This window comes from Mycobacterium pinniadriaticum (assembly GCF_026242045.1).
GTDB lineage: Bacteria > Actinomycetota > Actinomycetes > Mycobacteriales > Mycobacteriaceae > Mycobacterium > Mycobacterium pinniadriaticum.
The window spans coordinates 1-112,087 of sequence record NZ_JAPJDO010000021.1; the positions used below are offsets into that span (position 1 = coordinate 1).

Sequence of the window (112,087 nt, forward strand, 5' to 3'; positions counted from 1 at the left end):
CACCTCCGCGGGTCGGCCCTTGGCTTTCGCAACCTCACCAACTACATCGCCCGATCACTACTGGAAACCGGCGGATTCAAACCCCAACTACACCGTCAATCATGAAGAGCCCGTAAAGGTCCCCGACACGCCGAGCGTGCGGGGACCTTTACGTCTGCTCGCGTGGCCCTAGGTGATCCGGATGGTGAACACTGAGACGGCCGGTCGGCCGGGCGCCGCGGTGCGGTAGCCGCCCGTTCTCAGCGCGTTGGTCGGCGCGGCCATCGGCTCGATGGCGACGAGATCGTCGTTGCCGGGGGCGAAGATCTGCGCGGCCGGGAACCCGTGGTCGAAGATCATCTCGATCCGGCGGTCGCCGCCCGCGAGGCTGAACATCCCGCCCTCCGTCACTCCGTCGAAGCCGTCGTCAAATGTGCTGTCGCCCAGAGATTCCGAGAATGCCGGCCACTCTTCGACGTCGCCGGTCGGGATACCCCGGGCATCTACCGGCAGATGCCGTAGGCCCGGAGTCTGCAGCCGCCATCGCGATCGGGGCACCCCGGGAATGGTCAGGTAGGGGTGAAAGCCGTAGCACAGCGGTACCGCCGCCTCGGTCGTGGGCGTGACGGTGGTGGTCACCGTCAGTGCGCGGCCGGCCAGGGTGATGTCGAGCGTCAGGATGTGTGGGAATGGGAAGTTGGCCAGCAATCGCGGCTGGGTGCCGAAATCCAGCTCGGCTGTCAGCCGGCTCTCGGATTGTTCGGTGACCAGCCAGCCCGGGTAGGCGGCCAGCACGCCGTGCATCGGCAGGCCGTTGGCATCGGTGCGGACCCCGCCGACGCCGGGGGTCAAGGTCACCGCGCCACCGTCGACGTCATAGCCATTGGCGCCCAGCCGATTCGCCCAGGGATAGAGCAGCGGGATGCCCATCGTCTTGCCATCCGACAGGTAGGCCTGCAGACCGCGGCGCTGCCCGAGCAGCTCGACGCCGTCGTCGAACAGCGAGGTGCAGATCATGCCCGCCGGCGGCACGTACGTGGCGGTCAAGGATGAGGATGGATCGCGCAGAACGACGGACGGCAGTTCGGCCACCGTCGAAGTCTATCGGCGGGCGCCGATGTAGCTCGTCAGATCGTCGATCGTGCGCAGGGAGGCGTACGCGGACTCCGGGATCTCGACCTCGAAGCGCTTGTGCAACCGGACCAGGAAGTTGAGCCAATCCATCGAGTCGAGGTCGACCTGGTCGCGCAGCAACTCGGTGTCGGACAGATCGCCCTCTTCGATTTCCGGTGCGATCGCGAGCAGTTCTTCCACGACCTGGTCGCGGATCCCGGTGTCGCTCACGTCGGGCTCCCTTCTACAACTCGTCGGGCTGCTGGAGCAGCCGGTTGATCTCGGCGAGGAACAGCGCGCCGCGGTGACCGTCGCTGGCACGATGGTCGGCGGCCAGGCTGGCCTGCACCGTCGTGGCCACCCGGATGCCACCGTCGACGACGACGACTCGCTGTGCGGGCCGGCCGAAGCCGACCAGCGCCACCTGCGGCGGATAGATCACGCCGAAGACGGAGTCGACACCCTTGTCGCCGAGGTTGGTGACCGTGATGGTCGGGTCCGACATCTCCGAACTGCGTAGCGATCCGGCCCTGGCACGGGCCACCAGATCGATCAGGTCACCCATCAGTTCATCGAGCTTTTTCTCGTTGACGTCGTGGATGGCCGGCGCCACGAGCCCGCCGCCGCGCAGCGAGATCGCCACGCCCACATGCACACCCGCGGCCGGCTGATACCCGTCGTCGTGCCAGAACCCGTTGAACTCGGAAAACCGCTGCGCTGCCAGCGCCACCGCTTTGAGCTGCAACACCGCCGGTAGTAGCCGCTCGGTGATCGGCCGGTTCACGTTCTGCTCGGTCAACCAGCCCAGGGCGGTGTCGAGCACGATCTCGTCGGCCAGGTAGTAGTGCGGGATCTCCCGTTTGGAGCGGCTCATCGCCGCGGCGATCGAAGCACGCATGGCCGCCCCCCGCGCGGCTGCCTTCTGCGCCGCGGACTTCGGTTCGGCCGGGGCGGCGGGCGCCGCGGGCTTGAGCTTCGGCTCTTCGTGATGCTTGGTGGCCGCTGCATGCTCGACGTCGGTCAGCGTGATGGCGCCCTGCGGCCCGGTGCCCGTCACGCCGCTCAGGTCGACGCCCAGGGAGGCGGCCGTGCGTCGGGCCACCGGAGACACCCACAACCGGTGACCCACGGGCGCGGCGGGGACAGGCCGGCGCGCAGCGGCGGGCGGTTCGGTGGTAGCGGCCGCCACCGGCGCCGCAGCCGGTGAGGCGGTGCGAGGTTGCACCGCCTCACCGGGCTCGGCCAGGGTTGCCAAAGGGGTGCCGACGGCCACGGTCTGTCCGACCGGAACGAGCAGCTCGGCGACCACACCGTCGTGCCAGCACTCGATTTCCACTGCGGCCTTGGTGGTTTCGACGACCGCGACGATCTGGCCGCGGCTGATCGTGTCACCGGGCTTGACCAGCCACTCATCGAGGGTGCCTTCGTCCATGTCGGCGCCCAGCGCGGGCATGGTGAACTCGATCACTGGTCGCTCACCCCGGGTCGCTCCGCTCCCGCCCGCTGATCGTCCCCGAACAGCCCCTGCACGGCGGCCACGATCTTGTCGGGCTGTGGCAGCGCTGCCTCCTCGAGGTGCTTGGCGTAGGGGATCGGCACCTCGACACTGCACACCCGGGCGATCGGGGCATCCAGGTCGTAGAACGCGCCCTCGACGATTCGGGCGCTGATCTCGGCGGCCAGGCTGCCGGTGCGCCACGCCTCGTCGACCACCACCGCGCGGTGCGTCTTGCGCACCGAATCCAGGATCGTGGCGTCGTCCAAGGGCCGCAGCACCCGTAGATCGATCACCTCGCAGTCGATTCCGGCCAGGGCGAGCTGGTCGGCGGCGTCCAGTGCCTTGGGCACGCACCCGCCGTAGGCAATCAGCGTGACGTCGGTTCCGGCGCGGCGCACGGCGGCCCGGCGGATGTCCGTCGGTGCCAGCGTTTCGGCGTCGATGGAGGTGTTGTACAGCTGGACGTGTTCGAAGATGATCACCGGATCGGGGTCCTCCAGTGCCGTCAGCAGCATCCCGTAGGCGTCGGCGACCGTCGCCGGTGCGACCACCGTGATACCCGGGATGTGCGCATACCAGCCCTCCAGGCTGTGTGAATGCTGGGCGGCGAGTTGCCGGCCGGCGCCGGTGGCCATCCGGACGACCAACGGAACCGAGAACTGTCCGCCCGACATGTGTCTAAGGGCGGCAGCGGTGTTCACGATCTGGTCCAGCGCGAGCAGGCTGAAGTTCACGGTCATGACTTCGACGATCGGGCGCAGCCCGTTCACGGCGGCGCCGATGCCGATGCCGACGAAACCGAGTTCGGACAGCGGGGTGTCGCGAATCCGCTCTGGTCCGAATTCCTCGAGGAGCCCCTTGGAGGCGGCGTAGGTGCCGCCGTAGCGGCCGACGTCCTCACCCAGCAAGACGACGCGTGAGTCGTTGCGCATCGCTTCGCGGATCGCATCGTGGACGGCGGTGCGATAGGTGGTCTTCATGAACGTGCCTCCGCACCAGCAGGTGTCATCAGATCGCGGGTCAGTTCGGCGATGCTCTCCAGGGTTCCAGCCTCGGCGTAGGCCACCGCCTCGTCGACCTCGCCGGCGGCACGCTGTTCCATCGCGGCGATGTCCTCGGCGCTGACGGTGCCCTCGGCCAGACACTTCTCGGTGAACAGGCGGATCGGGTCGCGTTCGCGCCAGTGTTCGACTTCGGTCTTCTCCCGGTACAGCTCGGGGTCGAACATCGAGTGCGGGCGGAACCGGTAGGTGCGGAACTCGACGAAGAACGGTCCGCCGTTGGTGTGGATGTGGTCGACGGCGGCAGCGGTGGTGGCGTGGCAGGCCAGCACGTCCATACCGTCGACCGACGCGGTCGGCACCCGATAGGACGCCGCCTTGGCGGTCAGGTCGGTCTGGGACAGTTCCCGGTCGATCGCCGTGCCCATCGCGTAGCGGTTGTTCTCGCACAGATAGAGCACCGGCAACTGCCACAGCTCGGCCATGTTCAGCGATTCGTGAAACGCGCCTTCGGCGATGGCGCCCTCGCCGAAATAGCACGCGGTCACGCGGTCGCGCTTGAGTTGTGCGTCGGCGAACGCGAGCCCGGTCGCCAGCGGGAGGCCGCCGGCCACGATCGCGTTGCCGCCGTAGAACCGGCGTGATGCGTCGAACAGGTGCATCGACCCGCCGCGGCCACGCGAGCAGCCCTCCTGCTTGCCGAACATCTCGGCCATGATCGAGGTCATCGGGATCCCGCGGAGCAGGGCGTGTGCGTGCTCGCGGTAGGTGGCCACCACGGCATCCTCGGAACCCAGGGCGCGCAGCGAACCGGTGGCCACCGCTTCCTCGCCGACGTAGAGGTGTAGAAAGCCGCGGATCTTTGCGGCGCTGTACATCTCGGCGCACTTCTCTTCCATCCGGCGCACCCGGATCATGTCGGAGAGCAGCCCGTGGGCCAGATCCCGGTCGGTCATGCCGGCACCTCCACCGTCGAGGTGTCGCCCTCCGGCAGCCCCAGTTCGCGCGCCTTGAGCAACCGGCGCATGATCTTTCCCGACCTGGTGTGCGGTAGCGCGTCGACGAAGTCGATCTCCTTGGGCGCCACAGCGGCCCCCAACCGTTTGCGCGCATGGCCCATCAGGTCGCGACGCAGATCGTCGTCGCCGGTGTATCCCGTCTTGAGGGTGACGAAGGCCTTGACCAACTCGCCGTAGGTGGGGTCGGGTTTGCCGATCACCGCCGCCTCGGCGACCGCGGGATGGTCGGTCAGCACGTTCTCCACCTCGAAGGGCCCGATCAGATGCCCGGAGGATTTGATGACGTCGTCGGCCCGGCCGACGAACCAGAAGTACCCGTCGGCGTCGCGCTTGACCAGATCACCCGACAGGTAGAGGTCGCCGACGAAACTCTTGCGGTAGCGCTCGTCCTGGTGCAGGTAGCCGCGGAACATCGACGGCCATCCGACTCGCAGTGCCAGCTCGCCCTCGACATCGGGCTCGTCGACCACACTGATCGCACCGGAGTCGTCGCGGTGCACCACGCAGGCGTCGACCCCGGGTAGCGGCCGGCCCATCGATCCGGGCTTGATGTCGAACGCCGGGGTGTTGGCGACCATGATGCCGCCGGTCTCGGTCTGCCACCAGTTGTCGTGAATCGGCAAGCCCAGCACCCGTTTTCCCCACCACACCGCCTCGGCGTTGAGCGGCTCACCCACGCTGGCGATGAACCGCAGCCGCGGGAACCGGTATTTGGCGGGCAGCTCCGGGCCGGCCTTGATGAGCATCCGGATCGCCGTCGGCGCGGTGTACCACACCGACACCTGCTGATCCTGCAGAATTTGGTACCACCGCTGCGCATCGAATTCGGCCTCGTCGATGATCGAGGTGACGCCGTGCAGCAGCGGGGCGATGATCCCGTACGAGGTTCCGGTGACCCAACCGGGATCGGCTGTGCACCAATAGATGTCACCGGGGTGAAGGTCAAGGGCATAGAGTCCGGTGATGTAGTGCATGGCCACCGCGCCGTGCACGTGCTGGGCACCCTTCGGGGTGCCGGTGGTGCCGCTGGTGAAGTGCAGGAGCGAAGGATCTTCGGCGGTGGTGTGTTCGATCGGCGCGTCGTCGCCCGCCGCGTCCATCAGCCGGTGGAAGTTCTCGGTGCCCGCGATGTCGTCGCCGACCACCAGGACATGCTTGACCGACGGGAGGTCGTCGCGGATCTTGGCGATCTTGCGCTTGTAGATCGCCGCCGTCGTCACCAGCACGTCGGCGGATCCGATGTTGACGCGGGTTTCGATCGGCTCCGGGCCGAACGCGGAGAACAGGGGGGAGACGACGCTTCCGTTGCGCAGCGCACCGAGCATGCTGACGTAAAGCTCGGGGATCCGGCCCATGATGACGAAGACGCGGTCGCCCTTGCCGATCCCCAGGCCGCGCAGCACGTTGGTGAACCGCCGGGTCAGCCTGCCCAGCTCGCCGTAGCTGACGTCGTGGGTGCTCAGCTCCGCGGTGTCAGGGGTGTCGGCGATGAAGCGCAGAGCGGTGCGCTCGGCTTCGGGCCCTTCGGCGTGCCGGTCCACGGCGGCGTAGCCGATATTGCAGCCGGCATTGTCCATCGCCGCGCACAGGTCGGGCACGTCCGACCAGTTGAACGAGGCGCGGGTCTGGGCGTAATCGGTGAGGTTGGGCGCGACCTTCAGATCGCCGGCGCCCTTATGGATGACGTCCATGGGTCCTCTCAGACGCGTGGTGGAGACAGGACGCCGTCGCGGCGGGCCCGGCCGAGGTTGGCCATCACGCGATCCAGCACGGTGGCGTAGGCGGCACCGTTGTTCAGGATGTCGTGAAGGTCTTGATGGCGGAGGTAGGCGTCGAGGCGCCGTTCCAACGGCCAGTCCCAATAGGTGCGCCCGGTATAGGGCGAGCACAGGAACTCCCAAGCAATGGTGTCGAGTTCACACTCGACGGTCTCGTCTGCCGGACCGGCAGTCGTCATTTCAGCCCCTCACTACCACCCACCCCCAGATGTGATGGTCGTCTCAGCGCGGGCGGTTCGAAAGGGACGAAAGTCACAGAACTCGGTACAAAGGTCGCGCTCGACTCGGGTCACCCCAGCGGGTCGTGCTGGATCCGTTCGGGCGGGGCACCCTTGGCGACCAGCGCGTCGTAGGTGGCGCGCACCATCTCGGGACCGCCGCAGATCAGAATCTGCCGATCGCCCCAGGCGCCGTATTTGGTCACCACCTCGGGCAGCCGGCCCGTCTGGCGCACATGCAGACCGCGCGGCGGCTGGACGTCGGGATAGTCGGTCGCCCACGGCGGGTCGCCGGCGTACTCCGACACCGGCGACACTGACAGCCACGGGTTGGTTGCGGCGATCTCCCACAGGGTCCGCAGGTCGTACAACTCGCAGGGATAGCGGGCTCCGAAGAACAGGTGTACCCGGGGGTTGTCGCCGAACCGGCACAGGTCCATGATCAGTGCCCGCAGTGGTGCCAGTCCGGTGCTGCCGGCCACCATCAGCACGTCCTCGCCGTCGCGGTCGACCTCCATCGCGCCGTGCGGGCTGGACAGCCGCCACCGGTCGCCGGGCCGGGTCTCGGCCACGATGGAATTGCTCACAATGCCGCCCAGCACGGCGCGCACGTGGAATTCGATGAAGCCGTCCGGATCGGCCGGCATGGCCGGCGAGAGATACCGCCACCGTCGGGGCCACTGCGGGATCTGGACGTTGACGTACTGACCCGGGTGGTAGGCCAGCGGCCGGTCCAGATGCAGGCGGACGATCGCGATATCGCGGGATACCCGGTGATGTTCGACGACGGTGCCGTCCCACCAGGCCGGTCCGTCCTCGGCGTCGGCCGCGCCGGCCATGATGCCGGTGATCAGGTTGATGGCCTGGGTGGCGGCGTCGTCGACCGCCCCGGACCAGCTGTCGATCAGATGGCTGCGCATCGTGGCGTACCAGGCTTGCCGCATGCTGTCGTAGTGCTGTTGGGTCACCCCGTATTTGCGATGGTCACGACCCAGCTGCGCGAGGAAGGCCACCGGGGCCTGGGCGCGCTGGGCCACGAATTCACCGAACACCCAGTGCATGGCTTCGCCGAACGCCGAGCGTTGCGGCGCCAGCTCTGGTCCGAACAGGTCCCGCACTTCGGCGTCGAGCGCGAACCACCGGGTGTAGAAGCGCTGGACGAGCAGGTCGGAGTCGGACCCGGGCGCCCCGGAATTTTCGAAGGCAGCCTGCAGTACCGCAAGCGCGTCACGATCCTCCAGGCCCACGGCGGCGATTTTAGGCGCGTCGGCGGGCTCCGGTGATCACGATCTACAGGCCGTGGATGCCCTTGTACAGCACCATGAGGCCGATGACGACGAGGATCACGGCGACCAGCGTCGCGTGCTGAGCCTCCATCCAGTTCTTCAGTCTGGTCAGTGGTTCGTCCAGCCGCTCGCCGGCGACCAGGTAGGCCAGCACCGGCAGCGCCACCGATGACGCGGCCACGGCGGTGAACACCGCGTCGGCAGTCCAGGCGCCGGTGACGCCCAGGCCCGCCGACCCGATCGCCAAACCCGCTGCGGCACACATGAACAGAACCTTCGGATTGATCACGACCAGTACCACCGCGGTCACGAAGGCGCGGCCGGGGCCGATGCTGGTCATCGATGTCAGCCAGCCCGGTGTGTGTCCCGAACGCTTGCGGGTGAACCAGCGGTAGAGGCCGAACACGATGAGTGCCGCGCCGATCGCGATGCGGACGTACGGTGCCCAGACCGGTTGCTTGTTGAGTCCGCCGAGCGCGTTGGATATCAGCACGAATCCCGCCGTCAGGGCGCCGATGCCGAGCACCCACCCCACCAGGAACGCCATGCTGGTGGGCCGTGGTGCGGGGGTGTGCAGCATGAGAATGCCCGGGATGATCGTCAGCGGGGACAGCGTGATGACGAGCGCCAGGGGGATGAGTTCGGTCAGCTCCGAGCCCAGACCGGTCGTCACAGATGCCTCCTGGCGCTAGACGGACACGTGCGATCAGGGCTGACCGTACTATCTCTGCCCGTGGGCAGAGACCTCGAGGAGGAAAAGGGTGATGACGGCCACGACGGTGGACACAACACCCTGATCTACGTCTCCGGGGTCGCCGCGGTACTCCTGCTGGTGGTTTTGGTGTTCGCGGTGATGCGGACCTCGAGCGACTCGCAGAGACACGACGGTCCGGTGACCTACCCGCCGGCGACGCGGGCCACGTCGACGACCACGACAAGGACCACGACGAGGACCGCGACAACGTCACCGCGGATCTCGACCACCGACCTGAACCCCGCCAGCGAGCCACCGCCGTTACCCACCGAGACCGCGGAGGAACTGACCACCCCTTCGGAGACGGAGGAATCCTCCACTCCCACGACGACGGTCACGCTCACCAACCCGTACGCCACGACGTCGCCGCCGAACGCCGGGCACACCTAGGTGCGTACTACCTGCGGGGGATTCTGCCCGTGCTCTGCGTCAACGTGGTCTGGGCGGTAGTTTTCTACCTCGTCACCGTGCACTTCTGGACACAAGCCGGGCAGGTGTGCCACATCGCGGTGGTTGGTGCAATTGTCATGTTCTGCAACCGATCCCATGCGAAACGCGATCGGGTGACGCCGGCGAGGAGCGCGCGATGACGGCACATGTCCATTTCGGCCACATCTTCCACCTGGCCGGACGTCCCACGGTCACCGAAGCCATCGACGCGTTGGTATCCATACCCGACGGCGCGCTGGTCGTCGGGGACGACGGAAAGATCCTCTTCGCCGGCGAGCGGGCGCAGCTACCGGACCGCCATGCATCGGCCACGGTGCACGACCATCGGGGCGGCTATCTGCTGCCCGGGTTCGTCGACACGCATATCCACTTTCCCCAGACCTATGCCGGCGATTCCTACGGCGGAGGTCAGCTTCTGGAATGGCTGACGTTGTGCATCTTCCCGTCGGAGTCCAAGTTCGCCGACCCGGAGTTCGCCACTCGAGCCGCAGTGGAGTTCACCAGGCGACGGATCGCCGCGGGCAGCACGGCCGCCATGGTGTTCGGGTCCGCGTTTCCGCATGCCCAGGACGCGCTGTTCGGGCAGACACTCAAGGCTGGCCTGCGAATCGTTTCGGGGCGGGGCATCCAGACCCGCGGTCCGGAGAGCGCCCGGCCGCTGATCACCTCCGAGCAGGACGCGATCCGGCTGACCCGTGCCGAGATCGACAAGTGGCACGCCGCTGATACCGGGGACGTCGACACCGCGCTATTGCACGTCGCGATCGTCCCGCGGTTCTCGCTGTCGGTGACGACGGAAACGCTGAGGAATCTCGGTGAGCTTTACCACGAGGTCCGCGACAGGGGCGTCTACGTGCACAGCCACCTCAACGAGAACAACCGTCCCGGTACCGGCGAAGTCGACACCACCAAACAGGACTACCAAGTCGATTCGTATCTGGACACCTACGACGGGAAGTTCCTGCCCGGGTCGGCGGTCGGCGGCAAGAGCCTGCTGGGCCGCCGGACGATACTCGCTCACTGCGTGCACTGCACGGACGCCGAGTTGGCGCGGATGGCCGAGACCGGCACCTCGATCTCGCACTGTCCGGTCTCGCAGCTGTTCCTGGGCTCGGGCACGATGCCGTGGAAACGGACGGTGGCCTCCGGAGTGAATATCGCGGCCGGAACCGATTTCGGCGGCGGCGACGAATGGCTGATCCCGCGGGTTCTGGGCGATGCGTTCAAACAACACATCACCGAGCCCGGCGACGATGGGGTGTCGATGCACCCGGCCGAAATGCTGTTCCTCGGGACCCTCGGCGGCGCGCGGGCCCTCGATATGGAGGACCGCTTCGGCAACTTCGATCTGGGGAAGGAGGCCGACTTCGTGGTCGTGCGGCCGGCTGACGCGCTGGCGGGACCGCTACGGAACGCGGTCCGCGCCGACGAGGCCGATCTGGCGCGCGATCAGACCCTGTTCACACTCTTGATGGGTATCCGGGAGTCGTCGATCGCGGAGGTCTACGTCCGGGGTAACCGCGTCACTGCCTAATGGGGATCTGACCGCTTGAGGGTCCACGCCGGCACCCAGTGCGTCACCGCTCTGCGCTTGGACCCGTAGGCGATTTCGTAGGTGACCAGGCCCCACCAGTCGCCCTGCTCGCAGAGTCCCCAGCAGGACAGGGCACCCTTGACGACCTTGTGCATCTGCAGACCGTGCGGGTGGTAGCGGCCGGTCCGGTGCGGTTGGCGCGGGAAGAGCACCGTCAGGTCGACCAGCACGGGCAGCGGTGGGTGCACCGGCCGGAACGGCGGCCGCAGCGGCTGACCGTTGTAGCCGATTGCCTTGAGCTCTCCCACTGTTCGATCATATGTTCGAACAGTGGTTCACTCCAGGGTTCCGCCGAGAGCCGCCAGCCTGCGGTGCATTCCGCCGTATGCCACTGCCGGCGGCAGCAGGTGTTTGTCGATCTTGGTCACCGCGCTGTAGTTGACGTCCACCACGTTGGCCAGGGGTGACCGGCACAATTGGCTGCACAACTGGTAGGCGTCCATGGTCGTCAGGTCGTACAGTTCGCCCAGCCAGCGCACCATCTCGACCTGGCTGCACCGCCAGGCGTCCTCGAGCGGACGCGCCGAACCCACGGTCAGCAGTGCGTCGTCGTGCTCGAAACGCGGCCAGGCCGGTGCCCCGCCCTTGATCAGGTCGACGATCAGGATCACGTTCATAGCGCCCTCGAGCGCTGTCCCGCAGGTTTCGCCTTCGCCTTGGCGGTAGTGGCCGTCGCCCACCGAGAACAACGCGCCCTCGACGTTGACCCCGAGATAGACGGTGGTGCCGGCGCGCAACTCCGGCGTGTCCATGTTCCCGCCGAAATAGTCCGGCACCAGGGTGGTCCTGACCTCCCGCAGGGCCGGGGCCACGCCGACGGTGCCCAGCATCGGGGCCAGGGGGATGTCCAGGGAGAAGTCGCTCTCGTGCGCGGCGAACGTCGCCATGCCGCGGTCGCGGTCGACCCGGTATATCCACGCCAGTTCGGGTAGCGCGGGTTGCAGGGTTGCGGTGCGGTCGGTGCCCGTGAGGGCGCCGAACAGCGGAATGGTCGTCGAGGCGGCCCAGTCCCGGGCCGGCTCGATGGACACGAAGTGCAGCGCCAAGGTGTCACCCGGCTCGGCACCGGTGACGTGGAACGGCCCGGTCTGCGGGTTGAGCTCCTTGGTGTTGAGGACCTGACTGGGTTTGTCGGCGCTGGAGGTCACCCGGCCGGCGAACGCGTCCTCGGTCCACAGCCGCAGGGCTGTCCCCGGTGCCACCTCCATCACGGGCGGGGCCCCGCCGAACGTCCAGGTGTACTGGTCGCGGGTGGGCTTGAACTCAACTGTGCGCATCGACCGTCCTCGTCGTCAGCGCGCGGGGCAGCCATGCGGCGAAGACCACGCCCAGGGTGAGCCACATGATCGCCTGGGTCAGAATCGAATTCAGCCGGAAGTCGGCGAGTAGCCCGGCGGGGAAGTGCGCGGGCATCTCGTCGAACCGGGGCAGCGTCAGCGCGACGACGGTCACCGCTGGCAGGTAGCAACCGAACGCGAGGCCGATCGCTGTCCAGCCACCGACCCGCGGACTCAGCCGCACCGCGAGGATGGTTGCGCCGATTGCCAGCGCCACCGACACCACCAGGATCACCAGGTAGGCGGACGTGCGGGGGCTGATCGTCTCGGCCGCGCCGACACCGGGCGGGTTCGCCGGAAAGGCGAGGAACGGCACCAGATTCACGGCGAGGAAGCCGACGGCGGCCAGACCGCCGGCCGGCCAGCGCGGGTCGACGACGATACCTCGGCGGTTCAGGTAGATGAGCAGTGCCGAGACCGCCACGGACAACAGCGCGCCGAGGACGATTGCGAACATGACCGTGCCGACGCCGGCGCCGACATTCTCCTGTACCGCGCGGCTGAACAGCTCGTGTTCGGCGGCGGGTGCATGCGGGTGCGCGCCGCCCTCCTCCTGGCCGATCGCCAAATCGACAAGCGGGGATACCCGGAGGCGGACGTACGCGAATGACACGAGGCCGCTGACCAGGCCGGCCACCAGGCCCAGGGCGATGATTCTGTTGTTCATGTCGGTGGTCCTCAGTGGCACGGGAAGCCGAGCAGATGCCGGGCGTCGTGGATGAATTCGTGGACGTGGGTGTCGGACCCGAAAATCGACACCGCACCCTGATCGAATCCGATGAAGTAGAAGACGATCAGTGCCAGCACGGTGGTCACCGTCAAGCGCAACGCGGTGCCCGTGGTGGCGGTGTCGGGCAGTTCCAGCATCGCGCTGCGGGGCAGGGCGGGCCGTCCGGCGGTCGAAGACATCTGCTTTCCTCTCGATCGGGTAGTTACTTCCAGATGGCAAATATTCCTTCAGGATCTGAATACGCCGTGTTTCGGCAGCCGGTCAACCCGTGGCGCCCGTTCCGGGGTGGACGAAATCTACGTTTAACAATCAAACGGTCTGACGTAAAACCTGTGTTACGCATGGCTGTACGGATTGCGAATGCATCTTTCGATTGCCCATAGTTCCAGATGGAAGTATTACGACCGTGAACTAACGATTGGAGACTCGCATATGCACGGTCCACATGATCTGGGCGGCCGCGACGGCATCGGGCCGATCGCCGCCGAGTTCCTGGAGCCGGGGATCCCGAACTGGCGCTACCCCTTCGAGGGCCGGATGCACGCCGTGACCGCGATGGCGATCGCCAAGGGCGCCTTCAATCTCGACGAGCAGCGCCATGGTATCGAGTTGATGAAGTGGAGTGACTACCTGGACTCCACCTACTACGCGCACTGGCTGTTCTCGGTGGAGAAGCTGCTCAACGACAAGGGCTACATCTCACACGAGGAGATCGACGCGCGGATGCGCGAGTTGGGCGCCCCGTCGATGACCCCGCACCCACAGAAGCCCGGGGAACTCTCGGCATTCGCCGAGCAGATGATCGACGTGCTCTGGAAGGGCACGCCGCACGATCTGCCGGCGGACAGTCCGCCCCGCTTCGACGTCGGTGCGGCCGTCAAGGTGCGCAACATCAACGAGGTCACCCACAACCGGCTGCCCGGCTACCTGAACCGCGCCGCGGGTGTAGTGGCCAAACAGTATGGCGCGTTCCACGACCCGGCCGACAGTGCACACAAGCAGGTCGACACCCCCCACCAACTCTACATGGTGAAGTTCAGCTCCACCGAGCTGTGGGGCGACGAGGCGGTCGAGGAGTTCAATCTGTACGCCGACCTGTTCGAGAACTACCTCGAACCCGCCTGAGATGAGGAGATGAACGAGATGGACTGGCTGTCATTGTCCGACGTGGAGGCGCGCGTCAATGCGCTCGAGTCGCTGATGGTCGAGAAGGGCCTGGCCGAGCACGAGGCGGTCGACGCCGTGGTGGCGTCCTTCGAGAACGATATGGGCCCGGTCAACGGCGCCAAGGTGGTCGCACGGGCGTGGACCGATCCCGCTTACCGCGAGTGGCTGCTGACCGATGCCACCGCCGCTATCGCCGACATGGGATTCACCGGCCTGCAGACCGAGCACATGATCGCGGTGGAGAACACCGACGAGCATCACAACGTCGTGGTCTGCACCCTGTGTTCGTGTTATCCCTGGACCCTGCTCGGCATTCCGCCAGCGTGGTTCAAATACCCGCAGTACCGGGCGCGGGTGGTCAAAGATCCGCGCAGCGTTCTCGCCGAGTTCGGCGTGACCCTGCCCGATGAGGTCAAGATCGACGTCTGGGATAGCAGCGCTGAGATTCGCTATCTGGTGATTCCGCAGCGTCCCGCAGGCACTGAAGGGATGACCGCCGACGAGCTGGTCGGACTGATCAGCCGGGACTCGATGGTCGGCACCGCGCTGGTCTCTGCACCGGGGAGCGCCTAGATGACCGCCGCACTCGACCTGACCGGATTCGACGATCCGGGCGGGGCCGGCGCTTTGCCCCGGTCCAACGGAGAGCTTGTCTTCGACGCTCCCTGGCAGGGACGGCTTTTCGGGCTCGTAGTGCACCTGTGCAAGTCCGGCGCCTTCGAATGGGACGAGTTCAAGGCGCACCTGATCGCCGCGATCGCCGAGTCCGGGGTCGACGAGACCTGTGACCCCGGGGTGTACTACCGCCAGTTCGGCGAGGCCTTCTGCCGACTGGCTGCCGAGAAACAATTCTTCGACGTGCACATGTTGGAGAGCAGAACCCTGAGCGAAGGCCAGCGGCTCTCCCATGCCGATCACGATCACGATCACGATCATGACCACGACTGACGTTGGCAGAGAAGGGAATCCGAAGATGTCCAAAGTCAGTGCGCTGGCCCTCAGCGTGGGCGTGTTCGGGATGCTGTCCACCTTGCTGACAGCCACCGTATGGAGTCTGCCGGTCTGGGTCCTGTTCTTGGCGTGGGCCTCGTTCTTCTTCGTGGGTTCCGGGCTGACCGGGTTGCTGAAGTCTGTCGCGTGCAACTGGACCGGAGTCGCGATCGCGACGGCCACGCTGTTGTCGGTACACACCACCTCCAGTGCGGTGCTGCTGGCAATCGCCGTCGGCATAGGCAGTTTCGCGATGGTCCAGGTGTCGCGGCTGCCATGGATCTCGGCCACGCCGGCGATCGTGTTCGGCTTCGCGATGACCGTCGGAACCATTGTGGCTACTGGCAACTCGATCACCACGATCGGGGTGTCCAACCCGGCGCTGATCGCCGCGACGACAGCGCTGGTCGGTGCCGCGTTCGGGGTGGCCTCGGAGTGGGGCGCCGGGGTGATCAGCGCGATCGCCGGTGGTTCGCGCCTGCGGGGCGCTACGCCCTGAGTTAGTCTGAGCCGGCAAATATTCTTCTCTGGAAGTGATTGATTTCAGGAGCCCAGGATTTCCGTGCCGACATCGACAAGCAACCTGGAAACCATTGCGGAAGTGTTCTTTCGGGCCGAGCGCCGATGGACCGAGGCGTTGTGCAACGGCCTGCTGGACGCCGACGTCAACAACATCGAGGGTTGGCGGGTGCTGGGGGCGCTGCGAAGCGGTGACGGTTTCACGATGAGTGAGATCTCGGCGGCGATGGCGATCCCGCCGCCGACGCTGACCAGGATCGTCGACAGACTCGTCGACTCTGGCCTCGTGGTGCGTCGCGTCGACGCCACCGACCGCCGACGGGTGCTGGTGTATCTGTCGGCGCGCGGTAGGGCGAAGCTGCGCAAGCTGACCAAGCGTGAGTCGGCGCTGAAGGCCGCACTCGTCGACGAACTCGGTGAGGACAATGCCGTCCAGTTCATCCGAACGCTGTCCCGGATCGGGGAGCTCTTTTCCAGTACGTGAACAGCCACGCAACGCGGCAGTAACCCGGCGCAACGAGGATGGTGTGTCGCGCTCGGTGGCACAGGTGGACGGAGGCCGACGTGGAGCGGACGACCGCACTCAATGTCGCCCTGGTCATCCCACGGTCGGGGTCGGCCGGAATCTACGGGCCGTCCTGCGAGGCGTGCGCCGAACTGGCGATCCGCGACCTCAACGCCACCACCGGTCTGCTGGGCAAACAGGTCCGGTTGATCCCCGTCGACGGCAGCCGACCACCGGCCGTCGTGGCTGCCGAGGTCGCGCGGCTGGTCGAGCGTGGCACCATCGACGCGATCACCGGCTGGCACATCTCGCCAGTGCGCCAGGCGATCGCGCGGGTGACGGCCGGTCGGGTGCCGTATGTGTACGGGCCTCTCTACGAAGGGGGAGAGCGCACCCCCGGCTTGTTCCTGACCGGCGAGACCCCGTCCCGACAGCTGCTGCCGGCGATGGACTGGATGAAAGACGAGCACGGCGTCGATCGCTGGATCGTGATCGGCAACGACTACATCTGGCCGCGGCAGACCGGTGCGGCTGCCGCCGGACATGCGCGCACCCACGGCGCCCCGCTGGTCGGTGAGATCTACTTGCCGCTGGGCACCGAGGACTTCTCGGCGGCGATCCGCGACGTCGAGCGGAGCGCGGCCACCGGTGTCGTCCTGCTGCTCGTCGGAGGCGACGGGGTGATGTTCAATCGGCAGTTCGCCGCCGCAGGCCTCGATGCGTCGGTGCCGCGGCTGAGTCCGCATGTCGAAGAGAACATGCTGATGGCCAGCGGAAGCGAGAGCAATCGCGGGCTGTTCGCGGCCGCCGGTTACTTCGAAGCCCTCAACACCACGGCGAGCATGGATTTCGCCGGGCACTACTACACGACCTATGGACCCGCCGCGCCGGCGCTGAACAGCATCGGAGAGTCTTGCTACGAGGCGATCACGCTATTGATCGCGCTGGTGTCGCGGGCGGGATCGCTCACGGTGGCCGATCTGACGGCGGCGGCCGTGGGGTTGACCTACATCAGCCCGCGCGGTGAAGTCACCATGCGGGGCAATCAGATGAGCCAGGATGTCTACGTCGCCGAGGCGATCGACCTGGATTTCGAGGTTCAGGCCCGCATCTCGGCGGCCTGAACCATTTTTGTGTCAAAAGCCTCTGGGGTGTGCGCGGAAAATTTCGTAAACTTGAGCGGAACAGACTCAAGATTGACCGCGTTGTAAACCTCGACAAGCTTTTCTAGACGAAACGGAGATGTCGTGGACTCGTTCAACCCGACAACCAAGACTCAGGCGGCGCTGACCGCCGCGTTGCAGGCTGCCAGTGCGGCCGGCAACCCGGAGATCAGGCCCGCCCACCTGCTGTTGGCGCTGCTCACGCAGACCGACGGTATCGCTGCGCCGCTGCTCGAGGCTGTCGGGGTCGATCCGGCCACGATCCGCACCGAAGCGCAACGGCTGGTCGACCGGCTGCCGTCGAGCAGCGGGGCGACCTCACAACCTCAGCTCTCCCGCGAGTCGCTGGCGGCCATCACCGCCGCCCAGCAGCTGGCCACCGAGATGGACGACGAATACGTCTCCACCGAGCACCTGATGGTCGGATTGGCCACCGGTGATGCCGACACGGCCAAGCTGCTCAGCGGTCACGGCGCATCCCCGCAGGCCCTGCGGGAAGCGTTCGTGAAGGTCCGCGGCAGCGCGCGGGTGACCAGCCCGGATCCCGAGGCCAGCTATCAGGCGCTGGAGAAGTACTCCACCGACCTGACCGCTCGCGCCCGTGAAGGCAACCTCGACCCGGTCATCGGGCGTGACAACGAGATTCGTCGCGTCATCCAGGTGCTGAGCCGTCGCACGAAGAACAACCCCGTGCTGATCGGCGAGCCCGGTGTCGGCAAGACTGCGATCGTGGAGGGCCTGGCCCAGCGGATCGTGGCCGGCGACGTGCCGGAGAGTCTGCGCGACAAGACCGTGATCTCCCTGGATCTCGGATCGATGGTGGCCGGAGCCAAGTACCGCGGTGAGTTCGAGGAGCGCCTCAAGGCCGTCCTCGACGACATCAAGAACTCGGCCGGTCAGATCATCACGTTCATCGACGAACTGCACACCATCGTCGGCGCCGGGGCCACCGGCGAAGGCGCGATGGACGCCGGCAACATGATCAAGCCGATGCTGGCCCGCGGCGAACTGCGGCTGGTCGGCGCCACCACCCTCGACGAGTACCGCAAGTACATCGAGAAGGACGCCGCCCTGGAGCGCCGCTTCCAGCAGGTACTGGTCGGCGAACCCTCGGTGGAGGACACCGTCGGCATCCTGCGCGGCCTCAAGGACCGCTACGAGGTGCACCACGGTGTGCAGATCACCGATTCGGCGCTGGTCGCGGCGGCCGCGTTGTCCGACCGCTACATCACCAGCCGGTTCCTGCCCGACAAGGCCATCGACCTGGTCGACGAGGCCGCGTCGCGGCTGCGGATGGAGATCGACTCGCGGCCCGTCGAGGTCGACGAGGTCGAGCGACTGGTCCGCCGGCTCGAGATCGAAGAGATGGCACTCGCCAAGGAAACTGACGATGCGTCGCGCGAGCGCCTCGAGAAGCTGCGCGCCGAGCTGGCCGACAAGAAGGAAGAACTGGCCGAACTCACCACCCGCTGGCAGAACGAGAAGAACGCCATCGACATTGTGCGTGAGTTCAAGGAGCAGCTCGAAGTCCTGCGCGGTGAGGCCGACCGGGCTGAACGGGATGGCGACCTGGCCAAGGCCGCCGAGCTGCGCTACGGCCGCATCCCCGAGGTGGAGAAGAAGCTCGATGCGGCACTGCCCCAGGCGGAGGCTCAGGCCAACGTGATGCTCAAGGAACAGGTCGGTCCCGACGACATCGCGGACGTGGTGGCGGCCTGGACCGGTATCCCCGCCGGTCGGCTGCTCGAAGGCGAGACCGCCAAGCTGCTGCGCATGGAGGAGGAGCTGGGCCGCCGCGTCGTGGGCCAGAAGAAGGCCGTCCAGGCCGTCAGCGATGCGGTCCGGCGCAGCCGGGCCGGGGTCGCCGACCCCAACCGGCCGACGGGCTCGTTCCTGTTCCTCGGTCCGACCGGGGTCGGCAAGACCGAGCTGGCCAAGGCGCTGGCCGACTTCCTGTTCGACGACGAGCGGGCCATGGTCCGCATCGACATGAGCGAATACGGCGAGAAGCACTCGGTGGCCCGCCTGGTCGGTGCCCCGCCTGGGTACATCGGTTACGACCAGGGCGGACAGCTGACCGAGGCGGTGCGGCGACGCCCGTACACGGTGGTGCTGTTCGACGAGGTCGAAAAGGCGCACCCGGACGTGTTCGACGTGCTGCTGCAGGTGCTCGACGAGGGCCGGCTGACCGACGGTCAGGGCCGCACGGTCGACTTCCGCAACACCATCCTCATCCTGACCTCGAACCTGGGGTCGGGCGGCACCGAGGAGCAGGTGATGGCGGCGGTGCGGGCGGCCTTCAAGCCGGAGTTCATCAACCGCCTCGACGATGTGCTGATCTTCGACGCCCTCAACCCCGACGAACTGGTCCAGATCGTGGACATTCAGTTGGCGCAATTGGGCAAGCGGCTCAGTCAGCGTCGTCTCGAGTTGGAGGTGTCGCTGGAGGCCAAGCAATGGCTGGCCGACCGCGGGTTCGACCCGGTCTACGGCGCCCGTCCGCTGCGGCGGCTGGTGCAGCAGGCCATCGGCGACCAGCTGGCCAAGCTGTTGCTCGCCGGCGAGGTGCACGACGGCGATGTCGTGCCGGTCAATGTCAGCGCCGACGGGGAATCCCTCACCCTGGGCTGAGCTTGGCCACCGAGCAGACGCAGAATCGCACGATCCAGGCGGAAACTGTGCGAGTCTGCGTCTGCTCGCGCTCGCGCTCGGGGCCGGTTTCCTGCTGTCGGTGGACCGCGCCGAAATCCTCGAACTCGCCGCAGCGACCGGCCCAACCGGGGATTAGCCCGCCAACTGCGGAAGAACGCGGCGCGTAATGTGCTTGTGACCTGCTGGAGTTCTCGCTTCCGGCCGGTGAGCAGATACGCTACGTCTAATGGTTCCGTTCTGGTTCACGCTGTCCGCGCTCTGCTTCGTGGGTGCGGCGGTGCTGTTGTACGTCGACATCGGCCGTCGACGTGGCTTGGGCCGCCGCCGCAAGTCCTGGGCGCGGTCGCACGGGTTTGATTTCGAACCCGAGTCCGCCGAGATCATCGAGCGTTGGAAGCGCGGGGTGATGTCGACCGTCGGCGATGTCACCGCCCGCAACGTGGTGCTCGGTCAGATCCGCGGCGAAGCGGTGTACATCTTCGACCTCGAAGATGTCGCGACCGTGATCGCCCTGCACCGCAAGGTCGGCACGAATGTCGTGATGGACATGCGCCTGAAGGGCATCGCCGAGCCGCGTGAGAGTGACATCTGGCTGCTGGGCGCCATCGGTCCGCGGATGGTCTACTCGACGAACCTCGATGCTGCCCGCCGGGCGTGCGATCGCCGGATGGTCACCTTCGCCCACACCGCGCCCGACTGCGCCGAAATCATGTGGAACGAACAGAACTGGACCCTGGTGTCCATGCCGATCTCCTCGACCCGGGCCCAGTGGGACGAGGGGCTGCGCACCGTGCGGCAGTTCAACGATCTGCTGCGGGTGCTGCCCCCCATCCAGCAGGCGGCACTGCCCCAGTCCGCCGGCCGACGCAACGCATCTCCGGGCCGCCCGCTGGCGTCTGCGGGGCGTCGCGAATTGCCGCCGGGACGGGCCGAGGTCCCGCCGCCACTGCGCCCGCAACAGCCGCGCAGTTCCAGCCCGGCTGGTACACAGGCTCCGAACTATCAGCGCTGAGCCGGTAGGGTCTCGGCGTGCCTCGTCCCGTCGCTCTGATCACCGGGCCCACCGCCGGCCTGGGCGCCGGCTACGCCCGCCGCTACGCGCGAGACGGCTACGACCTGGTTTTGGTTGCGCGCGATGTCGCGCGCCTCGATGACCTGGCCGCGGAGTTGCGAGCGGCCAACGGCATCGGCGTCGAGGTGTTGCCCGCCGACCTCACCGAGCGCGGCGCGCGCACCACGGTCGCCGATCGGCTGAGCACCGGAGTGCAGGTGCTGGTCAACAACGCCGGATTCGGCACCTCCGGCGAATTCTGGACCGCCGAACCCGCCCAGCTGCAGGCTCAACTCGACGTCAACGTCACCTCAGTCATGCAACTCACCCGCGCGGCGTTGCCGTCGATGATCGCCGCCGGTTCGGGCACGGTGATCAATATCGCCAGCGTGGCCGGGCTGCTGTCGGGTCGCGGGTCGACGTATTCGGCGTCGAAGGCGTGGGTGGTGTCGTTCACCGAGGGGCTGGCCAACGGTCTCGCGGGCACCGGCGTGAGCATCCACGCGGTCTGCCCGGGGTTCGTCCACACCGAATTCCATCAGCGGGCCGGCATCGATATGACATCGATCCCGAACATCATGTGGCTGGGCGTCGATGACGTGGTCGCAGAGAGCCTGGCCGACGTGGCCAAGGGCAAGATCATCAGCATTCCCGGCCTGCAGTACAAGCTGCTGACCACGGTCGGTCGGCTGGTCCCGCGCGGGGTGGTCCGTGCGGTCAACAATGGAATAGGACGAAGCCGTGGGCGCACCTGAACTCAACGCCGCCGACCGCGCCGAACTGGCTGAACTGGTCCGCCAGCTTTCGGTGGTGTTCGGCCGTGTCACCTTGTCCTCGGGCAAGGAGGCCGACTATTACGTCGACCTGAGGCGTGCCACCCTGCACCACCGGGCGGCACCGCTGATCGGCAGGCTGATGCGCGAGCTCACCGCTGACTGGGACTACGCGGCCGTCGGCGGCCTGACGATGGGGGCCGACCCGGTGGCCGGTGCAATCATGCACGCGCCCGGCCGTCCGATCGATGCCTTCGTCGTCCGCAAAGCACTGAAAAGCCATGGGATGCAAAGACTCATCGAAGGCGCCGACGTGGCCGGCAAGCGGGTTCTGGTGGTTGAGGACACCAGTACCACCGGTGGCTCGGCGCTGACAGCGGTGCGCGCGGTACGCGAGGCGGGCGCCACGGTTGTTGGTGTCGCCACGGTGGTGGACCGCGCGACCGGTGCGGCCGAGGCGATCGAGGCCGAAGGGGTGCCGTACCGCAGTGTGCTGGGCCTGGCCGATCTCGGCTTGCCGAACTCCTGACGCTGCGGGTAGCGGTGAGCATTGACAAGGAGCCGGTCGAGGCTTCGGAATCCCACTGGGACGACGTCGTTGACGTGATCTGCGCCGGATCGGGCCCCGGGGTGCTGGCCCATGCCATCCGGTGCAGCGGGCTGGACCTCGACGTCGAGGTGGCCGTTGCGGAATTGGCCTTCGAGACAACAGATCCCGATACCACTGACTATCTTCGGTCGATGACCGACGACTTGGGTCCGGCGACTGCCCGCGACCTCGAGTTGGCAGTCGTTCGTGCCCGGCCGGTCACTGTCGCCAAGGATCGCCGCGCCACGATCGAGCCGTTCTTCGGATCGCGGCTGCGGGACTGGTCGGCACGCTGCCTCACCTCAGCGTTCGGCGTCATCTACAGTCAGATACCGGACGACATGACAGTGATGTGCACCGACTCCGGCGAGACGATCCGAGCGGGTGTGGTGGACGACTATCACCCCCAAACCGACTGCCCTGGAATGGAACTGACCGAATGGTTGCGCGTCCAGGCCCACGACCACGGTCTGCTCGGCGAGCCCGGAGCGGCGCTGCAGCGGTTGGTGTTCGAGGAGGGGCGAGTTGCCGGTGCAGCGTTGTCGACACGAGGGGGAACGCGACTGGTGCGGGCGACTCTGGGTGTCGCACTGTCGATCGGGCCTGCGCCCGACAGCGCCGAGTGGCCGATCGGGCCCCAGTTGCCCGGCGGCGCGGCCCAACTGGTCGAGGTGAGCCGAACGGCCAGTCGGTTCGGTCGCATCGAACTGCTGTACCCCGCCTGACTCAGGCTCCGTTCGGTTCGGAAAAGTTCACCGGGATAGTCTTTTTGGCTAGTAGTTCGGCCATCGCCTCGCCGGGAATCGGGCGGGACAGCAGGAATCCCTGAGCGCGGTGGCAGCCGTGCTGGAGCAGAGTCATCGCCGCGGTCGGTGACTCGACGCCCTCGGCGACCAACTCCAGATTGAAAGCCTCGGCCAGCGCGATGATGGCACGCACGATCGCCAAGTCCCCCGCGTTGGTACCGAGATCGAGGACGAACCCCTTGTCGATCTTCAGCGTGTCCACCGGAAGCGACTTCAGATGAGTCAGCACGCTGTAGCCGGTGCCGAAATCGTCGATGGCGACCTGCACGCCGACATCCTTGAGACCAGCCAGGGTGATCCTGGTGGTCTCGATATCCTGCACCACAACACTTTCGGTGATCTCCAGGCAGACCGATCTGGCGTCGAGGTTGAACTCGGCGATCGTATCGGCGACCGATTCGACGAACCCGTCGGTGACCAGCTGAACCGGGGAGACGTTGATCCGCAGCACCGCATCCTTGCCGACACCGCTGGCCCGCCAGCCGCTGAACTCTGCGCAGGCGGCGCGCATCACCCAGCGGCCCAATTCCCCTGCCAGATTTATCGATTCGGCGACATTGATGAATGAATCCGGCAGCAAAAGCCCTCGAGTGGGGTGTTGCCAGCGCACCAGCGCCTCGGTCGCCAGGATCTCTCCGGTGCGCATGTCGACCTCGGGGAGGTAGTGCAGGATCAACGTCCCGGCGTCGATCACGTTCTGCAGATGCAGCTCGATATCGTTGCGGAACTCGCTCTTCAGGGACATCTCGTCGGTGAATACCGCGATCTTGTTGCCGCCGGCGTTCTTGGCGTTGAGTACCGCCTGATCGGCCCGGCGCAGCAGGTCCGATGTGGTGTCCCTGCCCGGAACCCCCAGTGCTACACCAGCACTGACGGTCCGGGTGAGGATTTCGCCGCCGATGGTCACCCTATCTCGCAGCACGGCCTGCAGCCGATGAGCCAGCGCCAGGGCAGAGTCGGCGTCCATCGGTCCGGCCGGGATCACGACGAATTCGTCACCGCCCAGACGGGCGATGACGTCGCCCTCGCCGGCTTCCTCACGCAGCCGGTCGGCGAACGCCTGGATGAACCAGTCGCCGGCGTGGTGACCCAGATAGTCGTTGATCGCCTTGAGTCGATCGAGGTCGAGGAACAGCGCAGAGACCGGGCCCGGCTGGCCCGCCCGCAACCGTTCGTCGAGGTGCGCCAGCAGCGCCCGGCGGTTATTCAGTCCGGTCAGGTCGTCGTGCTCGGCGAGGTAGCGCAGTTGGTCCTCGGCGACCACGCGAGCCTGCACCTGGGCGAACAATGAGGCGATCGCCTTGAGCGCGTTCAGTTCCTCCGGTGACCAGTCTTTGATGCCGAATTTGATGAACCCCAGGCACCCCGTCGTGGTGTCGCCGGACAACAGCGGAACCGACGCCATCGACGTCAGGGCCATGCCCGTGCCCTCTTCTACCAGGCGCTGATACTCGTCCTCGGACACCGGCTCGGGACGGAAGAACACCGGCTCCTTGGCTGTTTCGGCGGCGGCGAAGACAGGGTCGGCGTCGGCGAAGTAGATGAGTTCGAGAGGGTCCGGATCGCGATCGTGCGGTGGCCACTCCGCGATCAATCTGGTCGCGTGGATGCTGTGCTCGTTGTAGCGAAGAAAGCTGACGTCCACGCCGAACGAGGACGACAACTCGCCGAGGACGTGCTGGCTGACCGCTGGGGACCGCCGCGTCGGCCGCCATGAGCTGCGTGGCGACCAGCGTGACGAGGTTCTCCAGGCTGTCAGCAGTCCCGGTCTCTGAGTGTGGGGTCATCGTGCCATCTCGTGATTAGTAGAGCTTAGGAGATGGTATCGGTTTGCGCCCCCGGTGCTAGCTGCCGCTCCCGTACTGCATGCCGAAGCCACTGAATTCATCGGAGATGGTGGCCAGCATGCTCATCTCCTTGACGATCTTGGCCAACTGCCGAGGCTCGGCGTGGTTGGCGAAAGTGCGTCGATCCCACCACATCATCTTCGTGCGGTAGCGATCGCTGGGGTAGGCGGCCGCCGGGATCTTGGTCGCCACTACGCCACCTGAAGTGCTCCAGCGGTCGAGCACGTGGGCGGCCGCGGTGGCCAGAATGAACTGGGCACCCAACAGGGTCATGGTCGGAAACGCGGTGCGGGCGAAGGTCCGGGTCAGTTCCCCGCTGCGGGCGGGATCGTCGCTCACCCATGCCGATTTCATCTCCACCACGCCGAACGGCAGCCGGTCGGTGATCATCTTGCGGACCGTGTCCTGCCCAGGCTGGCCCTCCCATTCGACGATCGCGTGCGATTCGTCGGCGCTGAAATAGGGGCCCTTCGCCCGCAGGCCGCCCAGCATCCGGCCGTTGTCGTCCAGTGCGGTGTAGAACAGCGTGGTGTCGCGGCCGTCACGGAACGAGTCCAGGTCCAAGGCTGCTTCAACGCCATGCTTCTGGTAGCTGCGCACGGCGCCCTGCAGGTACTCCTGCCATAGCCCGGGTTCGCTGTCGGGTTGCGCGAGCACGATTGTGCAGCCCGTGTCCGTGTCGTGCCAGCTAATCGTCTCCGGCAGGTGGTAGACCTTCTGATCAGGGAAGTCCAGCACTGAAGCGTTCATCGTTTCCCATCTGTCGGGCGGCCTGCGGATAGGGTTTCCGCAGCGGACGCCGGGGTTGCGCGAGCGTTATTTATTCGAACTTGCAAATATCAGTATCTCGCCGAAAGGCGCCAAGACTCCAGAAGTTGGTTGGAAAAGCCCTGGTTACCGCGGGGTAGCCACCAAAATTTGCGGTGAACGCCGGTCGACGTGGAGCCCTGCGTGAACATTTGTGCGCGCAACATTCCAGGTCAAGGGCGGCGTGGCGGCTAACCGAACGGGAGACCCTACACTCGTCATCGTCTGAGACCGCTTCGTTATTACCGGCGGAATGTGGGCCGGATGGTACGTCCACGGGATGGCCAAGGGGCCAGAAAGGGCGTTGGGTGATCTGTATCGCACCGGCGTTGCCGGCCGCGTCCGGCGTTGCCGGAGAACGGAAATTTGCCCGCCGGACCGGGAGCGCGGCCGCCGGCGCCGACATGATCTTGACTGGTGGCTGCGTGAATGCCCCCAGCAAATATTGCTATTGGGCAACTCGGGCCCGCGTGGGGGAGTCGTTGGCCCTGCTGGGCTGGGATGTGTCGGTTGCTGATTTTCGCGGTGACGGTGATGTTGCCGTCATCGATATCGATGCTGCCCCCGGCGATCCCACGGTTTCACACGCTCGAGTGGGGGTCACCGGTGACTGACGCCGGCCCCACCGAGTGGAGCACCGGCGCCCCCGGCGTCGGCCCGTGGGTGGGAACGCCGCCCGACGACCCTCGCTACGACGAAGAGCTATTGCGCGTCGGCGATGCCCGCAACGTCGTCGACGCGTACCGGTATTGGACGCGGGAGGCGATCATCGCCGACATCGATCGCCGCCGGCACGCCCTACACGTCGCGATCGAGAATTTCGGCAACGACGCCAATATCGGCGCGGTGGTCCGCACCGCGAACGCCTTTGCCGTCGACACCGTTCACATCGTCGGACGCCGGCGCTGGAACCGGCGCGGGGCGATGGTCACCGACCGCTACCAACGGCTGGCCCACCATGACAGCACCGACGAGTTACTGGCCTTCGCCGCCGACACCGGACTGACCGTCGTCGCCGTCGACAACATCGCGGGCGCGGTGCCGCTGGAAACCACCGTTTTGCCGCGGGACTGCCTGATGGTGTTCGGCCAGGAGGGGCCCGGCATCTCCGAGGCGGCCCGGCTCGGCGCGGCCATCACCGTGTCGATCGCACAATTCGGTTCGACCCGCAGCGTCAACGCCGCCGTCGCCGCCGGCATCGCGATGCATGCCTGGATCAGGCAGTGGGCCGACCTATCCCAGGCCTGGTAGGGCAGGATTGGCGCATGGATCAGCTGTGGGCCAACCGCGCCGCCAGCGCCGAAGCGGCGGTGGTGAAGCGACACCTGCGCCCACTGTGGGGTCTGCCCGGAACACAGCTGGGCGCGGTCGGTTGGCCGCCCACTCGCCGTGACCGGCTGTTCGGCACCTGGCACTACTGGTGGCAGGCGCATCTGCTCGACTGCCTGATCGACGCGCAGCTGCGCGATCCGCGACCGGACCGGCTGGGCGGGATCAGAAAACAGATGCGTGGGCACCGGCTGCGCAATATGGGCCGTTGGACCAACAGCTACTACGACGATATGGCCTGGCTTGCACTGGCCCTGGAGCGCGCCGAGAAAGTGACCGGCATCGCCCGAGCGCGCGCCCTGAAGACGCTTTACGACCAGTTCGTCGATGCCTGGGTGCCTGAGGACGGGGGCGGAATCCCTTGGCGCAAACAGGATCAATTCTTCAACGCGCCGGCCAATGGTCCCGCCGGGATATTCCTGACCCGTTGCGGAGTCCGGTTGCGACGGGCCCAGCAGATGGCCGACTGGATCGACGAAACATTGATCGATCCCGAAACCCACCTGGTCTTCGACGGCATCAAGGCCGGTTCGCTGGTGCGCGCGCAATACACCTATTGCCAGGGCGTCGTATTGGGGCTGGAGACCGAGTTGGCTGTGCGCACCAGCGACGACCGGCATCGGGTACGGGTGCGTCGGCTGGTCGCGGCGATCGGAAATCATATGGCGCCCAGCGGAATTCTGAAAGGGGCGGGCGGTGGCGACGGCGGCCTGTTCTCCGGGATCACGGCCCGCTACCTCGCGCTCGCGGCCACCGCCCTTCCCGGCGAGGTCGCCAAGGATACCGCCGCCAGGGACTCCGCCCGCGCGATCGTGCTGGCTTCGGCGGAGGCGGCGTGGGAGAACCGCCAAAGCCTCGACGGTCTGCCGTTGTTCGGACCCTCCTGGGACTGCGCCGCCGAGGTCCCCACCGCGGGCGGCGGGCAAGGGCAGTTCGTCGAGGGTGCGGTGAACTCATCGCAGACGCCCGAGCGTGATCTGTCCGTGCAGCTGTCGGGTTGGATGTTGATGGAGGCTGCACATACGGTGACAGCGTGAGAGGCAGTCGGCTGGGCCGCGACCCGACAGCGAAGCGATTCGGCGAGAACGCGGCCGCAGCACTGCTGCTGACCTTCACCGTCGTAGCTATTCTGTGGGCGAATTCACCCTGGGCGCATACGTATTCCGAATTCTGGGAAACGCCGGTCGGATTGAGCTTCGGCGAACTGCACGGCGAACTGACGCTCAAGGAGCTCGTCAACGACGCGCTGATGGCGTTCTTCTTCTTCATCGTGGGTCTGGAGGTCAAGGCCCAGTTCACCATCGGCGAATTGACCGAGCGCTCCCGGGCGGTAGTGCCGGTCGTCGCCGCGATCGCCGGACTGACTCTGCCCGCGGTGATCTTCCTGCTGTTCAACCCATCCGGCGAGGATGCCAGCGCGTGGGGGGTGGTCATCTCGACCGACACCGCGTTCCTCGTAGGAGCGTTGGCCATCATCGCACCCAAGTACCCGGCGCGACTACGGACCTTCCTGCTCACGCTCGCCGTCGTCGACGACGTGGGGGCGCTGGCCGCCATCGCGCTGTTCTACTCGGACCGGATCCGCGTCGTTGCGCTACTGATCGCCGTCGTGCTGCTGGCCGCCCTGATCGGTGTGCGCCACCTGCCCGCGGCGGCGCGCGGGCTGACCTACTCCGTTCTGGCCGTGGCTCTGTGGCTGGCGCTGTCCGCCGGCGGTGTGCACCCCACGCTCGCCGGGGTGGCGGTGGCGCTGGTGATCCCGGTGTTCACTCCCGAACGTCAGCGGGTGGAGGCGGCGGTCGAGGTCATCCGGGCGTTTCGCCAATCACCGAACTCGCAGTACGCCCGTGCCGCCACCCGCAGCCTGCGCGATTCGATCTCGATCAACGAGCGGTTGGTGACCGGGTTCGGGCCGTACGTGTCCTTCGGCGTATTGCCGTTGTTCGCCCTGGCCAACGCCGGGGTGCGGCTGGATGCCGACACCGTGATGGCGGCGATCCGTTCGCCGCTGACCTGGGGTGTGGTGGCCGGCCTGGTGGTCGGCAAGCTGGTCGGCATCACCGGGGCTACCTGGATTGTGCGGCGCATCGGGCTCGGCCGGCTCTCGCCGGGGCTGACCTTGCGGCGGGTCGCCGGCGGCGCGGCGCTGTCGGGGATCGGCTTCACGATCTCCCTGTTCATCGTGGACTTGGCCATCAAAGATCCGCGTTCGGCCGATCTGGCACGCGTCGGTGTGCTGGCGGCGTCGCTGATCGCGTTCGCATCGGGGTGGGCGATCTTCCGGCTCACCGACTGGTTCAGCCCGCCGGTGGCGGTCGGACATCGGCTGGTTCGAGACGTCGACCCCGATCGCGACCACCTGCGCGGGCCGGTCGACGCGCCGCTCACCCTGGTCGAATACGGTGACTTCGAATGCCCGTTCTGTAGCCGTGCCACCGGATCGATCGACGAGGTCCGCGCGCACTTCGGCGACCAATTGCGTTATGTGTGGCGTCATCTGCCCCTGGAGCGGGTGCATCCGCGGGCGTTGGACGCTGCCCGCGCCAGTGAGGCGGCCGCTCTGCAGGGCAAGTTCTTCGACATGGGGACGATCATGTTTCAATTCCAGGATTTCCTGGAATGGCAGCACATCTACCGGTATGCCGATCAAGTCGGCTGTGACATTGCCCGATTCGACGACGACCTGCATTCGCCCCGGGTGCTGCACCGCGTCGACGACGACACGCAGGATGCCGAGCTGATGGATCTCAGTGCCACACCGACATTCTTCGTCAACGGTGTTCGTCACCGCGGGCCGTGGGATTCGGCCAGCCTGATCCGTGCCCTGGAGGCCAGCCGGCCCGGCTCACCCTGAATCAATCGACTCGATGGCCGGGGCGCCGTCGACTGCGGGTCGATGCCGGGCCGGCGTGTGCAAGCCTGAGCACCAGGACGAGCGACTCGTCGGGCTCCATCCCGGCCAGCTGCGCGAACTCCGACTGGAGCTGGACGAGTCGACTGGCGAAAAATGGTGACATCTCGCAGAGTTCATGCCGATGTACGGCATGCAGGAATACCGGCGAGATAGGGTGCACAGCCAATCCGTGTTGCTGGGCGACGATCCAGATCGCTTCGGCCGCGGACCCGCCGCGGGCATAGTCGATGAGTTGATCCCCGCTCGTGGTGACGACCGCCACCGCCGACGTCGCGCGAACGCGCTGGGCGACATCGTCGCCGAGCGCGTCACCCGCATCCCAATTCGCGAGGAGCTCCATCACGTCGGGGCGCCGCAGTATCTCCATCACTGCCAGGTCACCCGGGTCGAGTTCCAATCCGCGGACGTCGATGCCGCTGTCCGCGGGTTGATCTCCGGGCCAGCGCATCTCTGAGATCATTTCCTGATGTAGGCGAGGGGTGAGGAAGCGGAGCCGGTCGGTGGAGGCGAGAATTTCTGCAGCCCTGAAGATGTCATCTCGTTCGGTGAGCAGGTGCAGCCCGGCACCCTCCTGTGCTGCCCAGGCGTGCAGCGCGTCGATTGTCCGGGTGGGTACGGCCTTCGGATTGCCCTGATTACGGTTGGTCTCCCTCCGCAGCATCGGCTGGTATAGGTCGGCGAGGCGCGGGTCTTCACCGTGGGCCAACCGCAACGTCACCTCGAGGAGTGCCGGTCCGTCCGTCGCCCACTCGACCGAACCGAGAACACCCGCCTTGGCCGCGGCGACGCGGGCGTTGAAGGCGGCCGCGCCGACAGCCACCGCACTCCCGCGGAAGGCGACGTCCATCATCGAGGTGTACTGCGGCGCCAATCGAATTCGTACCGCGTCGGCCAGGATGTCGATATCCCACGGCTGAGCGTTTCCGCCCGACGGTGCGCGGACCGCGGCGAGGGCGATGGCGGTCTTCGCATCGCCGGGTTCCCCGCCGCCCGGCGCAGCGGCGTCGGCGGCGTCCACCGGTTCCTCATCGCCGAGCGCCGGCTCGGCGACCTCGTCCAGGGCCTGGCCGATGTCGATGCGGACCTGGCCCGACCGTAGTGGCTCACCCAGACCGATGCGGCGGGCGGCCTCGGCGACCGTGGTGGCGCCGAGAGCGACCTCGCCTGCCAGCTGCGGCCAGGTGGAAAGCGTGTGGCCGACCTCGACCAGTGATGCGGTCAACCGTCCGGACGACCGGCCGGCGTCGAGGTGGCGCAGCATGTACGGAATTCGGTCCTGTTGTGACAGTGCCGACAGCTGCGTGGAGTCCACCCCGCCGAGCACGCCGTGCATGACCGGACGATCCGGCTCCAGGTCGAAGCGCTCCACATCGATCAGGCCGCGGTCGCTGGTGGCCATGAGTACCGGCAGACGCCGCTCTCGGGCCGCCTCGCGGATTCGGACCTTCATGTCCAGTGAATCGCATTCCTCGACCACGATGTCGATGTCGTCGAGGAAATCTTCGAGGGAGTCCGCGCGCACACCCGCTGTCATCACCTCGACGTGCAGGTAGGGATCGAGCTCGGCGATTCGTCGTGCGGTCACCACGGCCTTGTTGATCCCGATGTCGAGGATCGTGGCTGGAACCCGATTGAGATTCGACAGCTCGAGGTGGTCGAAATCGGCGAGCCGCAGTGCGCCGCAGAGTCCTTCGGCGGCGAGGGTGTGCGCGATGACGTGCCCGACGCTGAGCCCGGCGATGCCGATGCGGACGCCGGCGAGGCGCTGCTGTTCGGTGGTCGTGATGAGGTTTCGATTGCGGTCGGTGCGCACCGCCCGGAAGCCGTTCGGCCCCAGGATGGCGACGACTGTGCGCCGCCACGGGTAGTGCGCCCACCTGGTTGGCTCGTCGAGCAGTTCGGCGGCGGGCACCGGGTGAAGTCCCCGCAGATTGTCCAGAAGCGCAGCGCGGTGGTCGATGAACTCGATATGGGGGTCCGAGCGGAGGCGATCCAGTTCGGAATCGCCATCGCTGAGGATGGCTGCGGTGAAGCTCGCTGTTTCATCAATGGCCATGGCTAGCGCTTTCGGATTCGGGCGCGAATCGGCGCGCCGGCGATCATCGTGAAATGCAGGGCAAGCGGGAAATCTGCTTCCAGGGAGTTGATTTCGGCTCGGCGAATGACTGTTGCCAGGGCGAGGGTGACTTCCAGCATGGCGAAGTGGTCACCGATGCACGAGCGAGGCCCACCGCCGAACGGGATGTATTGCCATCGCTCGAGGTTCCTGACGTTGTCCGGATGGAATCGGTCGGGGTTGAAGCGCAGTGGATCATCCCACAGGGCCGGATCGCGTTGCACGGCCATTCTGCCGAGCACCACCATGGTGCCCGCCTCGACCCGGTAGCCACCGACTTCCAGGTCTCGACAAGCCATCCGGGTGCCGGTGGGCGCCGGCGGGCACAATCGCAACGATTCACGCACGACCTGGGTGGTGTACCCGAGGGCCGGCAGATCGTCAGGGGTCAGCGGCCGGTCCGGCAGTGCTGCCAATTCTGTGACGACACGGTCCTGACAAGCGCGGTCGCGCCCGAGGGCCCACAGCGCGTAGGCGAGGGTGGTCGCCGTCGTGTCATGGCCCGCGAAGAGGAAGATGATGATCTCGTCGCAGATTTCACTGTCGGACAGCCGCTTTCCCGTCTCGGGGTCCTCTGCGGCGATGAGTGCATGCACCAGCGGTGCGACTCGCTCCGGGTCGCGACGGCACTCTCGCACGATGTCGCCGGCCAGTCGATGCAGTTTGGCGCTGGCCGCCCGGGCGCGGTGGCGTGCCGGTGTCGGCAACCAGTGCGGGGCGCGCGCCGGGCGGGTTGCTCGCGAGATCGCGTACGACAGCGCGACGCGTAGGGGCTCCGCGACGTCGTCGGCGCGCTCCTCGAGGTCCATGCCGAGCACTGAGCGGCCGAGTGCGCGCAATGTGAGTGCCCGCGATTCGGCGTCGAGGTCCACCTCACCGCCATCGGTCCAGGCGGTGCACACCGATTCGGCAGCCGCAGCCATGTGGCCGCCGAACTCGCGGACCCGTTGTTTGGTGAACACCGGCTGCAGTGTGCGTCGCCGTGGCCGCCACGGTTCGAACGGAAGGTCGGCCAGGTTGGCACCGATGATCCGGCGCATTTCATCGAAGACCGGGCTCGTCTTGTCGACCGAACCGTCCTTGATGCTGAGGACGTCGCGCAGTGCGCCCGGTGACGTGACGAGCACCATCGGCGGCATCAGCCAGCGCGGGCCCACGGTGAAACGGGTGACGGGTCCTCCGGCGTCGCGCAGTCGCTCTGTGCCGGTGCTGAACTCCTTGACGGCCTTCAATCGCTCGCGGAATGGCATCGGATTCGCCGGTGCCAGCGGCAACGATTGGAGACCACCGCTGGGAGGGGTCTGTGACACTTGAACCTCTCTAGGTCCCCCGGCCATTTCATTGAGGACCGCAGTGTACCGAGTGGTGCCGGGTTTAATGATGGGGCGCGAGTGGGTGCGAGCAGAAGGGTGTCGGGTATGGGGATTCGACCGCTCTGGCGGGTGCCGGGCATCGTCGTGCGAGAACGACGGCATTCGCCCGGGCGTGAACGCATCCCCGAACCGATGGTGATGGACGACGCCGAATCCGTGGCGTACTTCCACGCCGGCGGCGGGTCGAACCCGGGGATGCGGGCGGTGTATGACCTGTGCGCCCGCGCGATCGATGCCTTGCTGCCGCCAGGCGGGCGCCTCCTTGATCTCGGCATCGGCTCCGGACGGGCATTGAGCGCGGTCCTGCAGCGGCGCCCCGACGTGCATGCGACCGGCGTCGACCTGGCACCCAACATGCTGGCCGCAGCCCGGGAGCTGTTCGCTTCCGAGGGTCTCGACGGACGCGTCGAACTGGTGCAGGCGGATATCACCGCGCTGCCGCAGGCACTGGCCGCGGGGACCTGGGACGCCGTCTCGTGCATGTGGACCCTGCATCAGCTACCGGACGTCGAGGTGCTGGGCGCCGCGTTGCGGCAGATCGCGGCCGTCCAACGCGCCAGCGGAGCTGCCTTGTGGATCTCCGATTTCGCGCGACTGAAGGACCCGTCCGCGTGTCCGGCCATGCTGCAGTGTGTGGATCCGGATTCGCCGATGGGATTGCGCCAGGACGCGATTGCCAGCGAGGCCGCCGCATTCACCCGCGACGAACTGTCCGCGCAGCTGGCGGCGGCGGGGCTCGGGGGATTGAGCTCAGGCCATTCGACGCCGCTGCCCTACCTGCAGGCCTACTGGATGTTCGGGGCGCAGGGCAAACCTGCACCCGTCGGTCAGCGCCATGCCCGGCTACACGGCCAGACCCGCCGGGAGGCGGCGTTGTTGCGCTGGGGATTCACCGCCAAACCGTTCTGAATCGTCTCGGCGAGATCTCGAGATCCACGGAAGTCCCTTTGCTGCAGCGCTTGCCGACGCAGTTCGTGCCGATCAGAGTTCGCGAAATTGTCCTTTTCGCAACGCCTTGGTCACCGAGTCATCCCAACGTTCCAGCTGGGTAGCGGTGAAGAACGGCTCGCCGAGGTGGCGTTCGATGTGCGGGCGAAGGATGAATGCGCCAACGCGCAAGATCAGCGGATTCAAGACGGCCCATAACGGATCAAGGTCCTCCCGTAGCGAGCCCTGTTCACGGAAGTGATCTCGTTGGGCCGTGCTGATACCCACCAATCCGTCAAACACCACCGAGCCGATCTCGCCGCCCTCGCACAATGCGCGCGCAAGATAGTTGATGACAAGAGGATGATCGGTGGTTAACTTGGTCATCCGTTTTCCGGCCTCTTCCAAAGCCTCCGCGGGTGCATCAGGCATCGCCGCGGCCCCGAGAGCCTCGCTGATGACCCGTAACACGTGGTGGTCGACGGTGTTGACCAGAGCGGCCTTGGTCTTGAAGTAGTGCTGCACCAATCCGAGTGACACGCCGGCGGCATCGGCGACCATCCGCATCGAGGTGGCGGCAACGCCCTGGCTCGCGAAGCTCCTTAGCGCGGCATCTCGGATCCGTTCCTCACTGGACGGCGCCGGTGACGCGGGCGGGGTATACGGGAAGAGTGGTCCGAGCTCCATTTGTTGTCAGTGTAGGCATCCCGGATGCTGGTACACGACGACGCGTATTACGATGTATTCGTATTGTCAAGCAATACATATAACTTGTCGGGGTTCGGGCTGGTATTCGACCGTTCAACCGGGCGCCTGCCATGCGCTGTCCAGATCTTGAAGGAGCTAACGCATGACGGCAATACGGCCCGCCCGGCGGGGATGAATCAACGGTGATTCTTCGATGAGTGACGTCACGATTCCGGCCGTGGATGGCAGCCTCCGCGGCTACCTCGCCATCCCCGACGGAGATGGGCCGTGGCCTGGCGTCGTGGTCGTGCACGACGTGCTCGGAATGACAGCCGACTTGAAGCGGATCACCGACCGCTTTGCCGCCAGCGGTTACCTGGCGATCGCTCCGTCGCTCTATGACGGCCCCAGGCCCAAAATCAAATGCGTCGTTGGTACCGTCCGCGCGCACTTCACAGGTCGCGGCCTCTCCTACGACAATCTCCTGGCCGCCCGCGAATACCTGATCTCCGACAGTCGATGTACGGGCCGAGTTGGTTTGGCAGGCTTCTGCATGGGTGCGGGTTTCTGTCTGCAATTGGCCCCTGGCGGGCTATTTGACGCGACGGCGCCCAGCTATGCAATCCTTCCCAAGGACGCCGACAAACTCGAACAATCATGTCCGGTCGTAGGGAGTTTCGGCGCCAAAGACCCCATCGTTGCCCGCGACACTGCCGACAAGCTTGAGGCAGTCCTCACCCGCGGCGATGTACCGCACGATATTAAGAAGTACCCCCGTGCCGGCCACAGTTTCATGAATGAACATCCGCTGCCCGCACCAATTCGGTTGGTGGCCGGCATAGCGGGCATCGCGTACTCCGCGCCGGAAGCAGAAGATGCATGGCAACGCATCCTCGCCTTCTTTGCGGAGCATCTCGCGGCAACCGGCAAAGATCTCGACTCCCTGGACCGCATCTGACCGGTCTATACGGGAAGCGTTGTGCCGGTTTCCTGTTCAGCGAACTGGACGACCCGGGCAGCGGAGTCGTAATCGCATGCACCGGGGGAGCGGCCGATCAGGGCTGGCTGGCCACGCAGTCCGAGCCGCGAGCTCGCCCCGACATAGCTTCCCGGCGGTATCGGCTCGCTGATGCAGTACAGCGTGGGCACCGCACCCTGGTCGATATCGTTGCCCAGCCGATTGGCCAACCCCTGTGCGATCTTGTGCCCGAGGGACATCAACCGCGAATCGGAGGTGTGCGAGAGGTTGGACGCGACCCAGCCGGGATGGACCAGGTGGGTCACGGCACCGGAGTCAGCGGCACGCAGGCGGCGGTCGAGGTCCAGGCCCCACAACATCATTGCGAGCTTGGAGTGTGTGTAGGCCCCCATCGCGGTCCACTTGGCGTGGCGCAGGTGCATGTCGTCGAGCCGCAGTGTCGCCATCCGGTGGCCGTCGGAGGCGACATTGATGATCTGCGAGCGCACCCGGGCGAACAGCAGATTCGTCAGCGCGAACGGTCCGAGCAGATTGGTGCCCAGCGTCGCTTCGAACCCGTCGACGGTCTCGCGGCGGTGGTCGATCAGGGCACCGGCGTTGTTGATGAGGATGTCGACGTCGCCGTCGAGCCGGTCGGGGAAGGCGCGGACCGAGGCCAGGTCCGCGAGGTCGACTTCGAGCACCTCGGTGGAGCCGCCGATCTCGGCGGCCCGCCGCGCCCCCAGCGAGGTGTTGCGGACGGCCATGATGACGTGCGCGCCGGCGTGGGCGAGGGCCCGCGTCGTCCCGAGACCGACACCGTTGGTCGCGCCCGTCACGACGATCCGTTTACCGGTCAGATTGCCGAGCCGGGTCGGCGCCCACTGCGTCACGTCGGCGAGCATAACGGGCAATTCTGGACAAACAAGACCATCTAAGCATTCACTCTGCCATCATCCCTGTTGATATGAGCGACAGTGCGCGGGCGATCACGAACCTCATCTACACCTACGCCGAGCTACTCGACGCTGGCGACCTCGATGGGGTCGCCGAGTTGTTCCGGCACGGCCGCATCTGCGGGGTGGAGAACGGCCCACCCGAGACGGTCTTCGAGGGGCCTGAGCGGGTTCGTCAGATGTATGAGATGGCAACGCGGATCTACTCCGACGGGACGCCGAAGACCAAGCACAACACCAGCAATGTGCAGCTCTACGTCGACGACGAGGCGGGTACCGCGCGCGGCAAGTCCTACTACTGCGTCACCCAGGCCACGGACACCCTGCCCCTGCAGATCATCGTCACCGGCCACTACCACGACACGTTCCATCGGATCGACGGCCACTGGTGGTTTGACGCGCGCACCATGTTCGTCGACCAGGTCGGCGATGTGAGCCAGCACCTGAAGTTCTGATCCGGTGGCTACCGCAAGCGCTTTCGCGATGTCGGCGATCCTCGCCGACGCGGTCGCCAAGGAAGGTCTGACCGACTGGGGGCCCGGGGATTTCCGCGAGCCGCTGTCGGTGCTGCTCGACGACTATCCGGGGGCCGGACTCAACGCGATCGGCGAGCACATCCTGCGGTCCGGGATCGTGCACAGCCTGCGGGTGCGCCTTCGCGCCGAGGAATGGATCCGCCGCCATCCGGAGATCCTCGACGAGCAGATCGCCGCCCCGATCGTGATCGTGGGAATGATGCGCAGCGGCACCACCCTGCTGCAGCGTCTGCTCGCCGCCGACACCCGGCTGCACTGCGCGCGCGGCTGGGAGGTGGTGGAGGCCGCCCCCAAGCTCGATTACGACTTCGCCGGGACCGACCCCCGCATCGCGATCAGTGCGGCGCGGGAGAGCAAGTCCCGCGAGCTGGCGCCGGAACTGTTCGCCATTCATCCGATGTACGCGCGGGAGGCGGAGGAAGAGATCGTCTTCCTGGCCGACGCGTTCCTGTCTCATGTTCCCGAGTCCGGGGCATACCTACCCAACTACCGATCATGGTTGAACACACAGGATTTCGCGCCGGCATACGACTACCTGCACCGCATGCTGCAATTCCTGCAGTGGCAGAAGCGTCAGCGCGGGGTCACCGCCGGACGTTGGGTGCTGAAATCGCCGGCCCACCTGGGATACCTCGACGCTCTACGCGCCCGATTCCCCGACGTGCACGTCGTACACATGCATCGCGATCCACGCACCACCGTCGCCTCCGGAGCGAGCCTCAACGCGACCCTGCACGCCATGCACGCCGACGAGGTCGACCCGAACCGGGTGGGTGCCCAGTGGCTCGAACGGATGGGCTGGACCAACGACCGAGCCATGGCCGTGCGGGACAGTTGGACCGACGAGTCGGAACGGATCACCGACATCCATTACCAGGACGCCGTCGCCGATCCGATCGGCCAGGTGGGCCGGCTCTACGACGCATTGGGCCTGTCGTTGACAGATGCCACGGTGACCGCGATGACCGACTGGCTGGCGGCGCGCCCGCGTGAGGTTCCGCGACCACCCTATGGCCTGGCCGCCTACGGTCTCACTGATGCCCAAGTAGAAGAACGATTCGTGTTGTACAACAAACGGTTTCGAAAGGACACGCCATGATCGCCGATGATGCGGTGGCCACGCCGTCGCAGCACGAGCAGGAACTGGCCGCGCTCGAGCTCACCGAACACCCGACGGTCAAGCAGGCTTACCGGACCGTCGCGGAAAACTGGTTGAGTCGCGCCAAGGCCTCCGACGCCATGCGTGAACGGTTCGACGACGCGTTCGCCGAGGTGATGTTCTCTGCGGCGGTGTGGTCGTCCAACCAGGACAAGCTGCGCCCCAAGGTCAGCTGCATCACCCGGCTGGCCCACCCGGTTGCCGACCGCCAGATCCCCGGATCACGTTGGGGCATAGACAATCCCGATACCGTCTACCGAGTTATTCCGATCTCGGGCGACGAGCGCTACGAGATACGCGGCCGCGTCGGTCAGCACCGCATGACGGAGAACTACTTCACGCTCTGGGATGCCAACATGGGCACCGTGGCCGTGCTCAACGGGCGGACCATGGACGTCGACGGCGACGGCAGTTACACCATCACGGTGGATTCCGAACCCGCCGGAGGGCGGCCCAACCATGTGCAGACGACGCCGGAGGCACACGAGTTCTACATCCGCGACGTCCTTTTGGATTGGGAGCACGACGATCCCAACCACATCGCGGTGGAGCGGCTGGGTGCGCCGCCGGCCACCGCCGCCCGCACCCTAGACGAGCAAGCCGAGGCCACCGCGGACATGATGGCCTACTTCGCCAACTTCACCGGCAAGCTCAGTCACGGCATCTACAAGATGCCGGCCAACCACTTCAACCTGGCCTGGTCTGCCGACAAAATCGGCGCGATGAAGAATCAGGTGTACGTCATGGGCCGGTTCGATCTCGGCCCCGACGAGACGTTCGTCGTCGACGTCAAGGACGGCGGCGCCGAGTACTTCACCGTGCCGTTGAGCAATATTTGGGGTACCACGCTCGACATCGTGGACCGCACCGGGAGTCTGAACAAGGCGCAGTCGGTACCCAACGCCGACGGCAGCTACACCTATGTGATCTCTCCCGTCGATCCCGGGGTGGCGAACTGGATCGACTCCGCCGGCCTGTCCGAGGGCATCCTGACGCTGCGGATGGCCGAGTTCGACGAGGGCGGACCCCGCCCGGATCTCGGCGCGCACGGCCGGGTGGTGCCGCTGGACAAGCTCGACGCCGAGGTGCCCGACATTCCCCGGATGACCCCGCAGCAGCGGGCCGAACAGCTGGCCGAGCGCCGCCGCGCCTACCTGCGCCGGCTGCCCGAAGGCACCCCGAACGAGAGGACCAACTGAGGTGGGTTGCTGGCTGGTTACCGGATGCTCTACCGGCATCGGGCGCGAGATCGCCCGGGCGGCATTGGAATCCGGGAAGAATGTGGTGGTGACGGCCCGGCGGATCGAGTCGGTGCAGGATCTGGCCGACGAGTTCGGCGACCGTGCCCTTGCCATTGCGCTGGACGTCACCGACAAGGACCTGATCGCCGACGCGGTGGCCGCTGCCGACGCCACGTTCGGCGGGGTGGACGTATTGGTCAACAACGCCGGCAACGGGTACTTGTCGGCCGTCGAGGAAGGTGAGGACGCGAAGGTCCGACTCTTGTTCGATACCAACTACTTCGGTGTCGTCGACACCATCAAAGCGGTGCTGCCCTCGATGCGGGAACGTGGGGCCGGGCACATCATCAACATCTCGTCGATGACGGGACTGGTGGCCAACCCGCCCAACGCGTACTACTCGTCGACCAAATTCGCGCTCGAAGCACTCACCGAGGCGCTTGCCCAGGAGGTCAAACCACTGGGGATCAAGGTGACGGCCATCGAGCCCGGCGCCTTCCGCACCGATTGGGCCAAACGGTCGATGTGGGAATCGTCCACGCCGATCGGCGATTACGACGAAGGCGTCGGCACCCGTAAAGCGTTGATCAAGGATTTCGCCGACCACCTGCCCGGGGATCCCCGCAAGGTCGCCGAGGCAGTGGTGATGGTTGCGGGCCTCGACGAGCCGCCACTGCGCCTGTTGCTCGGCCGCGACGTGCTCAAGGCGGTCCGGGACAAGATCGCCGCCCTGTCGGCGTCGATCGACCAGTGGGAAGCCGTCACCAAGGACGTGAACTTTCCCAGCTGACTATCGCCCAAACCGACGCTTCGCAGCAGAAGCGCGAGTAGATCGCGACATTTCGTCGATCTCGGTGTCAACTCCAGAGCGTCACATGAACTTTGGGACGGAACCTGGTGACACCCACCCCGGTACCCCGGATCATCGCTTGCGTGCAGCGCGGGGTGGTGATGAAGTTCAGCAGTTCGGTGACGGCGGGCTGACGCGCGGTGGCCGGCAACGTCGACCCGCACCATTCACCGGAGAGCTGCAGACCCGGTCCCTTCACGTGGACCAGCCGGCCTGCGGAGAGGTCCTTGCCGACGGCGAAGCCGACCGCCAGTGACACCCCGCCCACCCGCTGGACCTCCTCGAGGGCAGCGGCGTCGCTCTGGAAGATCCGCTGATTCGCCTCGGGAATCGCCAGAGATCTTAGGAGGGAGGCGATTTCGCCGTCCACGCCGCCGGCCGACGGGCCCAGCATCCAGTGCTGCTCACGCAGCAGCGCCGGCGTCGGAGTACCGGTCACCAGCGGACTGCCCGGCGAGGCCACCGTGATGATCTGGTATTTCAGGAATGGCCGCACGGTACTCGCGGCGGCCGCCGGTCCCAGCGCGATGTCGACGGCCCGGGATTCGATCAGGCCGGGGAACCGGCTCGTGGGATGCACGCTCAGCTCGACCGACAGGTCGTCGGCTCGTGACGAGAACAGTTCGATGAGGCCCGGAGCGGCGTGCTCGGCGAAGGCGCTCGATGCGGCGATGCGCAGCAGCCGACGGCCGTGCGCGGCCTCGGTCACCTCGATCGCGGTCTGCTGCTGCAGGCCGAGGATCTCGATGGCCCGGCTGGCCAGCCGGAGTCCGCCCGGAGTGAAGGCCAGCCCCGCCGCGGTCCGGCTGAACAACGGGTCGTCGAGTTCCTTGCGTAGCTGGGCCACGTGCATCGAGATGCCGGCGTCGGAAACGCCCAATTCCTCGGCGGCAGCATGCACGGAGCCCAGCCGCACGACGGCCGAGAAGGCCCGAAGTTGCGCCGGTGTCACGAAATCAGCCTACGTTTGAAGTCGTGCAGGACGTTCTCGCGGAACTGGCGGCGATCTGGCGGACCGGCGACACCGCCGGCCTCGGCACAGTCGTGCGCACCTTTCGATCGGCGCCGCGCCAGCCGGGCGCGGCCATGGTCGTCGCCCCCGACGGCGCGGTCAGCGGCTCGGTGTCGGGCGGATGTGTCGAGGGCGCGGTGTACGAGTCGGCCACCGAGGTCGTGGCCACCGGGGTACCCCGCCTGGAGCGCTACGGAGTCAGCGACGACGACGCCTTCGCCGTCGGCTTGACCTGCGGTGGCATCCTCGACATTTTCGTCGAGCCGGTCTCGCAGCGCAGTTTCCCGCATCTCGACCGGGTCGTCGAGGCGATCGCCACGCACCGGCCGATCGCGGTCGCCACCGTCATCGCCCATCCTGAGCCGGAATGGCTGGGGCGCCGGCTGGTGATCAGCCCCGACAACACCGCGGGGGGCCTCGGATCGGACCGTGCCGATGCGGCGGTCACCGACGACGCCCGCGGTCTGCTGGCCGCCGGTCGCAGCGAGGTTCTGACCTACGGTCCGGACGGGCAGCGCCGCGGTGAGGGCATGGAGGTGTTCGTCGCCAGCCATGCGCCGCGCCCCCGGATGCTGGTGTTCGGGGCCATCGACTTCGCCGCCGCGGTCGCCCAGCAGGGCTCGTTCCTCGGCTACCGGGTCACCGTGTGCGACGCCCGGGCGGTGTTCGCGACCCCGGCGCGGTTCCCGACCGCCGACGAGGTGGTCGTCGAGTGGCCGCATCGCTATCTGGCCGCGCAGGCCGAGGCCGGAGCCCTCGACGCCCGCACGGCCATCTGCGTGCTCACCCACGACGCCAAGTTCGACGTGCCGCTGCTGGAGGTGGCCCTGCGGCTGGAGGTCGGCTACGTCGGTGCGATGGGATCCCGGCGCACCCACGACGACCGGCTGGCCCGGTTGCGTGAGGCGGGGCTCGGCGAGGCTGAGTTGAGCAAACTCGCCAGCCCGATCGGGCTGGACCTGGGGGCGCGAACTCCGGAGGAAACGGCGGTCTCGATCGCCGCCGAGATCGTCGCCCGGCGATGGGGTGGCGGCGGGCGTCCCCTGTCGGCACTCGACGGTCGGATTCACCACGACGACGACGACGGTAGCCCGTCGCTGTCAGGGGAGTTAAGCGATCACTTAAGTCGCTCTTGACGGCCGTGAAACACCAGGCTGACACTGGGGTCCCCTTCGGCGGACGTGAGGTCGGTCACATGCAAGTTCCGGGTCCCTTCGAATATGAACGCGCCACCAGCGTCGATCATGCTGTCGGACTGTTGGACCGCCTGGGCGAGGGCGCGTTCGTCGTCGCCGGCGGTCACAGCCTGCTGCCGATGATGAAACTGCGCATCGCCAACCCCGAATATCTGATCGACATCAACGACCTGGCCGGCGAGCTCGGCTACCTCACCGTCGAACCGACCCTGGCCCGGCTGGGGGCGATGACGCGGCACCGTGACGTGCTCGAGTCCACCCCGTTGATGGAGGTCTGTCCGATCTTCGCCGACGCCGAACGGGTCATCGCCGACCCGGTGGTGCGCAATCGCGGCACCGTCGGCGGGTCGCTGTGCCAGGCCGATCCGGCCGAGGATCTGTCCACCGTCTGCGAGATCCTCGACGCGGTGATCGTGGCCCGCGGACCGTTCGGCCAGCGGGAGATCGGCATCGACGATTTCATCCTCGGGCCCTACGAAACCTCGCTGGCCCACAACGAGATCCTCACCGAGGTGCGGATACCGTTGCGCCACAACACCTCCAGCGCCTATGCCAAGGTCGAGCGCCGGGTGGGGGACTGGGCGGTGACTGCGGCGGGGGCCGCGGTGACGCTCGACGGCGACGAGATCGCCGCCGCCCGGATCGGGTTGACCGCGGTCAACGCCGACGCCGAGGGCCTGGTCACGGTGGGCGAGGCGCTGATCGGGGCGCCACCAACCGAGGAGACGTTCGCGCGGGCCGGCCAGTTGGCCGCCCAGGCCTGCGAGCCCACCACCGATCAGCGTGGCACCGCCGACTACAAGAGGCACCTGGCTTCCGAACTCACCATCGCGACCCTGCGCACCTCGGTGGAGCGGGTCCGGGCCATCCCGGCACTGAGGGGGAATTGATGCACGTCACCATGACCGTCAACGGCGAGCAGGTCGACGCCGAGATCGAACCCCGGATGCTGCTGGTGCACTTCCTGCGCGATCAGCTGCTCCTCACCGGAACCCATTGGGGCTGCGACACATCCAACTGCGGAACCTGTGTGGTCGCCGTCGACGGTGAGCCGGTGAAGTCCTGCACGATGCTGGCCGCGATGGCCTCCGGCCACGATATCCGCACCGTCGAGGGCCTGGCCGACGGTGCCACGCTGGATCCGGTGCAGGAGGGTTTCATGCAGTGCCACGGCCTGCAGTGCGGGTTCTGCACCCCCGGCATGATGATCACCGCGAGAGCCCTGCTGGACCGCAACCCGGACCCGTCCGAGGAGGAGATCCGCGAGGCCATCTCCGGCCAGATCTGCCGCTGCACCGGCTATACGACGATCGTCCGCTCGATCCAATGGGCGGCGGCCCACGCGACTGAGGGGGTGGAGGCGTGACCACCGTTGAACGCCGGCCCGAGGACACCGCTGACAATGACAAGAAGCCGTGCGGCTATGGCCGGATGCTGCGCAAGGAGGACCCGCGCTTCATTCGCGGCCGCGGTAATTACGTCGACGATGTACAGCTGCCCGGCATGCTGCACCTGGCCATCCTGCGCTCGCCCTACGCGCACGCCACGATCAACGGCATCGACATCACAGCAGCCCAGGCTCATCCGAAGGTCAAGGCCGTCGTCACCGGCGCCGACCTGGCCGAGAAGGGGCTGGCGTGGATGCCCACGCTGTCCAACGACGTGCAGGCCGTGCTGGCCACCGACAAGGTGCGCTTCCAGGGGCAGGAGGTGGCGTTCGTCGTCGCCGAGGACCGCTATTCGGCGCGAGATGCCCTGGAGCTCATCGATGTCGATTACGGGCCACTGGATCCCGTCATCGACGTCCGCACCGCGCTGGACCCGTCGGCCCCGGTGATCCGCACCGACCTGGAGGGCAAGGCCGACAACCATTGCTTCGACTGGGAGACCGGTGACGCGGCGGCGACCGATGCCGTCTTCGCCAAGGCGGATGTCGTCGTCAAGCAGGAAATGGTCTATCCCCGAGTGCATCCCGCGCCGATGGAGACCTGCGGCGCGGTGGCTGACCTGGACCCGGTGACCGGCAAGCTGACCCTGTGGTCGACCACTCAGGCCCCGCACGCACACCGCACGCTGTACGCGTTGGTGGCCGGGCTGCCGGAGCACAAGATCCGGATCATCTCGCCCGACATCGGCGGCGGCTTCGGCAACAAGGTGCCGATCTACCCCGGCTATGTCTGCGCGATCGTGGCCTCGCTGGTGCTGGGAAAACCGGTGAAGTGGATGGAGGACCGCAGCGAGAACCTGACCTCCACCGGATTCGCCCGCGACTACATCATGGTCGGCGAGATCGCCGCCACCAGCACGGGCAAGATTCTGGCGATCCGGTCCACCGTGCTGGCCGACCACGGTGCGTTCAATGGCGTTGCCGCGCCGGTGAAATACCCGGCCGGCTTCTTCGGGGTGTTCACCGGTAGCTATGACATCGACGCCGCGTACTGCCACATGACCGCGGTGTACACCAACAAGGCGCCGGGCGGTGTCGCCTACGCCTGCTCGTTCCGCATCACCGAAGCGGTGTACTTCGTCGAGCGACTTGTCGACTGTCTGGCCCACGAACTGAAGCTGGACCCGGCGCAGTTGCGGTTGGCCAACCTGTTGCGGCCGGAACAGTTTCCGTACAAGTCCAAGACCGGCTGGGTATACGACTCAGGTGACTACGAGGCGACCATGCGGTTGGCCATGGACATGATCGGTTACCAGGAGCTGCGCGCCGAGCAGGCCGAGAAGCGTGCCCGCGGCGAGCTGATGGGCATCGGCATGTCCTTCTTCACCGAGGCGGTCGGGGCCGGTCCGCGCAAGGACATGGACATCCTGGGCCTCGGCATGGCCGACGGCTGCGAATTGCGTATCCATCCGACCGGCAAAGCGGTGCTGCGACTTTCGGTGCAAACTCAGGGGCAGGGGCACGAGACGACGTTCGCCCAGATCGTCGCCGAGGAACTCGGCATCCCGCCTGAGGACATCGAGGTGGTGCATGGCGACACCGACCAGACCCCGTTCGGCCTGGGCACCTACGGCAGCCGGTCCACTCCGGTATCCGGTGCGGCGGCGGCGTTGGTGGCGCGCAAGATTCGCGACAAAGCCAAGATCATCGCCTCCGGCATGCTCGAGGCATCGGTGGCCGACCTGGAGTGGGAGAAGGGCTCGTTCCACATCAAGGGCGACCCGTCTGCCGCGGTCACCATTCAGGACATCGCGATGCGTGCACACGGCGCCGGGGATCTGCCCGAGGGTCTCGAGGGTGGTCTGGATGCCGAGGTCTGCTACAACCCGGAGAACCTGACCTATCCCTACGGGGCGTACTTCTGCGTCGTCGACGTCGACCCCGGTACCGCTGTGGTCAAGGTGCGCCGGTTCCTGGCCGTCGACGACTGCGGCACCCGGATCAACCCGATGATCATCGAGGGCCAAGTTCACGGCGGCATCGTCGACGGTATCGGCATGGCCCTGATGGAGATGATCGCCTTCGACCCCGACGGCAACTGCCTGGGCGGATCATTGATGGACTACCTGATCCCCACCGCCGTCGAGGTGCCCCACCTGGAGACCGGGCACACCGTGACCCCCTCACCGCACCACCCGATCGGTGCCAAGGGCATCGGCGAGTCGGCCACCGTCGGCTCACCGCCGGCCGTGGTCAACGCGGTGGTGGATGCGCTGGCGCCGTTCGGAGTTCGGCACGCCGACATGCCGCTGACCCCGTCACGGGTGTGGGAAGCCATGCAGGGTCGCGCCACCCCGCCGATCTAAGCGCGGTGACGATGCACAGCGAGGAACGAGCGATGAGGAGGAGCGCGCCATCGATATAGTGTCCGTCACCGATCGCGCCAAACAGCTTCTGTTCGAACGTAAACCGTTCGTGCACGCGACGGTGGTGCGCGCCCAACCGCCGACGTCGGCGCGGGCCGGTGACGAGGCGATCCTGCTCGCCGACGGCACGATCGAAGGTTTTGTCGGCGGCCAGTGCGCCCAGAATTCGGTACGCAAGGCCGCTCTCGGTGCGCTGCAGGCCGGTGAGAGTGTGTTGTTGCGGGTTCTGCCCGACGGCGACGTCCATTTTCCCGACGCTCCCGGCGCAAGCGTGGTGGTCAACCCGTGTCTGTCCGGCGGGGCGCTGGAAATCTTTCTGACACCTCAATTTCCGGCACCCCTGGTGCGAATCTGCGGCGCCACGCCGATCGCCGAAGACCTGGCCCGGGTATGCGATGTGCTGGGCTATGACGTCCGTCGAGACGGTGACGGTGACATCCCCGAGTCGCTTCGCTCCTGCCCACCGAGTGACATCCCCGAGTCGCTTCGCTCCTGCCCGCCGAGTGACATCCCCGAGTCGCTTCGCTCCTGCCCGCCGAGTGACATCCCCGAGTCGCTTCGCTCCTGCCCGCCGAACGGAGGTTTCGACGGCGTCACCGCGGTGGTGATCGCCACGCACGGCGGAACCGAGCCCGAGACCATTCGAGCGGCTTTGGACGCCGGTGTCGGGTACGTCGGCCTAGTGGCCAGCCGCACCCGCGGACGCTCGGTGCTCGACGGTCTCGACCTCGACGACACCGAGCGGGAGCGGGTGCACACCCCGGTGGGATTGCCGATCGGTGCCAAGACGTCCGCCGAGATCGCGGTGTCGATCGCCGCGGAGGTGATCGCCGGAATCCGCCGGGACGGGCTGCCGGTCGCCCGCCGTCCAGAGGTCCCGACCGTCGCGGTCGATCCGGTATGCGGGATGACGGTCAGCACCGGGCCGGACACACCACATGCGCGGCTCGGGGGCGAGGTCCACTGGTTCTGCTGTGCCGGCTGTAGAAGCAGCTTCCTGGCGGCGCGCGCGTGACGTTCAGCAGCGTCGACGACGTCATCGGGCAGTTCGACGAATGTGGATATCTGCTCGACGTGGGCACCGCGTCGGCGATCTATCTCGCCACGGCCCTGAAGCGACCACTGCTGCTCGAGGGCGAACCGGGTGTGGGTAAGACGACCGCCGCCAAGACCCTTGCCGCGGTGCTGGGTACACCGATGATCCGGCTGCAGTGCTACGAAGGGCTGACCGCGGCTGAGGCGCTCTACGACTGGAACTATCAGCGTCAGCTGCTCGCGATCAAGCTGGCCGAGTCGCGCGGCGCGTCGATCGACGAATCCGACCTCTACAGCGAGACCTATCTGGTGGATCGGCCGATCCTGGCGTGCGTACGGCACCGCGGACCGGCTCCACCGGTGCTGCTGATCGACGAGATAGACCGCGCCGATGACGAATTCGAGGCGCTGTTGCTGGAATTCCTGGGTGAATCGGCGGTGACGGTACCGGAGCTCGGCACCTTCGCCGCTCAGCGGCCACCGGTGACGGTCCTGACCTCCAATCGCAGCCGCGATCTGCACGATGCACTGCGCCGACGCTGCCTGTATCACTGGATCGACTACCCGGCGCCGGCCCGCGCCGCGGCGATCGTGCGGCGCAGTGTGCCCGGCGCGACGGCCCCCTTGATCGAGCACGCCACCCAGTTCGTCGGCCGGGCCAGGGACCTCGATCTGGACAAGCCGCCCGGGGTCGCCGAGACCATCGACTGGGTCGCCGCGCTGGTCACACTGGGGGCCGGTGATCTGGTGGATCCGGCCGCCCTGGCAGGCTTGAGTGCGCTGGCCAAGACCCCCGACGACAGCGCAGCCTTGCGCGACGCGTTCACTGAGTACCGCACCGAACTGGCCACCGGATGAGGGAGAGCCCATGAAGATCGACAACGAGTTCACCGTCAGTGTCCCGATCGCGCAGGCCTGGGAGGTCCTGAGCGATATGGAGCAGGTGGTCCCGTTGATGCCCGGCGCGCAGCTGACCGGCCGGGAGGGTGATGATTTCCTGGGCAAGGTCAAGGTCAAGGTCGGCCCCGTGACCAGCGAGTTCAGCGGCAAGGCGCATTTCGTGGAACGGGACGAGGCGACCCACCGGGCCGTTGTCGACGGGCGGGGCAAGGAGGCCCGCGGCACCGGAAACGCCGCGGCCGTCGTCATCCTGCAGCTGCACGAGGCCGGCGAGCACACCCGTGTCACCGTCGAAACCGACCTGAAGATCGTCGGCAAGCTGGCCCAGTTCGGCAGCAGCATGCTCCAGCAGGTCTCGGAGAAGCTTCTCGGGCAGTTCGTCGACTCACTGGAGGCCAAGCTGGCCGCGGGTGAGGAAGGTGCGGCGGCCCTCGCCCCCGCCGCCGGCGAAGCCGCCCCTGCCGCGGAGACGCCCCGCATCGCGCCGGCCCCAGAACCGGAGCCGATCGACCTGCTTCAGCTGGCCGGCGGGACCGCGGTGACGAAGTACGTCGCCGCGGCCGTTGCCGCTCTGGTGCTGCTGATTCTCATCGTGATCCTGCGCCGGCGACGCACCGAGTGACCGCACCGGCGCTGCTGCGCGGAGTCGACCTGGCCGCCTTTGCGGCCGCGCTGGTCGCCCGCCTGCGCGCCGGTGGGGTGACGGTGGCCGCCAGTGGCCCGGCGGCGTTGGTCGCCGCGATGCGCGAGCTGGCGCCGACGTCGCGTACCCAGCTGTACTGGACCATCCGGCTGTCCCTGGTGAACCGCGTCGAGGACTTGGCGGCATTCGACGCGGTCTTCGATGCGGTGTTCGCCGACGCGGTCCTGCCCATCGACCCGATCACGCTGCGAGCCCACCATGGCCTCGCCGCGAGCCCGGTTCCCGCAACCGGGCATCGGGACGGCAGCGGCCCGCAGGCCGGCGGGTTGCCCTGGGCCACCCGCCCGCCCTCACTGCGCACAACCGATACCGCCGCTGAGGCCACCCTGATACCCGACGTGCTGCCCAGCCGGATCGTGGCGCGTGCCGAGGAACCGTTCGAGGAGTTCGACGACGCCGACCTGCGGGTGATCGGGACATGGCTGGAGCAGGCGGTCGAGGCCTGGCCGACGCGCCGTACCCTGCGCGCCGAATCCAACCGGCACGGCAGGCGCATCGACCTGCGGACCACGATGCGGGCCTGCCGGACGACCGGGTGGGAACCGGTGGTGCTGGCCCGGACCCGACCCCGCCGGCGCCGGCGCCGACTGGTGTTGGTGTGCGATGTCAGCCGGTCGATGCAGCCCTATGCGGCGATCTATCTTCACCTGATGCGGGCCACCGCCCTGCGGCAGGCCGGTTTTCATCCCGAGGTGTTCGCGTTCTCGACCGCACTGACGCGGCTCACCGCGGTGCTGGCCCATCGTTCGCCGGAGACCGCACTGGCCAAGGCCAACGCGAAGGTCACCGACCGTTACGGGGGCACACATCTGGGTAGCTCGATCGCCGAGCTGCTGGCCGCACCGCACGGCGCGGCGTTGCGCGGTGCGGTGGTGATGGTCGCCTCCGACGGGTGGGACAGCGACCCGCCCGAGGTTCTCGAGCGAGCCCTGACCCGGCTGAAACGCCGTGCGGCGCATCTGGTTTGGCTCAATCCGCGGGCGGCGGCGCCGGGATTCCAACCGCTGGCCGGGTCGATGGCGGCCGCGCTTCCGCACTGCGACGTGTTCCTGCCCGCGCACTCACTGGCCGGGCTGCGCGACCTGTTTACCGCGCTGGAGCGGTTGTAGGGGCTCAGTCCACGTTCGACGGGACCGGTTCGCGGGACTCCGGGCGTGGCCTTCGCGGGGTGTCCGGCTGACGGCGAGGGTCCACAGCGAGGGTGAATTCATTGACTAGATACAGCTCTGTATGTATGTTCGGTGCGTGTTGCATCACATCTCGATACGGAAGTGATGCAACGCACGCCCTACGGCACCGCCTCGAAGATCGGACTCATACCAATGGCCAGCGCCCACGAACCCACCCCTGCGAAGAAGCCCGCCCGTGCAAGACGCCGCGCGAGCGACGTTTCGCCCGAGTCGCGATCCACGCCCGGGGTGAGCAAACCGGCGACCCGGTCGCCGCGGATGGACAGTGCGTCCATCGGCGCGCGTGCGGCTCAGGTCGGCGGCCTCGCGATCGCTGCGTACGTCATCACGGCTGTGACCACGGGCCAGACAGTCGCGTCCGCCGACGTGGGGAATGCGGATCAGGGTAGTTCCGTCGCCTCGTCGAGGCAGCATGACGCAAAGGCACCGCGTACGAATAGTCCTGGGCCGCGCGCTGGATCGCGTAAACCGGCCAGTAGGCCCGCCGCCGCGAACAACGCCGGCGAAGCGACTCCCTCGTCGGCGGTTCACGAGTCGAGCACTTCTCGATCGGCGAAACGGACGATAAGCACGGGTGGTTTCCGAGCCTCGTCGAAGAGGAATGCGGACGTTGACCTTTCGGCGCCCACACCATTGCGGCCGAGCACACCGTCGACCGGCGCCTCCAGCAGGAGGCCGGCAACGGACGGCCCCCGAGACGGCGTGCCGGAAGCGGAATCGGCAACGCACGTGATCGGTGAGGGCACGTCCATGGAATCGCCGCCCGCGGCCACAGCCATGAAAGTCGCCGGTCTCGGGTCGAGCCCCGCCTCGGCGCCATCGCCGACCGCGCCTCCGCGGCTCGCGGTGGATTGGAGCCTGTTTGGTTGGATACGCCGCACGGTCTTCAATCGGCCGCCGACCATTCGCTATGACGCCAGCCTCAACGCTCAGGACATGAGCAACGGCGTCATCACCGGCAATATCGGCGCCGGTGATCCTGACCGAGATCGCTTGACCTACACCGTGGTTGCCGACCCCAAGTACGGGACCGTGGACATCGACCAACTCACCGGGGATTTCACCTTCACGCCCAGCGCGCTCTTCGCGCAGTTCGGCGGGGCCGACGCATTCACCGTCAAGGTGAGTGACGGCCGGTTCCATCTACTGTCGTTCCTGTTCTCACGGGATCGGGGCACTCCGAGAGCCCGGATCGCCGTTCCTGTCACGTCCCTGCCCGACGCCTCACCGTCGTCCCCGTTGGAGACGTTCAAGGTGGAGAAGGTGATCGACTTCGACGTCCCAGAGGGTGTGGTCGTCACCGGCGCGGACCTGACCCCGGACGGCGAGCACCTACTGCTCGAGGTGAAGATCGACGGAAAAACCCAGATCGCCGTGAGCAACTTGGATGGCGGTGATTACCAGTGTATTTCGTGTGGCGTGGTCACCAATGCCGCCAAAGCCCGTGTGCTCGAGGACAATCAGCGAATCTGGTTCGCCAACACCTCCGGGCAGCAATCGGCCGACGACCCGCTCGGGGGAGCCGGCTTGATCAGCTACGCGATGCTGGAGTGTGAAGGTTCGGTCTACTCGTGTGGCAGCCCGACCGTCAAGAATGTGGAGTTTCCGTCAGACCGGGGCCCACTGGCCACGATGACCCAGAATCGGGAGGCCAAGCCCGATCCGTTCGGCGAGTACGTGACATGGACGGAGAACACGCCTGTCACCGGCCCGCGGATGAGTATCGCCAGGCTGGTTGCCACCGAAGACGGATACACGCTCGTCGATCAACGAATCTTCAGCCCGCAATGGGACGAGGACACCGAATACGCGGCGGACTTCGCCAACGCCACGCGCTTCTACGAGGGAGCAAGCTGGCACGCCGGCGGCCGGTACCTGAAGTACCAGACCACCACCACCGGCCTGAACTACGACATCTGGTTGCTGGACACCGCCACCGGTGAACGACGCCAACTCACCACTGACCTGGACTACAACGAATCCGGTGACATCTCGCCGGACGGCGAGTCGATCTACTTCAGCTCGGCGCGCGGTGCGGACCGCATGGATGTCTTCACCGCCCTGGTGCGGCCGTCACTACTCGACGTCGCGGCCTTCCCCCAGATCGGGCGGGTGAGCTTGTGGAACAACCGGCGCGCGATGAACGAGCCCTGGGTGATGAGCCTCGACGAAGGCCAGCAGCTCGACGGCTATTCGGGTCAGCCGATCATCATCGACCCCGACTGGACGATCCGCGGGTGGAGCTGGTTCCCCGATTCCACCCGTGCCCTGATCAACGAGCAGCAGCGCCCGGACACCGTGACCCCGGGAGCACCCGACACCCCTTGGCGCTTCAGCATCATCAGCTTCCCCTCCCGAGAGGCAACGACCCCGCTCGCACCGGTGCACCAAGACCCCGAGGCCATCGCCATGTGGTCGGTGCCGGTCGAGGAATACAACCCGATGATGGGCCGCCAGGAACCGTCCCGGGTCCTCAAGGGGAAGTACTCCGGAACCGCCACCCTGCAATACAGCGGTGCTTTCGCCGGGGGTTCGTACTCGGTGACCTACGAGAACTATTCGGATGACGGCAAAACGTTCATCAACGGCACCGAGCAGGTCACGGTCGTCAACCCGATCGGTAATGCCACATGGAGTGCCGATCTGACCAGCACCGGTGAACGCACCGGCTATCTGAAGGGCAGCATCAAAGCCGGCAAGGCCAACGCGTTTACCGGCACGGTGTCCTCCGAGATCAATGGCGTCACCTACACCGGTGTGCCCATTCAGACCGATTTCCCGGTCATGGAGCAGCCCCAGCTCGCGATCTCGTCGTTCGACAACCGGGTCCGGGTGACCGCGACGGTGGCTGAGGATGGATACCCCCGAGCCGTCCGCGGCGCGACGGTGACCGTCGGGGCTACCACGGTCACCACCGACGAGCATGGTTACGCCCAGATCGCCTTCGCCCCCGGTGACACCGTCACTGTTGACGCCGGAGGCTTCCGATCGGCGAGCCAGCAAGTGCCTCTCACCTGACCGTGGCGCAGTTCCTGTCCGGGCACGCGCTGCCCGGGCAGGAACTGCGCACTGCCGGCCGCCTACGGGACGGCCTTGTCCTGCGGAGAGGCGACCATCAGGGGCCCGGTCATCGAACCGTCAACGGCCGCTTTGAAATCGCCCTGGGTGCCGTCGGTGTCGATGAGCGCGCCGTCGGCACCGCTGTCGCCATCCTGTACCGCAAACGAGGTCGACGGGCTGGCCGCGGAAGCGACGGCGATACCGCCGAACAGGGCCGCCAGGCCGATACCCATCGAAGCCACGAGTCCACTGAGGAGGATCTTTGTCATGTGCTGTGACCTTTCACGCGATCAGCGCAAACTAACGGCCACAGCTGTGTGAACCGCTGTGCTTCACCTGGGAGTCAGCTTCGGCGCGGCCGTGGCCAGTGAGAAAGCCAGCGGTGAACTTTCCGCGAGCAAACCGTTGCCGTGCGCTAACGATTGCGTCAATTGCGGGGTGCCCATGGATCTTTCCGGCTATCGTCCAGGGCGCAACCGGAACAAAGGACGTGAAATTCGATGAACAAGATCACGGTAAGCACTGCGGCGGGAGTGGCCGTTGTTCTGGGCATCACGCTCGTCGGCTGTGGCTCCAACTCCGACTCGGGGACATCGACCACCAGCTCCGCGACAACGTCGGCCGCCGCCACGACGACCGCCGCGTCGTCGACCCCCGCCGCCGCGGGTGACAAGACGACGATCAACCAGTACATCACCGACAACGACATCGCCGAGACGCCGATCAAACCGGACGAACCCGGCACTCCGACGTTCGATTTCCCGTTCCCGCCCGGCTGGAGCCCGGCCGGTGACCGGACGCCGGAGTGGGCCTACGGCGCGATCGTCTACGACCAGCCGGAGGATCCCAGCGACCCGCCGATCATGTACGCGATCGCCTCCAAGTTGACCGGCAACGTCGACGCGGCAAAGGTTCTCGAGTACGCGCCCAGCCAGCTGCAGGATCTGCCCGACTTCACGCCGATCGGCGATCCGGAGAAGGCCTCGCTGTCAGGTTTCGACGCCGTGATGTACGCCGGTACCTACACCAACGACGGCAAGAAGCGAGTCGTCGCCCAGAAGACCGTGGTGATCCCGGGCAAGGACGCATTGTTCGTGCTGCAACTCAACGCCGACGCTCTCGACGGGCAGCAGAGCGTCGTCATCGACGCCGCGAAGTTGATCGACGAGAAGACGAAGATCACGCCACCGGCGTGACCGTCAACCGGATCCGAGACCTCTAGCCCGCTTACCGACGGAGAAGCATCGACATGAACATCCGAATCACGGCTCCAGGCTTCCTGATCGCCGCGCTGTGCGGCGCAGCGCTGGTGTCCTCACCGTTGGTGACCGCACCTCCGGCGCACGCGGCATGTGACGCGGGCCAGGTTCTCGACGGCCGCACCGGCATCTGTTGGTCGCAGTCCCAGACCACACTCGGGGTCTCGGGCACCGGCGGCACCTGTCTACCCGGCCGGCTCGGCCTGTGCATGGCCGGCCTGCAGAATTCGCAGATGCCTGGAGCCAACCTGCCGGTGGCACCGCCTGCCGGGCCTGCGCCGAGTTCGTGGCCGTGACGGTCGAGGACTGACCACGCCGACGGTCAGGACTCGGTGACCGGGTCTGTCACGTCCTTGGCTGCTTTGCGGCGCTTGTACCACTCCCACACCATCGGGGCCACCGATGCCACCGCGATTCCGATGAAGATCGGCTCGAGCAGCTTCTGGACGATCTCGAACTGGCCCAGCCCGTAGCCCAGCAGCGTCAGGCCGATGCCCCACACCAGCGCACCGACGATGTTGTACAGCGTGAAGATCGCGTATTTCATCTGGGCCGCGCCGGCGGTGATCGGAGCCAACGTTCGCACGATGGGGATGAAGCGGGCCAGCACGATCGCGAACGGTCCGCGCTGCTCGAAGAAGAGGTGGGCCTCGTCGAGGTAGCGCTGTTTGAGTACGCGGGCGTTCGGCTTGAACATCGCGGTCCCGAGGAATCTGCCCACGAAGTAGCCGACCTGGCCGCCGAGGATCGCGGCGATCGGGATGAATACCAGCAGCTGCCATAGCTGGAAGTTGGTCTCCACGTCGGCGCTGCGGGCGGCGGTCCCGGCGGCGAGCATGCCCGCCACGAACAGCAACGTGTCCCCGGGGAGCACCGGGAACAGCACGCCGGACTCGATGAAGACGACGACCAGAATGCCGACCAGGGCCCACGTGCCGAATTGCTCGATCAGCTTGAGCGGGTCGAGGAAATCCGGCATCAGCGCCAGGGTGGTGGTTGTCACGACGCCCAAGGGTACCGGTGGCTATCCAGATGTCCCTGTCGCCGCCCGTGCCAGTCGACCAGCTTCTTGTCATACTGACCTGGTCAGCCGGAGAGTCGAGAGGAAGTGCCATGCCCATCGCCACGCCCGAGGTCTACGCAGAGATGCTCGGCCGCGCCAAGGAGCACTCGTTCGCGTTCCCGGCGATCAACTGCGTCGGCTCGGAGAGCGTCAACGCCGCCATCAAGGGATTCGCCGACGCCGGCAGTGACGGAATCATCCAATTCTCCACCGGCGGAGCTGAATTCGCTTCCGGTCTGGGCGTCAAGGAGATGGTCACCGGCGCGGTGGCGCTCGCCGAGTTCGCCCATGTGATCGCCGACAAATACCCCATCACCGTGGCGCTGCACACTGACCACTGCCCCAAGGACAAGCTCGACACCTACGTCCGCCCGCTGCTGGCCATCTCGGCCGAGCGGGTGGCCAAGGGCGCCAACCCGCTGTTCCAGTCGCATATGTGGGACGGCTCGGCGGTCCCGATCGACGAGAACCTGTCGATCGCCCAGGAACTGCTCAAGCAGGCCGCTGCCGCCAAGATCATCCTGGAGATCGAGATCGGCGTGGTCGGCGGCGAAGAGGACGGTGTGGAGGCCGAGATCAACGAGAAGCTCTACACCACCGCCGAAGACTTCGAGAAGACCATCGAGGCCCTCGGCGCCGGCGAACACGGCAAATACCTGTTGGCCGCTACGTTCGGCAACGTGCACGGTGTCTACAAGCCCGGCAACGTCGTGCTCAAGCCCGAGGTGTTGGCCGAGGGCCAGAAGGTGGCATCGGCCAAGCTGGGCCTGCCCGACGGAGCCAAGCCCTTCGATTTCGTCTTCCACGGCGGCTCGGGCTCGCTGAAGTCGGAGATCGAGGATTCGCTGAAGTACGGCGTGGTGAAGATGAATGTCGACACCGACACCCAGTACGCGTTCACGCGTCCGCTCGCGGCGCACATGTTCACCAATTACGACGGGGTGCTCAAGATCGACGGCGAGGTGGGCAACAAGAAGGTCTACGACCCGCGTAGTTATCTGAAGAAGGCCGAGGCCTCCATGTCCGAGCGCGTCGTCGAGGCCTGCCAAGACCTGCACAGCGCGGGCCGTTCGGTGTCGGCCGGCTAGTAGCGATTTCGGCGCGTTTTCGTTCGCCCAGCGGCGGTTAACGCGCCGAAATCGCTCGTTGGACCAAGGCGAGGACGCGTTCGGGATACTCGGTCAGGTCCAGCCAGGTGAACCGCAACACCTGGTAGCCGGCGAGGACGAGGGCGTTTTGTTTCCTGCGGTCTCGCTCGAACGCTTCCGGATCGGTATGGAAGGCGAATCCGTCGACCTCGACCACCACCTTGGCGGCACGGAAAAGGACGTCGACCTCGTACCCGATCACCTTCTGGTTCGCCTTCCACCCACAGATGCCGGATGCGTTCAGTAGCCGGGTGAACAATCGCTCTGCCGCAGACTTCGTGCCGTCGTCGGCCGCCTGTAGCAGCCGACGCGCCGCGGGGGATCCATACCTACCCGTGTTGCGGAGATGGGCCGCCCATAGCTGCCGGAGTTCGGTGTGGCGCTGCAGAGCCTGGTCCATCAGCTTGGGTCCGCCGCCGCGGCGTACCGCCGCTTCGATCGCCGTGAGCGGAAGCGCGGTGACGCGCAGTCCGCGGTACTCGACGACGTCGAGGTGTGAGAGGTTGCGTCGCCGTAGCCGAGATCCGCTGTGGCGACGGCCGTGGCTGTTGCGCGGCACCGTCACTTCGACGACGTCGGGCGGGAACCGGGTCAGCTCAAGCCACCACGCTGCCGCCAGACCGCTCGCACAAGCCGCTTGTCCGTAGCCCCACACCGCCGCTCGGACGCGGGCCGCGTCGGTGAACTCGCGGTCGGCCACGAAGTAGACCCCTGCCGAGCACCGGCGCCAGTGCCCCGCGCGGACACGTCGCCGGACCGCCTGTTCGGTGAGCCCGGCGTCGTGTGCCTGAGCCAGGGTGATGACGCCGTCGTGGCGGCGCAGGAGATCGTGGAGCACTTGACGCACGTGAGTCAGACGCACGCAGTGCCGCGAACGGTTCCCTCCGCGGTGATTTCGGCGCGAAAACCGCCGCTAAGCGAACGAAAACGCGCCGAAATCGCTCAGGACGCCTGGCAGATCTTCCACTGGTTGTCGCGGAACTGCAGGTCGAAGCTGCGGGTGGAGCGGGTGGCCGGATCGAAGGCCATGAACGAGGTGACGTTGGCTTCGGCATGATCGCCGTTGACGACGACCTCGTCGATGCTGGCCACCACCGGATACTGCCCGGCCGCCGCCACCCGCGCGTGGGTGTCCGACCACGCACGATCGTCGTACGTGACGTAGCTTTCCCTGGTCTGGCCGCAGGTGATACCACGCAGGGCCGCCAGATCGCCCTTCTGCACGGCGGTGTCGAAACTCTGGATGGTGGATCGGACCATGTCCTCCTGCGACACCTTGGGGGAGTTGTCGCGGGTGAGCAGAGCGGTGGCCAGGATCGCGACCGCCGCCAGCGCCGCGATGATCGTGATCACCGCGAGCACCATGCCCCAACTGCGTCGGCGGGTCGCCACCGGGCGCGCCGGGATGGCCTGCGGGCCGGTGCGCGGCGGGTCGGCGGCCGCGAAGACCTCGGTCGGTGTGGAGAAGATCTCGGTTTCGGGGTCCGGTGTGCGGTCGATGATCTGGGTCGAGCCCGCGTCGAATCCCGGTGCGGTGTAACGGCGTTCGGGTGGTGTGTCGGCCGCTCCGATGACCTCGGTGGCCGCGTCGTTCTCCTCAGTTGGCTGCTCGCCGTCGACAGGGACGACGGGTGTGGTCGCGTCGTCGTGGTCGGGCCCGGATGGGTTCGACATGGGCTGCTGCCGTCCTTCTGAAGTGCTGGTGCTACCGACCCTAACGGTTGGGTGCGACCATCTGCGCCCGGTGGCACCGGCACAATGGGGCAATGACATCGTTTGGTGATCTTCTGGGGCCCGAGCCCGTGCTGCTACCCGGTGACATCGAGGCCGAAGCCGAACTCTTGGCTGGTGAGAAGCCGGCGATCGTCGCGGCTGCCCACCCATCGGCGTCGGTGGCGTGGGCCTGTCTTGCCGAGGAGGCGTTGGCCGACGACAAGGCCGTCACCGCCTACGCCTATGCCCGCACCGGCTATCACCGCGGACTGGACCAATTGCGCCGCAACGGCTGGAAGGGCTTCGGCCCGGTTCCCTACCGCCACGAGCCCAACCGCGGATTCCTGCGTTGTGTGGCAGCCCTCGCGCGCGCTGCCGACACGATCGGGGAGACCGAAGAGTTCGCCCGCTGCCTGGATCTTCTCGACGACTGCGATCCCGCGGCCCGCGTCGAACTCGGCCTGGCCTAATCCGGCGCCAGTGATTGGCGCAACTCGGTGATCTCATGCGCGACGAACGGCGGGGGATCGCCACGCTCGGGCGGCACGGCGCCGCCGCGCACGGCGGCCGCAAGCGCGTGCAGCGCCCGAACATCCGGTTGAGCGGACCGCCCGCCGAACAGGGACCGGCCGAACTCGGCTCCGTCGGCGCGGTGCTCGACGGCCCAGCAGGCCGCGATGGTCCGGTAGGCCAGCTTCTCGGTGGCCGCGACCGCCGGTAGCAGGTGTTCGGCGGTCGCCCTTGTGCGCTGCCCACCGGCCAACGCGGCCTCGTCGGCTTCGATCAGTCCGATCGCCGCGATCTGTAGATCTCGCCGCGCCGTGCGCGCCGTCAGGCCCGCGGTCTCGCCGGCGGCGATATAGGGGAAGACTCCGGCGGTCGCCTCCAGCGTCCGCCCGATCGCGTCGGTCAGCCGGGCCGCCTCCTGCCACCGCGCCGCCACCAGGTAGACGGCCAGCCCGACCGCGCAGCCGATCAACGTGTCGATGCCGCGCGCCCAAAGGACGTGGCCGATGTCGACCGCATGTGTTCCCGACGAGATGGTCAACGCCGCTGCCGTGATGAAAACCGTTGCCAGCGTGTAGCTCCGAACGACCAGCAGCTCGATGATGAAGTTGAGCAGCGCCAACAGCAGCACCAGCCAGAGGTCGTGGGGATGCAGCGACAGGATCACCGCGGCCAGCCCGAGACCCACCCAGGTACCCAGCAATCGCTCGGCGCCGCGGCGCAGGGTGCGGCTGCGGTCGGCGCCCTGGTGCAATACCAGCACCGCGGCCGCCATCGCCCAGTAGGCGTGGTCGACACCCAGCGCGATCGCCGCGGCGCCGGCCAGCGGCACACCGACGGCAACCCGTTGCATGACGTGCCGGACATGCGATCCGGGGCTGACGGCCCGACGCAGCACCGTGACCAGGGCAGGCGCGCCCAGGGTGATCCGCTCGGGATCTCTCGTAGCGACGGTCTCGGGCGCCAGTTGCAGCGACGCCAGCCGGCGGGCCTGGTCGGCGGTCTGCGGATCCGGGCCGGCCCCGCGGGTCACGGCGGTGACCGCGGTGGTGAACAGGACGTGCACGGCATGGTTGGCGGCCCGCAGCCGGTGCAGGACGCTGGCCTCGGAGGCTGGCAGTGGCTGATAGTTGACCAGCACACTCCACGACTTGTGCAGTGCGGTCGCCGCGCGCAGCCGGGCCGCGCGTTCCCGCGGGGAGTCGGCGGCCGCGATGTAGTCGGCGACGGCATCGGCGGCGGCGGTGACCGCGGCCCGCTCCGGCCCGCGGAAGCTGACCAGCGCCCCGGCCATCTGCACCAGCCAGGCCACCGCGCCGCCGGCCAGCACCAGTACCCCGATCGTCCAGGGCGCCAGCTGGGCAGCCGAGACGCCGATACCGGCCGCGCAGGCCACCACGAAGACGTAGGCCCCGGGTGGCCCGACGGCCAGCGCATTGCACAGCCACACCGCCGCGACGGCGACCAGGGACACCGTCAGTACGCCCAACCCCGGCACCTGCGCTGCCCAGTCGCCCAGGGCGACGGCCGCGGCCAGTGACACCGCCACCGTCGCGAGCTCGATGCCGCGGTTGGCGTAGGGACGGTCGCCGCCGAAGCGCGCGGTGAACGAACCCAGGGTGGCGATCAACCCGGAGCTCATCGCACCCAAGGCCCACCCCGCCGTGGCAGGGATGGCCGTGCTGATCGCCGCGCGCAGGCCCTTCGGCCAGCGCGCCGGGGTGGCCAACTACCTCACCAGTCGGTCTGGCCCGGGCAGTCGTCGGCGCAACCGGGCGGCTCGACCTGGACGGTCGCGTGTTCCAGCCCGCGGGCGGCCAGCACCGCCCTGGCATCGTCGAGTACCCGGTTGGAATCCCCGCTGCTGGTCAGGTGGGCGGTCGCCATGTCCTTGCCGGGCACCAGCGTCCACACGTGCAGGTCGTGTACCTCGGTGACGCCCTCGACGGCGGCCAGCGCGGCGCGCAGTTCTTCGACGTCGATGTGTTGCGGCGACGATTCGGACAGAATCCGCAGCGCGGCTCGGGCCAGCCCGATCGCCCGCGGCAGCACCCACAGGGCGACGAACACCGCGACCACCACGTCGGCGTAGGGCCAGTGCGTCGTCACGGTCACGACGCCGGCGATCAGCACGCCGATGCTGCCGACGGTATCGGCCACCACCTCCATGTAGGCGCCCTTGACCGCCAGGCTTTCCTGGGACTGCGAGCGCAACAGCAGCACCACAGCGAGGTTGGCTGCCAGACCGGCGACGGCCACCACGATCATCGGGACACCGGGGATCTCCGGCGCGTCGCCGAGCCGCTCGAACGCCTCGTAGAGGATGAACCCGGCGACACCCATCAGCAGGACGGCGTTGGCCACCGCGGTGAACACCTCGGCCCGATGCCAACCGTAGGTGCGTGCCGCGGACGCCGGGCCGTGGCGGGCCAGCAGCACCGCGGTCAGCCCCATGAACATGGCGACCAGATCGGTCAGCATGTGGCCGGCGTCGGCCAGCAGGGCAATCGAATTGATCAACAGTGCGGTGGTCAGCTCGATGACGAAGAACACGGTCAGGATGCCGGCGGCCATGAGCATCCGGCTCACCCGCGCGTCACCACCGTGGCTGTGATCGTGTCCGGAACCCATAGGGGAAATATATGCACAGAAGTGCATATGTTGCAAGGGCGGCGGCCTTGAAACGGGCCTTACCGCACCCGCACCCGCACTGCCGATCTCCCGCAACGTCGGGCACGCCGCGGCGCGGCGGCCGTGGTCAATCGCTACTATGTCCGGCAAGCAACGATTCTCATGTGGGTAGAGGTGTCGTAAGGCGGCAATGGCTGTGGTGAGCGTGGGTGAACGTCGAACTCAGGCTGAACGTACCGCCGCGATGCGCACCCGATTGCTCAACGCAACTGTTGAATGCCTGGTCACCTACGGCTACGCGGGTACGACGACGCCGAGGATCGCCGAGACCGCGGGCGTGACACGCGGTGCCCAGGTGCACCATTTCCGCTCTAAGGAAGATCTCGTGGCCGCCGCGGTGGAGCATCTGGCGCAGCAGCGGATTCAAGCCGCGATCCGGCAGAGCAGCGGTGTGTGGAAGAACCCCGACCCCGTCGCCGCCGTCCTCGAATTCCTGTGGGAGTCGCATCAGGGCGACATGTTCGTGGCGACCATCGAGCTGTGGGTGGCGGCGCGCACCGATGACGTTCTGGCCAAAGAAGTAGCCCGGGTCGAACCGATGGTGAACAGCACGTTGATCACGGCGTTGGCCCAGCTGCTTCCGGACCACGCGGACCGCAAGCAAGTGCGCAACGCCCTGTTCACCGCGATGGACGCGCTCCGGGGGATCCTGATCGTCGGATTCGTTGATCGCGATGTGGCGCAGGCGCGAAAGAGGTGGGACCGCGCGTCGGTCTATCTGTCGAGGATGTTCTCAGAAGCCCTCGCGTACAACGGTTCTGACTAACAACTGAAGCGCCGCTGGATCGATCCCGTCCCTCTTACATACAGTCTGGCATGCAGGTATTCTGCCAATTGTGGGACTCGGACGTCGAACGCAATCTGAGCGAACGGCTGTCACGCGACGAAGATTGCTTGAAGCCACGGTCGAGTGTCTGATCGCGTACGGATACGCCGGCACGACCACCTATCGGATCGCGGCGCTAGCGGGCGTGACCCGGGGCGCCCAGGTGCATCACTTCCGCTCGAAGGAAGATCTGGTCGTCGCCGCTGTCGCACATCTCGCCGAGCAGCGGGCCCGAGCCGCCCTGGACGGCCACCGCCGATTCCAGAGTGGCTCCGACCTGTCCGCGGATGTCCTTGGCTTTCTCTGGGAAGCTCATCAAGGCGGGATGTTCGTTGCCACCATGGAACTTTGGGCCGCGGCGCGGACGGACAACGTGCTCGCAAGCCAACTCGCCCGGGTGGAGTCGATGGTCAACCACGCGTTGGTCAACGCGATCACGCAACTGCTGCCGAGCCTGGGCGCTCAACAAGCGCTGCGTAACGCGATCTATACCGCCATGGACGTCCTGCGCGGGATTTTGGTCGCCAGCTTCGCCGATCGGGAGCCCGGGGAGGTTCGTCGTCGGTGGGATCGGGCGTCGGTGCATCTGCAACCGGTACTGGAGCAAGCAATCAGGGAAGAGCGGTGAAGCCCCTTGCATAGATACGTGCCGATCGGTATGTTTCTGACATGGCGCATCGGCGACTGCGATGCCGGGAGAAGGAGTGGTGATGGCGAACAGAGTGTTCGTAGTCGGTGTGGGGATGACGAAGTTTGAAAAGCCTGGCCGGCGGGAGGGATGGGACTACCCCGACATGGCCCGCGAGTCCGGGACCAAGGCACTCGAGGACGCGGGGATCGATTACGACCTGATCGATCAAGCCTTCGTGGGATACGTCTACGGCGAATCGACCTCCGGACAGCGCGCGCTGTACGAGTTGGGCATGACCGGCATTCCGGTGGTCAATGTCAACAACAACTGCTCGACCGGCTCGACGGCCTTGTACCTTGCCGCGCAGGCGATTCGCGGGGGACTGGCCGAGTGCGCCCTGGCGCTCGGCTTCGAGAAGATGCAGCCGGGGTCACTGGGTTCGACGTTCAACGACCGGGCCCAGCCGATGGAGAATCACTTCCTGGCACTGGCCGAGATATCGGAGGTCCTCTTTCCGCCCGCACCCTGGATGTTCGGGGCGGCGGGACGTGAGCATATGAAGGAATATGGTTCTACCGCTGAACATTTCGCGAAGATCGGCTACAAGAACCACCGGCATTCGGTCAACAATCCGTACGCGCAGTTCCAGGAGGAGTACAGCCTCGACGACATCCTCGCAGCGCCGATGATCTATGACCCACTGACCAAATTGCAGTGCTCGCCGACCTCGGACGGGTCCGGCGCGGCGATTCTGGCATCGGAAGCATTCGTCGAACAACACGATCTCGCCGGGCAGGCCATCGAGATCGTCGGCCAGTCGATGACGACCGACTTCACCAATAGTTTCGACGGGACCTGCAAGGCGCTGATCGGCTATCACATGAATGTCGAAGCGGCACGGCGGGTTTACGACCAGTCGGGCCTCGGTCCGGAGGACTTCCAGGTCATCGAGCTGCACGACTGTTTCAGCGCCAACGAACTGTTGCTCTACGAGGCGCTGGGGCTCTGCGCCGAAGGGGAGGCGCCCAAGCTGATCGACGCCGGTGACACCACGTACGGCGGGCGGTGGGTGGTCAACCCGTCCGGCGGGCTGATCTCCAAAGGCCATCCGCTCGGGGCCACCGGACTGGCGCAATGCGCCGAGCTCACCTGGCAATTGCGTGGCACCGCCGACAAACGGCAGGTCACGAATGTCACTGCCGCACTGCAACACAACATCGGACTCGGCGGGGCAGCCGTCGTGACCGCCTACCAGCGCGCCGAGCGCTGATCCAACAGACGAAGGGAAGTATCACCGTGGGACACATCGAAGCGACGCGCGACCTGGCCGCCAGCCCGGAAGCCTTGTGGGCCATCATCTCCGATCCCAACACCTGGGACCAGTGGTTCACCGTGCACGACAAGTGGCTCGACGAACCGCCGGCCGAATTGACGCCCGGCGTTCGCCTGACCGCCAAGATCGTCATGCTCAACATGGCCAACAAGATCGAATGGCAGGTGAAGTCCGTCGACGCACCCACGAGCCTGGCACTCGGCGGTACCGGGATGGCGGGCGTGAAGGCTGATTTCGCGTTCACCATCGAACAGGTGGGAACGGGCTCGCGATTCACCGTGGCCGGGGACTTCGAAGGCGCGCTGGTGAAGGGTGCGCTGGCCAAGGCCGTGGAGAAGGATGGCGCCAAGCAGCTGGACAAGACTCTGGCCAAGCTCGACGAGTTGGCATCGGCAGCCGTCTGACATGACCGAGACGCTGGAATTCGACGACTCCGGGCTGGACACCTGGACCGAGGATGACCACTTCGAGGTGACCCGGGAGCGCATCGCCGAATACGCCGCGGCCACCAACGATCCGATTGCCGCGCACCGAACGGGCGACATCGCCCCGCCGGTCTTCGCGATCGTCCCGGTATTCGAGTCGATGATGATGCCTACGGTCGACGTGCTGCCCGTCGAACTCGTACCGCGAGTGGTGCACGGTGAGCAGGACTTCTTCTTCCACCGGCCCATCCGCCCGGGCGACAGGCTGGTCTCCCGCGGCAAGATGATCGGTTACGAGGGGCTTGAAAACGGCACCCGTGCAGCCATTCTCGTCGAATGCCGGACTGAGGGCGGCGAACTGGTCAACGAGCAGTACGTGACCTGCTTCGTCCGTGGCTTCAACGCCGGCAAGAAGATCGGAGAACTGACGCCGTCGCACAAGTTCGACGAAGCATTGCGGGTGAACGCCCCCATCGCAAAGGTGACCCAGCACGTCGATCTCGACCAGACGTTCCGGTACTCACCTGCCTCCGGTGACCCGATGCCGATCCACCTCGACGAGGAGGTCGCCAGGGACGCCGGACTGCCGGGCATCATCGCGCACGGGCTGTGCACCATGGCGTTCACCTCGTGGGCCGTGCTCACCGAAGTCGCCGGTTCCGACGTCACCAGGCTGCGCCGGCTGGCGGTGCGCTTCTCCAAGATGGTGCTTCCCGGCGACAACCTGGAAACCCAGATCTGGAAGCAGTCCAGCGGCGGCGGTGTCACCACCTACGCCTTCGAGACCAGCCGGGCCGATGCCGGTGAAATGGCGATCACCGACGGCCTCGCCGTGATCGCCGACTAGACCTGAAACAACCTACAGGAGTAGACAAATGGGAATTCTTGATGGACGGGTTGCCGTCATCACCGGCGCCGGCCGCGGCATCGGCCGTGAGCACGCGCTGCTGTTCGCCAACCAGGGTGCGGCGGTCGTCGTCAACGACCTGGGCGGCAGCAACACCGGCGAAGGTGCCGACTCCGGGCCGGCCCACGAGGTGGTCGCCGAGATCACCGCAGCCGGTGGCCGCGCGGTCGCCAACGGTGACAACATCTCGAGCTGGGACGGGGCCAAGAACCTCGTGCAACAGGCGATCGACGAGTTCGGCCGCCTCGATGTGCTGGTCAACAACGCCGGCATCCTGCGTGATGCGTTCATCGCCGGGATGGACGAGTCCCAGTGGGACGCCGTGGTCACGGTTCACCTCAAGGGCCACTTCGCGATGCTGCATCACGCGTCGGAGTACTGGAAGGCTCAGTCCAAGGACGGCGATCAACCGGTGGCCGCGGTGATCAACACGGCGTCGGGTTCCGGGCTCACCATCCCGAACGCCGGACAGGCGAACTACGGTGCGGCCAAGGCCGGCATCGCCGCGCTGACCCTGATCGCGGCCGAGGAACTGGAGCGGTACGGGGTGCGGGTGAACGCCATCGCGCCCATTGCCCGTACCCGGTTGACGCTGGCGACCCCCGGCATGGGTGCGCTGATGGCCGAACCGGACGACGGTGGTCTCGATCTGTTTTCGCCGGCCAATATCTCACCGCTGGTGGCCTACCTGGCCAGCGAGAAGTGCTCGGTCACCGGACAGGTGTACGCGGTTCAAGGCGGTGCCATCTCCCAATTGAGGGGGTGGCACGACGTGGAGACCATCGAGACGGACAAGGTGTGGGAGATCGACGACATCGCCGCACGCCTGCCGGGAGCCTGACCATGATCGAGTGGTCGGACACCGACATCATCATGCGCGACACCGTGCGGGAGTTCATCGCCAAGGAAATCCGCCCGCACATCGAGGAACTCGAGAGCGGATCCCGCTCGCCCTACCCGATCGCGCGAAAGCTGTTCAGTGAGTTCGGCCTCGACGTTATGGCCGCGGAGGCAGTGAAGACCATGCTCGACCGGGAGCGGGCCAGGGCCGAATCCGGGGACAGCGCCCAGGCCACCACGCGAACCGGCGGTGGGCTGGGCGAGCTGGGGGCCCAGGCCTCGATGGCCGCGGTGCTGGTCACCGAACTCGCCTCGGTCAGCATCGGCTTGCTGTCGACGATCGGGGTCAGCCTCGGCCTGGGCGCCTCGACCATCATGACCCGCGGCACGCTGGTCCAGAAGGAACGCTGGCTGCCCGAACTGATGACGCTGGAGAAGATCGCGGCATGGGCGATCACCGAACCCGATGCCGGATCCGATGCCTTTGGTGGCATGAAAACCTATGTCCGGCACGATGGTTCGGACTACATCCTCAACGGCCAGAAGACGTTCATCACGAACGGCCCCGATGCCGATGTCATCGTGGTGTACGCGAAGCTGGACGAGGGACCCGAGTCCGGCGTCGACAAGCGCAACCGGCCCGTGCTGACCTTCGTCCTCGACGCCGGGATGCCCGGGCTCACCCAGGGCAAACCGTTCAAGAAGATGGGCATGATGTCCTCGCCGACCGGGGAGTTGTTCTTCGACAACGTCCGCCTCGGCCCCGACCGGCTACTCGGCGAGACCGAACAGCACGGCGGGGGTGACGGACGCGACAGTGCCAGGGCGAACTTCGCCGGAGAGCGGATCGGGATCGCGTTGATGTCGCTGGGCATCATCAACGAATGTCACCGGCTGTGTGTCGACTACGCCCGGACACGCACCCTCTGGGGCAAGAACATCGGCCAGTTCCAGTTGATCCAATTGAAGTTGGCCCAGATGGAGGTCGCCCGGATCAACGTGCAGAACATGGTGTTCCAGACACTCGAGTCCGTTGGCCGGGGGCGGTTGCCGTCCTTGGCCGAGGCGTCGGCGATCAAGCTCTACTCCTCGCAGGCCGCCACCGAGGTCGCCATGGAGGCGGTGCAGCTCTTCGGCGGCAACGGATACATGGCGGAGTATCACGTGGAACGGTTGGCCCGCGATGCCAAGTCGTTGATGATCTACGCGGGTAGCAACGAGGTCCAGGTCACCCACATCGCCAAGGGACTGCTCTCGGCATGATCAGCATCGACACGGGCTGCCACAACGGTGTGCGGACCCGGGTTCTGTCGGTGGACGGCGCCGGACCGCCCATCGTCCTGCTGCATGGCTACGCCGACTCCGCCGACACGTGGCGGGCCGTGCTCGATCAGCTCGAGGCCGCCGGCCGGCGCGCCGTCGCGGTCGACCTACCCGGGTTCGGGTGGGCGGACCGCAGGCGGCCCGGCCCGCTGCTTCCGCAGTTCGACGCCTTCGTCGATGCACTGCTCGCGGACTGCGGACCCGCGGTGCTGGTGGGGAACTCGCTGGGCGCGGCGACCGCGGTCCGGGCTGCAGCCCGCAATCCCGAGGTGGTGCAGGCGGTTCTGGCGCTCAACGATCCGCTCAACGCCCGCCATCTGCCGGCGCGGCTGGCCCGCGGCAGACGGCTGCCCGCCCAGCTCTGGGACACCGCGGCGATGCTACCGATCCCCCCGGGAGTACTCCGGTGGGCCACCGACAAAGCCGTCCGGCACGTTCTCTACGGTCCCGGCGCGGTTGCCGACCCGGCGGTGGTGGCGCGCTGGCGGCGCACCGTCGGGGGACCCGCGGCGCTGGCCACGCTGGGCCGCTACGCATTCGAGTACGCCCACGAGACCGCGGACGGACATCGCGGCCTGCGCATCACTTGCCCGGCCGTCGTCGCGCACGGGGCCAAGGACCGCATCATTCCCGTCCAGGCCAGCCGAGCCCTGCACCAGCAGATCCCCGGCAGCTCCTTTGTGGTGTTACCGCGATCCGGCCATTGCCCCCAGCTGGACAACCCACGCGAGGTCGTCCGGCTGATCATGAGGCTGCCGTGACCACGCGACCGGTGAATCTGCTGCGTGCCGTTACGGTGCTACAACGGCGGGGAATGATCAACCTCGCCGATCCGGCCGGACTGCTGAGAGCCGCACACGCCCTGCGCCGCTACGGGTCATTCGGCGGCCTGGTCACCTACACCGCGTCGCGCTACGAAGACCTGCCCGCAGTGACCGACGAGCAGGGCACGCTGACATTCCGCGAACTCGACCAGGTGTCCAACGCCGTCGCGCGGGTGTTGATCACCCGTCGGCTCAGCTGCGACTCGGCTGTCGGGCTACTCAATCGGGGGCATCGGGGCCTGCTGGTCAGCCTGGCTGCCGCCGGAAAAGCCGGAGTGCGAACGGTCTTGCTCAACACCGGTTTCGCGGGGCCCCAGCTGCACGACGTCTGTGTGCGTGAGCGGATCCGGATCGTTCTCGCCGACCAGGAGTTCGCCGAGCTGTTCCCCGCCCTGCCGGGCGATGTCGACGTGGTGCTGAACCAGTCCGCCGAGGACGACCACGATCAGCGATTGCTCGACGACATGGCCGCCGGACAATCCGTCGACCCATTGCCGTACCCGAAGCGCCCCGGCGGACTGGTGCTGCTCACCAGCGGGACAACCGGCACTCCGAAGGGCGCCCCGCGTGACCGGATCAATCCCCTGCAATCCGCCCAACTCTTGGACCGCGTACCGTGGCCGGCGAACAGCAGCTACGTGGTGGCAGCGCCGCTGTTCCACGCCACCGGATTGGCCACGGCAACAGTCGGATTGGCTCTGGGCAACCGCATCGTCCTGGCGCGGCGGTTCGATCCGCGGGCCGTACTGAGCGCGGTCGCCCAGCACCGGGCCGGTGCCATCATCCTGGTTCCCACCATGCTCAACAGGATCCTGGACCTCGGGTCCGACGTCATCGGCCGATACGACACTTCCTCACTGCGGGTCATTTTCGCCGCCGGATCCGCGCTGTCACCGGAGGTGTGCCGGCGAACGCTCAACACGTTCGGCGACGTGCTCTACAACCTCTACGGCTCCACCGAGGTCGCCACCGCGGCGGTGGCCACCCCGGAAGAACTGCGGCTTGCGCCGGGTACCGTCGGCCGACCACCCGTCGGCTGCCGCATCGCCGCGTACGACGAACACGACCAGCCCATCACCCGGCCCGGACGGAGCGGAACACTGTATGTGTCCAGCGGGCTGAGCTTTTCGGGCTACACCGACGGTGGCCGCAAGCGGGTGCTCGACGGACTGATGTCCAGCGGCGACACCGGCCACTTCGACGAACACGGCCTGTGGTACGTCGACGGCCGTGACGACGACATGATCGTCTCCGGGGGAGAGAACGTCTACCCGATCGAGGTGGAGAACCTGCTCAGCGAGCATCCGTCGATTCTCGAGGCGGCCGTGGTCGGAACACCCGACCAGGATTTCGGGCAACGCCTGTGCGCCTTCGTTGTCGTCCGGGGAAGCGCCATCCTGGACGCCGACGGAGTCAAGGCCTATGTGCGTCAGCGGCTGGCCCGCCACAAGGTGCCGCGAGACATCGTCTTCCTCGACGCGTTGCCGCGCAACGAGACCGGGAAGGTGCTCAAGAACAATCTGCTGGCCAGGTCCGCCGAGTGACCCCCGCCGAATCGGTGTCGCGACGTGTCGGCCAGTTGCGGTCCCATCAGCCGGCCTGGGCGGCCCTGCCGGTGGCCAGCCGGGTGCGGTGGCTGTCGGACTACCGGGACTGGTTGTGGGACAATCAGTCCCGTCTCGAACGGCTGTTGATCGAGGAGACCGGTAAGCCGGCGACGGAGGCCGGTCTGGAGATCCCCTACGTTGTGCAGGCGATCAACTACCACAGCAGACGGGCGTCGCGGTTGCTCGCCGACCGACGGCCGCGACCGCACGGCATGCTGGCGATCACCAAGCGTCAGTTGATTGTTCAGCGCCCCTACCCGGTGGTGGGTGTCATCACGCCATGGAACTTCCCGCTCGGCCTGTCCCTGCTGGACGCGGTACCTGCGCTGCTCGCCGGATGTGCGGTCGTGGTCAAACCGTCCGAGCTGACGTCGTCAGCAGTGGCGGCAGCGGTCGCAGGCTGGACCGAAATCGGTGCACCGCAGGTGTTCGGCATGGTTGGTGGCGACGGCGGCGTCGGCGCGGAAGTGGTCGGTGCCGTCGACTTCATCCAGTTCACCGGTTCGGCGCGCACCGGAAGAGCCGTCGCGCGGGCGGCGGCGGACCGGTTGGTTCCGTGTGCCCTCGAACTCGGCGGCAAGGACGCGATGATCGTGCTCGACGATGCCGACATCGAGCGGGCGGCCAACGCTGCGGTATGGGGCGCGATGGCGAACTGCGGACAGATGTGTGTGTCGGTCGAACGGGTGTATGTCGAAGCGCCGGTCTACGACCGGTTCCTCGCGGCGGCGGCGGGCAGAGCCGCTGAACTGCGGGCAGGGACCGACATCGGCGGATTCATCAATCCCGCCCAGGGCGACGTCGTGGCCAGCCACGTCGAGGACGCTCTGGCGCGCGGGGCGAGGGCACTGGTCGGGGGCCGCCGGCCGGGGGACGCCACGGTGCTCGCCGATGTCAACCACGCCATGGTCTGCATGGCCGAGGAGACGTTCGGTCCGACGTTGCCGGTGATGTGCGTCGCCGACGAGGACGAGGCGATCCACTTGGCCAATGACTCCCGCTACGGGCTCTCGGCGGTGGTCTTCAGCGGTGACCGCCGGCGCGCCGAACGGTTGGCCCGCCGTCTCGAAGCGGGCACGGTCAACATCAACGACGTGTTCGCCAATCTGTTCACGTTGGCGCTTCCCCAGTCGGGTTGGAAGGAATCGGGCCTCGGCGCCCGCGGCGGCAGCGATGCGGTACTGAAGTTCTGCCGTTCCCAGGCGATCGTCTCGGCTCGAGTGATGCCCCGACGCGAACTCACCTGGTACCCCTACACCCCGGTCCGGCGCGCCGTGCTGCACCGGGTCTCTCGACTCCTCGGTGCGCGCGGCCTTCGGCGCCGTCTCGGCTAGCAAAAGGAAGAGAACACATGGCGAAGACGAATCTCACGAGTCGGGTCGTGGCGGTGACCGGCGGCGCCCGGGGGATCGGGGCGGCGATCGCGGCGGCCTTCATCGAAGCCGGTGCCAAGGTGGCGATCGGCGATATCGACGTGCACCTGGCCGAAAAGACCGCCGGGGCGCTCGGCTGCTGGTCGGCGGGGCTGGACGTTGCCGACCGGGCCGGCTTCGCCGAGTTCCTGGACTCGGCGGCCGCGGCCCTCGGTCCGGTCGACGTGCTGATCAACAACGCCGGCATCATGCCGGTCACGCCGCTGGTCGACGAGCCGGCCCAGTCTATTCAGCGCCAACTCGCGATCAACGTCACCGGTGTCATCTACGGGACGCAGCTCGCGATCGAGCGGATGGCCCCGCGAGGCACCGGACACGTGGTCAACATCGCGTCGGCCGCCGGCAGGATGGGCTTCGGCGGGGTGTCGACCTACTCCGCCACCAAGTTCGCGGTGGCCGGCTTCACCGAGGCCGTCGCGCTCGAGGCCGCGTCCTCGGGGATCGTGTTCACCACGGTGTATCCCGGCATGGTCACCACCGAGCTGTCCGCGGGAATCCCCGACCACTGGCTGATGCGGTCCTGCTCACCGGAGGTCGTCGCGGCGGCGGTCATGGACGCGGTCCGCCGGGGTAGGCGCTCGGTCTACGTACCGCGCCGGTTGGGTCCGGTCGCCGCGGTCTACGGTGCCCTGCCCGTTCGGGCACGTGCCGCGGTGATGGGCCTGCTCGGGGCCGACCACCGGATGCTGGACGGTGATGCCGATATCCGGCAGACCTATGAGTCGCGCGTAGGTAAGGCTCACCAGACCTAACATTTGTGCCGAGATTTCTTGTGAAGTAGCTCACAGAACGCTCACGGCTCGCTAGATTGAGCAATGCCTACCGGGGTATGGACCCGCCGGGGGGCAACGACGGAGGGGATCGCTGCCCCCCGCCTCGGTCCTTGTCAGACCCAGGCGGACCAGAAACGCGTCAGCTGGGCCCCGATCGAGGCCAGCGCCCCGGGCACCCCGGACAGGTCGAAGAACCAGAACACCACCGAGAAGAACCACCGGTTCAGCGCCGGGGCCAGCAGCAACACGATCAGGAACAAGAACCCGAACTGCTTGGCCGGCGCCACCGCGCGCTGCGTCTCCGGGCTCAGATGCGGCTCCAGTGCCCCGTATCCGTCCAGACCGGGGATCGGCAGCAGATTCAACAGCAGCGCGGTGATCTGCAGGAAACCCAGAAACGCGACCGCAGACCAGAACACGCCGTGGCCGGGGTCGTAGAACGTCCGCGTCACGCCGAGCAGGACGACGGCCAGGATCAGGTTGGCCGCCGGCCCGGCCAGGCTGACTAGGGTTCGTTGACGTGGCGTCATGTACGCCGTCCGGACGTAGACCGCCCCGCCGGGCAGACCGATGCCGCCCAGCGCGATGAACAGCAGCGGAAGGCCCAGCGACAGCAGCGGGCTGGAGTATTTCAGCGGGTTGAGCGTCAGGTACCCACGAACCGCCACGTCATGGTCACCGAACCGCCAGGCCGTGTAGGCGTGGCCGAACTCGTGCAGACACAGCGACACCAGCCAGCCTGCGATGACGAAGATGAACACACCGACATAGGACAGCGGGCGCACCGTCTCGGCGGCCAGCCAGGACAGCACCCCGCCGCCGACGGTGATCGCGACGATCACCAGGAAGACGGGACTGGGCCGCACCGACTGGCGCAGCGGACGGATGTTCACCTCACGAAACTACCCGACACGCGGCGCCGACCTCGGGGTCAGGAGACCCGCAGCCAGCCCGTGGTGTGCCGGTAGAACGCCGACCGTTTCACCTCGCGGGGCATCGGCACGCCGTCGCGCACCACCCGGGCGCCGGTGGTTCCGAGTTGGACGGCCCGGCCGGTCAGCCAGCGCCGCGGACGCATCCGGCCCGTCAATGCGGCCGCGCGCAGGCCCGGCATCGAGGTCGTCGGCTCGATCCGCACGGCCGTCACCTTCCCGTCGAACAGCACGTCGTCGTCGACGACGGCTTCACCGTGGATCACCCGGTCCTCGCCGGGCGGAAGCCAGAACGCCGCCTGCGCCACCACCGTCCCGGTCTCGTCGCGGATCAGTGGAATGCGTTGTGCCACACCGGTCAGGGCGCGCCGGGCGCCGCGCCACCCCGACGCGTGGGCGACTTCGACGTCGAGGCGATCGATGCGCATCAGCCGGGTCAGCACGGTGGCCAGGTCGGCCGCGGAGCCGAGTACGACGACTCGGCGGGCCGCAGCCGTCGCCGCATCGATGTCGTCTGGGCCGCCGATAGTCACCACCGGCAGTTGTCTCAGGACGGAAGGCGTTGTGCGGTGGCCGAATCTGAGCACGACGGTGTGTCCGTGGTCACTGTTCACGAGACTCCTCTCAGCGCGCGATCGGCGGGCGTGGACCGTAGCCTTGTCGGTGTGGGTGCAATGACACGGGGGAAATTGCAACGCGACCGCCTGTTAGCGAATTATGTTTCATCCGTTGGGTTTTCGTTAATGCTAATCACATGTTGTTGCGTCGTTGTTGCCGGCACCGCGGAGTCTCGGCCGACGAAGGCGGCGCGAATGTTGCCGTACCGGCTGATGGCCACCGAAGCGCTCATCATGACCGGCTCGGGTATGCCTGTGGTTGAACCGGAGTGGATGGATTTGGTGGTTCGCCACTTCATCAACCCCGCCCTCGGCGAGCAAGTCGCGGCCGGCCCGCTGACGACGCCCGAGCAATTCTGGCCGTTCAGCGGTCGGGATGATGAAACCATCGACACCTCCATCGAGCGGGGCGTGACAATTCTGCTCGCCGCGCTGGAATCCGGCCGAGACTCCAACACCGATCTCGTCGTGTTCGGATACTCGCAAAGTGCGGTCATCTGCTCGATCGTGATGCAGTCCCTCGCTGAAGCCCAAGCCACCGGCGAACCGGTCGGTTCGGTGTCGTTCGTGCTGATCGGAAATCCGACCCGCCCCAACGGCGGGCTCACTGCCCGGTTCCCCGGTCTGTATCTGGCGGACCTGGACTGGACCTTCGCCGGCCCGATGCAGACCGACGCGGCATATCCCACCGCTGACATTGCCCGCCAATACGATCCGATGTCGGACTTCCCGCTGTACCCGCAGAATGTGCTCGCCGACCTCAACGCCCTGATGGGGCTCACCGTTCACGACTATTCACTCGTCACGCTCGACCCCGACGACCCGCGGTACGACCCCAATACCGTCGTCGAGCACAATGCGGCCACGAACACGACCTATTACCTCATCCCCACCGAGGAATTGCCGATTCTGGCCCCGCTCCGGGCGATGGGCATCGCCCCGCGCCTGGTCGACGTAACCGAACCGGTCCTGCGGGTGCTGATCGAAACCGGATACGACCGCACGATCCCATCCGGTGAGCCCACCGCTGCCAGGTTGTATGAAGACGGCGACATCGACACCGAGAAACTCAAGCAGGATTTGGCCGCGGCCGTCGAGGTGGGCATCGAGACGCTGAAGAGCCCAGCTAGCCCTGGTTCGGCCCGCACGGCCTCACGAGCCGGTACCGGCAGCCACCGGCCTGCGCGCCACGGATCTGCGCCCTCCGCACGCAACACCGGAACCGTGTCCAAGAGCCGGCCGGCAGCACGGTCCACGCACCGGGCCCACTCGGCACGCACGATGTAAGACCAGCGCGACAACCTGGCTCCGAGGGAGCCACTAAGATCGGCGGGTCGTGTGTTTTGCTGATAAGCAGGAGAAACGCCATGCCGGCAATCGTCCTCATCGGCGCCCAGTGGGGTGACGAGGGCAAAGGGAAAGCCACCGATCTGCTCGGTGGACGGGTGCAATGGGTGGTGCGCTACCAGGGCGGTAACAACGCCGGGCACACCGTCGTCCTGCCGACCGGCGAGAACTTCGCCCTGCATCTCATCCCCTCGGGCATCCTGACCCCCGGGGTCACCAACGTCATCGGCAACGGCGTCGTCGTCGATCCGGGCGTGCTGCTCACCGAGCTCGCCGGGCTCGAGGACCGCGGCGTCGACACCTCGGGGCTGCTGATCTCCGCCGACGCCCACCTGCTGATGCCCTATCACGTGGCCATCGACAAGGTCACCGAACGCTACATGGGCAGCAAGAAGATCGGCACCACCGGCCGCGGCATCGGCCCCTGCTACCAGGACAAGATCGCCCGGATGGGTATCCGGGTCGCCGACGTCCTGGACCGCGACCTGCTCGCCGCCAAGATCGGGGCATCGCTGGAGTTCAAGAACCAGGTGCTGGTCAAGATCTACAACCGCAAGGCACTCGACCCCGACGAGGTCCTCGAGGCGTTGCTCGCCCAAGCCGAGGGTTTCAAACACCGCATCGCCGACACCCGGCTGGTCCTCAACACCGCGCTCGAGTCCGGCGAGACCGTGCTGCTGGAGGGCTCGCAGGGAACCCTGCTCGACGTCGACCACGGCACCTATCCCTACGTCACGTCGTCCAATCCCACGGCCGGCGGTGCGGCCGTCGGTTCGGGTATCGGACCGACCCGCATCACCACGGTCCTCGGCATCCTGAAGGCCTACACCACCCGGGTCGGCTCGGGGCCGTTCCCCACCGAGCTGTTCGACGAGAATGGCGAGTACCTGGCCAAGACCGGAGGCGAGATCGGGGTGACCACCGGGCGCCGGCGACGGTGCGGCTGGTTCGACGCGGTCATCGCCCGCTACGCCACCCGGGTCAACGGCATCACCGACTACTTCCTGACCAAACTCGACGTGCTGTCCAGCCTGCAGACGGTGCCGGTGTGCGTCGGCTACGCGATAGACGGCAAACGCACCCACGAGATGCCGATGACGCAGATTGATATCGCGCGCGCCGAACCGATCTATGAAGAACTGCCCGGCTGGTGGGAGGACATTTCCGGGGCCCGCGAGTTCGAGGACCTGCCGGCCAAGGCTCGTGACTACGTACTGCGCCTGGAAGAGCTTGCCGGAGCCCATGTTTCATGCATCGGGGTCGGGCCGGGACGGGACCAGACGATTGTGCGCCGCGACATCCTGGCGGCCCGCGCGTGAGCGATGAGCGCTCGCGCGAAGAGCCGACCAGCCGAGCGGAATTCGAACTCGACCCTGACTACTACAAGCACGGTGGTTTCCCGAAGTTCGAACCCGCCCGTCCCGGACCGGGATTCGGCCGCTTCCTGGCCGCCATGCGCCGAGCCCAGGACCTGGCGGTGTCGGCCAACCCCGATCCGGACACCTGGACCGCCGCCGCCGACCGTGTCGAGGAGCTAGTGGCGTTGCTGGCCCCGTCCGAGGCGGCTGAGGGGGTGGGCCCGGCCAACCGGGTTCCCAGCCTTCCCGGCGCGGGCAGCCTGCTGATGCCGCCGTACCACGTCAGCAAGTTCGATGCCGAAGCCGTCGAGCTGACCGTGAGTTTCGGCCGGTTTCACGTCGGGGGTAACTACGCCGTGCACGGTGGTGTGCTGCCGCTGCTGTTCGATTCGGTGTTCGGCATGGTCATCCATGCCACCGGACGCCCGATCAGCCGGACCGCATTCCTGCACGTCGACTATCGCAACGTCACGCCGATCAACACCGAGCTGACGGCGCGCGGCTGGTTGCGGGAAGCCGAGGGGCGCAAGGCCTTCGTCAACGCCGAATTGATCGACCCGGAGGGGACGGTTTGCGCAGAAGCCCACGGTTTGATGGTGCGTCTGCTGCCTGGGCAGCCTTGACATCTGTCACCATGGCCACGTGCCCGACTCCAACATTGGCGCTAAACGCTCGCCCACGCTGAAACGCCTGACCACGCCACGTGCGGCCGCCGCGGCCGGCGTGGTATTCGCGCTGTTGTTCAGCGCCAACCTCATCCTGATCCGATCCTCGCTGCCGGAGGGGGCAGAACCCGGTTCACAGTGGCTGGACGCGGCGAGCGGCAAGATGAAGGTCGCGGCGATCCTGATGCCGTTCGCGGGGATCAGCTTTCTGTGGTTCATCGGTGTGGTGCGCGACGGTCTGGGCCGGTTCGAGGACAAGTTCTTCGGAACGGTTCTGCTGGGCAGCGGGCTGTTGTTCCTGGCGATGATGTTCGCCACGAGCGCGATCGGTGCCGGACTCTCCGGCAGCAACGTGGCGTTGGATCACGACACCGCCGCCTACACCGATATCGCGACCTTCGGGCAGATGGTGGTGCTGACGCTGTCGAAGACGTACGCGGTGCGGATGGCGGCGGTGTTCATGATCTCGCTGGCGACCATCTGGCTGCGTACCGGATTGATGCATCGCTGGCTGGTCATCGCCACCTACCTGTTGGCGGCCGCGCTGCTGGTCTCCGGCGACATCAGCATGTGGCTGGTGCTGGCCTTTCCGGTCTGGGTCTTGGTCGTCAGCGTGCTGCTGCTGGTGCGTGCCGGCGTGTTCGAGGGGCACCGCGAGGAGTACGGGGCCTGACGGTCAGCCCTGCAACGCCTCGAGTGTGGCCGCGTCTCCCGACTGCGCCGGGTTTCGTGACATCGGCCCAATAGCGCAGCCAGGTTACCAATGAGTGAACGGCAGCTCCGCATTACAGCGAATTCGTCCTGTGAATAGAGATCGTTGCTGAATTTTAACCCCTGTGGTCTTTACATCTGGGGACTTTCGTCACTGCAGTGCTTCGACCTTGGGGCCCTCCTAGATCAGGAGCATCCCGTATTCACTTGTGTCGTTAGGTAAATCCAACGCCGAGAAGGCAATTAACGAGGGGGAGCAGTCGCATGAGCGCTGTCACTTCTGACACCTGTCCGTCCGTCGAGCCGAGTCGACGCCGGTGGCCCATCATTCCGTTGATGACCACGGGAGTAGCTATCGTCGGCGCTTCGGTGATTGTGGTTACGCCACCGGGAACTCCGTCAGTGGCCGGTGCGGTGCTGAAAGCCCCGTCCGGACAGCTGCTGGAGGTCGCGCCGGCCGCGGCGAGTTCGCCGCTGACGACGTCGGCATCGGGTAGTTCGGACGGCGCCACGAGTGGCGGCTCGGGGGCGGCACCGGCCGCCGTTGCCGAAGCACTCCCGGCCGGCGAGTCATCGGCGCCGGCAGCGCCGGGCAGTAGCGTGGCCGCAGACACCAGCGCCACGGCCCTGTCCTCGGCGAGGCCCGGATTCGCCGTTCTGCTGGACCCGGCCAGCTTGGCCGGCGACCACAAGCCGAAGGCCTTCGCCGTCGCCAACTCCGTCACTCCGAACGCGGCCGCGGTCACCGACTCCGTCGGCTCTTTCATCTCGTTCTTCATCGGCAATGGCGCCGACGCGCCGCTCGACTGCACCGGTGATGCCTGCAATGGCGGCAACGCCGGAATTCTCTGGGGCAACGGTGGAAACGGTGCCAACGGCGGCTGGGGCGGCAACGCCGGCTTCATCTTCGGCAACGGCGGTGACGGCGGCGCCGGTGTGGACGCGGTCTATGACGAGAACGGTGTGCTGGTGAGTGCAGCTGTCGCCGGCGGGGCGGGCGGCAACGGAGCCTTCCTGGTCGGCAATGGCGGCCAGGGCGGCGCCGGTGGTTCGGACGGTTCGCTGGAAAATCCGCTTGCCACCGGCGACGCGGCGGGTGCCAATGGCGGCGCAGGCGGCCGAGGCGGCTTCGTGCTCGGTGACGCCGGTGACGGTGGCGCCGGCGGCGGGGCATTCACGTTGGCCGGCAACGCCATCGCCGGTGCCGGCGGCGCTGGCGGGGGCGCTGTCCTCGGCGCAGGTGGCGCAGGTGGCGCGGGTGGCAGCACCCAGGCAGGACCGCTGGAGGAGGAAGAAGAAGGCGGCGGTGGCCCGCCTGCGAACCCGGGTGGCGGCGAAGAAGACACCGAGGAAGAAGGTTTCACCTCCACCGCCGGCCAAGGCGGGGCCGGCGGCGGGACGTTCGTCGGCGCGGGTGGCATCGGCGGGGCCGGTGGCTCGGCGTTGTCGGGAAAGTACTCCACCGGCGGTGACGGCGGTTCCGGCGGCATGTCGAGCTTCGGAAACCCCGGCGATGGCGGCGATGGCGGCTCGGCGGCCGCGAGCAGCAAGGACTCGACCGCCGACGCAGGCTCCGGTGGTTCGGGCGGCGGCGGCCTGCTTGGCCCCGGCGGCCTGGGCGGTGACGGTGGCACGGCAAAGGCGAGCGGGAACTCCGCGGTGGCCAACGCCGGCACAGGTGGATCCGGCGGCACAATGGTCGTCGGTGCCGGCGGCAACGCCGGGTCCGGCGGAGCGGCGACGTCGCACGGCAGGGCTTCACAGGCGAACGGCGGCGATGGCGGTACCGGCGGCCATGCCATCATCATCACGGTCGGCGGGGACGGCGGCAACGGCGGAGATGCCACCGCCACCGCGGCGGAAGGTGCCACTCCTGCCGTGCCCACTCCCGGCAAGGGGGGCCGGGGCGGGTCCGGGATCTTCAGTATCTCCGGAGCGGATGGCGTCGACGGGTCGGTGGTGAGCCCCGAAGAGGGCGAGACGACTACCGCCGCCGCTACCCCCGCCAGGAAGGCTGCCTCCGCCAGCAAGGCGGCCAGCGGCACCGCGAGCAAGGCCTCCGCGGGCAAGAGGACCGGCGGCTCCGGTCGCTCCGGGAGGTAGAAAGGTCAGGCGTCCACGCGACGCCGTCGGGCTCAGATGATGGCGGGCGCCGACTGCTCAGGCAGTCGGCGCCTGTTCATCAAGCTATGGCAACAAGTTTCGCCGCGACCTCGTGCGAATACTCGGCCTACCGAGCCGGGTATTTCAACGCGTCGCCCGCAACCATCACGCAGTTACCGGCGGCCGTACGTTGACCTTCACCAGGTCACCGCCAGCGACCTCAGTCCGTAGATGAAATGGAACGGCTTGAATTCGATCTCGTCGAACGGTTCGGCACACGCCAACCGCGGAAAACGCCGCAGCAGTGCGGGAAACGCGATCCGCATCTCCATACGGGCCAGCGGCGCACCCAAGCAGTGATGCACACCATGCCCGAAGGCCAAGTGGCTCAACACTTCCCGACGGACATCCAGTACATCGGGGTTCCCGACCAGCATCGCATCGCGGTTTCCCGACGCCAGCGCCGCCAGCACCAGACTGCCGGCCGGGATCGCGACACCGGCGACTTGGACGTCGGCCGTGGTGATTCGGGGGATGCTGCTGTGCACGATCGACAGCCAGCGCAGCAGTTCCTCGACGGCCGGGCCGATCGCGTCCGGGTCGTCGCGGACGGCGGCGAGCTGGTCGGGATGCCGCAGCAGGGCCAACGTGCCCAAGCCCAGCATGTTCGACGTCGTCTCGTGGCCGGCGAGCAGTAGGAGCGCACAGACCCCGATCAGCTCGGCGTCGCTGAGCTCATCGCCGTGCTCGCGCACCAGCATGCCCAGCATATCCTCGCCCGGCAGCCGGCGGGCCGAGGCCACCAGCGAGCCCATGTACTCGCGGCCCTGCCGAACCAGCTCCACGCGTTCCGGGATCGGGATGGACAGGTCGAGTTGACGGGCGCTGCGGCGCTGGAAGTCGTCGCGGTCGGCGTACGGTACGCCGAGCAGCTCACAGATCACCAGGGAGGGGATCGGCAACGCGAACTCGGCGACCAGATCAGCAGGGGCGCCGGCCTGTTCGAGCGCGTCCAGGCGGGATGCGACGATCTCGACGATGCGCGGCTCCAGCGCCTTCATCCTGCGCACGGTGAACTCGCCGGTGAGCATCCGGCGTAGCCGGGTGTGCTGCGGCGGGTCGAGGCCCAGCAGGTTGCCCGCGCGCAGGTCGGACTGTTCCTCCTCGGGCAGCACCGGGGCGCCGGGCACCGCGAAGCCGGGCGGCCTGCCGTTGGCGAAGTGCTCGTGATCGGACAGCACCGCTTTGATGTCCTCGTAGCGAGTGATGAGGTAGACCTGCATGCCGAACGCGTTGACGGCGGTGACCACGCCGCGGCCATCGCGGATGTCACGCAGTTCGGGTGTCGGGTCGAACCCGTTGCGCCGCATGTGCAGTGGCGGCAGTGCGGCGGCGTGCGTCATGACACGACGGTACGCGCCTGCGGCGGCTCGATGTCCCCGCGGCTGAATGCCGGCCACCAGATCGCCGGCCCGATCAGGGTGAACAACGCCGGGATCACGACGGTGCGCACCACGAAAGTATCCAGCAGAATGCCCAGGCCCACGATGATGCCCAGCTGGGTCAGCACGATCAGGGGTAGTACGCCGAGGACGGCGAACACCGCGGCCAGCACGATGCCTGCACTGGTGATGACGGCCCCCGTCGCCGACACCGCACGCACGATCCCGCCACGGGTGCCGTGCTGCGGGGTCTCCTCGCGGGCGCGGGTGACCAGGAAGATGGTGTAGTCCACCCCGAGCGCGACCAGGAACAGGAACGCGAACAACGGCGTGGTGTTGTCCAGGGCGGGAAATCCGAGCAGGTGCACGCTGACCCACCCACCGAGCCCCAGGGCGGCCATCGTGGACAGCAGGGTCGCGGCCACCAGCACCAGCGGGGCCAACGCGGCCCGCAACAGGATGTAGAGGACCGCGAGGACCACGATCAGGATGGCCGGGATCACCACCCGGCGGTCACGAATCGCGGCGTTCCTGGCGTCCAGAGCTTGGGCGTCGGAGCCTCCCACCAAGCCGTGGGGATCGGCTTGGTGGACCGAATCACGAAGGGCGGCAATCGTATCGAAAGCGGCGCTGGAGGCGGGCTCGGCGGCGATCACCACCTGCCACTGGGCGAGCCCGGTATCAGACCGGCCGACCTGGTTGACCGAGACGACGCCCGGCGTGTCCTGGATCGCCCGGTCGATCGCCGCACTCTTGTCGGTGCTGCCGATGACGCGGGTCGGATCGGTGAGTCCGCTGGGGAAATGTGCGGCCAGTGTCTCATAGCCCGTGACCGAATCGGCCTTCACCCGGAACTGATCGATCTGGTTGAGCCCCACCGGGGTTGCCAGCAGCCCGGTAGCCAGCACCGCCAGCACCGCGGTGGCTGCGATGGCGACCCGCCCGGCATGATCGGAGACCCAGTCGGCGACCCGATGCCAGGCTCCGGTGTCGGTGGCGTCCTCGGTTCCTGCACGAGGAATAAACGGCCAGAACAGCTTCGGGCCGAACAAGCCCAGCAGCGGGGGTAGCGCCAGTAGCACGAACACGGCGGCGACGAGCAACCCCGAGGCAGCCTGCACCCCGAGGCTGCGGGTGCTGGGTGATGAGGCGAGCAGCAGCGTCAGCAAGGCCAGCACCACGGTCGCATTGCTGGCGGCGATCGCCGGGCCGGCGAACCGGACCGCGGTGTGCAGCGCGCGGCGATGGTTTGGCGCGGTGCGCAATTCCTCCCGGTAGCGCGAGATCAACAGGAGCGCATAGTTGGTCCCCGCACCGAATACCAGCACGCTGGTGATGCCCGAGGTCGAACCGTCGGCGACCAGGCCGGTGGCGTCGGCGATGGCCGAGCCCAGCACCGCGGCGACCCGGTCGGCGAACGCGATCACCAGCAGCGGCACCAACCACAGCACCGGGGAGCGATAGGTGACGATCAGCAGCAGTGCCACCACCCCGCCGGTGACGGCCAGCAGCGTGATGTTGGCTCCGGCGAAGGCGTTCGCGATATCAGCCCCGAACGCCGGGCCGCCGGTGACGCTGGCGGTCAGGTCGCCGGGCAGGCCGGCCCTCGCCGCCTCCCGCAGCGCCTTGACGTTGTCGTTGAGGGCGAAGCCGGACAGCGTGGAGTCGACCGGCACCGGGGCCAGCGCGGCCTTGCCGTCGTTCGAGGGAGTGACCGGGATGGGTGGCCCCCCCGCGCCGGTCGCGGCGACCATGCGCGACCGGGCCGCTTCGGCGGCAGCGAGATCGGCCGGGGTCAGCCTCGCGCCGTCGCTGCGGGTGACGACCAGGATCACCGGAGCCGCGTCACCGCCCGGGAAATCCGTCAGTAGCCTCGAGACCTGGGCAGATTCGGCGCCGGGAGGCAGGGCCACCGGTGACTGGTCGGCCGAGGCGCTCTGCCCGACAGCGCCCATCAGCCCGCCACCGATCAATGCGACGATCAGCGCCAACAGCCAGGAGTGGCGACTGCTGAGGAGCGCGCCAATCCGATCCCACAGCGGGCTCCCGGTGTCAGGTGCTCGGTGCATTGCCCCAACATAGCTTCAGTTTCTTAACGGTTCATCTACTGAACGGATAGCCTGGTGGCATGGACCCATCCGGCCGGCCCGCGCTGGAATCGGCCGTGGTGTCCGACGTCCAGGCGTTGTCGGCCGAATCCGATCAGATCGGCCGGGCGTTTGCCGGCATCCACAACCTCTCGGCCAACGATTTCCGTGCGCTGGTGCACGTCATGGTCGCCGAGAATGCCGGAACCCCCTTGACGGCGGGCGAACTGCGGACCCGGATGGGCCTGTCCGGTGCGGCGATCACCTATCTGGTCGAGCGGATGATCGAATCGGGGCACCTGCGCCGCGACTCGCACCCGACCGACCGTCGCAAGGTGATCCTGCGTTACGCCGACCACGGCATCGAGGTGGGCCGGGCGTTCTTCACCCCGCTGGCCACCCACACCCACCACATGATGGCCGATCTGCCCGACGAGGATCTCGCCGCCGCGCATCGGGTGTTCACCGCCGTGCTGGCCGCGATGACCGCGTTTCGTATGGATTTGAATCTCTGACCACAAGTTCATCGGCGTTCTGCCGCGGCGCCACTGCACGTTTTCCGAACTTTGCTGCGGACTTCGCCGGGGGCAAGTAAAGATATTGCCGGCGAGCGGCTCTTGGGGATCTTAGATGGTTGCCGCAGAGCTGTCGCTGGTCATTGGCGAACGAGGTCGGGGAGTGGACAGATGAGTCGCGCCAAACAAGTGTGCGTCGGAGTAGCAGCGGCAGGCATCTTCGGGCTGGGCTCGTCGGTCGCCACCGCGGTCTCCTATGCCGAACCGGGTCACTCCGAGGCCGGCCCGTCGTCAAGCGCCGCGAAGGCCGGCTCGCCGAGCGCAGGACCGCGCGCTCGCACTCGTCCGCACACCCAGACCCGCCACCCGGTCGGCGCGATCACCCGACCCGCGGTGTCGCGGGCGTCGGTGTCGGCGGCCCGCAAGCCGGCAGCGGCCGGTCGAACCTCGAAAAAGACAGCGGCCGAATTGATCTCGTTGACCCTATCGACGCTCGGGGTCGCTCCGGTGACCTCGCCGGGTGCGACCTCGTCGACCGCCTCGCCGGCGACGGGCCGGAGCCGTCGCGGGGCGGTGGTGACGGCAACGGCCGTGGCCGCGGCCGGCGGTGGGGCTTCGGTCAGCGCCCAGGCCAGTACCCCGACCCACGTGCTGGTGATCGGAATCGACGGTACGAATCTCAGTGCGATCCTGGCCGACGACGCCAACGTCAACCTTCTCGGCCTGATGAACACCGGCACCACCGCCGTGTCGACGATCGTCGGGCACACCACTATCTCCAACCCGTCGTGGACCGGGATCTTGACCGGCGTGTGGGGCGAGACAGCCGGTGTGATCAACAACGTGTTCACCCCGTGGACCTACGACAAGTGGCCGACGATCTTCAATCAGCTCGAGACCTACGATCCGGCCATCGAGACCACGGCGATCGCCGACTGGGCGAACATCGCCCAGATCGCCGGCGCGGGATCAGCCCCCGCCGACAACATCCTCTATTACGAGAAGTACAACAACAGCTGGCTGGACACCGACGACCTGGTCGGGCAGGCGTCCGTCGACGCGATCGAGGGCACCACGGCCGGCGTCTCGAGCTTCCAATTCAGCTACTTCGTGGGGGTCGACAACACCGGGCACGAGTATGACGCCGGGTCGCCGGAGTACGCCAACGCCCTGCGCAACGTCGACCAAAACGTCGGCTACATCATGGCGGCGGTGGACGATTGGAACGCCGCTCATATCGATGAACCGTGGACGGTGATCGTGACCACCGACCACGGTCAGGTGCCGTGGCCGACCATTCGTCTCGGTTCGGACATGCGCGCGCATGGCTTCCAAACACCTTGGGAAACAACCACGTTCGTGATCGCCAATGGTGCCGACTTCACGCCGGGAGCAATCAACAACACCTACCTCAACATCGACGTCACACCCACGGTGGCCGAACTCTTCGGGCTGGCACCGGAGCCCTATTCGGCCGGCAAACCCCTGATGGACCGCGCCGCGAACGATTACGCGCCGCTGGATCCCGGCCTGGACGCCCTCAAGTTGGCCCTGACGGACGCGATCGACATGTACGGCTATCCCGATATCGCCACCAACGTGGCCCTCGTCATCCGGACCATCGCGGCGACCATTCCCTATGTCGTGTACACGCTTTTCGACGGCCTCACCGCCGACATGCCGCAACCGTTCAAACTGCCGATTCAATTCGTGGGCGCCGTCCTCTACCAGCTGACGAACATCCCCGCACAGCTCATCGCACGGCTGACCGGGGTGACCGGGAATCAGATCATCCCGCCGGATCTGTGGCCGTACACCACCGTGCCGGGCACCCAGCCGGAGGCCCCCGCCGTGCCGATTCCCGCCGCCATCGCCGTGTAGCGGTCGCAACCCGGCGGGGTTGTCGGCGCCGCCTGGTTAGCTGGGGTCGTGCTCGACACCGTGGCCGTGGAGAACTACCGCTCACTGCGCCGGCTGGTTGTGCCGTTATCTGGGTGCAACGTGGTGACCGGGCCGAACGGCAGCGGAAAATCCAGCCTTTACCGGGCGTTGCGGCTGCTGGCCGACACCGCGCGCAACGGCTCGGTCAACGCGCTCGCCCGCGAGGGTGGGCTGAGCTCCACGATGTGGGCCGGGCAGGGCAAGAAGGGGCCGGCGAGCCTCAAGCTGGGCTTCGCCGGTGACGACTTCGGCTACGCCGTCGACTTCGGGCTGCCCAAAGACGCCAACACCGCATTCAACCTCGACCCCGAGATCAAATCGGAGGCAGTGTGGGCCGGGCCGGCGCTGCGACCGTCGGCGTTGCTGGCGCAGCGCTCCGGTCCTTCGGTGTCGATTCGCGATGCCGAGGGCGGCTGGCGCACCGCGGCCACCACCGTGCGGCCGTTCGACAGCATGCTCAGCGAGCTCGCCGACCCGCAGGCGGCACCGGAACTGCTGGCACTGCGCGAGCGGGTGCGGTCGTGGCGGTTCTACGATCATGTTCGTACCGACCGCTCCGCGCCCGCGCGGTTGCCCCAGATCGGCACCCGCACAATGGTTCTGAGTCATGATGGTGCCGATCTTGCCGCGGCGTTGCAGACCATCGCCGAGGTCGGTGACGCGGGCGCGCTCATCGAAGCGGTCGACGAGGCGTTCCCCGGTAGTCGGGTGGACATCCAGAGCAATGCCGGCCGCTTCGAGGTCACCCTGCGTCAGCCAGGCATGCTGCGGGCGTTGACGGCGGCCGAACTGTCCGACGGGACCCTGCGCTATCTGCTGTGGATCGCCGCGTTGCTCACCCCGAGGCCCGCCGAACTGACCGTGCTCAACGAGCCGGAGGCCAGCCTGCACCCGGACCTACTGGGAGCGCTGGCCGCGCTGATCGCACGATCCTCGGAGCGTTCCCAGGTTGTGGTCGTCACCCACTCCGCGGCGTTGGTCGATGCGCTGCGCCGCCAGCAGGGCGACGTCAACGCCATCGAGCTCACCAAGGACGTCGGAGCCGCCGGGCCGGCGACATCGGAACTGGGCCAGACGGCGATCCTCGGCCAGGGTCTGCTCGACGAGCCGTCCTGGCATTGGCCTGCGCGGGGATGAGCCCACCTATCCTTGGGCATCATGCGTGTGATGCTGATCGGGTCTGGTGAGCTGAGCCGCGAGCTGGTGCTGGCCTTTCAGCGGCTCGGAGCCGAGGTGGTCGCGGTCGACCGGTACGCCGAAGCGCCGGCTCACGATGTCGCTGACGAGGCCCTCGTCGTGAAGATCACCGACCCCGAGGAACTGACCGCCGCCATCGCCAGGGTCGAGCCGGCCTACGTGGTGGTCGACACCAACGCCGTGGCCATCGACGCGCTGCGGGCCGTCGCGGACAGTGGAACCACCCAGGTCGTTCCGGGTGTCTACGCCACCCAGCTGAGCCTGGACCGGGAGGGGATGCGCCGGCTGGCCGCCGACGAACTGGGCCTGCCGACCGCGCCGTTCTGGTTCGCGGGGTCCGTCGAGGAACTGACCGCCGTCGCCGAGCACGCCGGGTTCCCGCTGGTCGTCAAGCCGGTGATCGGGGTGCCCGGTCAGGGGCAATCGGTGCTGTTGCGTCCCGACGACGTCGAGCCGGCCTGGCAGCGCGCCGTCGCCGCGGGTGGCCGGGTGCCGCACAACCGGGTGCTGGCCGAGACGGTCGTCGAGATCGATTACGCGGTCACGTTGCTGACCGTGCGCACCGATGGACCGGCGGGCCCGGCTCTGCATTTCTGCGAGCCGATCGGCCACCGCCAGCTCGACGGCGGCGTGCTGGAGTCCTGGCAGCCGCAGCAGATGACCGTGGCGGCACTGGGCGCGGCGAAGTCGGTGGCGGCCAGGATCGTGCGGGCGCTGGGCGGGCGCGGGGTGTTCGGGGTGGAGCTGCTGGTTCGTGGTGACGAGGTGTACTTCTCCGATGTCAGCGTGCGGCCCTACGACAGCGGATTGGTCACGCTGCGCAGCCAGCGGCTGTCGGAGTTCGAGTTGCACGCCCGCGCCGTCCTCGGCCTGCCGGTGGACACCATCATGATCTCGCCGGGCGCCGCCGAAGTCATCTACAGCGGGACCGACGACCACACCAGCACCCCGGAGATCAACCACGCCGTGCTGGCCGAGGCCCTGGTCGTGCCGGAGAGCGACGTGCGATTGCTGGGCCGTCACGACGGTTCTGCATGGTTGCGGCTCGGCGTCGCGATGGCGACCGGGTCCGACGTCACCGCCGCCCGCGACCGGGTGCGGCAGGTCTCGACCGCGCTGCACCGGGTGTGGCAGCCATGACCGAACGCGACGGCGACGGCGCCAGCCCGATGCCCATCTTGATCGCGCTGGGTGTTGCGCTGGTGGTGCTCGCCGTGGTCGGGATCACCTGGCTGCTCAGCGACCAGCCGATGAGTGAGGACCTGAAGGTGAGCCGCGCCGCGATCGGCCAGAATGACGCCCTGCAGCGCGGCAGCTATCCGGACTTCCGCAAGTACACCTGCGCCGCACAGCAGGGCACCGAAGCTGAAGTCCTTGCCCGCCAACAGAAATCCACAGCGACGCAGGGCGCCCGATACGTGGACGACGTCACCGGGGTGGCCATCGACGGCGACCGGGCCACCGCCACCGTCGTCTACCATTTCGAGCGCGCGCCCGATGACAAGATCAAGGCACCGATGACGTTCACTCGCGAAGACGGTGAGTGGACGGTCTGTTCGCCCGGTCCTATGTAGCGGGACCGAGGGACCATCGGTTCGTCCCAGGTGGGTGTGGAAGACTCACGCAGGTGAGCTATGCAGGAGACATCACCCCGGAGGAGAGCTGGAAGCTGCTCAGCGACCACCCCGAGGCCGTGCTGGTGGACTGCCGCACCGACGCCGAATGGCGGTGGGTCGGGGTTCCCGATCTGTCCAGCCTGGGCCGTCGCGTGGTGTTCGTGGAGTGGAATCGCGGCAATGGTCAGCACAACGACGATTTCGTGGCTGAACTGATCGCCGCCGGCGTCACACCCGGCGAGCGCCCGGTCGTCTTCATGTGCCGCTCCGGCAATCGCTCGATCCCCGCCGCCGAGATCGCGACCGCGGCGGGAATTGCGCCCTCCTACAACATGCTTGACGGCTTCGAAGGTCAGCTCGACGCGGACGGCCACCGTGGCGGCGACGGCTGGCGCGCGCTGGGCCTGCCCTGGAAGCAGTCATGAGCGAACCCGATGTGCCGTCGGTGCGAATCCCCGCGCCGCTGCCCGACGGGGTCAGCCAGGCGACCATCGGGGTTCGGGGCGGGCTGCTGCGCTCCGGATTCGAGGAGACGGCCGAGGCGGTGTATCTCACCTCTGGTTATGTCTACTCCTCGGCGGCCGAGGCCGAGAAGGCGTTCACCGGCGATATCGACCGCTACGTGTACTCCCGCTACGGCAATCCGACGATCTCGATGTTCGAGGAGCGCCTTCGGCTGATCGAGGGTGCGCCCGCGGCGTTCGCGACGGCCTCGGGGATGGCCGCGGTGTTCACCTCGCTGGGGGCACTGTTGGGCGCCGGGGACCGACTGGTCGCCGCCCGCAGCCTGTTCGGTTCGTGCTTCGTGGTATGCAACGAGATTCTGCCCCGCTGGGGTGTGGAAACCGTCCTCGTCGACGGCGACGACCTCTCGCAGTGGGAGCAGGCGCTCTCGGTGCCGACCCAGGCGGTGTTCTTCGAGACGCCGTCCAACCCGATGCAGTCGCTGGTCGACATCGCCGCGGTATCAGAGATGGCGCACGCTGCCGGGGCGAAAGTGGTGCTGGACAACGTCTTTGCCACCCCACTGTTGCAGCAGGGTTTCCCGCTGGGCGTGGACGTGGTGGTGTACTCGGGTACCAAGCACATCGACGGCCAGGGCCGAGTGCTCGGCGGGGCAATCCTGGGCGACAGGGAATACATCGACGGTCCGGTGCAGAAACTGATGCGCCACACCGGTCCTGCGCTGTCCGCATTCAATGCCTGGGTGCTGCTCAAGGGCCTGGAGACGATGTCGGTACGGGTGAACTACAGCAACGCCTCGGCTCAGCGGGTCGCCGAGTTCCTCGAGGAGCATCCCGCGGTGCGCTGGGTGCGATACCCGTATCTGGCCTCGCACCCGCAACACGACCTGGCCAAGCGGCAGATGTCGGGCGGCGGCACCGTGGTGACCCTCGAACTCGACGCTCCCGAGGGGAAGGCCAAAGACCGTGCGTTCGAGGTGCTCGACAAGCTGCAGGTGATCGACATCTCGAACAACCTCGGTGACGCCAAGTCGCTGATCACCCATCCGGCGACCACTACTCACCGCGCGATGGGACCCGAGGGTCGCGCCGCCATCGGGCTCGGCGACGGCGTGGTGCGGATCTCGGTCGGGCTGGAGGGTACCGAGGACTTGATCGCCGACCTGGATCGCGCACTGGGTTAGCGGTGTCGCGGAACTCCGATGCCAAGAAGGCCCGCCGCAAGAAGCGGCAGGCCAGTCGCGACGCGCGCTGGATTCCCGATGCGGTGATGGACACCATCGACGACGTCGACGTCGAACTCGCGCAGGCGGTCGAGACATTCGACGAGTGGCTGACGTCGCGCGGGTGGACGTTCGACGCCGAGTTCTCCACCGAGACCCTGATCAGCTGGTTCTATGAGCCGTCGGCCGCCCCGGTCGTCGACGAGGGGTACGAGCCGGTCACCCGCGTCTGGATCACGTCCGCCGGGGGTGACGACGATTTCCCCGAGCGGGTCAACGCCGTTCTCGTCGGTACCGGTGGCGAGGACGAGGGCGCGCTGTACACCGTCGAGCCGGAAGTCCTGCTCGCCCATATCGAAGCGGTCGAACGCTACCGCCCCGGGGACGCCGTACCGGTTCTCGGCTAGTCCTTTTCGTCGTCTTTGGTTTCCAGCACGCCGGTGGCGGTCTGGGCGCGCTGTTCATAGGCCGCGCGCACGGTCACGTCGAAGTCGAGGAACACCCGGTCGGTTCCCATCTTCTTGGACAGCCAGCGCCGGCCGCGGGTCGGCAGGAGCGCGGCCGCCCCCGCCACCGGGCGCGACCAAGACGGCACCGAAACAGCGGTTTTCGGCTTGTCCAAGGTCTTGACGACCGCGGCAGCGATGTCCTCGGGCTGCACCGGCTTGGTGGCGCCGGTCGCCTTGGTGCCCGCGATCAGCTCGGTGTTGGTGAATGACGGCATCACGCAACTGATCTGGACGCCTTGTCCCGCGTACTCGTCGGAAAGCGCGGTGGACAGGCCCACCACCGCGAATTTGGTGCCGGCGTAGAGCGCTTGGCCCGGAACGGCCATCATGCCGGCCATCGAAGCGATGTTGACGATATGGCCGGCGCGCCGGCGAAGCATCTCCGGCAACACCAGCCGGCAACCGGTGAGCACCCCGTAGAAGTTGACTTCCACGGCGGTACGCACCGCCTGATCAGAGTGGTCGAGGAACGGCCCGACCGGCATGACGCCGGCGTTGTTGATCAGGATGTCGATGTGGCCGCCGCCGTCGGCACGGGCCTTGTCCAAGAACGTCGCGAACGATTCGGGATCGCTGACATCGAGTGGGTAGCCCGAGACCGGGCCGAGCTTGCTCAGCTGCGCGACGGCGGACTCCTCGAGCGCGACGTCCCGGTCGCCGATCACCACCCGCGCGCCGCGCTGGGCGAGTGCGCGGGCGGTGGCGAAACCGATACCCCGAGCAGCGCCGGTGATGGCGATGGTTTTGCCTCGGATGTTGTCCATGGGCCACGACTTTACAGGTGTCAATTTTTCCCGGAAGCAGATCGACAGGGCACACTCGATCCCGTGAACGCATTGCGTTTCGTTTCCGTCCGCGAGGACGACGCGCTGGCCCAACCCTTGCTGGCCGAACTCGCCGTCGAGTACGCCACCCGCTACGAGGGCACCGAGGCCGGGGTCATGCGCTGGTTGCGTAGCCATCCCGCCGGGCAGTTCGCCCCGCCCGATGGCGGCATGCTGATCGGGGTGCTCGACGACCGCCCAGTGACCGGCGGGGCGTTCTGCCGCTTCGATGCCGACACCGCCGAACTCAAACGGATCTGGACCGACAGCGCAAGCCGGCGGCGGGGGTATGCCACGATGCTCCTGGGTGCCCTGGAGTCTGCGATTGCCCAGCGGGGCTACCGCCGGGTGTACCTGACCACCGGTAACCGTCAGCCCGAAGCCGAAGCGTTGTACGTCAGCGCCGGCTACGCCCGGCTGGCCGAGCCGCTGGCCAGCGAGGCCGACGTGTTTCCCGTGGCGTTCCTCAAGACGCTTCCGGATTCGCAGAATATCTTCTGCGACTGCGGGATAGGGGCCGGGGTCAGTGCGGCGTCGCTTGCCGTACCGCCTCCCGGATCGGCCCGATCCACAGGTCGCCGTGGCCGGGAATCAGCACATCGGTTTCGAGCATCGCCAGCGCGGACAGGCTGCGCACACAGCCCGCCTCGTCGCGATTGAACACCCGGTGCAGTAGCTGCGGGCCGTTGTGCGGGGCCAGTGGATGGCCGGTGACCAGGGCGTCGCCGCTGACCAGAACGCCGTCGACGATGTAGGAGCAGTGGCCGCCGGTATGGCCCGGGGTTGGCACGGCCAGCGGCCGGCCGGGTAGATCCTCGGCGACGTCCTCGGTCAGCGCTCCCGCGGTGGGGATCCCTTCGTGCACCAGCGCGCCCTTGCCGACGATGTCTAGTGACCACTTCAGCCAGCGCGGCTGCCATGCGTGCAGCACCAGGTCGACGGGGGAGGCTTGCTCGAGGTATTCGCGTTTGGCGTGCCCCACCTCGTCGGCGTGGCAGTAGACCGGCGTCCCGTGCGTCTTGGCGAACCAGATGGCCGAGCCGAAATGGTCGATGTGGGCGTGGGTCAACAGGATCGCGGTCACGTCGGCCGGGCCGAATCCGAGTTCGGCCAGCGATGCCAGGACGTCGCCGCGGCTGCCGGGGAAGCCGGCGTCGATCAGCATCACCCCGGCATCGCCGGTCACCACCGTCCAATTGACCAGTGGTGTTTGCGCCATGTGGACGTGTTCGGTGATAGCGGTCAGGGCCAGCGCCATGGGAGCGAGTTTAGGCGTTTCGCGCCAGCGGTCCGCGACGCTGCCTACCACGCCGCGGCGGGCCCGTGGGCGGGACCTCGCCGGCCCGCGGCGGCGCCGAGGGGAGTAGAAACGAGGATGTGGCTGAACTGAAACTGGGATACAAGGCGTCGGCGGAGCAGTTCGCGCCGCGCGAGTTGGTCGAGCTGGCGGTGCTCGCCGAGGCGCACGGGATGGACAGCGCGACGGTGAGTGACCATTTCCAGCCGTGGCGTCACGAGGGTGGTCACGCGCCGTTCTCATTGGCCTGGATGACCGCGGTCGGTGAGCGGACCACGCGGCTGATCTTGGGCACGTCGGTGCTGACTCCGACCTTCCGGTATAACCCGGCGGTCATCGCCCAGGCGTTCGCGACCATGGGGTGCCTGTATCCGGACCGGATCTTCCTTGGCATCGGTACCGGGGAGGCGCTCAATGAGATTGCCACCGGATATGAGGGCGAGTGGCCGGAATTCAAGGAGCGTTACGCGCGACTGCGGGAGTCGGTGCGGTTGATGCGCGAGCTGTGGCTGGGTGACCGGGTCGATTTCGAAGGCGAGTACTACAAGACCAAGGGCGCCTCGATCTACGACGTGCCCGAGGGCGGTATCCCGATCTACATCGCGGCGGGCGGCCCGCAGGTGGCCAAGTACGCCGGCCGCGCGGGCGATGGCTTCATCTGCACGTCCGGTAAGGGCGAAGAGCTGTACAAGGACAAGCTGATTCCCGCCATGCGCGAGGGCGCCGAGGCGGCGGGCAAGAACCCCGACGACATCGACCGGATGATCGAGATCAAGATCTCCTACGACCCCGATCCCGAGCTGGCGCTGAACAATACGAGGTTCTGGGCGCCGCTGTCGCTGACCGCCGAGCAGAAGCACAGCATCGACGACCCGATCGAGATGGAGAAGGCCGCCGACGCCTTGCCCATCGAGCAGGTGGCCAAGCGCTGGATCGTCGCCTCCGATCCGGACGAGGCCGTGGAGAAGGTCGCTGAGTATGTGGGCTACGGCCTCAACCACTTGGTCTTCCACGACCCGCGACAGGACCAGCGCCGCTTCCTGGAGCTGTTCAAGAAGGATCTGGAGCCGCGGTTGCGCAAGCTCGGCTGAGATCGCTTCAGGCGGAACCGTTTATCTGATAAATGCGAAACTGCTCGAAGCCCTGCGGGTTGACCACACTGAGGGCTAGGGTGGCCAGGCCGGCGCCGTCGACCCACATGGTGGGGTAGCGCAGGTTGATCGCGTCCAGTTCCCCCAGCCCGGTGGGCTTGGGCACCAAGATGTAGCGGACCCCATTGGTCAGTGGCGAATTGACCTTGTCGAAGAAGTCGTAGTCGCTACGGATCGTGAACTGCTTTGGATGGTTTGAGGCCAGCCAGGTCTTGGCAAGCGAGAAGGTATCGACCAATACTGAACCGTCGGGCAGGTTCTGATTGTCGAACCATACGGCGGTATTGCGACTGAGCTCACCACCCCAGAACGCCCAGTGCTCGGACTTGGAATAGCGATTTGGCCAGATCACCGCACGCACGCCGAACTCTTCTTTTCCGATCGCCGGGTTCATCATCGATGCCCACGCCGCCGGAAAGGAGCTGATCAGCACGAAGACCAGCATCGGGACCATCCACACGGGTGAGCGGCGTGAGTGAAAAAACGGGATGCGATCGCCTCGGCGCCCAGGTGCCGTTGTGACAAGCAATGCCACGACGGCGAGGGGTACCGCCGTTATGAAGAAGCGGAACCAGCCGAATGTGGCGGCGGTATAGATGGCGTATACCTGGAACACCAGGATCGAACCGAACATCGCCAGAGGGGCCATGATGTCGATACATCGTTGCCGGACGGCGCGAACCAGCGCCATCGCCACCACCACGATGACCAGCGGTTGCATACCCAAGAGCTGCGCTGCGATGTTATAGGTGATGCCATCGAACCCGACGGCCTGGGTGAGAGTGCCGATCCCGGACGCCGCAACCTGTGCAGTGTTGCCGTACTGCGAGGTGAGGGAGTCGAACAGGCTACCCACCAGCAGCCAGCTGGACAGTGCCCAGGTAAGGGCCGCAAAAAGCGGCAGGAATGAGACGACCACTGCGTCGTGGATTCCCAACTGCGTTGCGCCACGCCAACCCCACCCCGGCCGGTTGCGCACCGTGGACACCGCGAAAACTATTACGCCCGTGCCAGTTAGAGCGATGACTGCTTCAATACGGGTCAGATAACACAATGCGAGAGCTACGCCGCACATGACGAGATTGACAGGCGCGTCGCTCCTGAGCCACCTCAGCAGGTGCCGGCACGCCCACAGCAAGAGGAACAACTCGGCGCCCTCGCTCATCCCGTCGCCGCCGTAGAACACCACCATTGGGTGAAAGGCGAACGTTGCGATGGCAAGCCAACGAGCCAGGGTGCTCACCTGGCGATCGAAGGCGATCCCGCGGACCTGGAATACCGCGCCGGCCATGAACAGTGCGCTCTGGATGGCTCCTACGTAGCCCGTCGTCCTGATGAACGAGTTCCAGTACGTGAGCCTGAAGAGCGGTATCTCGACGAAGCTGGGCAACGGATTCCACACGAATCCGACCGCGCCGAGATGGGGATAGCGGCTCATCATCGTGTAGCCTGCGTTGCCGACGCGCGCGGCGGCGTCGGGGTTGACATAGCCGACCCGACAAAGCCAATAGCCGACGATCGCGTAGATCAAGAAGAAGACCACGTAGAACGCTACTGGCCGCACGATGTTCCGTCGGCGCCGCTTTGGGGCTGGCGTCAGCGGTTCGGGCGCCGTCGTCGGCGGCGTTGTGTCGACGACAGCCGTCAATCTCGAGCCTTCGCGGATCGGCGCCGGATGAGCAGGACGAAGACGATGGCGATGATCGAGACTCCGACGACGGCGCCACTCAACCATGCCCACTTCAGCCAGCTGGTGCCCGGATTGTCCGCCAGAGGCACCGGACCGCTGGCACGCACGGTAAGCGTTTGCGGGCTCGAGATCTGGCCAGCGACTAGGACGTCACCACCGAGATCACGCCAACCGCCCTGCAGACCACCGAGGTAGTCGAATAGTGGCTTAGCCATATCCCAGCCTGCGGAAGCGGTGAGCAGAACAATTGTCCGGTTGTTCTGAGAATAGCTCTGTAATGAAGCTAAACCCGTCGGGATATCGGCGATTACGTCCGCCGGGACGTCGACGTTGGACAGGTTGCCCACTGTGTCGATCGGCGGGTCGAGGTTCTGCTTGTGTACCGCTTGGGCATTCGCGATGATCAATGCGCTCGAATTGCTCGCGGCCACCTGGTCAACGCTCACCAGAATCGGGCGCAGTTCGATGGACGAAATCTGCTGGACGAGCCCGATGATGGCCGCAGCATGCGCCAGTTCGTCTGGGTCTGTGCCATCCATTGCCACCTGGAAAGTGGGAATGAATGCTTGTGGTAGAGAAGAGAATCCACCCATCGATACCGCGCCGCCGGCCTTGACCGCGGCGGTCGAGCCCGGATCGACCTGGAAATTCATCGGAACCGTGCGCGGCGTGCACCCACCGGCGCCCGGCTCATAACTGACCGTGAGGACTAGTCCGGTGTTGCGAGCGGCGATCTCCGCCGGGATACTGAAAGTGGTGTCTAGCCGCCCGGACCTGTCTAGCCGTGCCGTCTTCAACACGATCCCACCAGCGGCCGCGACCATAGTGCCCTTCTCGTTGTCGTCGACGGGTGTGTAGTTGGCCAGTAGATGAACCTCGATCATCCCGGGTTTGGAGAGGGTGAAGGACGACGTGCTCAGATTCAGTGAGATGGTGGCCTCACCGAGAACTGAGGCGCCCCCCGAGATGTCAAGTTGGCCGAAGGTTGCCATCCGGGCACCCTGCGTCGGGGCCACCTTCTCGGCGTTCACCGTGACGCTGTCGGTCTGCGCGACGGTCAGCAGTTTTTCGCGGAACAACGCCACCTGCTGCTCGAGAGTCGGCCCCGTGCCGGTGATGACGACATAGGGGCGCTGCATCGGGTCGGTCACCAGCTGGACGCCGGGATTGTCGACTTCCTTGAGATCACGGATCACGATGGCCCGGGTCAGATTGTCGCCGTCAGGCGGGGGTGCCGGATCGGTACGGGCCAACTGGCGCAAGTTGATTCGGACGGTTGCGGGCTGATACCGGCGAGTGAGCGCTGCAACCAGGCTCAGTGCCGTCAGCTTTTCCGATGCTGTCGGTTGCGGGTCGACGTAGATGTCGACGTTGGGGGCGATTGCAGGGAAGAACTGCTGAAGGGATATGGGCTGGTTGAAGTCGCCGCTGAACGTGACTGAGAAGCCACTGATCACCAACGCCGGTGGCGGCCCGCAGACGGTGTCTCCTGCCGTCATTCGCAGCACCATGTTGAGTTGCGCTTGATTGTGCAGCACCGGCACTGAACTGACGTCGATGCTGAACGGCGCCGAAGTGCGGCCCGCGGTGAGGTCGGGGACGGGCACCGTGCCGAGATATTGCCCGTCGGTGGTTTCTGCTTCGATGTAGCCCTGTGGGATGTTGGTCGCCGAGTGCAGAATTCCGGACAGGGTGATCGGGGTGAGCCCGTCCGGGGTGGGGATCGAGGCGGTCTGGGTGGCGTTCGCCGCCCCGAAATAGAGTGCAGAACTCATCCCGAGTTGCTTCCAGCCGAGGGTTGTCGTCGCGTCGACTGGCGGAGCATCGTCGCCTGGCTCGGCCGTTTCGGAGGGCACCTCGACGTCCGGATCGGCCTTCGCGACCGGCGGATGTAGCGGTACTTGGAGGGCGATGATGCTCAACGCGCAGACGACCCACAAAACTTGCCGCCGAATCACTGTGTTGCCTTCCTTGCCAAGCCGTGCTCCGTCTTCTCCCAGTAGGAAGGGTTGTACACCAGTTGCACACCCGACTTGATGGCGCCGATTGCCTGCAAGAGCCAGTACCCGGGAATGAGTAGCGCAGCAACGAGCCATTGCGGCTTGCCTGACGCGCGTGTCGTGAGCAATGTCAATGTCACGGCGATCGCATTGCCTGCCGTGAACAGCAGAAGCGACAGGTAGTACGTGGAATTCGGGAAGATGTTGTCGAAGAACTCGGGCCGCCCGGCGTACCACACCACGATCAGGGCCCAGAAGGCCACGTTGACCATGCACGCGATGGGCATACCAGCGGTGATGTTGGCCATCCTCAGCAGTGGTACCAGACCTAATTCGCGGTAGAGCCTCACTGGCTGGCGCATGTGCACCACGAATGTCTGGAGGTAGCCCTTGTACCAGCGGGACCGTTGGCGCAGCCAGTTCAGTGCATCGGCGTTCGCCTCTTCGGCCGTGACGGAGTCCAGCATCAGTGTGCGATAGCCGTTGCGTGCGAGCCGGATTCCCAGATCGGCGTCCTCGGTGACGTTGTATGGGTCCCAGCCGCCGACCTCCCACAACACGTGCGTCTTGATGTGATTCGAGGATCCGCCGAGCGGGATGATGCAGTTGGCCTCACTCAACGCGGGCAGCACGTAGGAGAACCATTGGTCGTACTCGATCGAAAACCATCGGGTGAGGATGTTCTGGTTCGCGTTGTAATAGCTCAGGGTGCTTTGAAGGGCCGCAACGTCATCGGGCGCGTTGGCGAACGTGTACACGGCCTTTCGGAGCTGAAGTGGGTCGGGTATGTCGTCGGCGTCGAAGATCGTCACGTATTCGCTGCGCTCCGACGGGAGGTCCATAGCGTGGTTGCACGCCTTGGGTTTGGTCCGCGGCAGCGTGGGCGGTACGACGACCAGGTTGACGTTGTGCACGCTTTGAGCCTGGAAAGCCGAGATGGTCTCCTCATCATCCGCTTCGAGGATGAGGTATACGTCGAGTTTGTCTGCGGGATAATCGATTCGACTAACCCCCTCGAGCAGGGTCGCGACAATGTCGGGTTCGCGGTAGGCCGGTAAGAGTACCGTGTAGACGGGGAGGTCCTCGTCAGGAATCGAATAGGCTTGTTCGACTGTCACGCGCGCGCGATTGCCGCCCTGCAGTCCCCGAAACACCAGATAGGCCCGATCGACTGTCGACAGCAGGAAGTAGACGGTCGAGATCGTCACCAGCACCGCCACCGTGTCCGACCAGTCGTAGATCACCGCCGCCACGACGGCGGCGGTGGTCACGAGGCCGATGATCTTCTGCCGTCGGGTGAATAGGTGCTTGGCCGAGTACTCCTCGCGCAACTGCGTCGGGACATCCTGAATGCTCATTAGGCGGGCCGCACCTGTGCGGTCTTGATGATCTGTCGGCTGACGGCGTCCAACGTCTTTGAGTCGTATTGCGTGGGGTGGTGCAGCGCCGCGTGATCCTGGAGGAGCGCCGCGAGGGGGGCGAGGATTCCGCTGCGAATGTTCGGCGGGCTCGGTGTGGCGACGTTTTCCGGCGCTTTCTCGTCGCGTGACGCGATCAGGTAGACGGCCTGATAGACGGGGCCGGAAGCCGACTGGTAACGCCAAAGCCATTGGTGGGCCATCCATGACGGGTCGCCCGGCTTCTCCGGTGGCGAATACTGATTGCCCATCTGAGCGGTCTGCGTGATCGACGACCCGGTGCTGGTGAAGGGGCGCTGGATATCTGGTGGCGGCGCCGTGGCGTACCAGAGGCCGCAGCAGTACTCGGTAAGCCTGCCGTAGTCGTGCGTCGAGAAGATATCCAGAAATACGACGTTCTTTCCTGAGACCAACCGGTATCGGACGACCGAACCCTGTTCCCCCATCACCCTGGGTCCCCAGGCGAACACCTGCGGCAGGCCGACTGACAGCCGGGCCTCGTCCAGCTGCTTGATCCAGTTGGCCCGGACCGAGATGAGGTCCGCGCGGGGGGTGTAATTGACCCGGTGCTGGGGGAGTGCACCGACGATCGCGGCGAGTGCGACCACGATGGCGACGGTCAGGAGGGAGTGCTTGGGTACCACCGCGCCGCCATGGTGGCGCGGTGCACGTACGAACAGAGCGACGGTAAGCCCGGTGAGTGCGGCTGACGGGGCTAGATAGGCAACGGGCACCGGAGCGTCGTGGAGTAGGTAGGTCCCGGTGCTGGCCAGAGCGAAGAATGCTGGAGTGACGAGCCACTTGACGGGTGTTTCGCGAAGGGTCAGGAACATCGCGATCGCGCCGTAGAGCGCCGTCATGACGCCGTAGGCCATGAGGGACCCGCCCAGAGCCTGCCCCGCGAGGAGGAAGAACGGCGGGAAGCACAGCGCGAGGAATCCCCACGCCACCCGGATTCGCGCTGCCGATCGAGACCCGAATTTGAGTATCGACAGGGCCACCACCCAGGCGATGACCGAGACGAGGTGGGCATGCCAGAACTCGCCGACGGCCCCGATTCGCCCGACGATGAGCTGACAACTCGTGATGGCGACTGCCGCGATCAGCGTCGCGAGGATGCGATCGACGTCGGAGTCGGAGACGTCGTGGCGCCGATGGCTGCGATCGGTGGTCAGGGCGATCATTAGTGTCCATATCGGCATCAGGGACAGATATGCGGTGGGCGCTCCCTCAGCGATGACGAATGCGGTGCTGGCCAGCATCGGTGCGGCGCTCAGTGCACAGGTGACGGCGACCAGGACGACGAGGACCCACGACGGGATGCTGCGCTTCTGCGTCAGTTGCTGGAACAGCGATGCGGGGGTGACGCTCGGTTGGACAACGAGCCTGGGTGGCGGCTCGGTGATCGGCGCTTCGGCGAGCAGCGGAATCGGCATCGTGGCGGGTTCGGGCAACGAGTGCGTGGAGAAAGCGCCGTGGCCGACGTGCGGGACGTGGCGGCCTGCGGGGTGGTAGTTGGCGCTGCCGTGCGCGATGAGCTCGCTGCTGACGTCTGCGTAAGCGTTCATATCAGCTCCTTCGCTCCGATGAGTTGTCGCAATCCTCTGGAAAAAACTGTGCACGGTCAGTGAAAGTGGAAATCCACATGCTCAGAGGACAAATTTCCTCGAGAATCATACAAACAGGCGGACCATCGCACAGCACCTGGGCGCATTCTGCATCATTTGCCATATTTGCATGTCTGTGAAAATCTCTTAATCAATCTGTTGTTTATTTAGCTGAGCGCCCGGAAACGGCGGTAAAGGGGAACATGGCCGGGAGGTATCCGGGTGTCGGATCGATCCGGGTTGCGGAAAGCTGTTGGGGTGACCGCCGCCCGCACCACGTCGATCTACATCGCTTCGCCCGAGGGTGACACCGGTAAGTCCACCGTTGCGCTCGGCATCCTGCACCGGCTGACCGCCATGGTGCCCAGAGCGGGAGTGTTCCGCCCGATCACGCGGCGAGAGAATCGCGACTACATCCTGGAGTTGCTGCTGGCGCACAGCAACGCCGGCCTGACCTACGAGGACTGTGTCGGGGTCACCTATCAGCGGCTGCATGCCGATCCCGACGGCGCGATCGCAGACATCGTCGACCGGTATCACGAGGTGGCCGCGCGGTGCGATGCGGTGGTCATCGTCGGATCGGACTACACCGACGTGGCCACACCCACCGAACTGAGCGTGAACGCCCGTATCGCGGCCAACCTGGGCGCGCCGGTATTGCTGTCAGTGCGCGCCCGCGACCGTACTCCCAAGGAGGTCGCCCTCGTCATCGAGCTGTGTCTGGCCGAGCTGGCCGCACAGCACGCGCACACGGCGGCGGTGGTGGCCAACCGCGCGGATCCGGCTCAGCTGGACGCGGTCGCCGAAGCCTGCGCGGACCTGGGGCCGCGCGTCTACGTCTTGCCCGAAGAACCCCTACTGGTGGCTCCGACCGTCGACGATCTGCGCCATGCGGCCCACGGGGTCTTGGTGCACGGCGACGCGTCGCTGCTGGGCCGTGAGGTGATGGGTGTACTCGTGGCGGGTATGACGGCCGAGCACTGTCTGGAGCGGCTGACCGAGGGTGTCGCCGTCATCACCCCGGGCGACCGATCCGATGTGGTGCTGGCCGTCACCAGCGCGCACGCCGCCGAGAATTTCCCGTCGCTGTCGGCGGTCATTCTCAACGGCGGGCTGCCGCTGCACCGATCGATCGCCGAACTGGTGACCGGGCTGGGCCTGCGGGTGCCGGTCATCGCCACCGATCTCGGCACGTTCGAAACCGCCAGCGCGGTGGCTGGCGTCCGGGGGCGGGTCACCGCGACCTCGACGCGCAAGATCGACACGGCGATTGCGCTGATGGAACGCTACGTCGACATCGGCGAGATGCTGGACCGGCTGAGTGTGCCGATGCCGACGGTCACCACGCCGCAGATGTTCACCTACCAGCTGATGGAGCGGGCCCGGGCCGATCGCAAGCGCATCGTCCTGCCCGAGGGGGAGGACGACCGCATCCTGCGAGCGGCGGGGCGGCTGCTGCTGCGCGGCGTCGCCGACCTGACCATCCTGGGTGATGAGGGCCGAGTGCGCTCTCGTGCAGCCGAACTCGGCGTCGACCTGAGCGCGGCCACCGTGCTGAATCCGCGCGAGAGCCACCTGTGTGGCGAGTTCGCGGCGCAATATGCCGAGCTCCGAAAGAAGAAGGGAGTGACGCTGGAGCAAGCCCGCGAGATCATGCATGACGTGTCGTACTTCGGAACGATGTTGGTGCACAACGGCATTGTCGACGGCATGGTGTCCGGCGCCGCGCACACGACGGCGCACACCGTGCGGCCCGCTTTCGAGATCATCAAGACCCGGCCGGACGTCTCCACGGTGTCGAGCATTTTTCTGATGTGTCTGGCCGACCGGGTCCTGGCCTACGGGGACTGCGCGATCGTGCCGGATCCGACGGCCGAGGAGCTCGCTGACATCGCGATCAGCTCCGCGCGCACCGCCGCGCAGTTCGGTATCGACCCGCGGGTGGCGATGCTGTCCTACTCCACCGGGGACTCGGGCAGCGGTAGCGGTGTCGAGAAGGTCAGGGCCGCGACCGAATTGGTACGTAGCCGGGCGCCAGAGCTGTTGGTGGAGGGGCCGATCCAGTACGACGCCGCCGTCGACGCGGAGGTCGCCGCAGCCAAGATGCCGGGGTCGCAGGTGGCCGGCCGGGCGACTGTGCTGATCTTCCCGGACCTCAACACCGGCAACAACACCTACAAGGCGGTGCAGCGCAGCGCGGGTGCCATTGCGATCGGTCCCGTGTTGCAGGGACTCAACAAGCCCGTCAACGACCTGTCCCGGGGGGCACTCGTCGAGGACATCGTCAACACGGTCGCGATCACCGCGATCCAGGCTCAGGAAGCGTGATGTCAGATACCGTCCTGGTGCTCAACTCCGGTTCGTCGTCACTGAAGTATCAACTGTTGCAACCCGATACCGCCGCTTCGCTGGCGCACGGGATCGTCGAGCGGATCGGCGAGGAGGCTTCGACGGCGACGTTGGTGTCGGGTAACAGCGAGATCCGCCGTGACGGTCGGATCGCCGACCACGAGGCTGCCTTGCGCACCGCGTTCGATCTGTTCGCCGAGGCCGGCCAAGACCTGGATGCGATGGGGCTGGTCGCCGTCGGCCACCGGGTGGTCCACGGCGGTCAGGACTTGTACCGTCCCACCGTCGTCGACGATGCGCTGGTGGCCAAGCTGCAGGAGCTCGCGCCGTTGGCGCCGCTGCACAATCCGCCCGCCGTCCTGGGTATCGAAGTCGCTCGCCGGGTGCTGCCAGAGCTACCGCATGTCGCGGTTTTCGACACCGCCTTCTTCCACGACCTGCCCGCCGCCGCGGCGACCTACGCGATCGACCGGGAACTGGCCGACCGCTGGCAGATTCGCCGCTACGGTTTCCACGGCACGTCGAATCAGTACGTCAGCCAGCAGGCCGCGCAATTCCTCGGCGCTCCGATGGAATCGCTCAACCAGATCGTGCTGCACCTGGGCAACGGCGCTTCGGCGTCGGCCATCGCCGGCGGCCGCCCGGTCGACACCTCGATGGGTCTCACACCGATGGAGGGCCTGGTGATGGGAACACGCTCCGGTGATATCGACCCGGGCGTGCTGGTGTACCTGTGGCGCACCGCCGGGATGGATGTCGAGGAGATCGAGACAATGCTCAACCGGCACTCCGGGATGTACGGCCTGGGCGGTGAGATCGACTTCCGGGTCGTGCACAGTCGAATCGAATCCGGCGACCGAGCAGCGCAATTGGCATATGACGTGTACATCCATCGGCTGCGTAAGTACATCGGGGCCTACCTCGCGGTCCTCGGCCACACCGATGTGGTGACGTTCACCGCCGGAGTGGGCGAGCACGACGCGCAGGTGCGTCGCGACGCGCTGACCGGGCTGGCGCCGCTGGGCATCGAGCTGGACGAGCACCTCAACGACAGCCCGGCCAGGGGTGCGCGCCGTATCTCGGCCGACAAGTCGCCGACGACGGTGTTGGTGATCCCGACCAATGAGGAACTGGCGATCGCGCAGGCCTGCCTGACCGTCCTCTAACCTGGCGGCCGCGGGTCGTCGGGGTCAGGGTCGCCGAACCAACGCGATGGTGTGTGCTCAGCATAGTTGTCGTGCCAGTTCCACCATTCGTACGGCTTGCTCCGGGGATACCCCGGTGGCGAATCTTCCCAAGTCTCCTGGCGCCCCAGCGCAGTCATATCGAGGAAATGCCACGTGTTGACGAATATCTCGTCACCGCGATTGTCAATGAAGTAGGTGCGATAAATCCGGTCGCCGTCGCGGATGAACGCATTGGTGCCGTGCCAATCGTCGACCCCGAAGTCGACGTCGAATGCGCTGCCGGGGCGGGGCACCATGGTGTACCACGGGATGTCCCAACCCATCCGGGCCTTGATTCGCGCGATGTCGTCCTGCTCTCCACGGGAGGCGTAGACGAGGGTGGTGTCTCGAGCGTTCAGATGCGCGAGGTTGCCGATGTGATCCGCCATCAATGAACATCCGACACAACCGTGGTCGGGCCAGCCCCGCACCCCGGGGTCCATAAACGCCCGATATACGATCAGCTGGCGACGGCCGTCGAACAGGTCCAATAGGCTCATCGCGCCGTCAGGTCCGTCGAACTCGTAGGCCTTCTCGACCGGCGTCCAGGGCATTCGTCGTCGCAGCGCGGCCAGGGCGTCGCGGGCTCGCGTCAGCTAATTCTCCTTGACCAGCAGCTGCCGGCGGGCGGTCTCCCACTCCGGTGCCGACACGACGTGGGGTGTGTCCATCGATTTCCCCTTCGAGATCATTAAACATATGAGTTGAATATCTGAGTCCAGCGAACCACGGCGGCCGGTCTATAGTCAACAAGATGGTTGAAGATCAGGTTCTCGATCGCGCGTACGCCGCACTGGCCGACCCGACACGGCGGCATCTGATCGAGACGCTGCGCCAGGGCGACGCCCGGATCACCGATCTCGCGGCTCCACTGCCGATGACGTTCGCCGGGGTGTCCCGCCACATCGGCGTGCTGGAATCGGCCGGACTAATCCGGCGGGAGGTGCGCGGACGCGAACACTGGGTGTCAATGCGGTCGGAAGGCCTTGTCGCGGCCCAGCATTGGATCGATGAACAGACCAGATTCTGGTCGGTGCGCGCCGATGCCCTCGCGGACCGACTGCGCAGGCCGAGCAAGGGACAGGATCGATGAGTGAGACCGTGCGGGTCGTCGTCGCGCGAGTCATGCCTGCCAGGCCTGAAGTGGTGTTCGACCAATGGCTCGACCCGGAAGCACTCCAAGACTGGATGTGTCCGCGTCCGGTGCAGGTCCTCGACGTCACCGTCGATGCCCGAGTAGGCGGCACGGTGCGCTTCGACGTCGACAACTTGGGCAAGCGGGTGCTCATCAGCGGGCAATTCCTGGCCATCGAGCGACCGCATCTGCTGAAGTTCACCTGGAGCAACTCCAACTGGGAGGACCCGACGCAAGCCAGCGTGGTCAGCGTGACATTCGAGCCGGTCGGCGGTGACGAGACATTGATGTCCATCGAGCATTCCCTCTTGCCGCCAACCGAATTCGAGTCCTTCCACAGCGGCTGGAACGTCACATTCGACCAGCTCGCCACCAGATTGACTTACTGAGCCAGTCGGCCCATGTCCTAGAACGTGCTGGTGGGTCGCACATTGTTGGCCATGTCAACCAGCGCGTACCGGTGTGCCTGGCTGGTGGCCACCCGGGCCAGGCTGCGCAGTGAGGCCTCGACACCCAACCGCAGGCCGTGCTCGGTGAATGGGAAGCCGAGGATGTGATTCGTACTGGCCGTGTTCTCGCACATCCAGTCCATCGCCGTACCCAGCACCAGTGCGCGGATCTGCAGGACGCGCGGCTCGGAATCGGGCAGCGCCTCAACGCGGCGCGCGGCGTCACGGATCTGCTCTTCGGTGAGTTCGTGCGCTGACCGCCCGGACAGCAGCGTCACCGCGCTGGTCAACCGGGCGGTGGTGAAATGCCGTGACGCGGCTGGGACCTCGTCGAGCGTTCTCACCGCGGCCTCGCGGTCGCCCTCTACCGACTGCGCCCGGGCCAGGCCGAATCCCGCCGAGATCGAGTTGTTGTCGGTGTGCCAGACCGTTCGATAGAACGGCAGTTCGTCGGATGTCGCGGCCAACTCAGCTGTCGCCGCCAACGCCAGCTTGGGCGCCAACTCGCCGGGGAAGATGTCCAGGACCTCGGTGAAATGCTTTGTCGCCGAGTCATAGTCGCCGGTGAGTAACTCGGAGACCGCCTTGAACCAGATCAGCCGCCAGCGCCAGCCGACCCGCTCGGCGAGGTCGTCGAGTTTGCGGTTGGCCTTGGCGACATCGCCGAGGTCGAGCAGCGCGCGCACTTCCATCAGCGGCAGTTCCACCGAGTCCGTCAGGTCGACGCCCTCGGAATCGAGCACACCGTGCCGGGCCGCGCGCAACGAATCCAGGGTTTGCACCGGCTGCGACAGCACCGTGGCCGAGAGCACGGTGGCCGCGATATCGGTGGGATCCACCAGAGGAACCGGGAGCGCCGTAACGATTTCGGGTGCCGTCAGCTTCTCGGCGTGCGCCAGCCCGTCGAGATAGACATCGGTGTGTGCCACCAGCAACTCCACCCCGAACGTCGACCGGGTACGGGTGAACACGGTCGACAGGCCCGGGCGCGGTACGCCGGTGTCCTCGGCGACCACTTCGCGCAAGACACCCATCAGCTGGGCGGTCATCTCTTCGGAACTGACGAAACGGCGACGTGGGTCGGGGTCAATGGCCCGGCGCAGCAGCCGCGCGAACGAGTCGTACTTCTTGAGCACCGGATCGTCTTCGGGCAGGCCATCGACATAGCGGCCCTTGCGGGTTCGCAGATTCAATGTCAGCGCGGCCAGGGTTCGCCCGACCGTGTAGATGTCGCTGGCGATGGTCGGTCCGGTCCGCACGATCTCCGGCGCCTGGTATCCGGGCGTGCCGTAGAGGTAGCCGAAGGAATTTATTCGCGACACCGCACCGAGGTCGATCAGCTTCAGCTGCTCCTCGGTAACCATCACATTCTCCGGTTTGAGGTCGTTGTAGCACAACCCGATCGAATGCAGATAGCCCAGCGCGGGCAGGATCTCCAGTACGTAGGCGATTGCCTCCGATACCGGAAGCTTCTGGCCCTTGGGCAGTTTGAGGGACTTGCCGCCGACATACTCCATCACGATGTAGCCGATCGGCTCGCCGTGGGAGTCGGGATGCTCCACGAAATTGAAGATCTTCACGATCGAGGGGTGGACCACCTCGGCCAGGAACTGTCGTTCGGCCATCGCGATCGCCTGTGCCTCGGCATCTCCGGAGTGCACCAGGCCCTTGAGCACCACCGGGCGTTCGTTGACGTTGTGGTCGACCGCCAGGTACACCCAACCCAGCCCACCGTGGGCGACGCAGCCCTTGATCTCGTACTGGTCGGCCACCATGTCGCCGGGAACCAGTTGCGGGACGAACGAATACGGGCTGCCGCAGTGCGGGCACCACCCCTCCGAAGCGGCCTCCGAGTCTTTGGTCGAACGGCCGACGGGGCGGCCGCAGTTCCAGCAGAACCGCTTCGATTCGGCGACGACGGGATCGACCATCAACGCCGTCAACGGGTCGATCTCGGGGAAGCGGGGGATCTCCACCAATCCGCCACCCAGTCGACGGGTCGGGGAGAGCTTGCGGGCCACGGTGGGGTGGTGCATGGCCTCGGGCTCGGTGCCGACGCTGTCGATCAAATCCTCGTCGTCGAAGTTCGGGCGGTAGATCGCCTGAGTGGCCGACGGCCGCATCGTCGCGACCGAATCCATCGCGAGATCGTCCGACTGCGCCGGCTCGGTTCCGACGTCGCCGTCTGGCTGATCCGAGGTGTCCATCAGTCCAGATACCTCGGCGTCGGGGGAGCCGGCGCAGGACCCAGGACCGTCAACCACTTGCGGTAGAGGGTATTCCAGGTGCCGTCCCGGCGTATGCGCTCCAGGGTTCCGTTGACGAACCGCACCAGGCCGGTGTTGGCCAGGTTGATGCCGATCCCGTACGGCTCCCGAGCCATGTTCGGTCCGACGATGTGCAGATACGGGTCCTGGGCAACCAGCCCGGCCAGGATGGAGTCGTCGGTGCTGATCGCGTCGACCTCGCGTTGCTGCAACGCGACCAGGCAGTCGGCCCAACTCACCACCGTGACGATGATCGGTGGCGGCGCGATCTGGCGCACCCGGTCCAGGGAGGTGGTGCCCTCGGCGACGCACACCCGGCGCCCCGACAGGTCGGAGGCCTGCGAGATCGCCGACTCCCGCGGAGCCAGGATGCGTTGGTAGGCGATGAAATACGCCGTCGAGAAGTTCACCAGCTTGCGACGCTCGCAGGTGATGGTCATGGTCTTGACCACGATGTCGACGGTGTTGTTCTGCAACGCTGTGATCCGGTCAGCCGACGACAGGATCCGGTACTCGACCGCCGACGGGGTCCCGAAGATATCCCGGGCGACTTCCCCGGCGATGTCGACATCGAAGCCGGTGATCTCCCCGGTGATCGGATCGCGAAAGGAGAACAGATTGCTGCCGATATCCAGCCCGACGATCAGCCGGCCCCTGGCGCGAATCCCGGCCACCGCTGCGTCGGCCTCGGCCTTGGTGGGGAACGGTCTCAGGCTTGCGGTGAGGTCACAGTCGTTCTCGTTCGGATCCGGCGGTTGGGGCACCTCCGGAGGCAGTTCCCGCATCCCAGCGGGCGTCGGCGGGGCCAATGTCGGGACGGGCGGGGTCCCGATGTATTCGGTTTTGCCGCAGCCGCTGAGCGTGATCGCCACGGCGATCACGATGCTCAGGAGTGGGCGCGCTTTCATCTGTACTCGCTCAGTCTGGGCCATAGACCCAGCGCGACGGCCAGCGCCGCGCCGACCGAGAGCACCACGCCACCGACCGTGGTGCCCGACAGCACCCGGCGGGCGGACAGGATGTCATTGCGCAGCTGGGTGCGGCTCTCCCGGATACCGCTGGACAGCGCCGCGTCCAGCTTGTCGAAAGCCGGAGTCGAGTCGTCCTCGCCGGTACCCAGCGCCACCTGGGTGGCCGCCTGGTAGTTGCCGACCGAGATGTAGGCGTTGATCCGCTCGTCGGCCTGACGCCATTTCGTCAGCAGCTGGTCGGCGTTGGCAAGATCGCCCTTGGCGACCGCGTCATCGCGGGTGAGGTAGTCGGCGAGTTGTTTGTGCATGGTTTCGACGCGTTGGTAGTAGGACCGTTTGCGGACATCTTCGTCGCCCCGCCGGATCAGCGACAGCGTCTCGTCGGCGCGTGCCTGCTGGGCGGTGATCGCCAGGCTAGTCACTGTCTTCAGTGACTCGGCTGCGGTGTTCTTGGCCGCCCGGCTGCCCGCGGTGGAAACGATCAGCGCCGAACCCACCCAGATGATCATGACCACGATGGCCAGACCGCCGGCGATCAGTCCGACATTGATCCGGCGCTTGGTGCGGTCAGCCAGCCACCGGTGCCCGAACGCCCCGAACAACAGGGTGATGGCCACGATCATGATCACCGGCGCCGGGATCTGGGTCGAAGCCGTGGTCTCGGTGTCGACCCGCTCCGAGGTCTGGTCGTAGAGCCGTTGGGCGTCGGGCAGGATCTGTTGCTGCATCAGCGCCGACGCTTCCGAGAGGTAGGAGGAGCCGACCGGGTTGCCCATCCGGTTGTTGGTCCGTGCCGTTTCGATCAGGCCGGTGTAGACGGCGAGCTGCGCGTTGATCCGGCCCAGGAGCTGCACCTGGGGCTCGTCGGTGAGCCCACTGGAGGCCCGGGTCACGGCGACGGCGGCATCGGTGATCGCCTGCTCGTAGCGCTGCCGCACCGCACGCGGCTCCGAGCCGGCGATGAACGCGGTCGCGGCGGCGGCGTCGGCCACCGACAACGTGGTGTAGAGCTGGCCGGCCGCGAAGGACAGTGGCTCGGTGTGATTCAGGACGGTGGTCAGCTGGTTTTGCCGGTCGGTGATCGTGGTCGAGGTGGCGAAGGCGCTGAGGATGCCGAGAGTGGCGAGGATGACGCCGAGGGTCAGGATGCGTCCCGGCGTGGTGCGCAGGAACCACCACCGAGGATGAGCGGGCTGCGGCGGCGACCGATGCCCCAACGGCTCGGTCGACGGGTGTGCCAGCTCAACGGTCACCTCTCGAGGGCCTCATTCCTGTTGTCCGGATCAATTGCCGGCCTTCGCCGGGGTATCCGGCGCACTTCCTGAGACAATCCTAAGAGCTCCTGTGACAGATGGGGCGGGATCGACCGACCTACTCCGGCGTGGCGTGCTTATCCTGAACGCGTGCGAGGGGACGGCGACGGCTGGGTGGTATCCGATACCGGTACGCCCTACTGGGGACGGCACGGCGCCGCCGGTTTGTTGTTGAGGGCACCCCGCCCCGACGGTACCCCCGCCGTGTTGCTCCAGCACCGCGCCCCGTGGAGCCACCAGGGCGGCACCTGGGCGCTGCCCGGCGGAGCCCGCGACAGCCACGAAACCCCTGAGCAGGCGGCCGTCCGGGAGGCGCACGAGGAAGCCGGGCTGCGCGCCGAGCACGTGTGTGTCCGCGCCACCGTGGTGACGGCGGAGGTATCCGGCTCCGGAGGAGCCCACTGGAGCTACACCACCGTCGTCGCGGACGCCCCCGAACTGCTGAGCACCGTCGCGAACCGGGAGAGTTCCGAATTGCGCTGGGTGGCCGAAGACGAGGTGGTCGACCTGCCCCTGCATCCGGGCTTCGCCGCCAGCTGGGAGCGGCTGCGCATCACGACGATGCTGAGCTCACACGATCACGACGAATGTCTGCAGGCGGCGCCGCACACCGTAGAGATCCGGTCCGGGGTGTTCGCCTGGTGTACGTCGGCGGCGGCGGAAGTCGGCTAGGAGGCCGCTGAATAATCGGCGTGTCTCCTCGGTGTAGCGGCTTGAGCTGGGAAAATGGATTCATGCAAGGCATGGAGCGGCCGGATCGGGAACTGTTGGACGCCCGG

At 66.7% G+C, this 112,087-nt stretch carries 105 protein-coding genes and 3 pseudogenes; 66 read left to right on the forward strand and 42 right to left on the reverse strand.

Annotation, left to right across the window (positions count from 1 at the left end; translation table 11 throughout):
• Positions 1 to 168: 168 nt before the first annotated feature.
• The 9 genes from ORI27_RS20745 to ORI27_RS20785 all read right to left on the reverse strand — a co-directional run bounded on the left by ORI27_RS20745 (position 169) and on the right by ORI27_RS20785 (position 8,565).
• Positions 169 to 1,071 (reverse strand): aldose 1-epimerase, encoded by a 903-nt coding sequence (locus ORI27_RS20745; RefSeq protein WP_265999009.1) that lies wholly within the window; start codon positions 1,069 to 1,071, stop codon positions 169 to 171.
• 9 nt (positions 1,072 to 1,080) lie between these two features.
• Complete coding sequence (locus tag ORI27_RS20750) at positions 1,081 to 1,323, reverse strand: acyl carrier protein (protein WP_265999008.1); 243 nt, start codon at positions 1,321 to 1,323, stop codon at positions 1,081 to 1,083.
• 13 nt (positions 1,324 to 1,336) lie between these two features.
• The gene (locus ORI27_RS20755; protein WP_265999007.1) at positions 1,337 to 2,560 is read right to left on the reverse strand and encodes a dihydrolipoamide acetyltransferase family protein; all 1,224 of its coding nucleotides are present in this window, start codon (positions 2,558 to 2,560) and stop codon (positions 1,337 to 1,339) included.
• Positions 2,557 to 3,570: an alpha-ketoacid dehydrogenase subunit beta gene (locus ORI27_RS20760; RefSeq protein ID WP_265999006.1), complete on the reverse strand. Its 1,014-nt coding sequence runs from the start codon at positions 3,568 to 3,570 to the stop codon at positions 2,557 to 2,559. The genes ORI27_RS20755 and ORI27_RS20760 overlap by 4 nt, the downstream gene beginning before the upstream one ends.
• Positions 3,567 to 4,547, reverse strand: coding sequence for a pyruvate dehydrogenase (acetyl-transferring) E1 component subunit alpha (gene pdhA / locus ORI27_RS20765; protein WP_265999005.1), 981 nt, complete (start codon positions 4,545 to 4,547; stop codon positions 3,567 to 3,569). The genes ORI27_RS20760 and pdhA overlap by 4 nt, the downstream gene beginning before the upstream one ends.
• Positions 4,544 to 6,301 carry an acetate--CoA ligase gene (gene acsA, locus ORI27_RS20770; RefSeq protein WP_265999004.1) on the reverse strand — a complete coding sequence of 586 codons (1,758 nt, stop codon included), beginning with the start codon at positions 6,299 to 6,301 and terminating at the stop codon, positions 4,544 to 4,546. The genes pdhA and acsA overlap by 4 nt, the downstream gene beginning before the upstream one ends.
• A gap of 8 nt (positions 6,302 to 6,309) precedes the next feature.
• Positions 6,310 to 6,567, reverse strand: coding sequence for a hypothetical protein (locus ORI27_RS20775; RefSeq protein ID WP_265999003.1), 258 nt, complete (start codon positions 6,565 to 6,567; stop codon positions 6,310 to 6,312).
• Positions 6,568 to 6,677: 110 nt separating this feature from the next.
• The gene (locus ORI27_RS20780; RefSeq protein ID WP_265999002.1) at positions 6,678 to 7,853 is read right to left on the reverse strand and encodes an FAD-binding oxidoreductase; all 1,176 of its coding nucleotides are present in this window, start codon (positions 7,851 to 7,853) and stop codon (positions 6,678 to 6,680) included.
• Between the two features lie 43 nt (positions 7,854 to 7,896).
• On the reverse strand, positions 7,897 to 8,565 hold the full coding sequence (locus ORI27_RS20785; protein WP_265999001.1) for a GAP family protein: 669 nt from the start codon (positions 8,563 to 8,565) through the stop codon (positions 7,897 to 7,899).
• Positions 8,566 to 8,625: 60 nt separating this feature from the next.
• On the opposite strand from ORI27_RS20785, the gene ORI27_RS20790 reads away from it, so the two are divergent.
• Together ORI27_RS20790 and ORI27_RS20795 are read left to right on the forward strand one after the other, a co-directional pair.
• Entirely contained in the window at positions 8,626 to 9,036 is a 411-nt protein-coding gene (locus tag ORI27_RS20790) for a hypothetical protein (protein ID WP_265999000.1), read from the forward strand.
• Positions 9,037 to 9,232: 196 nt separating this feature from the next.
• Positions 9,233 to 10,630: an amidohydrolase family protein gene (locus ORI27_RS20795; RefSeq protein ID WP_265998999.1), complete on the forward strand. Its 1,398-nt coding sequence runs from the start codon at positions 9,233 to 9,235 to the stop codon at positions 10,628 to 10,630.
• Here ORI27_RS20795 and ORI27_RS20800 read toward each other — a convergent pair.
• The 4 genes from ORI27_RS20800 to ORI27_RS20815 are packed head-to-tail and all read right to left on the reverse strand — an operon-like array spanning position 10,627 to position 12,936.
• Positions 10,627 to 10,938 carry a hypothetical protein gene (locus tag ORI27_RS20800; protein WP_265998998.1) on the reverse strand — a complete coding sequence of 104 codons (312 nt, stop codon included), beginning with the start codon at positions 10,936 to 10,938 and terminating at the stop codon, positions 10,627 to 10,629. The two genes, ORI27_RS20795 and ORI27_RS20800, sit on opposite strands and share 4 nt — an antisense overlap.
• A gap of 27 nt (positions 10,939 to 10,965) precedes the next feature.
• Entirely contained in the window at positions 10,966 to 11,967 is a 1,002-nt protein-coding gene (locus tag ORI27_RS20805) for an acetamidase/formamidase family protein (RefSeq protein ID WP_265998997.1), read from the reverse strand.
• Positions 11,954 to 12,694, reverse strand: coding sequence for a CbtA family protein (locus ORI27_RS20810; RefSeq protein WP_265998996.1), 741 nt, complete (start codon positions 12,692 to 12,694; stop codon positions 11,954 to 11,956). Before ORI27_RS20810 ends, ORI27_RS20805 begins: the two co-directional genes overlap by 14 nt.
• An 11-nt stretch (positions 12,695 to 12,705) precedes the next feature.
• Complete coding sequence (locus ORI27_RS20815) at positions 12,706 to 12,936, reverse strand: CbtB domain-containing protein (protein WP_407666384.1); 231 nt, start codon at positions 12,934 to 12,936, stop codon at positions 12,706 to 12,708.
• Between the two features lie 253 nt (positions 12,937 to 13,189).
• Here ORI27_RS20815 and nthB point away from each other — a divergent pair, with 253 nt between their 5' ends.
• The 11 genes from nthB (at position 13,190) to ORI27_RS20870 (ending at position 22,891) form a co-directional block, all read left to right on the forward strand.
• Positions 13,190 to 13,882, forward strand: coding sequence for a nitrile hydratase subunit beta (nthB, locus tag ORI27_RS20820; RefSeq protein ID WP_265998995.1), 693 nt, complete (start codon positions 13,190 to 13,192; stop codon positions 13,880 to 13,882).
• A gap of 18 nt (positions 13,883 to 13,900) precedes the next feature.
• Positions 13,901 to 14,497 carry a nitrile hydratase subunit alpha gene (gene nthA, locus ORI27_RS20825; RefSeq protein WP_265999021.1) on the forward strand — a complete coding sequence of 199 codons (597 nt, stop codon included), beginning with the start codon at positions 13,901 to 13,903 and terminating at the stop codon, positions 14,495 to 14,497.
• Entirely contained in the window at positions 14,498 to 14,872 is a 375-nt protein-coding gene (locus tag ORI27_RS20830; RefSeq protein ID WP_265998994.1) for a nitrile hydratase accessory protein, read from the forward strand. It abuts the gene before it with no gap.
• Entirely contained in the window at positions 14,859 to 15,413 is a 555-nt protein-coding gene (locus ORI27_RS20835) for a DUF1097 domain-containing protein (protein ID WP_265998993.1), read from the forward strand. The genes ORI27_RS20830 and ORI27_RS20835 overlap by 14 nt, the downstream gene beginning before the upstream one ends.
• A gap of 63 nt (positions 15,414 to 15,476) precedes the next feature.
• Positions 15,477 to 15,917: a MarR family winged helix-turn-helix transcriptional regulator gene (locus ORI27_RS20840; protein WP_265998992.1), complete on the forward strand. Its 441-nt coding sequence runs from the start codon at positions 15,477 to 15,479 to the stop codon at positions 15,915 to 15,917.
• Positions 15,918 to 15,997: 80 nt separating this feature from the next.
• On the forward strand, positions 15,998 to 17,062 hold the full coding sequence (locus ORI27_RS20845) for a substrate-binding domain-containing protein (RefSeq protein WP_265998991.1): 1,065 nt from the start codon (positions 15,998 to 16,000) through the stop codon (positions 17,060 to 17,062).
• Positions 17,063 to 17,185: 123 nt separating this feature from the next.
• Positions 17,186 to 19,732 (forward strand): ATP-dependent chaperone ClpB, encoded by a 2,547-nt coding sequence (clpB, locus tag ORI27_RS20850; protein ID WP_265998990.1) that lies wholly within the window; start codon positions 17,186 to 17,188, stop codon positions 19,730 to 19,732.
• Between the two features lie 247 nt (positions 19,733 to 19,979).
• The gene (ttfA, locus tag ORI27_RS20855; protein WP_265998989.1) at positions 19,980 to 20,765 is read left to right on the forward strand and encodes a trehalose monomycolate transport factor TtfA; all 786 of its coding nucleotides are present in this window, start codon (positions 19,980 to 19,982) and stop codon (positions 20,763 to 20,765) included.
• 17 nt (positions 20,766 to 20,782) lie between these two features.
• Positions 20,783 to 21,559, forward strand: coding sequence for an SDR family NAD(P)-dependent oxidoreductase (locus ORI27_RS20860; protein ID WP_265998988.1), 777 nt, complete (start codon positions 20,783 to 20,785; stop codon positions 21,557 to 21,559).
• Positions 21,546 to 22,106 (forward strand): orotate phosphoribosyltransferase, encoded by a 561-nt coding sequence (gene pyrE, locus ORI27_RS20865; protein ID WP_265998987.1) that lies wholly within the window; start codon positions 21,546 to 21,548, stop codon positions 22,104 to 22,106. The genes ORI27_RS20860 and pyrE overlap by 14 nt, the downstream gene beginning before the upstream one ends.
• Before the next feature lie 14 nt (positions 22,107 to 22,120).
• Positions 22,121 to 22,891, forward strand: a complete 771-nt coding sequence (locus tag ORI27_RS20870; RefSeq protein ID WP_265998986.1) for a hypothetical protein — start codon at positions 22,121 to 22,123, stop codon at positions 22,889 to 22,891.
• A 1-nt stretch (position 22,892) separates the two neighbouring features.
• Here ORI27_RS20870 and ORI27_RS20875 read toward each other — a convergent pair.
• Positions 22,893 to 24,759: pseudogene (locus ORI27_RS20875) on the reverse strand (putative bifunctional diguanylate cyclase/phosphodiesterase).
• A 57-nt stretch (positions 24,760 to 24,816) separates the two neighbouring features.
• Positions 24,817 to 25,569 carry a hypothetical protein gene (locus ORI27_RS20880; RefSeq protein ID WP_265998985.1) on the reverse strand — a complete coding sequence of 251 codons (753 nt, stop codon included), beginning with the start codon at positions 25,567 to 25,569 and terminating at the stop codon, positions 24,817 to 24,819.
• A gap of 663 nt (positions 25,570 to 26,232) precedes the next feature.
• Here ORI27_RS20880 and ORI27_RS20885 point away from each other — a divergent pair.
• The 3 genes from ORI27_RS20885 to nhaA are packed head-to-tail and all read left to right on the forward strand — an operon-like array spanning position 26,233 to position 29,809.
• A complete protein-coding gene (locus ORI27_RS20885) occupies positions 26,233 to 26,877 on the forward strand; it encodes a TrmH family RNA methyltransferase (RefSeq protein ID WP_265998984.1) in 645 nt (214 codons plus the stop codon).
• Positions 26,878 to 26,891: 14 nt separating this feature from the next.
• Positions 26,892 to 27,992, forward strand: a complete 1,101-nt coding sequence (locus ORI27_RS20890) for a glycoside hydrolase family 76 protein (protein ID WP_265998983.1) — start codon at positions 26,892 to 26,894, stop codon at positions 27,990 to 27,992.
• Positions 27,989 to 29,809 carry a Na+/H+ antiporter NhaA gene (nhaA, locus tag ORI27_RS20895; protein WP_265998982.1) on the forward strand — a complete coding sequence of 607 codons (1,821 nt, stop codon included), beginning with the start codon at positions 27,989 to 27,991 and terminating at the stop codon, positions 29,807 to 29,809. Before ORI27_RS20890 ends, nhaA begins: the two co-directional genes overlap by 4 nt.
• A 1-nt stretch (position 29,810) precedes the next feature.
• Here nhaA and ORI27_RS20900 read toward each other — a convergent pair whose 3' ends face one another.
• Positions 29,811 to 31,925, reverse strand: coding sequence for an Rv1355c family protein (locus ORI27_RS20900; RefSeq protein WP_407666383.1), 2,115 nt, complete (start codon positions 31,923 to 31,925; stop codon positions 29,811 to 29,813).
• A gap of 2 nt (positions 31,926 to 31,927) precedes the next feature.
• Positions 31,928 to 33,322: a cytochrome P450 gene (locus ORI27_RS20905; RefSeq protein ID WP_410174325.1), complete on the reverse strand. Its 1,395-nt coding sequence runs from the start codon at positions 33,320 to 33,322 to the stop codon at positions 31,928 to 31,930.
• A gap of 81 nt (positions 33,323 to 33,403) precedes the next feature.
• On the opposite strand from ORI27_RS20905, the gene ORI27_RS20910 reads away from it, so the two are divergent.
• Positions 33,404 to 34,267 (forward strand): class I SAM-dependent methyltransferase, encoded by an 864-nt coding sequence (locus tag ORI27_RS20910; protein ID WP_265998980.1) that lies wholly within the window; start codon positions 33,404 to 33,406, stop codon positions 34,265 to 34,267.
• 72 nt (positions 34,268 to 34,339) lie between these two features.
• On the opposite strand, the gene ORI27_RS20915 is transcribed toward ORI27_RS20910, so the two are convergent.
• On the reverse strand, positions 34,340 to 34,972 hold the full coding sequence (locus tag ORI27_RS20915; protein ID WP_265998979.1) for a TetR/AcrR family transcriptional regulator: 633 nt from the start codon (positions 34,970 to 34,972) through the stop codon (positions 34,340 to 34,342).
• Positions 34,973 to 35,186: 214 nt separating this feature from the next.
• Here ORI27_RS20915 and ORI27_RS20920 point away from each other — a divergent pair, with 214 nt between their 5' ends.
• Positions 35,187 to 35,930: a dienelactone hydrolase family protein gene (locus ORI27_RS20920; protein ID WP_265998978.1), complete on the forward strand. Its 744-nt coding sequence runs from the start codon at positions 35,187 to 35,189 to the stop codon at positions 35,928 to 35,930.
• 5 nt (positions 35,931 to 35,935) lie between these two features.
• On the opposite strand, the gene ORI27_RS20925 is transcribed toward ORI27_RS20920, so the two are convergent.
• Complete coding sequence (locus tag ORI27_RS20925; protein WP_265998977.1) at positions 35,936 to 36,835, reverse strand: SDR family NAD(P)-dependent oxidoreductase; 900 nt, start codon at positions 36,833 to 36,835, stop codon at positions 35,936 to 35,938.
• A 62-nt stretch (positions 36,836 to 36,897) separates the two neighbouring features.
• Here ORI27_RS20925 and ORI27_RS20930 point away from each other — a divergent pair, with 62 nt between their 5' ends.
• From ORI27_RS20930 to ORI27_RS20945, 4 genes are read left to right on the forward strand one after another with little or no spacing between them, the layout of a single operon-like run.
• Positions 36,898 to 37,341 carry a nuclear transport factor 2 family protein gene (locus tag ORI27_RS20930; RefSeq protein ID WP_265998975.1) on the forward strand — a complete coding sequence of 148 codons (444 nt, stop codon included), beginning with the start codon at positions 36,898 to 36,900 and terminating at the stop codon, positions 37,339 to 37,341.
• A 28-nt stretch (positions 37,342 to 37,369) separates the two neighbouring features.
• A complete protein-coding gene (locus ORI27_RS20935) occupies positions 37,370 to 38,521 on the forward strand; it encodes a sulfotransferase family protein (RefSeq protein WP_323055644.1) in 1,152 nt (383 codons plus the stop codon).
• Complete coding sequence (locus ORI27_RS20940) at positions 38,521 to 39,780, forward strand: hypothetical protein (RefSeq protein ID WP_265999018.1); 1,260 nt, start codon at positions 38,521 to 38,523, stop codon at positions 39,778 to 39,780. Before ORI27_RS20935 ends, ORI27_RS20940 begins: the two co-directional genes overlap by 1 nt.
• A gap of 1 nt (position 39,781) precedes the next feature.
• Positions 39,782 to 40,612 (forward strand): oxidoreductase, encoded by an 831-nt coding sequence (locus tag ORI27_RS20945; protein WP_265998973.1) that lies wholly within the window; start codon positions 39,782 to 39,784, stop codon positions 40,610 to 40,612.
• 67 nt (positions 40,613 to 40,679) lie between these two features.
• Here the strand turns inward: ORI27_RS20945 and ORI27_RS20950 are convergent, their stop codons facing one another.
• A complete protein-coding gene (locus tag ORI27_RS20950; RefSeq protein ID WP_265998972.1) occupies positions 40,680 to 41,624 on the reverse strand; it encodes a LysR family transcriptional regulator in 945 nt (314 codons plus the stop codon).
• A gap of 23 nt (positions 41,625 to 41,647) precedes the next feature.
• On the opposite strand from ORI27_RS20950, the gene ORI27_RS20955 reads away from it, so the two are divergent.
• From ORI27_RS20955 to ORI27_RS20990, 8 genes and pseudogenes are all read left to right on the forward strand, one after another.
• A complete protein-coding gene (locus ORI27_RS20955; RefSeq protein WP_265998971.1) occupies positions 41,648 to 42,820 on the forward strand; it encodes an XdhC family protein in 1,173 nt (390 codons plus the stop codon).
• Positions 42,821 to 42,879: 59 nt separating this feature from the next.
• Positions 42,880 to 43,770 (forward strand): FAD binding domain-containing protein, encoded by an 891-nt coding sequence (locus tag ORI27_RS20960; RefSeq protein WP_265998970.1) that lies wholly within the window; start codon positions 42,880 to 42,882, stop codon positions 43,768 to 43,770.
• Positions 43,770 to 44,246 (forward strand): (2Fe-2S)-binding protein, encoded by a 477-nt coding sequence (locus ORI27_RS20965; RefSeq protein WP_265998969.1) that lies wholly within the window; start codon positions 43,770 to 43,772, stop codon positions 44,244 to 44,246. The genes ORI27_RS20960 and ORI27_RS20965 overlap by 1 nt, the downstream gene beginning before the upstream one ends.
• Positions 44,243 to 46,633 carry an aerobic carbon-monoxide dehydrogenase large subunit gene (locus ORI27_RS20970; protein WP_265998968.1) on the forward strand — a complete coding sequence of 797 codons (2,391 nt, stop codon included), beginning with the start codon at positions 44,243 to 44,245 and terminating at the stop codon, positions 46,631 to 46,633. The genes ORI27_RS20965 and ORI27_RS20970 overlap by 4 nt, the downstream gene beginning before the upstream one ends.
• A gap of 58 nt (positions 46,634 to 46,691) precedes the next feature.
• Positions 46,692 to 47,534: pseudogene (locus tag ORI27_RS20975) on the forward strand (XdhC family protein); the annotation flags it as partial.
• 170 nt (positions 47,535 to 47,704) lie between these two features.
• On the forward strand, positions 47,705 to 48,586 hold the full coding sequence (locus ORI27_RS20980; protein WP_265998967.1) for an AAA family ATPase: 882 nt from the start codon (positions 47,705 to 47,707) through the stop codon (positions 48,584 to 48,586).
• 10 nt (positions 48,587 to 48,596) lie between these two features.
• Positions 48,597 to 49,250 (forward strand): SRPBCC family protein, encoded by a 654-nt coding sequence (locus tag ORI27_RS20985; protein WP_265998966.1) that lies wholly within the window; start codon positions 48,597 to 48,599, stop codon positions 49,248 to 49,250.
• Entirely contained in the window at positions 49,247 to 50,440 is a 1,194-nt protein-coding gene (locus tag ORI27_RS20990; RefSeq protein WP_265998965.1) for a vWA domain-containing protein, read from the forward strand. The genes ORI27_RS20985 and ORI27_RS20990 overlap by 4 nt, the downstream gene beginning before the upstream one ends.
• A 179-nt stretch (positions 50,441 to 50,619) precedes the next feature.
• Here the strand turns inward: ORI27_RS20990 and ORI27_RS20995 are convergent, their stop codons facing one another.
• Positions 50,620 to 50,796 (reverse strand): hypothetical protein, encoded by a 177-nt coding sequence (locus tag ORI27_RS20995; RefSeq protein WP_265998964.1) that lies wholly within the window; start codon positions 50,794 to 50,796, stop codon positions 50,620 to 50,622.
• A 252-nt stretch (positions 50,797 to 51,048) separates the two neighbouring features.
• A complete protein-coding gene (locus ORI27_RS21000; RefSeq protein ID WP_265998963.1) occupies positions 51,049 to 51,300 on the reverse strand; it encodes a hypothetical protein in 252 nt (83 codons plus the stop codon).
• Between ORI27_RS21000 and ORI27_RS21005 the strand changes: the two genes are divergently transcribed.
• Complete coding sequence (locus ORI27_RS21005; RefSeq protein WP_323055641.1) at positions 51,299 to 53,539, forward strand: Ig-like domain-containing protein; 2,241 nt, start codon at positions 51,299 to 51,301, stop codon at positions 53,537 to 53,539. The genes ORI27_RS21000 and ORI27_RS21005 overlap by 2 nt on opposite strands.
• Positions 53,540 to 53,601: 62 nt before the next feature.
• Here ORI27_RS21005 and ORI27_RS21010 read toward each other — a convergent pair whose 3' ends face one another.
• Positions 53,602 to 53,850, reverse strand: a complete 249-nt coding sequence (locus ORI27_RS21010; RefSeq protein ID WP_265998961.1) for a hypothetical protein — start codon at positions 53,848 to 53,850, stop codon at positions 53,602 to 53,604.
• 231 nt (positions 53,851 to 54,081) lie between these two features.
• Between ORI27_RS21010 and lpqN the strand changes: the two genes are divergently transcribed.
• Together lpqN and ORI27_RS21020 are read left to right on the forward strand one after the other, a co-directional pair.
• Positions 54,082 to 54,777 carry an envelope biogenesis lipoprotein LpqN gene (gene lpqN, locus ORI27_RS21015; protein ID WP_265998960.1) on the forward strand — a complete coding sequence of 232 codons (696 nt, stop codon included), beginning with the start codon at positions 54,082 to 54,084 and terminating at the stop codon, positions 54,775 to 54,777.
• 53 nt (positions 54,778 to 54,830) lie between these two features.
• Positions 54,831 to 55,136, forward strand: a complete 306-nt coding sequence (locus ORI27_RS21020; RefSeq protein ID WP_265998959.1) for a hypothetical protein — start codon at positions 54,831 to 54,833, stop codon at positions 55,134 to 55,136.
• 26 nt (positions 55,137 to 55,162) lie between these two features.
• Here the strand turns inward: ORI27_RS21020 and ORI27_RS21025 are convergent, their stop codons facing one another.
• Positions 55,163 to 55,819, reverse strand: coding sequence for a DedA family protein (locus tag ORI27_RS21025; protein WP_265999017.1), 657 nt, complete (start codon positions 55,817 to 55,819; stop codon positions 55,163 to 55,165).
• Positions 55,820 to 55,953: 134 nt separating this feature from the next.
• Between ORI27_RS21025 and fbaA the strand changes: the two genes are divergently transcribed.
• Positions 55,954 to 56,991, forward strand: coding sequence for a class II fructose-bisphosphate aldolase (gene fbaA, locus ORI27_RS21030; RefSeq protein ID WP_265998958.1), 1,038 nt, complete (start codon positions 55,954 to 55,956; stop codon positions 56,989 to 56,991).
• A gap of 37 nt (positions 56,992 to 57,028) precedes the next feature.
• Here the strand turns inward: fbaA and ORI27_RS21035 are convergent, their stop codons facing one another.
• Complete coding sequence (locus tag ORI27_RS21035) at positions 57,029 to 57,889, reverse strand: type IV toxin-antitoxin system AbiEi family antitoxin domain-containing protein (RefSeq protein ID WP_265998957.1); 861 nt, start codon at positions 57,887 to 57,889, stop codon at positions 57,029 to 57,031.
• A 104-nt stretch (positions 57,890 to 57,993) separates the two neighbouring features.
• Positions 57,994 to 58,725: an Rv0361 family membrane protein gene (locus ORI27_RS21040; protein ID WP_265998956.1), complete on the reverse strand. Its 732-nt coding sequence runs from the start codon at positions 58,723 to 58,725 to the stop codon at positions 57,994 to 57,996.
• A 92-nt stretch (positions 58,726 to 58,817) separates the two neighbouring features.
• Here ORI27_RS21040 and ORI27_RS21045 point away from each other — a divergent pair, with 92 nt between their 5' ends.
• Complete coding sequence (locus ORI27_RS21045; protein WP_265998955.1) at positions 58,818 to 59,234, forward strand: DUF3151 domain-containing protein; 417 nt, start codon at positions 58,818 to 58,820, stop codon at positions 59,232 to 59,234.
• Here the strand turns inward: ORI27_RS21045 and ORI27_RS21050 are convergent.
• Positions 59,231 to 61,000, reverse strand: a complete 1,770-nt coding sequence (locus tag ORI27_RS21050; RefSeq protein WP_265998954.1) for an FUSC family protein — start codon at positions 60,998 to 61,000, stop codon at positions 59,231 to 59,233. The genes ORI27_RS21045 and ORI27_RS21050 overlap by 4 nt on opposite strands.
• 5 nt (positions 61,001 to 61,005) lie before the next feature.
• Positions 61,006 to 61,902, reverse strand: coding sequence for a cation diffusion facilitator family transporter (locus ORI27_RS21055; RefSeq protein ID WP_265998953.1), 897 nt, complete (start codon positions 61,900 to 61,902; stop codon positions 61,006 to 61,008).
• A 190-nt stretch (positions 61,903 to 62,092) separates the two neighbouring features.
• Here ORI27_RS21055 and ORI27_RS21060 point away from each other — a divergent pair, with 190 nt between their 5' ends.
• From ORI27_RS21060 to ORI27_RS21110, 11 genes are all read left to right on the forward strand, one after another.
• On the forward strand, positions 62,093 to 62,728 hold the full coding sequence (locus ORI27_RS21060; protein WP_265998952.1) for a TetR/AcrR family transcriptional regulator: 636 nt from the start codon (positions 62,093 to 62,095) through the stop codon (positions 62,726 to 62,728).
• 124 nt (positions 62,729 to 62,852) lie between these two features.
• Positions 62,853 to 63,416, forward strand: a complete 564-nt coding sequence (locus ORI27_RS21065) for a TetR/AcrR family transcriptional regulator (protein ID WP_266074014.1) — start codon at positions 62,853 to 62,855, stop codon at positions 63,414 to 63,416.
• 82 nt (positions 63,417 to 63,498) lie between these two features.
• Positions 63,499 to 64,689: a lipid-transfer protein gene (locus ORI27_RS21070; RefSeq protein WP_323055642.1), complete on the forward strand. Its 1,191-nt coding sequence runs from the start codon at positions 63,499 to 63,501 to the stop codon at positions 64,687 to 64,689.
• 26 nt (positions 64,690 to 64,715) lie between these two features.
• Positions 64,716 to 65,156, forward strand: a complete 441-nt coding sequence (locus ORI27_RS21075; protein WP_265998950.1) for a type II toxin-antitoxin system Rv0910 family toxin — start codon at positions 64,716 to 64,718, stop codon at positions 65,154 to 65,156.
• A gap of 1 nt (position 65,157) precedes the next feature.
• Positions 65,158 to 66,024 carry a MaoC/PaaZ C-terminal domain-containing protein gene (locus ORI27_RS21080; RefSeq protein WP_265998949.1) on the forward strand — a complete coding sequence of 289 codons (867 nt, stop codon included), beginning with the start codon at positions 65,158 to 65,160 and terminating at the stop codon, positions 66,022 to 66,024.
• Between the two features lie 28 nt (positions 66,025 to 66,052).
• Positions 66,053 to 66,925 (forward strand): SDR family oxidoreductase, encoded by an 873-nt coding sequence (locus ORI27_RS21085; RefSeq protein ID WP_265998948.1) that lies wholly within the window; start codon positions 66,053 to 66,055, stop codon positions 66,923 to 66,925.
• A 2-nt stretch (positions 66,926 to 66,927) separates the two neighbouring features.
• On the forward strand, positions 66,928 to 68,187 hold the full coding sequence (locus tag ORI27_RS21090) for an acyl-CoA dehydrogenase family protein (RefSeq protein ID WP_265998947.1): 1,260 nt from the start codon (positions 66,928 to 66,930) through the stop codon (positions 68,185 to 68,187).
• Positions 68,184 to 69,008: an alpha/beta fold hydrolase gene (locus ORI27_RS21095; protein WP_265998946.1), complete on the forward strand. Its 825-nt coding sequence runs from the start codon at positions 68,184 to 68,186 to the stop codon at positions 69,006 to 69,008. Before ORI27_RS21090 ends, ORI27_RS21095 begins: the two co-directional genes overlap by 4 nt.
• A complete protein-coding gene (locus ORI27_RS21100; RefSeq protein ID WP_323055643.1) occupies positions 69,005 to 70,615 on the forward strand; it encodes an acyl-CoA synthetase in 1,611 nt (536 codons plus the stop codon). The genes ORI27_RS21095 and ORI27_RS21100 overlap by 4 nt, the downstream gene beginning before the upstream one ends.
• Positions 70,612 to 72,012, forward strand: coding sequence for an aldehyde dehydrogenase family protein (locus ORI27_RS21105; RefSeq protein ID WP_265998945.1), 1,401 nt, complete (start codon positions 70,612 to 70,614; stop codon positions 72,010 to 72,012). The genes ORI27_RS21100 and ORI27_RS21105 overlap by 4 nt, the downstream gene beginning before the upstream one ends.
• A 17-nt stretch (positions 72,013 to 72,029) precedes the next feature.
• Positions 72,030 to 72,863 (forward strand): SDR family NAD(P)-dependent oxidoreductase, encoded by an 834-nt coding sequence (locus tag ORI27_RS21110; RefSeq protein WP_265998944.1) that lies wholly within the window; start codon positions 72,030 to 72,032, stop codon positions 72,861 to 72,863.
• Between the two features lie 134 nt (positions 72,864 to 72,997).
• On the opposite strand, the gene ORI27_RS21115 is transcribed toward ORI27_RS21110, so the two are convergent.
• Together ORI27_RS21115 and ORI27_RS21120 are read right to left on the reverse strand one after the other, a co-directional pair.
• Entirely contained in the window at positions 72,998 to 73,777 is a 780-nt protein-coding gene (locus ORI27_RS21115) for a site-2 protease family protein (protein ID WP_265998943.1), read from the reverse strand.
• 38 nt (positions 73,778 to 73,815) lie between these two features.
• On the reverse strand, positions 73,816 to 74,430 hold the full coding sequence (locus ORI27_RS21120) for a peptidase M50 (protein WP_407666382.1): 615 nt from the start codon (positions 74,428 to 74,430) through the stop codon (positions 73,816 to 73,818).
• A gap of 198 nt (positions 74,431 to 74,628) precedes the next feature.
• On the opposite strand from ORI27_RS21120, the gene ORI27_RS21125 reads away from it, so the two are divergent.
• The 5 genes from ORI27_RS21125 to ORI27_RS21145 all read left to right on the forward strand — a co-directional run bounded on the left by ORI27_RS21125 (position 74,629) and on the right by ORI27_RS21145 (position 80,617).
• The gene (locus ORI27_RS21125) at positions 74,629 to 75,720 is read left to right on the forward strand and encodes a PE-PPE domain-containing protein (RefSeq protein ID WP_265998942.1); all 1,092 of its coding nucleotides are present in this window, start codon (positions 74,629 to 74,631) and stop codon (positions 75,718 to 75,720) included.
• 80 nt (positions 75,721 to 75,800) lie between these two features.
• A complete protein-coding gene (locus ORI27_RS21130; RefSeq protein WP_265998941.1) occupies positions 75,801 to 77,099 on the forward strand; it encodes an adenylosuccinate synthase in 1,299 nt (432 codons plus the stop codon).
• A complete protein-coding gene (locus tag ORI27_RS21135; protein WP_265998940.1) occupies positions 77,096 to 77,761 on the forward strand; it encodes a PaaI family thioesterase in 666 nt (221 codons plus the stop codon). The genes ORI27_RS21130 and ORI27_RS21135 overlap by 4 nt, the downstream gene beginning before the upstream one ends.
• Before the next feature lie 19 nt (positions 77,762 to 77,780).
• Positions 77,781 to 78,476, forward strand: coding sequence for a hypothetical protein (locus ORI27_RS21140; protein WP_265998939.1), 696 nt, complete (start codon positions 77,781 to 77,783; stop codon positions 78,474 to 78,476).
• Positions 78,477 to 78,850: 374 nt separating this feature from the next.
• Entirely contained in the window at positions 78,851 to 80,617 is a 1,767-nt protein-coding gene (locus ORI27_RS21145; protein WP_265998938.1) for a hypothetical protein, read from the forward strand.
• A gap of 197 nt (positions 80,618 to 80,814) precedes the next feature.
• Here the strand turns inward: ORI27_RS21145 and ORI27_RS21150 are convergent, their stop codons facing one another.
• Together ORI27_RS21150 and ORI27_RS21155 are read right to left on the reverse strand one after the other, a co-directional pair.
• Complete coding sequence (locus ORI27_RS21150) at positions 80,815 to 82,020, reverse strand: cytochrome P450 (protein WP_265998937.1); 1,206 nt, start codon at positions 82,018 to 82,020, stop codon at positions 80,815 to 80,817.
• The gene (locus ORI27_RS21155) at positions 82,017 to 84,128 is read right to left on the reverse strand and encodes an MMPL family transporter (protein WP_265998936.1); all 2,112 of its coding nucleotides are present in this window, start codon (positions 84,126 to 84,128) and stop codon (positions 82,017 to 82,019) included. The genes ORI27_RS21150 and ORI27_RS21155 overlap by 4 nt, the downstream gene beginning before the upstream one ends.
• Positions 84,129 to 84,187: 59 nt before the next feature.
• On the opposite strand from ORI27_RS21155, the gene ORI27_RS21160 reads away from it, so the two are divergent.
• The 8 genes from ORI27_RS21160 (at position 84,188) to ORI27_RS21195 (ending at position 91,509) form a co-directional block, all read left to right on the forward strand.
• The gene (locus ORI27_RS21160; RefSeq protein ID WP_265998935.1) at positions 84,188 to 84,661 is read left to right on the forward strand and encodes a MarR family winged helix-turn-helix transcriptional regulator; all 474 of its coding nucleotides are present in this window, start codon (positions 84,188 to 84,190) and stop codon (positions 84,659 to 84,661) included.
• A gap of 171 nt (positions 84,662 to 84,832) precedes the next feature.
• Complete coding sequence (locus tag ORI27_RS21165) at positions 84,833 to 86,542, forward strand: alkaline phosphatase family protein (protein WP_265998934.1); 1,710 nt, start codon at positions 84,833 to 84,835, stop codon at positions 86,540 to 86,542.
• A gap of 48 nt (positions 86,543 to 86,590) precedes the next feature.
• A complete protein-coding gene (locus ORI27_RS21170; protein WP_265998933.1) occupies positions 86,591 to 87,739 on the forward strand; it encodes an AAA family ATPase in 1,149 nt (382 codons plus the stop codon).
• A 21-nt stretch (positions 87,740 to 87,760) separates the two neighbouring features.
• Positions 87,761 to 88,939 (forward strand): formate-dependent phosphoribosylglycinamide formyltransferase, encoded by a 1,179-nt coding sequence (purT, locus tag ORI27_RS21175; RefSeq protein ID WP_265998932.1) that lies wholly within the window; start codon positions 87,761 to 87,763, stop codon positions 88,937 to 88,939.
• Positions 88,936 to 89,373: an Rv0361 family membrane protein gene (locus ORI27_RS21180; RefSeq protein ID WP_265998931.1), complete on the forward strand. Its 438-nt coding sequence runs from the start codon at positions 88,936 to 88,938 to the stop codon at positions 89,371 to 89,373. Before purT ends, ORI27_RS21180 begins: the two co-directional genes overlap by 4 nt.
• Positions 89,374 to 89,426: 53 nt before the next feature.
• On the forward strand, positions 89,427 to 89,840 hold the full coding sequence (locus tag ORI27_RS21185) for a rhodanese-like domain-containing protein (RefSeq protein WP_265998930.1): 414 nt from the start codon (positions 89,427 to 89,429) through the stop codon (positions 89,838 to 89,840).
• The gene (locus ORI27_RS21190; RefSeq protein ID WP_265998929.1) at positions 89,837 to 91,063 is read left to right on the forward strand and encodes an O-succinylhomoserine sulfhydrylase; all 1,227 of its coding nucleotides are present in this window, start codon (positions 89,837 to 89,839) and stop codon (positions 91,061 to 91,063) included. Before ORI27_RS21185 ends, ORI27_RS21190 begins: the two co-directional genes overlap by 4 nt.
• Before the next feature lie 2 nt (positions 91,064 to 91,065).
• A complete protein-coding gene (locus ORI27_RS21195; protein WP_265998928.1) occupies positions 91,066 to 91,509 on the forward strand; it encodes a hypothetical protein in 444 nt (147 codons plus the stop codon).
• Here ORI27_RS21195 and ORI27_RS21200 read toward each other — a convergent pair.
• Positions 91,506 to 92,375 (reverse strand): SDR family oxidoreductase, encoded by an 870-nt coding sequence (locus ORI27_RS21200; protein ID WP_265998927.1) that lies wholly within the window; start codon positions 92,373 to 92,375, stop codon positions 91,506 to 91,508. The genes ORI27_RS21195 and ORI27_RS21200 overlap by 4 nt on opposite strands.
• Before the next feature lie 63 nt (positions 92,376 to 92,438).
• Between ORI27_RS21200 and ORI27_RS21205 the strand changes: the two are divergent.
• A pseudogene (locus tag ORI27_RS21205) lies at positions 92,439 to 92,912 on the forward strand (GNAT family N-acetyltransferase); the annotation flags it as partial.
• A 46-nt stretch (positions 92,913 to 92,958) separates the two neighbouring features.
• Here the strand turns inward: ORI27_RS21205 and ORI27_RS21210 are convergent.
• Entirely contained in the window at positions 92,959 to 93,693 is a 735-nt protein-coding gene (locus ORI27_RS21210) for an MBL fold metallo-hydrolase (RefSeq protein ID WP_265998926.1), read from the reverse strand.
• 119 nt (positions 93,694 to 93,812) lie between these two features.
• On the opposite strand from ORI27_RS21210, the gene fgd reads away from it, so the two are divergent.
• Complete coding sequence (gene fgd / locus ORI27_RS21215; protein ID WP_265998925.1) at positions 93,813 to 94,823, forward strand: glucose-6-phosphate dehydrogenase (coenzyme-F420); 1,011 nt, start codon at positions 93,813 to 93,815, stop codon at positions 94,821 to 94,823.
• A gap of 7 nt (positions 94,824 to 94,830) precedes the next feature.
• On the opposite strand, the gene ORI27_RS21220 is transcribed toward fgd, so the two are convergent.
• The 4 genes from ORI27_RS21220 to ORI27_RS21235 all read right to left on the reverse strand — a co-directional run bounded on the left by ORI27_RS21220 (position 94,831) and on the right by ORI27_RS21235 (position 101,559).
• Complete coding sequence (locus ORI27_RS21220) at positions 94,831 to 96,531, reverse strand: hypothetical protein (protein WP_265998924.1); 1,701 nt, start codon at positions 96,529 to 96,531, stop codon at positions 94,831 to 94,833.
• The gene (locus ORI27_RS21225; RefSeq protein WP_265998923.1) at positions 96,528 to 98,348 is read right to left on the reverse strand and encodes a hypothetical protein; all 1,821 of its coding nucleotides are present in this window, start codon (positions 98,346 to 98,348) and stop codon (positions 96,528 to 96,530) included. Before ORI27_RS21225 ends, ORI27_RS21220 begins: the two co-directional genes overlap by 4 nt.
• A 179-nt stretch (positions 98,349 to 98,527) precedes the next feature.
• Positions 98,528 to 99,931: a glycosyltransferase gene (locus ORI27_RS21230; RefSeq protein WP_265998922.1), complete on the reverse strand. Its 1,404-nt coding sequence runs from the start codon at positions 99,929 to 99,931 to the stop codon at positions 98,528 to 98,530.
• Positions 99,931 to 101,559, reverse strand: a complete 1,629-nt coding sequence (locus ORI27_RS21235; protein ID WP_265998921.1) for a hypothetical protein — start codon at positions 101,557 to 101,559, stop codon at positions 99,931 to 99,933. Before ORI27_RS21235 ends, ORI27_RS21230 begins: the two co-directional genes overlap by 1 nt.
• A gap of 297 nt (positions 101,560 to 101,856) precedes the next feature.
• Between ORI27_RS21235 and pta the strand changes: the two genes are divergently transcribed.
• A complete protein-coding gene (pta, locus tag ORI27_RS21240; RefSeq protein ID WP_265998920.1) occupies positions 101,857 to 103,926 on the forward strand; it encodes a phosphate acetyltransferase in 2,070 nt (689 codons plus the stop codon).
• Complete coding sequence (locus ORI27_RS21245; protein ID WP_265998919.1) at positions 103,926 to 105,113, forward strand: acetate kinase; 1,188 nt, start codon at positions 103,926 to 103,928, stop codon at positions 105,111 to 105,113. The genes pta and ORI27_RS21245 overlap by 1 nt, the downstream gene beginning before the upstream one ends.
• Here ORI27_RS21245 and ORI27_RS21250 read toward each other — a convergent pair.
• Positions 105,110 to 105,769 (reverse strand): DUF899 domain-containing protein, encoded by a 660-nt coding sequence (locus ORI27_RS21250; protein ID WP_265999010.1) that lies wholly within the window; start codon positions 105,767 to 105,769, stop codon positions 105,110 to 105,112. The genes ORI27_RS21245 and ORI27_RS21250 overlap by 4 nt on opposite strands.
• Positions 105,770 to 105,927: 158 nt before the next feature.
• Between ORI27_RS21250 and ORI27_RS21255 the strand changes: the two genes are divergently transcribed.
• Together ORI27_RS21255 and ORI27_RS21260 are read left to right on the forward strand one after the other, a co-directional pair.
• On the forward strand, positions 105,928 to 106,266 hold the full coding sequence (locus tag ORI27_RS21255) for an ArsR/SmtB family transcription factor (RefSeq protein ID WP_265998918.1): 339 nt from the start codon (positions 105,928 to 105,930) through the stop codon (positions 106,264 to 106,266).
• Positions 106,263 to 106,697: an SRPBCC family protein gene (locus ORI27_RS21260; RefSeq protein WP_265998917.1), complete on the forward strand. Its 435-nt coding sequence runs from the start codon at positions 106,263 to 106,265 to the stop codon at positions 106,695 to 106,697. Before ORI27_RS21255 ends, ORI27_RS21260 begins: the two co-directional genes overlap by 4 nt.
• A 17-nt stretch (positions 106,698 to 106,714) precedes the next feature.
• On the opposite strand, the gene ORI27_RS21265 is transcribed toward ORI27_RS21260, so the two are convergent.
• Genes ORI27_RS21265 through glnX form a run of 3 tightly spaced genes read right to left on the reverse strand, consistent with a single transcriptional unit; the run spans position 106,715 to position 111,248 of the window.
• Positions 106,715 to 108,964 carry a serine/threonine-protein kinase PknG gene (locus ORI27_RS21265; RefSeq protein ID WP_265998916.1) on the reverse strand — a complete coding sequence of 750 codons (2,250 nt, stop codon included), beginning with the start codon at positions 108,962 to 108,964 and terminating at the stop codon, positions 106,715 to 106,717.
• Entirely contained in the window at positions 108,964 to 109,932 is a 969-nt protein-coding gene (locus ORI27_RS21270; protein ID WP_265998915.1) for a glutamate ABC transporter substrate-binding protein, read from the reverse strand. The genes ORI27_RS21265 and ORI27_RS21270 overlap by 1 nt, the downstream gene beginning before the upstream one ends.
• Entirely contained in the window at positions 109,929 to 111,248 is a 1,320-nt protein-coding gene (gene glnX, locus ORI27_RS21275) for a protein kinase G-activating protein GlnX (RefSeq protein ID WP_265998914.1), read from the reverse strand. The genes ORI27_RS21270 and glnX overlap by 4 nt, the downstream gene beginning before the upstream one ends.
• 150 nt (positions 111,249 to 111,398) lie before the next feature.
• Between glnX and ORI27_RS21280 the strand changes: the two genes are divergently transcribed.
• Positions 111,399 to 111,980, forward strand: a complete 582-nt coding sequence (locus ORI27_RS21280; RefSeq protein WP_265998913.1) for an NUDIX hydrolase — start codon at positions 111,399 to 111,401, stop codon at positions 111,978 to 111,980.
• Positions 111,981 to 112,087: the final 107 nt, after the last annotated feature.

Excerpts from the sequence above, each read along its gene's own strand:
- ORI27_RS20905 (WP_410174325.1), bottom strand. The coding sequence starts at position 33,322 with ATGGCCGGGGGACCTAGAGAGGTTCAAGTGTCACAGACCCCTCCCAGC.
- ORI27_RS21180 (WP_265998931.1), top strand. The coding sequence starts at position 88,936 with ATGACCGAACGCGACGGCGACGGCGCCAGCCCGATGCCCATCTTGATC.
- ORI27_RS20830 (WP_265998994.1), top strand. The coding sequence starts at position 14,498 with ATGACCGCCGCACTCGACCTGACCGGATTCGACGATCCGGGCGGGGCC.
- ORI27_RS21235 (WP_265998921.1), bottom strand. The coding sequence starts at position 101,559 with ATGAACGCTTACGCAGACGTCAGCAGCGAGCTCATCGCGCACGGCAGC.
- ORI27_RS21020 (WP_265998959.1), top strand. The coding sequence starts at position 54,831 with ATGAACATCCGAATCACGGCTCCAGGCTTCCTGATCGCCGCGCTGTGC.
- ORI27_RS21090 (WP_265998947.1), top strand. The coding sequence starts at position 66,928 with ATGATCGAGTGGTCGGACACCGACATCATCATGCGCGACACCGTGCGG.
- ORI27_RS20810 (WP_265998996.1), bottom strand. The coding sequence starts at position 12,694 with ATGAACAACAGAATCATCGCCCTGGGCCTGGTGGCCGGCCTGGTCAGC.
- ORI27_RS21210 (WP_265998926.1), bottom strand. The coding sequence starts at position 93,693 with ATGGCGCTGGCCCTGACCGCTATCACCGAACACGTCCACATGGCGCAA.
- ORI27_RS20965 (WP_265998969.1), top strand. The coding sequence starts at position 43,770 with ATGCACGTCACCATGACCGTCAACGGCGAGCAGGTCGACGCCGAGATC.
- ORI27_RS20795 (WP_265998999.1), top strand. The coding sequence starts at position 9,233 with ATGACGGCACATGTCCATTTCGGCCACATCTTCCACCTGGCCGGACGT.
- ORI27_RS21085 (WP_265998948.1), top strand. The coding sequence starts at position 66,053 with ATGGGAATTCTTGATGGACGGGTTGCCGTCATCACCGGCGCCGGCCGC.
- ORI27_RS20900 (WP_407666383.1), bottom strand. The coding sequence starts at position 31,925 with ATGGCCATTGATGAAACAGCGAGCTTCACCGCAGCCATCCTCAGCGAT.
- ORI27_RS20880 (WP_265998985.1), bottom strand. The coding sequence starts at position 25,569 with ATGAACGCTTCAGTGCTGGACTTCCCTGATCAGAAGGTCTACCACCTG.
- ORI27_RS20930 (WP_265998975.1), top strand. The coding sequence starts at position 36,898 with ATGAGCGACAGTGCGCGGGCGATCACGAACCTCATCTACACCTACGCC.
- ORI27_RS21200 (WP_265998927.1), bottom strand. The coding sequence starts at position 92,375 with ATGGACAACATCCGAGGCAAAACCATCGCCATCACCGGCGCTGCTCGG.
- ORI27_RS20805 (WP_265998997.1), bottom strand. The coding sequence starts at position 11,967 with ATGCGCACAGTTGAGTTCAAGCCCACCCGCGACCAGTACACCTGGACG.
- nthA (WP_265999021.1), top strand. The coding sequence starts at position 13,901 with ATGGACTGGCTGTCATTGTCCGACGTGGAGGCGCGCGTCAATGCGCTC.
- ORI27_RS21255 (WP_265998918.1), top strand. The coding sequence starts at position 105,928 with ATGGTTGAAGATCAGGTTCTCGATCGCGCGTACGCCGCACTGGCCGAC.
- ORI27_RS21160 (WP_265998935.1), top strand. The coding sequence starts at position 84,188 with ATGGACCCATCCGGCCGGCCCGCGCTGGAATCGGCCGTGGTGTCCGAC.
- ORI27_RS21040 (WP_265998956.1), bottom strand. The coding sequence starts at position 58,725 with ATGTCGAACCCATCCGGGCCCGACCACGACGACGCGACCACACCCGTC.
- ORI27_RS21060 (WP_265998952.1), top strand. The coding sequence starts at position 62,093 with ATGGCTGTGGTGAGCGTGGGTGAACGTCGAACTCAGGCTGAACGTACC.
- ORI27_RS21005 (WP_323055641.1), top strand. The coding sequence starts at position 51,299 with ATGAAAGTCGCCGGTCTCGGGTCGAGCCCCGCCTCGGCGCCATCGCCG.
- ORI27_RS21260 (WP_265998917.1), top strand. The coding sequence starts at position 106,263 with ATGAGTGAGACCGTGCGGGTCGTCGTCGCGCGAGTCATGCCTGCCAGG.
- ORI27_RS21010 (WP_265998961.1), bottom strand. The coding sequence starts at position 53,850 with ATGACAAAGATCCTCCTCAGTGGACTCGTGGCTTCGATGGGTATCGGC.
- ORI27_RS20815 (WP_407666384.1), bottom strand. The coding sequence starts at position 12,936 with ATGTCTTCGACCGCCGGACGGCCCGCCCTGCCCCGCAGCGCGATGCTG.
- acsA (WP_265999004.1), bottom strand. The coding sequence starts at position 6,301 with ATGGACGTCATCCATAAGGGCGCCGGCGATCTGAAGGTCGCGCCCAAC.
- ORI27_RS21265 (WP_265998916.1), bottom strand. The coding sequence starts at position 108,964 with ATGGACACCTCGGATCAGCCAGACGGCGACGTCGGAACCGAGCCGGCG.
- ORI27_RS21150 (WP_265998937.1), bottom strand. The coding sequence starts at position 82,020 with ATGACGCACGCCGCCGCACTGCCGCCACTGCACATGCGGCGCAACGGG.
- nthB (WP_265998995.1), top strand. The coding sequence starts at position 13,190 with ATGCACGGTCCACATGATCTGGGCGGCCGCGACGGCATCGGGCCGATC.
- ORI27_RS20960 (WP_265998970.1), top strand. The coding sequence starts at position 42,880 with ATGCAAGTTCCGGGTCCCTTCGAATATGAACGCGCCACCAGCGTCGAT.
- ORI27_RS21165 (WP_265998934.1), top strand. The coding sequence starts at position 84,833 with ATGAGTCGCGCCAAACAAGTGTGCGTCGGAGTAGCAGCGGCAGGCATC.
- ORI27_RS21225 (WP_265998923.1), bottom strand. The coding sequence starts at position 98,348 with ATGAGTTCTGCACTCTATTTCGGGGCGGCGAACGCCACCCAGACCGCC.
- ORI27_RS20935 (WP_323055644.1), top strand. The coding sequence starts at position 37,370 with ATGTCGGCGATCCTCGCCGACGCGGTCGCCAAGGAAGGTCTGACCGAC.
- ORI27_RS21070 (WP_323055642.1), top strand. The coding sequence starts at position 63,499 with ATGGCGAACAGAGTGTTCGTAGTCGGTGTGGGGATGACGAAGTTTGAA.
- ORI27_RS20760 (WP_265999006.1), bottom strand. The coding sequence starts at position 3,570 with ATGAAGACCACCTATCGCACCGCCGTCCACGATGCGATCCGCGAAGCG.
- ORI27_RS20890 (WP_265998983.1), top strand. The coding sequence starts at position 26,892 with ATGGATCAGCTGTGGGCCAACCGCGCCGCCAGCGCCGAAGCGGCGGTG.
- ORI27_RS21190 (WP_265998929.1), top strand. The coding sequence starts at position 89,837 with ATGAGCGAACCCGATGTGCCGTCGGTGCGAATCCCCGCGCCGCTGCCC.
- ORI27_RS21095 (WP_265998946.1), top strand. The coding sequence starts at position 68,184 with ATGATCAGCATCGACACGGGCTGCCACAACGGTGTGCGGACCCGGGTT.
- ORI27_RS20910 (WP_265998980.1), top strand. The coding sequence starts at position 33,404 with ATGGGGATTCGACCGCTCTGGCGGGTGCCGGGCATCGTCGTGCGAGAA.
- ORI27_RS21025 (WP_265999017.1), bottom strand. The coding sequence starts at position 55,819 with ATGCCGGATTTCCTCGACCCGCTCAAGCTGATCGAGCAATTCGGCACG.
- ORI27_RS20995 (WP_265998964.1), bottom strand. The coding sequence starts at position 50,796 with ATGGACGCACTGTCCATCCGCGGCGACCGGGTCGCCGGTTTGCTCACC.
- fbaA (WP_265998958.1), top strand. The coding sequence starts at position 55,954 with ATGCCCATCGCCACGCCCGAGGTCTACGCAGAGATGCTCGGCCGCGCC.
- ORI27_RS20985 (WP_265998966.1), top strand. The coding sequence starts at position 48,597 with ATGAAGATCGACAACGAGTTCACCGTCAGTGTCCCGATCGCGCAGGCC.
- ORI27_RS20775 (WP_265999003.1), bottom strand. The coding sequence starts at position 6,567 with ATGACGACTGCCGGTCCGGCAGACGAGACCGTCGAGTGTGAACTCGAC.
- ORI27_RS20915 (WP_265998979.1), bottom strand. The coding sequence starts at position 34,972 with ATGGAGCTCGGACCACTCTTCCCGTATACCCCGCCCGCGTCACCGGCG.
- pdhA (WP_265999005.1), bottom strand. The coding sequence starts at position 4,547 with ATGACCGACCGGGATCTGGCCCACGGGCTGCTCTCCGACATGATCCGG.
- ORI27_RS21130 (WP_265998941.1), top strand. The coding sequence starts at position 75,801 with ATGCCGGCAATCGTCCTCATCGGCGCCCAGTGGGGTGACGAGGGCAAA.
- ORI27_RS21230 (WP_265998922.1), bottom strand. The coding sequence starts at position 99,931 with ATGAGCATTCAGGATGTCCCGACGCAGTTGCGCGAGGAGTACTCGGCC.
- purT (WP_265998932.1), top strand. The coding sequence starts at position 87,761 with ATGCGTGTGATGCTGATCGGGTCTGGTGAGCTGAGCCGCGAGCTGGTG.
- ORI27_RS21045 (WP_265998955.1), top strand. The coding sequence starts at position 58,818 with ATGACATCGTTTGGTGATCTTCTGGGGCCCGAGCCCGTGCTGCTACCC.
- ORI27_RS21110 (WP_265998944.1), top strand. The coding sequence starts at position 72,030 with ATGGCGAAGACGAATCTCACGAGTCGGGTCGTGGCGGTGACCGGCGGC.
- ORI27_RS21000 (WP_265998963.1), bottom strand. The coding sequence starts at position 51,300 with ATGGCTGTGGCCGCGGGCGGCGATTCCATGGACGTGCCCTCACCGATC.
- ORI27_RS21270 (WP_265998915.1), bottom strand. The coding sequence starts at position 109,932 with ATGAAAGCGCGCCCACTCCTGAGCATCGTGATCGCCGTGGCGATCACG.
- ORI27_RS21055 (WP_265998953.1), bottom strand. The coding sequence starts at position 61,902 with ATGGGTTCCGGACACGATCACAGCCACGGTGGTGACGCGCGGGTGAGC.
- ORI27_RS21245 (WP_265998919.1), top strand. The coding sequence starts at position 103,926 with ATGTCAGATACCGTCCTGGTGCTCAACTCCGGTTCGTCGTCACTGAAG.
- ORI27_RS20920 (WP_265998978.1), top strand. The coding sequence starts at position 35,187 with ATGAGTGACGTCACGATTCCGGCCGTGGATGGCAGCCTCCGCGGCTAC.
- ORI27_RS20925 (WP_265998977.1), bottom strand. The coding sequence starts at position 36,835 with ATGCTCGCCGACGTGACGCAGTGGGCGCCGACCCGGCTCGGCAATCTG.
- ORI27_RS21145 (WP_265998938.1), top strand. The coding sequence starts at position 78,851 with ATGACCACGGGAGTAGCTATCGTCGGCGCTTCGGTGATTGTGGTTACG.
- ORI27_RS21080 (WP_265998949.1), top strand. The coding sequence starts at position 65,158 with ATGACCGAGACGCTGGAATTCGACGACTCCGGGCTGGACACCTGGACC.
- ORI27_RS21125 (WP_265998942.1), top strand. The coding sequence starts at position 74,629 with ATGTTGCCGTACCGGCTGATGGCCACCGAAGCGCTCATCATGACCGGC.
- ORI27_RS21155 (WP_265998936.1), bottom strand. The coding sequence starts at position 84,128 with ATGCACCGAGCACCTGACACCGGGAGCCCGCTGTGGGATCGGATTGGC.
- ttfA (WP_265998989.1), top strand. The coding sequence starts at position 19,980 with ATGGTTCCGTTCTGGTTCACGCTGTCCGCGCTCTGCTTCGTGGGTGCG.
- lpqN (WP_265998960.1), top strand. The coding sequence starts at position 54,082 with ATGAACAAGATCACGGTAAGCACTGCGGCGGGAGTGGCCGTTGTTCTG.
- ORI27_RS20835 (WP_265998993.1), top strand. The coding sequence starts at position 14,859 with ATGACCACGACTGACGTTGGCAGAGAAGGGAATCCGAAGATGTCCAAA.